We start from the raw sequence: 114,920 nt of genomic DNA, 5'->3' as shown, positions 1-114,920 counted from the left end.
GTTCGACGCTTTGGGGCGCCGCGTCCTCGTCGTCCCGCTCCCTTCGAGCGGGGCTGTGCGGGAGGCCGTCCTGGACCTGGACCTGAGCCCCGGCGCCTACGTGGTCCGCGTGCAGGGCGGGGCGGGGGGCGGGGCGGCCGTCCGGTTCGTTAAGCTGTAGCCTGAGCCGTTCGCACGCGGAACGCACGGCGGCGGCGGATCTGAACGGCCGTCCGGTGGCGTACCCTGTACCTGCCCTGCCCCCGTGCGCACGAGCGCCTTGGCGGCCCCCGTTGACACGCGATCCGTCCCGCCCCGCCCGCTGTATGGGTACGTGCAAGGTTCGGCCCGCCGCTTGCCCTCTCCGCAGGACCCCCAGCCATCTTCCGCCATGTCCGAGAGCCCCCTCCAGCAGTTCCTGTCCCGTGTCGAGGACCGCACAGCCGTCGTCGGCATCGTCGGCCTCGGGTACGTCGGGCTCCCGCTCGCCGTCGAGGTGGCCCGCGCTGGGTACCGCGTGGTCGGGCTGGACGTCGACCCCGAAGTCGCCGCGGCCATCAACGCGGGCGAGAGCCACATCCAGGACGTCCCGTCCGAGACGCTGGCGCCGTACGCCGAGAGCGGCCAGATCGAGGCGACGACCGACCCCGCGCGGCTCGCCGACTGCGACGCGGTCTCGCTCTGCGTGCCGACGCCGCTCAACAAGATCAAGGACCCCGACCTCTCGTACGTCCTGTCGTCCACGCGGACGGTCGCCGACCACCTCCGGGCGGGGCAGCTCGTGGTGCTCGAGTCGACGACCTACCCGGGGACGACCGACGAAGTGCTCCGCCCGCTCCTCGAGGAGTCCGGGCTCGTCGTGGGCCGCGACGTGTTCCTGTGCTACTCGCCCGAGCGCGTGGACCCGGGCAACGAGACGTGGCAGACGAAGAACACGCCCAAGGTGATCGGCGGCGTGACGGACGCGTGCGCCGAGGCCGGCGTCGCCCTCTACGAGACCATCTTCGACGCGCTCGTGCCGACCGAGAACGCGCGCGCGGCCGAGCTCGTGAAGGTCTACGAGAACACGTTCCGCATGATCAACATCGCGCTCGCCAACGAGCTCGCGCAGGCGTGCGACCGGCTGGGCCTCAACGTGTGGGACGTGATCGAGGCGGCGGCGACGAAGCCGTTCGGGTTCATGAAGTTCACGCCCGGCCCCGGGCTGGGCGGCCACTGCATCCCGCTCGACCCGCACTACCTGTCGTGGAAGATGCGGTCGCTGGCCTACAAGACGCGGATGATCGACGTGGCGAGCGAGATCAACGCCGAGATGCCCTCGTTCGTCGTCCGCAAGGTGGCCGACGCGCTCAACGACGTGGCCAAGCCCATCCGCGGCAGCCGCGTGCTCGTGCTCGGCGTGGCCTACAAGCGCGACATCGACGACCTCCGCGAGAGCCCAGCCCTGGAGATCCTCCGGCTGCTCCAGGAGAACGGGGCCAACGTGGGCTACCACGACCCGTTCTGCCCCGTCATCGCCGACGACGGCCACACGACGCTGACCGGCCTCCCGCTCCATAGCGTGGACCTGACGGAGGAGGCGCTCTCGTCGGCCGACGCCGTCGTCATCGTCACCGACCACACGACGGTCGACTACGCGGCCGTGCGCCAGCACGCCCCGCTCATCGTCGACACGCGCGGCGTGCTCCGCGGCGTCGAGGGGCCGGGCCGCGTCGTCGGGATCTCGGGCGACGGTGTGTTCGCCGACAGCGTCCCGTCGCTGGCGTAGCGTCGCAGGGCGGGGGCGGGGCGGTATCCTAGAGGCCCTGCGGCTCACCCCACCCCGCCCGTGACCTGGATCGCCATCGCGGTCCCCGTGCTCGTCGTCGCCTTCGTCGTCACGGCGTGGCCGCACGAGGCGTGGGTCCGGGCGGGGCGGCTCGCGCGCCGCGCCGACGGGTCGACGAGCGCGCGGCGCCAAGCGACCGAGCGGTCAGAGCGCCGCCGCGTGTTCGTCCGCGGTGTCGTCTTCCCAGTCGTGGCGGCGTTCCTCGTGGGCGGGGCGGGGCTCGCGCTGCACGAGTGGGTTCCGTGGAGCGCGACGGCGGCCATCTTCGGCACGGCCACGCCTGAGACCGACCTCGTGGCGCGGAGCCTGTTCGAGGACGTCGAGGCCCGCGCCCGCGAGGCCGCCGAGAAAACGGCGAACCGGGTCCCCGACGAGTTCCGCGTGCCGGGCCAGATCGGCGTCCGGGAGTGGCTGTTCCAGCACTTCCCGCTCCACCCGATCTGGCTCGCGTTCGTCGCCGCCGCCGTCGTGTGGCTGGTCCGGTGGGTGCTCGCCGAGCGCGCGCGCTACCTCCGCGGCCTCCGCAGCCGGATGCGGGCGTACCAGCGGCACGACCTCCGCCGCCTCCGTCGCCCGGCCGACGCCGACCCGCCCGCGTAGCGCGACGCCCGAGCAGCGACGCCACCCCGCCCGCCGAGGGCGGGGCGGGTGCGTGGGATCTGGGGGCGGGGCGGCCTCATTCACGACGGCCCCCGCCCGCCCCGCCCGTGCTCTTCCCGATCAGCGACGACGACCGCCTCCTCGACGGGCCGGCGTGGGCGACCATCCTGCTCATCGTCGCGAACGTGCTCGTGTTCGGGCTCCAACTCGCCGACCCGGCTCTCACCTACGGGTGGAGCGCGGTGCCCGAGGAGATCACGTCGGGCCGCGACCTCGTGAACGACCGGCCGATCCCCGGCGTGGACCCGGCCGCCGAGGTGCGCACGCCGGCCGACATCCCGCAGCGGCCGGGGCCGGGACCGGCGCCGTGGATCTACCTCACGGTCCTCTCGTCGATGTTCATGCACGGCGGCTACGCCCACATCGCCGGCAACGTGCTCTACCTCTGGATCTTCGGGGACAACGTGGAGCACCGCTTCGGGACCGGCCCGTTCCTCCTGTTCTACCTCGCGAGCGGCGTCGCAGCGACGGCGCTCCAGGTGGCGCTCGGCCCGCACGGCTTGGTCCCGACGCTGGGCGCGAGCGGGGCGATCTCGGGCGTGCTCGGGGCCTACCTCGTCCTCTTCCCGACGAACCGGGTCTACGCCCTCTTCTTTTTCCGCGTCGTGTCGGTCCCGGCCGTCGTCGTGCTCGGGCTGTGGGTCGCGTTCCAGTTTGTGAACGGGTACGGCGCGATCGCTTCGGCCGAGCAGATGGGCGGCGTTGCGTACGGTGCCCACGTGGGCGGATTCGTAACCGGCGTGGCGATCGCGCTCGTGCTCCGCGCGCGGGGCCTCCGCGAGCAGCCCAACGCGTTGGCACGGGCCGAGGCGGTGGGGCGCCGGCGGTGAGACCGGGCACGAGGATTGCGGAGGAACCCGTTTGTATCTAGACACTGTATGTCCGATCTTCCCGGAGGCTTGTTCTCCCGGTCTGCCCCGCGCCGATGCCCCTTCGCCACGCTCTTCAGGTTTTCGCCGCCGTCGCCCTCGTGGGCGCCGCCGTCCCGTCGGCGCTCGCGGCCCCGCCGGACCGCCCCGCCCGCGCGGCGTTCGAGCAGGTCGACGACGTGCCGCAGCCGTTCCGGCTCTCGACGGCCCGCCCAAACCCGTTTGCCGCCTCGTCGCGCCTCGAGCTGACGATCGACGAGCCGACCACGCTGACCGTCGCCATGTACGACGCGCTCGGGCGCCGCGTGGCGCTCCTCCACGAGGGCCACACGCGCCCCGGGACGTACACGCTCCGCATCGACGCCGGCGACCTCCCGCCGGGCCTCTACATCGTCCGCGCCCAGGACGGGCGCGGCGCGACGGCCACGCGCTCGGTCGCTCTCGTCCGGTAGACCGCCCCGCCCGCCGTCACGCTGCGCCGGCCTCTCTGGAGGCCGGCGCTTTTTTGTGGCCCAGAGGGGGGACGGGGTGGCGCTAGGTTCCGGCCGCCTCGCCTCCGCCACTCGTGCCGCCGATGCCCGCCCCGCCCGCTCTGGACGTCCAGGCCGTCCCGCCCGCCGTGGGCGGGGTGGAGGACGCGGCAGCCCCGCCCGAGCCGGTCTGCGCTGCGTGCGGGGGCGGGGTGGTCGGCCCGTACTGCCACGCCTGCGGCGAGCGCCGGCCGCGGCCCGAGGACGAGCGGTTGGGGTCGTTTCTGCGCGAGCAGTTCCACGAAGCCACGAGCGCGGACGGGAAGCTGTGGCGCTCGCTCAAAGCGCTGTTCGTCCCGGGCAAGCTGACGGTCGAGTATTTCAGCGGGCGGCGCGGGCTCTACGTCCGCCCGATCCGCATTTTTCTGGTCGCGAACGTCGCGTTCTTCTTCACCCTCAGCGCGTTCGGAGCCACAAGCGCCTTCCTGGGGAGCGCTGACGGCCAGCGGGAGATGGGGCTCTATGGTGAGTGGGCCACGTCCCGCCTCGCGGCAGGGTCGGAAGCGGCTGGCGTTGAGCAGGACGTGTACGACGCGGCCTTTGACCAGAAGAGCGGGACGCTCGCGACAACGCTCATCGGCCTCTTCGTTCCAGGCTTCGCGCTGTGCCTCGCCCTCGCTCTGTTCTGGACGCGCGCATCGGGGGTCCGGTACCTCGTGTTCTCGACGCACTACGTCGCGTTTGCGATGGCGGGGACGCTCGCTCTCGCCCTCGTCTGGGTACCCCTGGTTTTCGTGGGCAACTGGCTCGGGTCAGGCCCGCTCGTCCAGTGGGCAAGCCGCAGCATGGACCCCGTCGTCATGACGATGGTGTTCGCGTACCTCGTCGCCGCTGTGCGCCGTGCCTACGCCGTGCGGTGGTGGCAAGCTGGCCTCGTCTCGGCCGTCGTAGGGTTCGGCCTGTCGCCGCTCGTCACAACCGGCTACCGCCTCGTCCTCTTCCTCGTCACGCTCTGGACCGTCGACGTGCCGGCGCCCTGACCGCCCCGCCCGCGCGGGCGGGGTGGGGGAGAGGCCGGCCCGAAACGCGACCGCCCCGCCCACGGAACGCGGGCGGGGCGGCAGATCAAGAGAGCGGGCGGGGATCGGCCTCCTCCTCAGAGTCGTCCCTTTACACCTCCTCAAATTCGGACGCACCCACACCCCGCTCTTGACGAAGGACTCTGGCGATCAGGACCCGGTCGTGCGCGTTCGGTTGGGCGTAGTAGAAGACCGTTACACGCCGCCGGTTCAACGCGAAGCTCCGGAGAGCCGGCGCCAGCTCTGGCCGCCTCCGCCCCAGGTGGGGGAATGCGCTCAGTCGCTCGAAGCTGTCGAACACGTCGTCGACAAGCTCGTCGCCGGCCTCCTCGTCGTATGCCCTAGCGAACTCAGCGAGGTCGAGCAGGTCGGCGACCGCTCGTTCGTGGAGGTCGTACGCCCTCAAGCTTCGGCCCCGGCGGAGCCGCCGGGGGCGGGGCGGTCGCCGCGCTCGACCTCGCCTCGGAGCTGGGCCATCCGGTCTCGCATAAGCGCCTTCATCTCCCCACGTGTCACGCGGACGGCGGGGCTGGCGAGGCCTTCTCGGACGAGCCGCCGGAGCTCTGCCGTCTCCTCGTCCCGCTCCCTCTTCTCTTTCAGAAGCCGTAGCCCCTCGCGGACGACTTCGGACGCAGAGCTGTAGTCGCCGCCCCGCACGAGGTCTCGAACGTACGCGTCGAGCTGGGAGGGCAGGGAGACGTTCATCGGAGCGGGAAGGCGTGGGGGCCGTAGGATAGAGTGGAGCGCCGGCAAGCGCCAACGCCCGTCCGAAACGCGACCGCCCCGCCCACAGAACGCGGGCGGGGCGGCAGATCAAGAGAGCGGGCGGGGAGCTAGTCGTCCGACTTTTCCTCCTCGGCCTCGGGCGCCTCGGCGGCCGCCTTCTTCTTGCGCGGCTTCTTGGTCTTGAACGCGAGCTCCTCGCCCTCGCCCTTGTAGTCGACCGTGATCTTGGCGCCCTCCTCGAGGTCGTTGGTCAAGATGGCCTCGGCCATCGGGTCCTCGACGTACTTCTGGATCGCGCGCCGGAGCGGGCGGGCGCCGAACTGGGGGTCGAACCCCTTCTCAACGAGGAACTCCTTGGCCTTGTCCGTCAGGTCGATCTCGATGCCGAGCTCGTTCACGCGCGCGAAGAGGTCCTGCTTCATCACGTCGATGATCTCCAGGATGTGGCTCTTCTCGAGCGGGTGGAACACGATGACGTCGTCGATCCGGTTGAGGAACTCGGGGTTGAACACGCGCTTGAGCGCGTCCTCGACCGTCGACTTCATCTTCGTGTAGTCGAACGTCTCCTCGGACAGCGAGAAGCCGATGCCCTTGCCCAGGTTCTTGATGTCCCGAGCCCCGATGTTCGAGGTCATGATGATGATCGTGTTCCGGAAGTCGACCCGGCGGCCGAGCCCGTCCGTCAGGATGCCGTCGTCGAGCACCTGGAGCAGGATGTTGAACACGTCCGGGTGCGCCTTCTCGATCTCGTCGAGGAGCACGACCGAGTACGGCTTGCGACGGACCTTCTCGGTCAGCTGCCCGCCCTCCTCGTAGCCCACGTAGCCGGGAGGCGCACCGACGAGCCGCGACACGGAGAACTTCTCCATGTACTCCGACATGTCGATGCGGATGAGCGCGTCCTGGGTGTCGAAGAGGTACTCCGTGAGGCGCTTGGCCAGCTCCGTCTTGCCCACGCCCGTCGGGCCGAGGAAGATGAACGAGCCGATGGGCCGCTTGGGGTCCTTGAGGCCGGCGCGCGTCCGGCGGATGGACCGCGCGAGCTTGAGGATGGGCTCGTCCTGGCCCACGACCGACCCCTTCAGCTCCTGCTCCATGTTCAGGAGCTTAGCGCCTTCCGACGTCTGGACGCGGTCGACCGGCACGCCCGTCATCATGGCGACGACGGCCGAGATGTCGGACTCCGTCACCGGGTACGTCTCGTCCTCGGCCTGACGCTCCCACTCCTCCTTCACGTTCTGGAGCTCCTCCTGGAGCTTCTTCTCGCGGTCGCGGAGTTGGGCGGCCTCCTCGAAGTTCTGGCTTTTGACGACCTGGTTCTTCTCCTCCTTGACCGTCTCGATCTTCTCCTCGAGCTCGACGACCTCGGCCGGCACCTTGATGTTGGCGAGGTGGACGCGCGCGCCGGCCTCGTCCATCACGTCGATGGCCTTGTCGGGCAGGTGGCGGTCGGTGATGTAGCGCTCCGAGAGCTTGACCGTCAGCTCGATGGCGCCCTCGTCGTACTCGACGTTGTGGTGCGCCTCGTACTTGGGCTGGATCTGGGTCAGGATTTCAACGGCCTCCTCGGGCGTGGCCGGGTCCACGAGGATCTTCTGGAAGCGGCGGTCGAGCGCCCCGTCCTTCTCGATAAACTGGCGGTACTCGTCGAGCGTCGTCGCCCCGATGCACTGGATCTCGCCGCGCGCGAGCGCCGGCTTGAACATGTTCGACGCGTCGAGCGAGCCCGACGCCCCGCCCGCGCCGACGAGCGTGTGGAGCTCGTCGATGAACAGGATGACGTCTTGGTTCTTCTCGAGCTCGTTCATGACCGCCTTCATCCGCTCCTCGAACTGGCCGCGGTACTTGGTCCCGGCCACGAGCGCGGCGAGGTCGAGCGTCACGATCCGCTTGTCGTAGAGGATGCGCGAGACCTTGCGCTGGACGATGCGGAGCGCGAGGCCCTCAGCGATCGCCGTCTTGCCCACGCCGGGCTCGCCGATAAGGACGGGGTTGTTCTTTTTGCGGCGGCTGAGGACCTGCGCGACGCGCTCGATCTCCTGCTCGCGCCCGACAATGGGGTCGAGCTTGTCCTCCTCGGCGAGCGTGGTCAGGTCGCGGCCGAAGTTGTCGAGGACCGGGGTCTTGGACTTTTCTGCCATCTCTCGTTTGCTGCTGGAGGAGCGGGAGCCGCGGCCGCGGCCCGAGGGCTCGTCGGCCGAGGCGCGGGGGGAGGCCTTGCCGCTGAGGATCGAGTCGAGCTCAGCGCGGACGGCGTCGTAGGTGACGGAGAACGCTTGCTGCAAGATCTGGGCCGCCACGTTCTCGTCGTCGCGGAGCAGGGACAGGAGCAGGTGCTCGGTCCCGATCACGTCGGACTTGTAGAGCTTCGCTTCGAGGTAGGTGATCTTGAGGACCTTCTCGGCCTGCTTCGTCAGCGGGATGTTCCCGACCGTCAGCGTGCCGCCCGTCGAGCGGACCGTGTCCTCGACGGCCTTTTTGAGCTTGAACAGGTCGCACCCGAGGTTGCGGAGGATCTTGACGGCGATCCCCTCGCCCTCGCGGATGATCCCGAGCAGGAGGTGCTCGGTCCCGATGTAGTCGTGCCCGAGCCGGATCGCCTCCTCGCGGGAGTACGAGATCACGTCGCGGACGCGGTTGGAAAAGTTGCCTTCCATTAGAGTCGGTGGGTCAGTGTTCAGTGAGTCGGTAGGTCAGCGCGTCCGGTCGTCAGTGGTCGGGGCGGGGCGGTGCCGCCGGGGCGAACACTGACTCACTGAGGACTGACGGACTGATACACTGGATCAGGCGGCGAACGAGGAGCCGCAGCCGCAAGTCTGCGTCGCCTGGGGGTTGTCGAAGACGAACCCGCGGGCGTCGAGGCCGTCGTGGTAATCGACGGTCGTGCCCATGAGGTAGAGCCCGTGGCGCTTGTCCATGAACACGGTGACGGGGTCGTCGGCCGCGGCGTCGAGCGCGAACGTGAGGTCGTGCTCGCGGTGCTTGTCGAACCCGAGCACGTAGCTCATCCCCGAGCAGCCGCCGCCCTTGACGCCGACGCGGAGCCCGAACTGGGCCGGGATCTGCTTGTTGGCGACGATCCGGCGGACCTCGGCGAGCGCCCGCTCGGAGAGCGTGACGGGGGCGGGGAGGGCGGGCGGGGCGGCGGGCTCGGCCGGCGCGGTCTGTACGGTGCTCATGGGTCCCGGGGGGTCTGTGGGTCGAATCAGAGAACGGCGACCGCTGTTCCGTCCGTGCGGCGGGCCGTGTGGAATCTGCGTCCGCCTTCGAGCAGGCGGGCCGCCCTGCGGACCTGTCCTCGGGCTCTGCCGTCGGGGCCGCCCCGCTCGTCGGTCGGAAGGTACGGGACCGCCGCCCCGTCTGACGCCGCCCGGGGCGCGGGGCTTACCCGCCCCGCCCGCGGCGTCAGCGGGCGAGCACGACGGCCGCCTTCTGCGCCTCGGTCGTCCCGCCGGCCACGTCGACGGCCTCGACGAGCACGACGTAGATCCCGGCCCGGAGCGGCCGGCGCGCGTCGTCGCGGCCGTCCCACACGAGCCGGGCCGTCGAGCCGCTGAGGCGGCCGGGCTCGAGCTCGCGGACGGACCGGCCGCCGCCGTCGAACACGCGGGCGCGGACGAGGGCGGCCTCGGACCCGAGCGCGTACGTGATCTCGGCGGCCTCGCCCCGCTCGGGCGCAAACGGGCTCGTGACGACGAGATCGCCGCGCGGGGCGGGGCGGTCGGCGAGCCCGACGCTGTTCTCGGCCGAGGGCGTCCCGCCCCGCTCGGCCAGCGACGAGGACCAGTTCGAGGCCGCGTTGGATGCCCCGGCCGGGTCGCGTCGCTCCAGCGCGACGCCCGCCGCGTCATCCAACTCGGGCCGGTGCCACGCCGGGTTGTAGGCGACGGAGTCGAGCGCCGCCCCGCTCGCGCGGAGGACGACCGCTCCGCCCGCGTTCGGCAGGCTTGCCGCCCCGCCCACGTCGAGGAGCGCGGCGTCGGGGAACGCCGTGCGGAACACGGCCGGGTCGCGGACGAGCGCGAGGTACGCGCCCGGCGCGAGCGGGGCGGGGCGGTCGACGAGCGGGCCGCCGTCGTTCAGGGACAGGTCGGCGAGGTCGACCGTGCGGTCGTCGGTCGCGTTGAACACTTCGAGGTACTCGCCCGCGCTCCCCAGCGCCGGGTCGTACATCACCTCCGTGATGACCACGCTGCCGGGCGGGAGCGGCGGGCCACTCGGGGCCGACCGCGCGTTGGGGGCGCCGGGCGTCCCGCCGGCCGGGGCGGTCGAGGTGGCAAAGTTGTCCCGGACCGAGGGGCCGTCCGCGTCGCGCCGTTCGAGCGAGGCGTCCGCCCCGCCCCAGGCCGACGTGTAGGCGACGGCGTCGAGCTCCGCGCCGTCCAGGATGAGGGCGGGGCGGTCGCCGCTGTTGTTGAGCGTGGGGAAGCGGTCGACTTCGATAAACGGGACGCCGGGGTAGGCGGCGGCGAACGCCTCGCCGTTGCGGACCAAGACGGCGAACGCGCCGGGCGTGAGCGCGAGCGGGGCGGCGACGGGCGCCGACACGTCCCCGTCGTCGGCGACCGCCACCCCGCCCAGGTCGACCGTGCGGCCGGAGCGGTTGAGGACTTCGAGCCACTCGTTCCCGGGCGGCTGCGGCGCCGGCGGGTCGTACATCACCTCGTTGATGACCACGTCGCCCGGGCTGGGCGCTTGCGCGAGGGCGGGCGGGGCGGCGAAGGCGAGGCAGAGGAGGAGCGTCGAGCGCATAGGCGGTCCCAGAGGGCGGGGCGGGGTGGCGTGCCGCCAACCTAGGGCGCCGGGGCTAAACGGCGTCCGGCTGCCGCAGGCGGCGCGCAGAGGGGCGGGGCGGCCTGCCCAACTTCTCCGGCTCAAGCCCCGTCCCACCCCGCCGTTGCATGTAACGCCGCTCCGCTTGTCTTTGGGCGGGCGGGGAGGGCGCAACCTGGCAAACCGCGGCCGGTGGTCGCACCACCCGCACATCACTCGTACTCCTCTCCCATATCGAACACGTACGGGACGAGGGCCGCCGTGTACACGAACCCGACCCGGGACGACGTCCCACTATAATCGAGCAGGTCCCCAGGGCCATGCACTTCGGCGAGGCACCACCGTCCGGCGGCACCGTCAGTTTTGGGCGCGCAGGCTTCGAGCCGGATCACGTCTTCGCTCGCTCGCTCGACCTCGAACAGAGTGCGGTAGTCGGTGCTCGGCCCCGCCCGGGCGCTGAGGGCGCTGAACGACGGTCCGACGGCCCAATCCGTCTCGTCCCAGACGATTTCGAACCCATTCGGGGCTCCAGTCCCCCGGGCATCGGCCGTGATCGGCGCCACGGGCTTCAGAAACCTCAAGTCCCGTCGAGGCATGTCCAGAAGCGCGTAGGAGACATCAGGGGCATCGACGAGTACCCAGCACAGGGCTCCGTCGTCGGTCGCCCTGTCGCACGAGCGGACCCAGACCAGCGTCCCATCCTCGACAGGCATTGAGGAGGAAGTGGAAACGGCTTCCTCGGCCCCCTCAGCTTCTACAACGGCGTACAGGTTGACGAGCTCCGCCGTCGGGGCGGCCGGCTGTGCGCGGGCAGCCGCGGCGACGAGGGTGAGGGCGGCGACGAAGGCGAAGTGGAGCACGGGCCGACGTCAGCTTCGGGAGGTGAGGTCGCGAATGCACACCTCGGTCATCAGCCGGGCCGCGAGCGGCAGCGCCGCCTCGTCGAGGTCGAACCGCGCGTGGTGGAGCGGGTACCGCGTGTCCGCCCCGCCCGCCGAGCCCACGCGGACCATGGCGCCCGGGACGCGCTCGAGGTAGTACGCGAAGTCCTCCCCGCCCATGCTCGGGAGCGCCAGGTCGACCGCCGCCTCGGCCCCGAGCACGTCGACGGCCGCCGTCCGCGCCGCGACCACCTCGGGCGCCGTGTTGACGACGGCCGGCAGCGAGGGCTCAAAGTGGACGTCGACGTCGGCCCCGTAGACGGCGCCCAGCGCGCCGGCCACGCGGCGGACCTTTTCGCGGAGGAACGCGAGCGTCTCGCCGTCGACGCATCGGAGCGTCCCCCCGAACTCGACGCGGGCGGGGATCACGTTGAGGGCGTCGCCGCCCTGGAACCGGCACAGCGTGAGCACGGCCGCCTTGCGCGCGTCGGTCACGCGCCCGACGAGCTGGTACAGCTCAGTCGCCACCTGCGTCGCCACCCAGACCGTGTCGACGGCCTCGTGGGGCCGCGCCGAGTGGCCCGACTTGTCGCTCGCGACCGTGACCACGAACGGGGCGCACGCCGCCGTCAGCGGCCCCGAGCGGAACCCGAAGCGCCCGACCGGCAGCGTGGGCTCGAGGTGGACGGCGTAGGCGGCGGCGACGCCGTCGAGCACGCCGTCGGCGATCATGCGCGGTCCGCCCGACGGCATCCGCTCCTCGCACGGCTGAAAAAACACCCGGACCGTGCCGGCGATCTCGTCGCGCCGGCGGCTCGCGAGGAGGGCCACGCCGCACCCGATCGCCATGTGCCCGTCGTGGCCGCAGGCGTGCATCACGCCCGGCGTGCACGAGCGGTACGGGACGTCGGTGGCCTCCTGGATGGGGAGCGCGTCCATGTCCGCCCGGTAGGCCACGGTCGGCCCCGGGCGCTCGCCCTCGACCTCGACCATGAACCCGGTCCCGGCGAGCGGGGCGGAGGGTTCGAGGCCGCGCTCGACGAGCCACGACCGGAGGCGCTCGGCCGTCGCGCGCTCCTCGAACCCGAGCTCGGGGTAGCGGTGGAGCTCGCGGCGGAGCGTCGACAGCTCGCTGCGGAGATCGAGGTCGGCGAGGGCGGGGCGCGTGGCGTCGGTGATTTGCACGGGGTACCGGGGGGGCAGCGAAACGGCGGGGCCCCGCCAGAACCGGACCAAGCCGCCCACGAGGCGTGGAGCGGGGCGGCGGCGGGCGGGGCGGTCTGCCAACCCGCGGCCGCGCCGTTTGGGTCCGCCCCGCCCGCGGGCGTCCCGGTGGGCGGGGCGGCGCTGCGACCCTGCACCACCCCGCCCTGGGCTCGCCCGGCGGCGCCCGGCGGCGCCCGGCGGTGTGCCCGACGGCGTTGCATGCAACGCCGCTACGATGCCTGCCCCGCCCTCGTGCGGTGCGGGCGGGGTGGTGCATCTTCCGCTGCCCGCTGCCCGCTGCCCGCTGCCCGCTGCCCGCTGCCCGCTGCCCGCTGCCCGCTGCCCGCTGCCCGCTGCTACGCCGGGGCCGCCTCGACGCTCTCGCGGAACTCGTCCGCGAGCGAGGCGACGACGTCGGGGAGCCGCTGCGTGGCCGCGTACGTCCGCCGCTGGCGCTCGTAGGAGGCGCCGCTTTCGAGCACCCGGTGGACCCCGCGGAGCTCAGCGAGGCACCCCAGCCGGTCGGCCACCGGCTCCAGCTTGGCGACGAGGTCGGGGAGCTGCTCGCGGAGCGGGGCGTGGTCGCCCTCGTTGTCGCGGATCACGTCGGCGTCGAGCCCATGCCGGCACGCCCGCCACTTGTTCTCGCGTAGGATCCAGGGGTCGAGGAGCCGGAGCGGGGCGCCCGTGTCGTACCGCTCGCCTAGCGCGACGACGAGGCACTGCGTGAGCGCTACGAGCGCGGCCAACTCCTCCATCGTCGACGGCGAGTCGCAGATGCGGACCTCCAGCGTCCCGAAGTTCGGGTGCGGCCGGATGTCCCACCAGATCTCGCGGATCGTCTGGATGGCCCCGGCCCGCACGAGCGTGTTCATGAAGCTCTGGAACTCGCCGTAGTTGGCGAGCCGGTACGGGAGCCCGGCCGTCGGCATGCCCTCGAAGATCTTGGACCGGGCCGAGGCCAGGCCGGTATCCTCGAAGTCCGTGAACGGGCTCGACGCCGAGAGCGCGAGGAGGTGCGGGAGGTAGCTGGACAGCGCGTTCGAGACCGCGATGGCCTTCTCGCCCGACGACACGCCCACGTGCACGTGGAGCCCGTAGATCAGGAGCCGCCGGGCGGGCCACTGGATCCGGTCGACGAGCCCCTGGTAGCGGTCGTTCGGGAAGATCTTCTGGTCCCGCCACTGCCCAAACGGGTGCGTCCCGGCCGACGAAAACGCGAGGCCGAGCTCGGCCGAGTGCGCGTAGAGCTCGCGGACCGACTCGGACAGGTCGCGGACGCAGTGCCCGACGTCGGTGCAGATCCCGGTGATGACCTCGACCGTCGACTGCGTGAGCTCCTGCTTGATCTTGGGGTGGTCGCGCCCGACGCGGTCCAGCAGCGCAACCGACCCTTGCTTAAGGTTGAACGTCGACGGGTCGACGATCTGGAGCTCGACCTCGACGCCGAGCGTCGGCTCGGGCGAGCCCTGAAAGGGGATCGGGGCCAGCGCGTTGGCCGAGGAGACGTCCATGAAACGGGGCGGGGCGGACCCGGGGGGCGGGCGCCAAGAAACGACCGCCCGCCGACAAACGACAACCGGGGGGATCCGTGAGTCGGTAAGGGGACCCGTGGAAGATCAGTGGGGCAGCCGGCCGCGCCATCCCGCCCGAACCCGCCACCCCGCCCGGTGTCGCCGTGGGGGCGGGGCGGTCTGCTGGGCCACCCCGCCCAGCTCTGCCGTGCCGACGCGTGCAACGGCGCCATGCTCGTCCTGGGCGGGCGGGGCGGAGAGCCCGTCCGCTACGCGCCACCCCGCCCGATGCGGCCCACCGACCCACCGACCTACTGGCCCGCGTGCTCCGGGAACAGCTCGCGGAACCGGGCGATCATGCGCCGGGCCTCGTCGCGGAGGGCGGCCTCGTCGCCGTCGGCATGCTCGCGGGCAAAGGCGGCCGCGGCCGCGTCGGCGTCGTCGCCGGCCGACTGCGCGAGCGCCCAGTAGTCGTCGGCCCGCGCGAGGGCCGTCTCGAAGGCGTCGGCGTCGGCCTGCGTTGCGGGGTCGTCGAGGAGCGGCTGCGCGAACAGGGCGCGCGCCTCGATCTCGCTCAGGCTTCCCTCGCCGAACCCGGCGTGCGTGGCGTCGTCGTCCTCGGGGCCGACGCGGAAGGCGGGGTGGTGGAGGAGCGCCTCGAAGTCGAGCGTCTCGTGCCCCGTCTCCTGCGCCATCTCGACCTCTTCGGGGAGCAGCGCCTGCCAGTGGATCTCGGCCGTCTCGAGGAGCCCGTCGAGCCCCATCCAGTCTTCCTCCGACGGGTCCTCGCCGACGAGCTGGGCCGCGAGCGACGCCCGCTGGTGCGCCCGGTCGGCCGGCGGCATCGAGAGAAAGGCCCACAGGACCCGGGCCGTTTCGAGCAGCGCGACCGCGTCGTCGGCGACGGCGTCGGGCTCGGCGCGGAGGCGGAAGGCGTCGGCGGCGTCGAGGCCGTAGAGCGCGAAGAGGGGCTCGGCGAACAAGGCCAGCGACTCGAACTGGACGCCCGTCTCGCCCTCGACCAGGACCCGCGTGAGCCGCGCCTTGCGCTGGGCAAAAGCGTCGGCGGCGGCGCCGTCGAGGGCGGCCACGGTTTCGGGGTCGAGCGGTGCGCCGGGCGCGTCGTCGTCGAAGTCGTCGTACATCGGGGGGGCGGTCGGGGGAGGGGCCGCTAGACGCCCGCCCCGCCCGGCGGGGTTCCAGGCCGCGGCGTCTTCAAGGCCGCCGGAGCCCACGCGCGATGGCGTCCAGCGCCGCCTCGGGGTCGCCGGTCCGGCCGGTCCGCACGGGCGACGTCTGGAGCGTCGTCGAGCGCGTGGCGGTCAGCCAGTGGAAGCGCTCGGACGGCGGGAGCAGCCCGAGCGGGGCGGCGGCCGCCCCGCCCGCGGCGACGGCCGCGAACGCGGCGAGGTAGCGGTCGAGGACGCCGGCGTCGACGCCCGGCCACCGCGCGGCCACGGCCTCGGCCGTCGTCACGAAGCGGACGTCGAGGAACCGCGCCTGACGCGCCTGGAGCACCACGCCGACCGCCTCGGCGTCCCCCGTCACCACGCGGGGCACGACGCGGACGAGCGCGTAGTCGTAGGCGACGGTCACGGGCAACGGGCAGGAGGCGGGCGGGGCGGTCGTGGGAACGGCAGGGCGGGGCGGGCTCCCCGCTCACCGGCGGTACGCGAGCGGCGTCGTGTCCGGCCCGGCCGCCTGCGCCCGGACGGCCTCGGCGACCCAGGCGCGCGGGGCCGCGAGCCGCGCGCGGAAGTAGTCGAGGTAGGCCCGCCGCCCCGCCCCGGCGGACGCGAACGGGGCGGGGTGGCCGGGCGGCGCGTGGAGCAGCAGCTCGTCCGGGACGTCGTCGAGCACGGCGCCGAGGGCGGCGTCGGTGAGGAGCGGGGCGAGCCGGGCGTCGGCGGCCTCGATGTCGCCGGCGAACGGGAGCAGGACGTGGTCGCGGATGGCCGGGAACGGCGTCCGTGCCCGGTCCTCGCTCATGCTCGCCCAGTCGTGGTGGAAGTAGAGGGCCGCGCCGTGGTCGATGAGCCAGAGCTCGGGGCCGCCCGCGCCCGGCGCGACCAGGAGGTTCGGGTTGCGGGCGGTCCGGTCGATGTTGGTCGTGAGCGCGTCGAGCCAGACGACGTCGGCGGCCGTCTCGGGGGCGACGAGGTCGCCGGCCGCGAGCGGGTCGAACGGGAACGCGCCCTCGACGAACCCGAGCCCCACGTTGAGGCCCGTGCTCGCGCGCAGGATGTCCTGGATCTCGGGGTCCGGCTCGGACCGCCCGAACGCCTCGGCCAGGTCGACGAGGGCGAGGTCGGGGAGCGGGAGCCCGAGCGTCTGCGCGAGGCGCCCCACGACGACCTCGGCCACGAGCGCGCGCGCGCCCTGCCCGGCGCCCCGGAACTTGACCACGTACGCCCCCGCCTCCGTCTCGACGACGGCCGGCAGCGACCCGCCCTCGCGGAGCGGCGTGACGTAGCGGAGGGCGGGGTGGACGGCGAGCACGGGCGACAGACCGCCCCGCCCCACCCGGGGTTTCGGGGAAGGGGAAGCGCGGGCGGGGTGGCGGCGGTTTTGTTCGGCCCCGCCCGATGCCACCCCGCCCAACGACCGGCACCCGTAGGGACACGACTTGTCGTGTCCAGGGCGGGCGGGACGGCCCAGTCCACCGCCACCCCGCCCGCCGCGGCCGCGCCCAACGACGCACATCCGTAGGAACGCGATGGGGCGGGGCGGGGGTGGTTCTGAACAACGGCGACGGCCCCGCCCGTCAACCGTTTGGGCAGGGCGTCGTGCCTCATGCGGACACCACACGTGGTGTCCCTACGGTGACCACCCCGCCCGTGCGTGTCGTGGACGGGGTGGCGCATTTTCAGCCCGTTGCCCGCTTTCTCCCGACTTCCGCCCCGCCCCGTGGCGCCGGCGGGGCGGGGCGGCCATCTTCCCGTACCCCGTACCCCGTACCCCGTACCCCGTACCCCGTACCCCGTACCCCGTGCCCGACCGCCCCGTCCGCGTCCTCTTCGTTTGCCTCGGCAACATCTGTCGGAGCCCGCTCGCCGAGGGCCTCTTCCAACAGAAGGTGGTCGACGCCGGGCTCGCCGGCCAGATCGAGGTGGACTCGGCCGGGACCGGGAACTGGCACGTCGGCGCCCCGCCCGACGAGCGGATGACGGCCACGGCCGCCACCCACGGCGCCGACCTCTCGCGACTCCGCGCGCGGCAGTTCGAGCGGGCCGACCTCGACGAGTTCGACCACGTGTTCGTCATGGACAAGCAGAACCTCCACGACGCGCTCGCCCTCGACCCCGACGGCGACCACGGCACGCGCGTCCGCCTGTTCCGCGAGTTCGACCCCGAGCCCGGCGACTACCAGGTGCCCGACCCGTACTACGGCGGCGGCGACGGCTTCGAGGAGGTCTACGCCATCGCCGACCGGACGACGACGGCCATCCTCGACCGGCTCCGCGGCGTCTACGGAATCTGACCGCCCCGCCCGCGCGCCGCCGTTCCGCGGGCGACGGGCGCCCGCTGCGACGCCCGCCCCGCCCTCGGCGCGGGCGGCGCACCCTCACCGCCCGCTGCCCATGATCCCGCCGGACCTCCTCCCCGACATCGAGCCCCACACCGGCGCCGTCCGCTCGGCGACGTCCGTCGGCGGCGGCGACGTGTCGCGGGCGGCCCGCCTCGACGCCGAGCGCGGCCGGTTCTTCCTCAAGTGGGGGCGGGGCGACGCCGGGCAGACCTACGCCGCCGAGGCCGAAGGGCTAGCCGCCCTCCACGCAGCGGCCGAGGGGACGGGCCTCACCGTTCCCACCCCGCTCGCGTCGCGCGGCGCCACCGAGGGCGGGGCGGCCGCCGAGGGCGGGGCGGCCGGCTTCGTGCTCCTCGACTGGATCGATCCCGCCCGCCCCGCCCCGGCCGACTGGCGCGCGTTCGGGGCCGCCCTCGCCGCGCTCCACCGAGCGCCCGCGCCGGGCGACGGCCGCTACGGGTGGGACGCCGACAACTGGATCGGGAGCAAGCCGCAGCGGAACGGGTGGGACGCCTCGTGGCCCGCCTTCTTCGGCGAGCGGCGGCTCCGGGCGCAGGCCGAGACCGTGCGCCAGCGCGGGGCGTGGGACGCGGCGTGGGACCCGCTCCTCGACCGGCTCGTCGCGCGGCTCCCCGACCTGCTCCCGGCCGCCCCGCCCCCAGCCTTATTGCACGGCGACCTGTGGGGCGGCAACGCGCTCGCCACCTCCGGCGGCCGCTTTGCGCTCATCGACCCGGCCGTCTCCGTCGGCCACGGCGAGGCCGACCTGGCCATGACCGAGCTGTTCGGCGGGTTCGACGCCCCGTTCTACGACGGCTACCGCGAGGCCCAGCCGCTCGAACGGGGCTACCCGGAGCGCCGCGAGGTGTACAACCTGTACCACCTCATCAACCACCTCACGCATGGACCGAGCTACCGGCGCCCTGTCGAGTCCGCGCTGCGCCGGTTCGGGGGGGCGTAGCCGAGCGGCGGCGGCGGGGACGGTAGGCCCGATTCATACGCCGACGCCGCCACAGCCGCGCGAGCCCCCAGCCGAGGCCGATCCCGACGAAGTCGGCCCACAGGTCCCGCGTCTCCAGGCCCCGCCCCGGCACGATCTCCATCTGGAACCCTTCGGTGCCGACGGCGACGAACACGGCCGCGATGACGACGTAGACGGCGAACCGGGGGAGCGCCCACGCCCACAGACCAGCGAAGCCGGTAAAAAAGACGACGTGGGCCGCCGTCGTGATGATCGGGCCGAGCGCGGGGAAGACGCGCCCCGGCAGGAACAGACCGAGGGCGGCCAGAACCGACCAGGCGGCGGCGATCGCGAGGCGGGTGGGGCGGAGGGGCATGGCCTTCGAGAAGAGCGGGCGACCTCTCCGGCGGCGGAGGGGCAAAAGAGGGGAATCCCCTACAACCCGCGACCCGCCGCTCTGGTCCGCCCGCGGCCGGATGCGCAGACAATCCGCACGGCCGTCGCGCTCGGCTCAGGCGGAAAGCGCCTCCAGTGAAAACGACTCAAGCGAGTCCAGCACGACGTCCGCCCCGCCCAGTTCATCCATTCCGTAGCGGCCCGTCGCGACGGCCACGGCGACGCACCCGCCGGCCCGGGCGCACGCGATGTCGAGTGGCGTGTCGCCGATAATGACCACCTCGGCCGGGTCCACCTCGCGTCCCAGCGCCCGCCCCGCCCGCTCGACGGCGACCGCCGGGAGCGCGTTGCGGTCCTCGGCGTCGCTCCCGAACGCGCCGAACGGGAACTCGGCCTCGCCCAGCCCGATCCGCCCGACCTTGGCGTAGGCCAGCTCGCGGAGGTTGCCCGTCAGCAGCCCCAGCGGCACGCCGTTCGCGGCCAGGCGGCGGACGAGGTCGACGGCGCCGGGGAGCGCCTCGACGTGGGCCGTCGGCAGGCACTCGCGCATGAGGTTGCGGTAGACGTCGCCGAACGCGCCGTGGGCGTCGTCGAGGTCCGAGACGTCCAGTCCGGCCTCGCGGGCGGCCGTCAGGATCTGGCGGAAGATCTGCGGGTCGGTCTTCCCCGAGAACGACACGTCCGACGTGTCGAGCGTCCCGCCGACGACGCGCTCCAGCGCGCTCTCGATGCACCGCCGGCCGACGCCGTTCGACTGGAGGAGCGTGCCGTCGATGTCGAACAGGAGAACGGGCATGGCCGGGGCGGGGTGGGGGAGCGCACAGGCTACGCGGCCGCCGGGCGGGCGGGGGTGAAGAGGAATGGAGGTGGAGCCATGGTGCTGACTCCGCCCCGCCCGGTGGTACTCGCTCTGGAGGTCGCGCCTCCTATCGGATCGCTGACGTCCTGCCCCATGCTCCGACACCTTCCCGCCCCGCTCAGTACACCGGCCGTCGCGCCGTCGCCGCCGCCCAGACCACCGCGAGCACCGCCCCGCCCACGGTCACGAGCGCCGACGGGAGGAGGCCGAGCGTCGTGCCCGGCACGCCCGCCGGGAGCCCTTCGAGCCCGTAGCGCAGGAGCGTGACGCCGTGCGTGACCGGGTTGGCGAGCATGACCCAGCGGAGAGCGTCGGGCGCGCCCGAGAGCGGGAAAAAGGCGCCCGAGAGCAGCCAGATCGGGATGAGCACCACGTTCATGACTGCGTGAAACGCCCGCGTCGTCTTGAGCCGCCACGCCATCCCAAACCCGAGCGCCGTGAACGTCGCGCCGACGAGGCCCGCGGCCCCGACCGCCACGAGCGTCCCGCCCACGCCCGGCCTCAGCCCCACGAACGGAGCCAGGAGCCCGATGAGGACGGCCTGGAGGAGCGCCAGCGTCGTCCCGCCCAGGACTACGCCGAGCACGATCGCGAGCCGCGGCTGCGGCGCCACCAGCGCCGCCTGGAGCACGCCCGACTGCCGGTCCTCGACAACCGAGATCGTCGAGTAGATGGCCGTGAACAGGACGGCCAGCACGATCATGCCCGGCAGGAGGTACTCGAGGTACGAGGCGTCGGAGCCGGGGACCGAGACGGCGCCCTGGAACCCGAACCCGAACAGGACCCAGAACAGGACCGGCTGCGCGAGCACGCCGACGAACCGGGCGCGGTCGCGGACGAACACGAGCACCTCGCGGCGCCAGAGGGCGAGGACGGCAGCCGTCATTCCGTTATTGGATCCAAAGGAAGAGGGTCGATAATCGCCGGCGGCACCGTTCCGCTCACCTCGTCGTGGTGCCGCCCCGCCCCGCCCGCTCCGTCGCCGCCCATGCCGGGCGGGGTGGACGTGCCCGCCCCGCCCCCGGCGAACGCGCCGCCGACGGCGGCCGCGAACACGTCGTCCATCGACGGCTCCTTGAGCGCCGCCGCGCGGACGTCGGGCCGCGCGTAGAGGGCGGGGAGAAGGGCGCCCGGGTCGTCGGCGGCGACGAGTACGCGCCCGCCCACCGCGCGGGCGTCGAGGCGCTCGTGCCCGAGCCGTGCCGCGAGCGCCGGGGCGTCGTCGGTGTCCAGCCAGAGGGCGTCGCGGCCGAGCGCGGCCTTGAGCGCCGCCGGCGTCCCGAGCGCCACCAGGCGACCGGCGTCGAGGACCGCTACGCGGTCGCACCGCTCGGCCTCATCCATGAGGTGCGTCGCCACGAGCTGCGCCGAGCCCTCGGCCTGCGGTGCGTGGTCGCGGCGGAGGCCGTCGAGCGTGTCCCAGAGCGCCACGCGCGCGAGCGGGTCCAGCCCGCCCGTCGGCTCGTCGAGGAGGACGAGGGCGGGGTGGTGGAGGAGCCCCCGCGCGAGGTCGGCCCGGCGCGCGAGCCCGCCCGAGAGCGTCCCGACGCGGGCGTCGGCGCGGTCGGCCAGGTCCAGCCGCCCGAGCAGGTCGTCGATCCGCGCCCGCGCCTCGCCCCGCCCGAGCCCCGCGAGCCCCGCGAGCGCCGCCTGGAGCGCGAGCGACTCGCGGACCGTGAGGGCGTCGTCGAGGGCCGGGCTCTGGAACACGACACCGATCCGCCGGCGGACGGCCGCCGGATCGCGCCGGGCGTCCGCCCCGCCTACCGTCACGGTCCCGGCATCGGGCACGAGGAGCGTCGAGACGGCCCGCATGAGCGTCGTCTTGCCGCTCCCGTTCGCGCCCAGGAGCCCGACGCGCTCGCCCGGCGCCACGTCGAGCGTCACGCCGCGGAGCGCCGCCACGTCGCCGTAGGCGTGGGCCAGATCGCGGACGGAGAGGGCGGGCGGGGCGGTCACGAGCGGGGTGGGGCAGGGGGGAGCCAGCGGGCGGGGCGGCCGTCGCCCCGCGCTAGAGCGCCTGCCGGAGCAGGAAGTCGAGCACGACGAGGACGAAGAACGCCGGGATGTAGGCGATCGAGGCCAGCAGCAGCCGCCGCGCCCGCTCGTCCGAGGGCTCCGAGGAGAACGATAACGCCGGCAGCGTGAACGCCGTCCCCAAGAGGGCCATGCCGCCCAGGAACAGCAGCCCCGCCGGCCCCACGACGGCCGGGAGCACGCCGGCTACGAGGAGCAGGAGCGTCGAGACGAGCACGATCCGGGCCGTCCACGCCACCCCGCCCGGGGCCGAGGGCAGCATGCGGAAGCCGGCGCCGGCGTAGTCGTCGCGGTACATCCAGGCCAGCGCGAAAAAGTGCGGGAGCTGCCACAGGTAGAGGATGGCGAACAGCGCCCAGCCCGTCGCGTCGAGCGCGCCCGTCGCCGCCGCCGCCCCGCCCAGGACCGGCAGCGCGCCGGGGACGGCCCCGACGAGCGTGTTGTGGACCGTCCGCCGCTTGAGCGGGGTGTAGACGAGGACGTAGAGGGCGACGGTCGCAAGCGCGAGCGCCGTCGTAATCGCGTTCGTGGTCGCCCAGAGCACGGCGCCGCCGAAGGCGACGGACCCCAGCGCGAAGACGACGGCGGCCGGGACGCCAAGCCGGCCGGCCGGCAGCGGGCGCTGCGCCGTCCGCGCCATGCGCGCGTCGTGGTCCCGCTCGAGGACGTGGTTGAGCGCGCCCGCCCCGCCCCCGGTCAGCGCCGTGCCCAGCATGAGCCCGACGAGCTGCGCCCACGCGATCGGCCCGGGCGCCGCCAGCACGTAGCCCGACGCCGCCATGACGACGACGAACGCCGTGATGCCCGGCTTCGAGAGCTCCTTGTAGTCCGCGAACAGCGTCGAGGCCGCTTCGGCGTGGGCAGCCGGTGTCGTCGCAGAGCTAGCCGGGGACGGCCTCATCGTGTGCGGGCGTGGGGTGGAGCTAGGAAACGGGCGGGGCGGGGGGAGTTCCGTCAAGAGAGGGAGGAAAGGGAGCGTGGGCGAGTGGAAAACGGAGCGTGGAGCGTGGGGGCTCGGCGCGGCGTCCCTGCGCTGGACCTCCGCCCCAGTACTTTCGTGGAGGGCGTAGGGCCGGCGTTCCCTCGTCCGGCGTACCCGTTTTCCATTCTCCACTTTCAACTCCCCATCCATGCCTCTTATCGCCTCCGTCTCCGGCATCCGCGGCGTCTTCGGCGACGGCCTCGACCCGGCCGTCCTCACCCGCTACGCCGCCGCCTTCGGCGCGTGGGTCCGCCAGCGCCGGGCGGGGCGGGGAGGCTCGGGCGGGGCGGAGAGCGACCCGGCAGGGCGTCCGCGCGTCGTCGTCGGGCGCGACGGCCGGATCACGGGCGACGTCTGCGCGCGCATCGTGACGGCCACGCTCCAGGCCGCCGGCTGCGACGTCGTCGACGTGGGCCTGGCGACGACGCCGAGCGTGGCGATGGGTGTCCTAAAGCACGAAGCGGACGGCGCTATCATCTTGTCCGCCAGCCACAACCCGGCCGAGTGGAACGCGCTCAAGCTGCTGGACCGGACGAGCGAGTTCCTCGGCCCGGACGAGGGCGCCGAGGTCCTGGCGCTCGCCGACGAAGGCGTCGCCGCGCACACGGTCGGGGCGTACGAGATCGGGACGTACGAGACCGACGACGTGCTCGACTACCACGTCCAGAAGATCCTCGACCTCCCATACGTCGACCCCGAGGCCATCGCCGGGCGCGGGTTCAAGGTCGTCGTCGACGGGATCAACTCGGTCGGCGCGTTCGCCCTCCCCGCCCTCCTGGACGCCCTGGGCGTGACCGACGTCGAGGTCCTGAACGCCGACGTGACGGGCCGCTTCGCCCACAACCCCGAGCCCCTCCCCGCCCACATCGGCCAGATCCTCGACCGCGTCCGCGAGAGCGGGGCGGACCTGGGCGTGATCGTGGACCCCGACGCCGACCGCCTCGCGTTCGTCCAGGACAGCGGCGTCTTCTTCGGCGAGGAGCTGACGCAGGTCGTGGCCGCCGACTTCCTCTTGGCCAAGCAGGGCGGGGCGGTCGCGACGAACCTCTCGTCCAGCCGCGCGATCGAGGACGTGGCGGCCCGGCACGGCGCCACGGTGCACCGCTCGCCGGTCGGCGAGATCCACGTCGTGCGCGCCATGCAGGCGAACGACGCCGTGATCGGCGGCGAGGGCAACGGCGGGGTCATCCTGCCCGACCTCCACTACGGCCGCGACGCGCTCGCCGGCGTGGCCCTCGTGCTCCAGCACCTGGCCGAGACCGGGCAGTCGCTGTCGGACGTCCGCGCCGGCCTCCCCGACTACGCCATCGCCAAGCACAAAGTCCAGCTCACGGACGACATGGACGCCGACGCGCTCCTCGCCGCCCTCGCCGAGCGCTACGCCGGCGGCCGCGTCTCGACGGTCGACGGCGTGAAGGTGGACCTCGACGAGGGCTGGGCGCACGTCCGCAAGTCGAACACGGAGCCCATCCTCCGGGTCTACACCGAGGCCGGGTCGCCCGAGGCGGCCGACGCGCTCGCGGAGCGGTTCAAGGCCGAGGTGCTGGGGGAGGCGTAACCACCCCGCCTGTGTCGCACTCGCGGGGGCGGGGTGGTCCGGGCCGCCCCGCCCGCCCTTACGGCGCGGGCGGGGCGGGCTCCGTCTCGAACGCCTCGCGCACCGTCTCGCCCTCCACCCCGCCCGCCTGCCACGTCCGCTCGGCGACCTCGACATGCCCGTCGCGGCCGAGGGTGAGCGCCGTGCTCACGCGCGTCCCATAGCCCTCAGCGACGATGAACGCCGGCGACAACACGCGCTCCCACGCAAGCCCGACGCCCGTGTCCGGCAGCGACTCGTCGGGGGCGGGGCGGTCGTCGCGGAGCAGGTCGAGGAGCGCGTCGGGCTCGACGGGGTCCGACTCCAGCGCCGCGCGGAGCGCCTGCCGCCCCCTCACCACCTTCGGCCAGGGCGTGTCGAGCCGGTCGTTCGACAACCCGTACACGCCCGGCCCCAGCTCGGTCGGCGCGTCCATGCGCGTCGAGACGGTCCACGTCGAGGCGCCGTCGCGGAGGACGAGGTTGAACCCGTCGTAGGCGTCGCGCTCGGCGTGCACGCGCGCAGCGGCGGCCTCGGCCGTCTCCGCCCCGCCCAGGAAGTCGGCCACGAGGGCGCCGCGGGAGCGCTGGGCGGGGCGGGGGGTCCTCGGGTCGCGGACGTTCGTCAGCGCCGCCCACCGGCCGTCGCGCGTGACGCCCATCCAGGTCCCGTTCGCCTCCAGGTCCCGCCCCGCCAGGACGGCCGGCGCGTCGTCCCACCAGCCGAGCGGGGCGGCTGGGCGCGTGGTGAACTCGTCGCGGTTGGCGGCCACGACGAGCCGGTGCCGCGGGTGGGCGTCGAGCGCGAACAGCAGCAGGCACATGTCGAAGGTGGAACGCGGAATAAGGAAGGCGGAAAGGGCGCCTGGGGGCGGGGCGTGGGCGGCCTGGAGCAACGTGCAGGTTGGTCCAGGGGACTCGGGACGAGGTACCGCGCGCCGAGGTCAGGTCGGACCGTACCTCGTACCCGGTACCCCGTACCCGCCCGGAGGGCTACGCCGCGACCGCCGCCCCGCCCCGCCCGGCCGACTCCGCCACGGCGTCGGGCGCCGCGAGCGCCTCGCTGGCGAAGACGACCAGGCCGATCCAGATGAGGTCCGTCACGAGCAGGTGGACGATCTGCATCCAGACCGGCGCGAGCAGCCACACGTTGAGCGCGCCGATCGCCATCTGGACCACGAACAGGCCCAGCACGGCCCACCCGATCTGGCGCGGGCGGGGCGCCCGCGTGAGCGCGACTGTCACGCCGAGCACGGCCAGGACCACGAACGCCATCGTCGGGTGGAACACGCGGGCGGCCACGAGCGCGGCCACGACCGGGTGCTCGGCCGGGTCGAGCCCGCCGCCGAGGACCAGCGTGTCGCCCAGCGCCGTCACCGCCCCGCCCGCGCCCAGCACGAGGACGGCGGCGAGCGTCGCGCCGACGCGGGCCGTCCGCGCCGAGAGGTCGAGGCGGGGGACGTCCTTGCCCTCGGCCCACCACGCCGTCAGCGTGAGGGCGCCGAGGAGCAGGAACGTGTTCGTGAGGTGGGCCGCCATCCACGCGGCCCGCGCGATGGACGGGTTGTAGGCCACGTACTCGAACAGGACGAGGCCGGCGCCGATGGCGCCTTCGAGCACCATAAACACGACGGCCACGACGGACACCGTCCGCACAGCCGCTCCGCGCGGGAACGCCCGGAACACGAGCCACGCGAGCACGAGGACGGCCGGGAGCGCGAGCCCGCTCGTGACGCGGTGCCCGAACTCGATGACCGTGTTGAGCGCCGGCGCCGTCGGCACGAGCTCGCCGTTGCACAGCGGCCAGTGGTCGCCGCACCCGGCCCCGGCGCCCGACGCGCGGACGAACCCGCCCCACAGGATCACGAGAACGGTGTAGCCCAGGACGCCCCAGGCAAAGCGGCGGACGGTGCGGAGGCGGCGGTCCATATCCCGGAGGGCGGGGTGGGGGCGGGGCGGGAGAACGGGGGCGGGGCGGCCAGGAGCCCCCGCGCCGTGCGAACCTATGACCAAGCCGCCGCCCCGCCCGGCGCACGGACGGGCGGGGCGGCGCCGTTCCCGCCCCTCGGTCCGTTCCGAGCGATCTTCCCGGTCGCGTCCCGTCCGCGTTCTGCCCCGCCCTTTGGACCCGCCCATGCGCCTTCTCCTCCCCGCCCTCCTCATGAGCTTGCCCCTCGTCGCCGCCGCCCAATCGGGCGGGGCGGACGCCGCCCCCACCGACGACAACCCGCTCCTCCAGGAGTGGACCGGCCCCTACGGCGGCGTCCCCGCCTTCGACCGGATGGACCTCGACGACCTCGAGCCGGCGCTGGATCGGGCCATGGCCGACCACCTCGCCGAGATCGACCAGATCGCGCAGGACCCCGCCCCGCCCACGTTCGAGAACACGATCGTGGCGATGGAGCGGGCGGGGCGGGAGATCGACCGCGTGTTCACGTACTACGGCATCTGGTCCTCGAACCTGTCGAGCCCCGAGTTCCGCGAGATCCAGGGCCGCCTGGCCCCGCGCCTCGCCGCGTACTCGACGGAGATCACGCAGAACGAGGACCTGTTCGACCGCGTCCGCGCCGTCCATGACGCCCGCGAGACGCTCGACCTGCGGCCGGACCAGCAGCGGCTCGTCGAGCTCGTCTACGACGGGTTCGCGCGGAACGGGGCGGGGCTCGACGGCGAGGCCAAGGAGCGCTACGCGGCCATCGACCAGCGCCTCGCCGAGCTCTACACGCAGTTCGGCAACAACGTCCTGGCCGACGAGGAGGGCTACGTGACCTACCTCGACGCCGACCAGCTCTCGGGCCTCCCCGAGTCGTTCGTGGCCGCCGCCGCGGCGGCGGCTGAAGAGCGCGGGCGGGGCGGCGAGTACGCGGTGACGAACACGCGGTCGTCGATGGACCCCTTCCTCACCTACTCCGACGAGCGCGACCTCCGCGAGACCGTCTGGCGGACCTACTACGACCGCGGCGACAACGCGGACGAGCACGACAACAACGCGCTCATCGCCGAGATCCTCGCGCTCCGCGACGAGCGCGTCGGGCTCCTCGGCTATGACGACTACGCCTCGTGGCGCCTGGAAGACCGCATGGCCAAGACGCCCGAGCGGGCGATGGACCTGCTCCTCGCCGTCTGGCCCGCCGCCGTGGCCCGCGTCGAGGAGGAGGTGGCCGACATGCAGGCCGTCGCGGACCGGGAGGGCGCCGATATCGAGATCGAGCCCTGGGACTACCGCTACTACGCCGAGAAGGTGCGCCAGGACCGCTACGCCCTCGACTCGGACGAGGTCAAGCAGTACCTCCAGCTCGACAAGCTGACGGACGCGCTGCACTACGTGGCCGGCGAGCTCTTCGGGTACGAGTTCACGCCGGTGCCCGAGGAGAGCGTGCCGGTCTTCCACCCCGACGTCTCGGTCTACGAGGTGACGGACCGCGAGACGGGCGAGCACATCGGCCTGTGGTACCTCGACCCGTTCGCGCGCCAGGGCAAGCGCTCCGGCGCCTGGGCGACCACGTACCGCAGCCACACGACGGTTCACGGGCCGGAGACGGTCTTGGCCTCGAACAACTCGAACTTCGTCCAGGGCGCCCCCGGTGAGCCCGTCCTCATCTCGTGGGACGACGCCGAGACCCTGTTCCACGAGTTCGGCCACGCCCTCCACTTCCTGGCCTCCAACGTCGACTACCCGACGCTGAACGGGGGCGTCCGCGACTACACCGAGTTCCAGTCGCAGCTGCTGGAGCGGTGGCTCCTGACCGACCCCGTGGTCGAGACCTACCTCGTGAACGTGGAGACGGGCGAGCCGATGCCGGACGACCTCGTCGAGAAGATCCGCCGGGCGGCCACGTTCAACCAGGGGTTCGCGACGACCGAGTACCTCGCCTCGTCGCTCGTCGACTTGAGGCTCCACACGCTCGACGACCCCAGCGACGTCGACCCCGACGCGTTCGAGCGCGAGACGCTGGCCGAACTCGGCATGCCGTCCGAGCTCGTCATGCGCCACCGGACGCCCCACTTCGGGCACGTGTTCTCGGGCGAGGGCTACTCGGCCGGTTACTACGGCTACCTCTGGGCCGACGTGCTGACGTCGGACGCCGCCGAGGCGTTCGCCGAGGCCCCGGGCGGGTTCTACGACGCCGGCGTGGCGGCCCGGCTCGTCGAGCACCTGTTCGCGGTCCGCAACGCCGTCGACCCCGACGAGGCGTACCGCGCCTTCCGCGGCCGCGACGCCGACATCGCCCCGCTCATGCGCGACCGCGGGTTCCCGGTCCCCGACGGCGACTAGCCGCCCCGCCCCCAGCTCGCCCGCCGCCCCGCCCCGCCCGCCGTCTGGCGCGGGCGGGGCGGCTCAGTCGAGGCGGAACGAGAGGCCGACGCCGACGACGAGGTCGTCCGCGGCGTCGGTGAGGCCGGCGTCGAAAAAGGCGTCGACCTGGACGTCGTTGCTGAGGAGGACCGTCAGCCCCGCGCCGCCGGAGACCGGCGTGTCTCCGCCGCCGTCCACGAACGGGAACGCCCCCACCTCGGCGTACCCCGACAACGGCCCCCCGAACGAGCGCGAGAGCGAGGCGACAGCGTTGAGCTGGGTCGACCCGTTCCCCGTCGTCACGCCCGGGACAAGCGTGAGGCCGACGTCACCGAGCGGGACCCCGACCGGCACGTCGAGCTGGAACGTCAGGCCGTCGTCCCCTTCGGTCGGGACCGTTAGCTCGGGGATAATGGCGACCTCGAACGACCGAGTGGGGACGGCCACCTTGACGCCGGCCGTGATGGTGCGGAAGCCGACCTCGGGATCGAAGGCCGCGCCGTCCTGATCGGCCGCGTCGAACGCCGACGTGGACAGGCGCACTTCGAGCGCGGACGTGGCCCCGTACCGGAGGGCGACGGGGGCGGAATAGGTGTCCGCCTCGCCGTTCAGCGTGGCTTCAGGCGCGCCGACTTCGACCTGGAACACGCCGGCGTCGACGAGAGTGGGGCTGGACCCGAACCCCGGTCGGTCCGTCGAGATTTGTGCCGACGCGGCGCCAGCGGCGAGCGGGAGCAGGAGTAGGGTGGTAAGCCGGAAGGGCATGAATGAGGTGCCGGGCGAGCAGGGGAGGGGTCACGAAGGGGCTCGCGCCAACGCGCCCTTGCCCGCCCTCGGACTGCCGACGCAGGGCTACGGGTTCCTCAGCGCGCAAGCCTCCCGCCTCGCGTGTGCCGCCCCGCCCCGCCCGCGCTTAGTGCGGGCGGGGTGGCCCCTGTTTGAACCGTCACCTCGCCCTCACGAGGGCGGGGCGGTAGATGCAGCCGGCCAAGGAGGAGGGCACACACCCGGCGTCGACCGCCCCGCCCGAGCCTCCGTCAGGACGCGGCTCGCCGCGCCTAACACGCCGCCCCGCCCACGTCGTTCGGTGGGCGGGGCGGTTTCCCACGTCGACCGCCCCGCCCGCGTTGGCTGGGGCGGAGCGGGCACAAAAAGAAGGGCGGCCCCCCGGAGGGAGCCGCCCAGCCTGGCGAGCCAGAGGGGGGACGTTTAGAAGTCCATCCCGCCGCCCATGCCGCCCATCCCGCCGCCGGCGGGCATAGCGGGCTCGGCGGGCTCAGGCTTGTCGACCACGACCGTCTGGGTCGTGAGCAGCAGGCTGGCCACCGAGGCGGCGTTCTCCAGCGCGGTGCGCGTGACCTTCGTCGGGTCGACGACGCCCATGCCGATCAGGTTGCCGTACTCCTCCGTCCGGGCGTTGAACCCGTAGTCGTCCTTGCCGTCCTTCACCTTCTGGACGACCACCGAGCCCTCGAGCCCGGCGTTGTTGACGATCTGGCGGAGCGGCTCCTCGAGCGCCCGGCGCACGATGCGGACGCCGATCTTCTGGTCCTCGTTGTCCGTGTCGACGTTGTCGAGCGACGGGAGGGCACGGATGAAGGCGACGCCGCCACCGGCGACGATCCCCTCCTCGACGGCCGCGCGGGTCGCGTGCAGCGCGTCCTCGACGCGGGCCTTCTTCTCCTTCATCTCGGGCTCGGTCGCGGCCCCGATCTTCAGGACGGCCACGCCGCCGGCGAGCTTGGCGAGCCGCTCCTGGAGCTTCTCGCGGTCGTAGTCCGACGTCGTCGACTCCGTCTGAGCGCGGATCTGGTTGATCCGGGCCTTGATCTCGTCGTCCGAGCCGTCGCCGTCGACGAGCGTCGTGTTGTCCTTCGTGATTACGACGCGCTTGGCACGGCCAAGCAGGTCGACCGAGGCGTTCTCGAGCCGGAACCCCTTCTCCTCGGAGAGCACCTGGCCGCCGGTGAGGACGGCGATGTCCTCGAGCATGGCCTTGCGGCGGTCGCCGAAGCCGGGGGCCTTCACGGCCGCCACGCGGAGCGTGCCGCGGAGCTTGTTCACGACGAGCGTGGCGAGCGCCTCGCCGTCGATGTCCTCGGCCACGAGCAGGAGCGGGGCGCCCATCTGGGCCACCTTCTCCAGCACGGGCAGGAGGTCCTTCATCGCCGAGATCTTCTTGTCGTGGACGAGCACGAGCGCGTCCTCGAGCACGACCTCCATGTTGTCGGGGTCGGTCACGAAGTACGGGCTGAGGTAGCCGCGGTCGAACTGCATGCCCTCGACCGTGTCGAGCGACGTGTCGGTCCCCTTGGCCTCCTCGACCGTGATCACGCCGTCCTTGCCGACCTTGTCCATCGCCTCTGCGATAAGGTCGCCGATCTCGTTGTCGTTGTTGGCCGAGATGGACCCGACCTGGGCGATCTCGTCCTTGCCGCCGACGTCGCGCGAGAGGCTCTTAAGGTTCTCGACGACGACCTGGACGGCCTTGTCGATGCCGCGCTTGAGGTCCATCGGGTTGGCGCCCGAGTTGACCGAGCGGAGGCCCTGGTTCATGATGGCCTGGGCGAGGACGGTAGCCGTCGTCGTCCCGTCACCGGCGACGTCCGACGTCTTGGAGGCGACCTCCTTGACCATCTGGGCGCCGACGTTAGCGATCTTGTCTTCGAGCTCGACCTCCTTGGCGACGGTCACACCGTCCTTGGTGACGGTCGGGGCGCCGAACTTCTTCTCGATGATGACGTTGCGGCCCTTCGGCCCGAGCGTCACCTTGACGGCGTTGGCGAGCGCGTCGACGCCCTCTTTGAGCTGGTTGCGGGCTTCCGCGTCGAATGTGATTTGCTTAGACATTGGGTTGGGTTGAGTGGTTGTCTGGTTCAGAGTTCAGGGTTGAGTGCGCCGAGCGGCCGGCGCAGGCTCGGGGCGGGTTGACTCTGAACCCTGGACCCCGAACCTCCTCAACCCGATCAGCCGTTGACGACGCCGAGGATGTCCGACTCGCGCATGATGAGGACGTCGTCCCCGTCGAGCTGGATCTCGGTGCCGGCGTACTTGCCGTAGAGGACCGTGTCGTTCTCCGAGACGGTCATGTCGACCTTCGTCCCGTTCTCGACCTTGCCCGGGCCGACGGCGACGACGGTGCCGCGCATGGGCTTCTCCTTAGCGGTGTCAGGGATGTAGAGGCCGCTGGCGGTCTGGGTCTCCGCCTCCTGGGGCTTGACGACGACGCGGTCGCCGAGGGGCTTGATCGATGTGGCCATGTGGACTGTAGGTTGGTGCGACGAAAGGGGCGCGGCGGGGCCGCGATGCAGAGGGTAGCACTCTCGCAGGGAGAGTGCTAAGGGTTCCACGCGCACCTCGCCCCAGCGATCCCCAGCGGCCGTTAAGAGCACGTCAAGCGTACCGCACGGCGCCCGTCCTGCCGCCGTAGGTTTCGGCCATGACGCCCCTCGTCCCCGCCCCGCCCCGCCCGTGGGCGCTCGCCTCGGTCGCCGTAGTGGCCCTCCTCGGCGTGGTCCTGGCCGCCCCGCTCCTGGGCGGGGCGGGCGCCGCCGTCCGGTTCGCGTTCTCGCACGTGTGCCACCAGATGCCCGAGCGGTCGCTGTGGGTCGGGGGCGGGCCGGTCGCGCTGTGCCACCGCTGCCTGGGCGTCCTCGCCGGCCTCGCGGGCGGACTCGTCGCCGCCCCGCTCGTGCCCCGCCTCCGGGCTCTCGGCCGCGTGCGGGCGGGGCGGTGGCTCGCGCTGGCGGCCCTGCCGATGGCGGTCGACTGGCTCCTCGGCGCGACCGGCGTGTGGGCCAACACGCCCGCGTCGCGCCTGGCGACGGGCGCCCTGTTTGGTGTGACGGCCGGGCTCTTCCTGGCCGAAGCGCTGCTCGCCCGGTCGGCAAGCGCGAACCGGACAGAAGAGCCGGCCTGCCCGCCCCGCCCGTCGTTGTCTCCCTCACCCTCCCGTTCCTGATGCCCACGAAATTCCCCTCCATCGCGATCGGCGCGGCCGTCTACGCCGTCCTCTCGGTCCTCCTCACGTTCGTCTCGCAGACGGGCGGGTTCATGGCGCAGACGATCGGGGGGTGTGCCATCTGTCTCGCCGCGCTCGCCGGCCCGCTCGTCGCCGTGTGGCACTACACGAGCACGTACTCGCTGACGGTCCCGGCCGGCACAGGCGCCGGTCTCGGCGCGGGCGCGGGCGCACTGGGCGGCGTCTTGAGCGGGGTCCTCACCCTCGTGCTCCAGGCGATCAACCTCCTCCCCAGCGCCGAGGAGCAAATTGCGCGGACGCGCTCGATGATGCTGGAGCAGGGGGGCGACCCCGCGCAGGTGGACCAGCAGATAGAGATGATGTCGGGGTTCACGGGCAACCCGGCCGTCGGCATCGTGGTGGCCGTCGTCATCGGCGCCGTCGTGGGCGCGATTGCCGGAGCCATCGGCGCGTCCGTCTTCAAAAAAAGGGGGGCGCGGATGGACGACCCGGCCGTCTAGCCCCGCCCGCGCCTTTCAGGGGCGGGGTGGCGCCCGCCGCGCGGGCCGAACAGCGTCTGGAGCACGAACGCGTCGCGCGCCGCCTGCGGGTCGCGGAGCCGCGCGCGCCAGTCCGGCCGCCCCGCCCGCCGTGCCGACTGGGCTTCCGGCGGGGAGGGGCGGAGGCCGTGCGGGTCGTGGCGCCGACGGGCGGCGCCGGACGCCGGGGCGCCGCCCCGCTCGAACCGCTCCTCGGAGAACGGGCTCGACGTCCCGAACCCGTGCGCCTCGTGGTCGACCGGGGACGCGCCGCTGAACGAGCCGCGGACGGCCGAGAACTCCGGCGTCGGCGCGGCCGGGCGGAGCGGCGGGACGGGCAGGGGCGAGGGCGGGGCGGCGCGGTCGACCTCGACGGCGATGGGCTCGCGCTCCGACACGGGCGGCGTGCCGGGGCCGCGCGGGCCTTCGGGCTCGCCGGCGGCCTCGGCCAGCGCCTCCTCCATCTGCAGCATGAACGACTGGAACGGCGTCGGCGCCCGCTCGCCCTCGGCCTCCTGCATCTGCTCCGGGGCGCGCTTCGCGTTCGCCCGCTGCCGGCCGCGGAGCAGGTAGTACGCGGCGACGGCGAGGAGCGGGAGGAGCTCGATGAGCGTTTGCATGCGCCGCGTACGGCGGGGCGGGGCGGTGGGTTCGGGGAGGCCCACTCTGTGAGCGGGAACGGGGACCGGGGAACAGGGGACGGGCAGAGAAAACTGCGGGCGGGGCGGTGGCACTTCCCGAACCCCGAACTCTGAACTCCTCAACCTCTGCCCACCTACAGCAGCCGCGGCTGGCGGACCTCGGCCTGGAGCGCCTCGATCACGCGTCGGTTCGCGCGCGGGAACGCGTAGTCGTCGAGGCTCTCCGGCTGCACCCAGCGGATGGGCTCGCCGGACGCCGAGACCGGCTCGCCCCCGGCCAGCCGGCACCGGAAGGCGTGGAGCGTGATGCGGAAGTGCGAGTAGGCGTGCTCGACGCGAGCTAGCGCGCGGCCCACCTCGACCTCGACCCCCAGCTCCTCGCGGACCTCGCGGCGGCACGTCTCGGCCAGCGTCTCGCCCGGCTCCTGCTTGCCGCCGGGGAACTCCCAGAGCCCGCCCAGCATGGCGTCCTCGGGCCGGCGCTGGATGAGGAGCCGCCCCGCCCCGTCCGCCGCGACGGCGACGACGACCGTGTGGTGGGGGACCGGCTTCGCCTTCGACGTCACCGGGTAGCGCTCCGGGGCGCCCTCGGCGTAGGCCGCGCACACACCGTTTAGCGGGCAGTTTGGGCAGTTGGGGGAGCGGGGCGTGCAGAGCAGGGCGCCCAGTTCCATCACGGCCTCGTTGAACCGGCCCGGGTCGTCCGTGTCGAGGAGCTGGTCGGCCAGCGTTTGGAGCGCGCGGCGCGTCGGGCCGGCCTTGGCGTCGGCCTCGACGGCGAAGACGCGGGTGAGGACGCGGATCACGTTGCCGTCCAGGACCGCGAGCGGGCGGCCGAACGCGAGCGACAGCACGGCCGCCGCCGTGTACGGGCCGACGCCAGGGAGCGCCCGGAACGCGGCCTCGGTGTCCGGCACCGCCCCGCCATGCTCCGCCACGACGACCCCGGCGGCGCGGTGGAGGTTGCGGGCGCGGCTGTAGTAGCCCAGCCCCTCCCACAGCTTCAGCACGCGGTCCTGCGGCGCGGCCGCGAGCGCGGCGACCGTCGGGAAGGCCTCGACGAACCGCTCGAAGTACGGCGTCGCCGTCTCGACGCGCGTCTGCTGGAGCATGACCTCGGACACCCAGACGCGGTACGGGTCGCGCCGGCCGTCCGCCCCGCCCTCGCGCCACGGCATCGGGCGGCGGACTCCGTCGAACCACGCCGGCAGGCTTTCGCGGAACGCCTCCTCGACGGCCGGGCCGACGCGGGCGACGAGCGCGCGCTCCAACTCCTGAGATCGTGATGCCACGGGCGGGGTGGGGGAGAGGCCGCCCCGCCTACGCCGAAGAGCGTGAGCGGGCGGGGCGGCTGGATTCGCAGGCCACGAGCGCCCGCGTCGACGTTGGGGAACCGGAGGCTCGGCGTTCCGCCAAGCGGCCGCTGACGGGCGGGGTGGGCACCAGAGTCAGCCGAGCACTCCGGTCCGAGGTCTCTCTCCTGACCCACCGACCCACTAGCCTACCGACCCACTGGTTTCAGGGAACGATCTCGACGAGGAGGACGACCTCGCCGGGCGCCACGCCGGTCCGCTCGAACACGACGGGGAGCGAGCCGCGCTCGTTGGGCAGCGTGCGCCACATGAACGAGCGGTCGACGAGCCAGCTCAGCGCCGGCGCCTCGACCACGCGGTAGGTCGCCTCCGCCCCGCCCACGCTCGCGGGCAGCGCCACGATGAGCGTTTCGCCGGCGCGGACCTGCGCGCGGAGTGTGTCGGCCTGGACCGCGCCGGCCGCGTACCGAGCCGGCGCCGCCGCGCGTTGGGGCGGGGCGGCGGCCACGAGAAGGCCCGCGGCGAGCAAGAGTCCGAATCGGAGAGCAGTCACAGCCGAACAGCGAGTGTCCTGGAAGATACGTCTGGCCTCGGCGGCGCTCCTGGCGGCGGCCGCCCCGCCCGCGGCGGCCCAGGACGCGTGGACCGTCCGCACGGCCGGCGCCGACTCGGTGTGGACGGTCGCGGGCGGGGCGGCGGCGGCGCTCGACACGCTCGCCGCGCGCGGCCACGCCGCCGCCCGCGTCGACTCGGTCCGCGGCGCCGACGTCTACGTCACCGCCGGTCCGGTGAGCCGCGTCGCCTCGGTCGAGATCGTGGGGTCCGAGGCCGCCCCGCCCGCCGACCTCGTGGCGGGGTGGGCCACGCGCGAGGGCGCCGTCTACTCCGCCCGCCGGTTCGAGGCCGACCTGGGCGCGGCCGCCCGCGCGCTCGCCCGCCTGGGCTACGCCGACGCCGTCCTCGTCCCCGACGTCACGGCCGGCGAGGGCGGGGCGGTCCGCGTCACGGTCCGCGTGGACGAGGGGGCGCCCGCCGACGTGGCCGGCGTCGAGCTGGTCGGCGCGCGGCGGCCGTCGCGGGCGTTCGCCTCGCGCGTGGCGGCCGTCGGGCCGGGCGCTCTGCTGGCCGACGTCGACCTCGGCCGCGTCCGCGCGGTGCTCGACGCGACGCGGCTCTACGACGAGGTGGGCGAGCCGGTCGTGGCGCGCGGGGCCGATGGCCGCGTGGTCGTGCAGGTGCCGGTGCGCGAGGCGGCGCCGGGCGCGTTCGACCTCGTCGTGGGCTTCCTCCCGCCCTCGGACGGCGAGCCGGGGCAGCTCGTCGGGAACGGCCGCGTCAACCTGCGGAACCCGTTCGGCGGCGGCCGCGCACTCGACGTCGAGCTCGTGCGGAACCCCGGGCTGGCGTCGTCGCTGGACGTCGCCGCGCGCGACCCGTTCGTCTTCGGCACCCCGCTCGCCGTCGGCCTGGGGTTCGAGGGGACGTCGCGCGGCGAGCCCGTCCCGTTCTCGCGCCAGCGCTACGCGGCCGAGCTGGGCTACGCGCTCGCCCCCGGCCTCTCGCTCGTCGCCGGCCTCACCGCCGAGACCGTCCGCCCCGGCGTCGTCGCGGACTCGGCCCTCGCGGGCGGGGCGGTGGTTCGCCGGTCGGACGCGCTCTACGTCGGCGCCGGCGTGACGCTCGACCGGCTCGACGCCCCGCGCAACCCGCGCCGCGGCCTAGCCCTCCGGCTCTACGCCGAGCAGGGCCGGCCCCGCGCGGCGTCCACGGACCCGACGGTCGTCCTGGAGGCGCGGGCGCGGCGTCGGCTGGACGCGGCCGTCCGCGGCTACCTGCCCACGTTCGCGCGGCAGGTGGCGGTCCTCGGCCTCGACGCCCGCGTGGTCCAGGGCGGCACGCCGACCGCCGAGGCGCCCGACGGGCTCGACGAGGGCGACCTGTTCCGCATCGGCGGCGCGGCCACGCTCCGCGGCTACGACGAGGAGGCGTTCCGCGGCCGCGCCGTCGGCCGCCTGCTCGCCGAGTACCGGCTCCTGTTCGACGCCGACTCCTACGGCGTTGCCTTTTTCGACCTGGGCTACGTCGACCGCCCCGCCCTCGGCGCCGCCCCGCCCGAGACGCGCGTGCTCCCCGGCTACGGCCTGGGCGTCCGCGTGCGGACCGGGCTCGGGCTCGCCTCGGTGAGCTACGCGCTCAGCCCGGACGTCCCGCTCGGCCGCGGCAAGGTGCACGTGGGCCTGGCGGTGGGGCTGTAGGGAAAAGGGAAAAGGGAAAAGGGAAAAGGGAAAAGGGAAAAGGGAAAAGGGAAAAGGGAAAAGGCGCGCACGGGCGGGGCGGCGGCGGTTTTGTTCCGCCCCGCCCGCCCGCATCTGGGCGGGGCGGTCATGGAAGTCGCCGAGGCCCACGAAAGGCGGCGGCAGTTCCCCTCCTGGTCAGGAGGGGCTAGGGGTGGTTGTCGGGCGGGCGGGGCGGTTCAGCCCGACGCCGCTCCGCCCAACGACAGGCACCCGTAGGGACACGACTCGTCGTCTCCGGGGCGGGCGGGGCGGTCCTAAACAGCGCCCCCCTGCCCGCATGCCCCGCCCCGCCTGACGGCACCGCCCAACGGCACCGCCCAACGGCGTCGCCCGACGGCGTTGCGTGCAACGCCGCTACGACGGCCACCCCGCCCTCGCGTTCTGCGGGCGGGGCGGTGGGATCTTGCGGCCCCTTCCGCCCCCGCTCCCCATGTCCCTCACCGAGGAAACCATCTCGTCCGAGCCCGTCTACGACGGCACGCTCCTCCACGTCCGCCGCGACGAGGTCCGACTCCCCGACGGCGCCACGTCGGTCCGCGAGTGGATCAAACACCCCGGCGCATCGGCCGTGGTGGCGATTGACGGCGAGGGCCGCGTGGTCCTGGTCCGCCAGTTCCGGTACCCGCCCCGCCGCGAGTTCCTCGAGGTGCCGGCGGGGAAGTTCGACCGCGACGGCGAGTCGCCGCTCGACGTGGCGCAGCGGGAGCTGGAGGAGGAGACCGGGCTGACCGCGGCGGCGTGGACGGCGCTCGGGCGGACGTTCCCGGGCATCGGCTACAGCTCCGAGACCATCCACCTGTTCCTGGCCGAGTCGCTCTCCGAGGGCGAGCGCGGGGGCGACGACGATGAGTTCCTGGAGGTCGTCCGCCTCCCGTTCGACGAGGCCGTCCGCCGCGCCGAAAGCGGCGAGATCCTCGACGCCAAGACGTCCCTGGCGCTGCTTCTCGCCGCCGCCCGCCGCCGCGACACATAGCCACCCCGCCCGCCTCGCCTGCGCCTCGCAGAAGCGGGCGGGGCGGTCTTCACTGGGGATTGCGCGCCGCCCCCGCCCCGCCCGTTGCCGCGAGCGGGCGGGACGGGCTAGCTTGGATCCCGCTCCGCCCCGGACCCATGACTTTCTTTTACATCCTCGTCGCCGTCATCCTCCTCGTCGCGCTGCTGATGGCGCTCGTCGTCCTGCTTCAGAGCGGGAAAGGCGGCGGACTGGCCGGCATCGCCTCGGGCGGACAGACGACGCAGATCCTCGGCGCGCGCCAGGCGCCCGACTTTCTCGAGCGGGCCACGTGGAGCCTCGGGGCCACCTTCCTCGTCCTCTGCGTCATCACGACGTTCTTCATCCCGCGCGTGGGCGGCGCCGGCGAGAGCATCCTCCAGGAGCGGGCCGGCGAGCTGCCCGTGGCCCCGGCCCCCATCGACGCGCCGCTCCCCGAGGCCCCGGTCGCGGACCCGGCCACGCCGATGAACCCCGATGTCCGCCCCGGCGCGGAGCTGCCGCCGGCCGACCAGTAGGCCCCGCGCCTTCGCCTGCAAGGCCGCGCCCGTCAGGGGCGCGGCCTTTTTTTGTGGCCCGCCACCCCGCCCCGCCCTCGGGAGCGGACCTCCCCGCTCGGGCGGGGCGGCAAAAAAAGCGGGGTCCCGCTCGGTGCGAGCGGGACCCCGATGTGCGACGCGCGCCGGCCTGTACGCCGGATTCTGTCCGGGCGGCGGCCGTCGCCACCGCCGCCCTGGGCCGCCATCTATCTGGGACCGCCGTCGCCGGCGGCCTCGAGCGGCCTACCCGCGTCCTCGGGCGGGCACCCTTTCCCGCTCGGCCCCGACCGCGGGCGGTCGGGTCGGGCGGGGCGGACGCTGTGTGGCCTTGCACCCCGTGGGGTTTGCCTAGCCGCGGCCGTCGCCGGCCGCGCTGGTGGGCTCTTACCCCACCGTTTCACCCATCACCTGTGCCGCGCGCCGCGAGCGGCCCGGGCCATCGGCTGGTCTGTTCTCTGTTGCACGTGCCGTCGCGCCACCCCGCCCGTCTGCCGAAGCAGGCCGGGGCGGGGCGGGCGCCTTCCCGTTAGGAAGCACAGTGCCCTGCGGTGTCCGGACGTTCCTCCCCGGGCGTGCGCCGCACGCGGCCCGGCCCGAGGCGGCGGCCCGGCCGACGCGTGCCCCTAACGTACGAGCGGGCGCCCGCGGTGTGCAGGCGCCCGCTCGGCGTGCGTCGTCCGGCCCGGGCGGGGCGGGCGTGCTAGGCCGCGGCCTCCTCGAAGAGCGCCGTGTCCACGATGATCCGCCCGTCGTGCTCGGAGACGATGATCCGGTCGCGCTGGCGGACCTCGACCTGGCGCTGCGGGGGGACCGTGTAGCCGGCCGCCGCGCCGCGCTCGATGGGGACCACGGCGCGGCCGTCGCGGACGCGCGTGCGCAGGCGCTCGTAGGCGCGGAGGTAGCGGGCGTCGATGGCCTCGGCGGCCTCGGCCCGCTCCGTCTCGTACACGTCCTGCTCCGCCTTCGTCTCCTTGACCACCTGCTCGAGCTCGGCCTGCTTTTCGCGGATCCGCGCGTCGAGCTCGGAGAGCTCGTCGTCGGCGCCCTCGACGGTGCCCTCGCTCTCGATGTCGAGGTTCTCGTAGCGCTCGATCTCCTCGTAGGCGTTCTGGATCCGCTGGCGGTGCGCCTCGATCTCCTTGGTGAGCGCGTCGTACTCGCGGTTGTTGCGCACCTGGAGCTGCTGCTCCTCGTACTTGCGGATGAGCCCCTCGCTCTCGGCGATGTCCAGCTTGAGCTTCTTTTTCTGGACGTCGGCCTCCTTCTTGTCCTGGTCGATCTGGCCGAGCCGCGTCTGGAGCCCGGTCCGCTCGTCTTCGAGGTCGCGGATCTCGTCGGGGAGGTCGCCGCGGAGCTTCGTGAGCTGGTCGATCTTGGAGTCGATCGTCTGGAGCCGGACGAGGGCGCGGAGCTGGTCTTCGATCGTGGTCGTGTCGGTGGCCATCGGCGGGGCGGTCGTGGGTGGAGCACGGCAGACTACCCGCCGCCCCGCCCGCGGGTTTTGAGACCGGGGCGAATTCGGGGGCTCGCTCCGCTCGCAGGACTGGGGACTGGGGGTTTAGGGATGGGCAGACCCGAGGGCGGGGTGGACAACTCGGGGACAACTCCCCCGCCCCGCCCTCCACACCAAGGGCGGGCCGGTCATCTTGCCAGTCCCCAGTCCCCAGTCCCCAGTCCCCAGTCCCCAGTCCCCAGTCCCCAGTCCCCAGTCCCCAGTCCCCAGTCCCCAGTCCCCAGTCCCTCAAAACGTCGCCGACAGCTCCAGGCGGACTGTCTGCACGACCGGCGCGTCGGCCGGGGCGCGGCCGTCGTAGCGGAGCGTGGCGCGGAGCGCGTCGCTGAGCCCGACCTGGGCGTCGGCGCCCCAGAGGTACGACGTGCCCGGGCCGCGGCCTTCAGTCAGCTCGAAGAGCGCGAGCCCGGCCGGCGCCTCGCCCCGCAGCCGGACGTCGGCGCGCTCGGCGCGGACGGCGACCGAGAGCCGCCCCGCCCGCGTGAGCCGCGCCTCGACGGGCACGCGGACGACGGCCGCCCCGCTCGGGCGGTCGGCCGGCGCGAGCGCGTCGGTCCGATCGGCGAGGACGGGCGCGAGGGTGACGGCGAGCGCGCGCGTCGGCGTCCACACGACGGACGGCTCGGCGGACACGCCGCGGAGGTCGAACGTCCGGCTCGCGAACGCCTCGCTCAGCGTCTGCCGCCGGGTCCACGCCGCCTCGACGCGCGCGCGGAGGGCGGGGTGGAGTTGGGCCGTCGCCTCGGCTCGGAGCGCCTGCACGAGCCGGCGCTCTAGCCCGACGGCCAGCTGCGACGTCGACCGCGCGTGCTCGGCCACGAGGCGGCCGCCCGCGCCCGGGCGGTCGGGGAACAGGACGAGCTCCTGCTCGACGCGGAACCGCCCGTTGACCGTCCCCGCCTCCGCCCCGCCCGTCTGCTGGAGCGCGCCCGGCGCGAGCAGGAGGACCGCCAGGACGTCCGGGTTCCGCGTCCGCTCGTCGACGTCCAGCGTCGTCCGCAGGGCGACGGCGCGGGCGACGCGGGCGGCGAGGCCGTCGCCCGACGCGAGCCGGCCGGGCTCGACGTCGAGCCGCACGTCGAGGCCCACGCCGACGGTCGGGACGAGCTCGGGGCTGGGCACGAACGTCCGCAGGTACTCGCCTTCGAGCGGCGTCGTCTCGGGAAAGAACTCGTCGACCTGGGCCACGCCGTCGGGCTCGCCCGCGCGCGGCTCGCCCCCGCCGTCGCGCCAGACGAACTCGCCCAGGTCGGCGCCGACGAGCACGTAGGTCTCCTGGCGGATCGGCGAGCGCTCCGTCAGCGCGTCGTAGACGGCCCGGAGGCGGACGGCCTGGCGGAGCGGGGCGGCCCGCGCGCCCAGCCGCACGGCGACCGACTGGGCGTCCTCGCGCCCCAGTGCCCCGAACTCGCTCCGGTACCGCTTGCGGCGGTACGCCACGCGGACGTCGGCCTGGGCGGTCCCGCGGCGCGCACGCGCCGTCGTCTCGACCGTCAGAGCGCGCGCCGCGTCGGCGAGCGGGGCCGCCCCGCCCCGCGGCCCCAACGGCTCCGACTCCTGCCGGAGCTCGACGGACGCCGCCGCGTCGAGGCCGGGAAACGTCGCGGAGAGGGCGGGGCGGACGGCCCAGAACCCGTAGCTCGCCGCGAGCAGCGAGTCCTGGAGGAGCGGACCCGCGGGCGGGGCGGCGCCCTCCCCGCCCTGCTCGCGGCGCTCGTGCTTGACGGCGACCGACGGCGTGAGCGGCCCGACCGCGCGCGAGACGAGCGCGCGGCCCTCGCGGAAAAAGCCGGTCCCCAGCCGCTCGGCGAGCGCGCCCGCCCCGCCCGAGCGCGCGCCGGCCAGACGGAGGTCGAGGTCCAGCCCGAGCGGCCCGGGCTCGGTCTGCCCCAGCCGGACGCCCAGCGCGCCGCGGTCGGACCGGAACCCGCCCAGCGCGAGCCGCCCCGCCTCGGCCTCGGCCGCCCCGCCCGCGACCGCCCACCGCACGGCGGCCTCGGTCACGGTCTCGCCCAGCGTGTCGAGCGCCGACCCGAACGGGGTCCCCGCGCGGGCCAGGTTCCACCGCCGGTTAAAGTCGACGCCGCGGACGCGGTCGAGCGGGCGGAACGCGTCGGCGCGGGCGCGGTGGCGGAGCGTCCCGGAGAGCGCGCCGCCGCCGACGTCGCGGGGCGCGAGCCGCAGCCCGACCTCGTAGGCCCCGGCGCCCGCCCCGCCCCCGGGCGCCAGCGTGTTCGCGTCGTCGACCGAGCGGGCGACCTCGCCGAACGCCTCCAGCCCCGGGAGCACGTCGGCCGCGGCCGTCAGGTCGAGGAGCGTCCGCGACGTCGGGCGCGGCAGGACGCGGGCGGGGAGGGCGTCGCCGCGGCCCGGCCCGACGTACTCGTACACCACGCCGTTCCGGGCCTGCACCACGCCCGGCACCCGGTTCGCGCGGCGGTACGTGCCGGCGCCGGGCGCCACGCGCGAAAAGCGGACGCGGAAAAACGCGGTGTCGGGCGGGGCGGCCGGCACGAAGATCTGGACCGGCTCGCCGGCGACGACCGTGTCGCGGGTCGTGTAGAGGACGAACGGGCTCTGCGCGTCGAACGTCGGCACGCGCTGGGCGCCCGACACGAGCACGTCGTCGGTGCCGGCGGCGCGGAGTTGGGCGACTTCGGCCGGCGTGAGCCCCAGCGACTCGGCAAAGCCGGCGCCGTCGGCCTCGCGGAGCACGCGGGCGCCCAGCCGCACGCGGCCCACGCCGGCGGCGTCGGGGACGAGGGCGAGGTCCGCGCCGCCGACCGCGAGCGTCCGCCCCGCCCCGCCCGCCGTGTACTCGAAGTCGACCGTGATCCGGCGCTCGGCCGTGATGAGGTGCGTGGGCGTGAACCTGAGCTCGCCCGTCCCGTAGTCGACCGTGTAGTCGGCGCCCGCGCCGCGCCGGAGGAGCCGGCCGTCGAGGTAGACGCGCTCCGACCCCGGCACCACGACCACGAACGCCTCGCCGCCCCGCCCGTCGAGCCGGTACGGCCCTTGCACGCCCTCGACCGCCGCGACGTCCTGGCTCCTAAACAGGCCGCGCGTGGCCGACCCCGACGCCACCACGCGGCCGCCGGCGACGAGTCCGAACGCGGGCACGGTCGCCTCAACGAGCGCCCCCTGCACCTGACGTTCGAGCGGGGCGAAGGCCGTCCCGCCGAGCGCGAGGTCCACGTCGCCCAGCCGCGCGCGGACGCCGGGGCCGTCGACCTCGATGTAGACCCGGTCGAGGTCCGAAAGCTGCTGCGTGGTCCCCTCGGGGAGGATCGGCGTGTCCTCGTCGGTGAGCGCGGCGCGGAGCGCGACGCCGGGCGCGACGTCGCCGTCGAGCGCGAGCCGGAGCCCAGATGTGACCGACACGTCGCGGTTCGACCCGGCCACGACGCCGCGCGTGATCGACCCCCGCGTGCGGATGGCGGGCGGGGGCCGCGCCGCCGCCGTGCTCGGCTCCGTCCGCCCCGCCCGCGTCGTGTCCGGCGCGTAGAGCGCGCGGAGCGAGTCGGCCGGCGGCAGCCGCGCGCGGACCGGCCCGGGCGCGTCGAGCACGCGGTACGCCACGGCGACGACGACGAGCGCCTCGGGCGCTTCGGCGAGCGCGAACCGCCCCGCCGCGTCGACCGAGAACGCGTCGGCGTCGAGGGCCACGAACGCCGTGTCGCGGAAGACGGCGGCCGTCGCCGTGCCAGGCAGCGGCCGTGCGCGGAGCTGCGCCGCCGTCTGACCCGCCGCCAGCGCGAACGTGTCGCGGCGGACGGCCGCCCCGCCCGTCTGGGCAGACGCGGGCGCCGCGGCGGCGAGGCAGAGCAGGACGAGGGCGCACCTCAGCAGAGCAGGCCCGGGCGCGGGCGTCGAGGAGGTAGCGGACGTCGGGCGGGGCGGCGGCAGGGGCCGGAACCTAGCGTCGGCCGGGGCGGGGCGGCAATCCGACCCGGCGTGCCCTGCGCGGGGCGGGGCGGGGTTCAGGGTTCGGGGTGGACGGCCGCCCCGCCCACCCCGCCCGTTCCTGCCCGACGCCGTAGCGGCGTTGCATGCAACGCCGGGCTGGAATCGACCGCCGAGGCGGGGCGGGTGCGCCGTCATCCGGGCGGGGCGGCCGTCGTCCTGGACCACCCCGCCCGCCCCGCCCCTACGGCGCCAGCGCGGGCGGCGCGGCGCCTACCCGCCCACGCGCACGAGGGCGGTCCGCGTCAGCCCGACCACCCCGCCCGCGACGAGCGCCGCGTCCACGAGCGGGGCGGCGCCGGCCCAGGGCAGCACGCGCGGCTCGCCGCCCCGCCCCCACACGGCGACGGCGCGCGGCGACACCACGACGACCGAGTCGCCGGCCACGCCGACGGCCACCGGCCCGCCGTCGGGCGCCGGAAGGAACCGGCCCGGTGCCCCGAACGGGTCGAACGCCTGGACGCCGCCCCGCCCGCGGTCGGCGACGTAGAGCGTGCCGTCGCCGCCGACGGCGAGGCCGACCGGGGCGCGCAGCGCAGCCTCGCCGGCGGCCGGTCCGCCGAGCACGCGCTCGACGCCGCGCTGGGCGTTTAGGCGGAGGACCACGCCGCGCCCGGCCTCGACCACGTAGAGCGCGCCGTCGGGCGCCGCCGCGACGGCCGTCGGGCGTCCGCGCGGGAGGTCGCGGAGGGCGGGGCCAACGGCCCGCCCCGCCCGCGCAGGATCCACGTCGGGCACGGCGACGGTCTCGGCGGCCCGCCCTGTGGCCGTAAAGTGCGTGACGGTGCCCGAGCCCGGGTCGGCCACGAACACGGCCTGCCCGTTGGTCGGGTCCACGTCGGTCGGGTCGAGGAGCGCGCCGTCGCCGGTCCCCGCCCCGCCCAAAATTCCGACGACGCGGCCGTCCGGGGTGAGGGCTACGACGGCCGACTCGGCGCCGTCGACGACCCAGAGCGCGCCGCCGCCGACGGCGAGCGCGCGGGCATCCCCGAAGAGTCCGGGCGGGGCGGCAGCGTCTGGGGCGGCGGCTCCTGGGCCGGCGGGCGGGGCGGGCGCGCAGGCGGCGAGCACGACGGCGAGGGCGAGCGGGAGCCGCCCCGCCCCGGCTCCGCCACGTCGGGGCGGGGCGGTGAGGCGGCGGGCGGGGCGGGCGGCGGTCACCCGGCGAGGCGCGCGAGCCCCTTCTGGCCGATGTCGCGGCGGAGCGTTTTGCCCTCGAAGCCGAGCGCGTCCGCGGCGGCGTAGGCGGCGTCGAGGGCGTCGCCGAGCGTGCCGCCCCGCCCGGTCACGCCGAGCACGCGGCCGCCGGCCGTGACGAGGTTGCCGGCCACGTCGCGGGCCGTCCCCGCCTGGAACACGAGGGCCTCGTCGTGCGGGCGCTCGGCACCGTCGATCACGCGGCCCACCCCGTAGGCGCCGGGGTAGCCGTCCGAGGCCAGGACCACGCACGCCGCCGCCCCGCCCGTCGTCTCGACCTCGACGCCGCCCAGGCGGCCCTGCGCGGCGGCCTCGAACAGGTCGAGCGGGTCCGACGCCAGGAGCGGCAGGACCACCTGCGCCTCGGGGTCCCCAAACCGGCAGTTGAACTCGATGACGGACGGGCCGTCGGCGGTCATCATCAAGCCCACGTAGAGGACGCCGCGGTAGGCGCAGCCCTCGGCCCGCATCCCGTCCAAGACCGGGCGAACGATCCGGCGCTCGACCTCGTCCAGCACATCGGGCGTGACGACGGGCGCCGGCGCGTAGGCGCCCATGCCACCCGTGTTCGGGCCGGTGTCGCCCTCGCCGATCCGCTTGTGGTCCTGGGCCGCCGGGAGGACCACGTAGTCGTCGCCGTCGGTGAGGACGAACACGCTGGCCTCCTCGCCCTCCAGAAACTCCTCCACGACGACCGTCGAGCCGGCCGCCCCGAACGCCCCGCCTTCGAGGAGGGCGGCGAGCGCCCCGCGCGCAGCCTCGCGCGTCTCGGCCACGACGACGCCCTTGCCCGCCGCGAGCCCGTCGGCCTTGAGCACGACCGGGAGCGCGTGGCCGTCGACGTAGGCGCGGGCCTCGTCGGCGGCGCCCGGCCCGAACGTCCCCGACGCGGCCGTGGGCACGTTCCACCGCGCCATCGCGTCTTTGGCGAACGCCTTCGAGCCTTCCAGCCGCGCCGCCGCCGCGCTCGGCCCGACGACGGCCACGCCGGCCTCGGCGAGCCGGTCGGCCAGCCCGCCCACGAGCGGCCCCTCGGGGCCGACCACGACGAGGTCGGCCGCCCGGGCCAGCGCGAGCGCGACGAGGCCGTCGAGGTCGTCCACGCCGACGGCCACGTTTTCGGCCCAGACGGCGGTGCCGGGGTTGCCGGGCGCGCACAGGAGGCGGGGGCGGCGGGGGCTCTGGGCGAGCGACCAGACGAGCGCGTGCTCGCGGCCGCCGCCGCCGACGACGAGGACGGTCATGCAGGGGCGGGGTAGGGAGCGCCGAAGATACCGGGCGCGTCGCCTCCGCCCCGCTCGCCGGGAGACGGGCGGGGCGGCCAGGGGCGGGAGGGTCCAGGACGACGGCCGCCCCGCCCACGCACCGGAGCGCGCCCACCCTGCCCGGGCGACGGCGTGCACCCGCCCCGCCCCGGCGGTCAATTCTGACACGGCGTTGCATGCAACGCCGCTACAGCGTCGGCGTCGGACAGGAACGGCCGAGGCGGGCGGGGCGGCCCTCGTACCCCGTACCCTGTACCCGCCCCACCCCGCCCGCCCGTGCCCACCGCCCTCGTCCTCCTCCTCGGCGTCCTCCTCCACGCGCCCGCCCCGCCCGCCGACTCGATGGACGCGCCGAGCGGGGCGGGGCGGAGCGCGGCCGGCCCCGGCGTTCAGGTCCAGCCGCGCCTCTCGCCGCTCTACTCGGCCAACTTCGGGCTCGGCGTCGCCGTCGGGGCGACGGTCGAGAACGCGGGGTGGGCGGGCAGCCAGATCGCCGTGGACACCCGGCTCCAGGCGCGCTACCAGGACGCTACCGTCGCTGTGTTCACGGGCGACCCGTACCACAGCCGCGTCTACGGCCTGGTCGCGGCCTCGGGGTCGACGACGGGCCGGCGGCGGTACTACGGGCTCGGGCCGAACACGCTGACCGCCAACGAGCTGTACCTCTCGCACGACGCGGTGAGCATCGAGGGCCGCGTGGGCCTCTACCCGTTCCGCACAACGGCGCTCGTGGTGCAGCCGGGGCTCCGGTTCCTCTACGACCGCTCGGGCGGGGTGAACGGCGAGGACAGCGAGATCCCGCTCTCGACGCTCGACCCGGCCTCGCAGGCGGCCGTCGCGGTGGCGGCCGATCAGAGCCGCTACGGGCTCTCGGCCGGGGTCGGCGTGGCGACCGACCTCCGCGACGACCCGGGGTACACGCGCTCGGGCACGTTTGCGCTGGTCGAGGCCCGGCGGTTCGTGGCCCTCGACGGGTCGGACCTCCAGTTGAACCGGCTGTCGGCCTCGGCCACGACCTACGTCCCGCTCGGCGGCCGGGCGGCCGTCGTGGTCCGCGGGATCGGCGTGCTCACGCGGAGGGTGGACGACGACGGGGACGGCGCGATTCCGTTTTTCTACCTCCCCGTCCTCGACGACCGCGTGGCGACGGCCTTCCGCCAGGACCGGCTGACGGGCCGGGACCTCGTCGCGGTCGGGGCCGGCGTGCGGCTCCCGGTCCTCGACGCGCTCGGGCTCTACGGCGTCGACGCGCTCGTCATGGGCTACCTGGGCAACGTCTACGACGACGTGTTCGACCAGTTCGAGGCGTCCGTCTCGTTCGAGGAGCGGGCGGAGGCCGCCGCTGACGGCCACGCCCCGCTCCGCCCGTCGCTGGCGCTGGGGCTCTCGCTCGTCGACCTCCGAGCGGGGCGCATGTTGCTCGGCGGCGTGCTCGGCGTCGGCCCGGGCGGGGTGACGGCCGCCTCGCTCCAGGTGACGTACGACCTCCGCGACGTGCGGCCGCTGTTCCGGTAGGGCGGCGAGCGGCGAGCAGAAGATGCCCGCCCCGCCCGCAGAACGCGAGGGCGGGGTGGCTCGTCGGGCCGGGGGCGCGGGCATGGGCACCACCCCGCCCGTGCCGCCTCCGGGCGGGGCGGTGCCGATGGGAACCGCCCCGCCCGCGTCGGACACGACAAGTCGTGTCCCTACGAATCCCTACGGACGCCATCGGTGGGCGGGGCGGCGTCGGGCGGGGCGGCCTCTGTCTCCGACCACCCCGCCCTCGTCGTCCACCACCCCTAGCCCCTCCTGGCTGCGCCGTCGCTTCGCGGTGTCCAGGAGGGGGACTGCCGCTGCCCTGGCTCGGGCTCGGCGCCGCCTTCTACGGCCCCGTCTGGGCGGGGCGGAACAAAACGGCGCCACCCCGCCCGCGCGCTCCACTTTCCACTTTCCCATCCGCACCGGCTCTTCGGCGTGGCCGCCCCGCCCGCGCCCTACCTTTTGGGCGCCCCTTTCTTGGCCGCCCGTCCCCCCGTGCCCCGAGCCCCTCGCTGGTTGTTCGCCCTGAAGGGCGTGCTCGCCGTCGTCGCCGTCGCCGTGCTCGTGCGCCTGGCCCACCCCGCCAACGTGTGGCGGGCGTTCGCCGACGCCGAGTGGGGGTGGGCGCTCGCGGCGCTCGCGCTCGTGCCCGTCAACGTGGGACTGGAGGCCTACCGATGGGGGCGGCTCGTGCGGCGGCTGGCGCCCGAGGTCCGGCACCGCGACGCGCTGCGGGCCGTCGTGGGATCGTACCCGCTCGGGCTGCTCACGCCGGGCCGCGTGGGCGACTACGTGGGCCGCGCGGTCTACCTCCGGGCGGTCCCGCCCGGCGCCTCGGCGGCGCTCACGTTCGGCGAGCGGATGGCGACGCTCGCGGCGTGCCTCGTGGGCGGGCTGGCCGCGCTGGGGCCGTACCTCCGCGACGCCGTAGCGCCGTCGCCGCTCTGGCCGGCCGTCGTCGGCGTGGGCGCGCTGGGGGCCGGGGCGCTTGTGGTCGCGATCGCGTTCCCGTCGGTCGCGCGGGCGGCGCTCTCGGCCGTGCTCCCGTTCGAGCCCGTGCGGCGGGCGGTCGCGGCGTTCGACCGGATCCCGCGCGAGGAGTCGGTCACGCTGCTCGCGCTCTCGGGGCTCCGCTACCTCGTGTTCTCGACCCAGTTCGTGCTCCTCGTGCGGGCCGTGGACCCCGGCGCCGCGCTGGGCGGGGTGGCGCTGGGCGTGGCCCTCGTCTTTTTCGCCAAGAGCGCCGTGCCCCAGGTGACGCTGGGCGACCTGGGCGTGCGCGAGGGGGCCGCCGTGTTCTTTCTCGGCGCCTACGGCGTGGCGCCGGCGGCGGCGCTCGACGCGTCGCTGGCCCTGTTCGCCCTCAACTTGGTCCTCCCCGCCCTCGCCGGCGTGCCATTCCTGCTCCGGCTTCGCGTGGCTGCGCGCGAGGCGGAACGTGTGGGCGGGGTGGCGGCACGGGGCCGCGTCGCCGCGTGACGGTGGCCGGCCTCCTGCTCGTGGCGCTGGCGCTGGCCTACGCCTGGCGCCTCGGGGTGTGGGCGCGCGGGTTCGCCCGCGCCGCGCGCGAGACGGACGCGCTGGCCGCCCCGCCCGACGCCGCGCTGCCCAGCGTGACCGTCGTGGTGCCGGCCCGCGACGAGGAGGACACCATCGGGCCGTGCGTCGACTCGGTCCTGGCCGTCGACTACCCGCGCGACAAGCTCGAGGTCATCGTCGTCGACGACGACAGCTCGGACCGGACGGCGGCCGTGGTCCGCGAGCGGATGGCGCTCGCGCCGGCGCTCGCGGTGGCCGGCGGCGAGCTCCCCGAGGACCAGTGGGCCGAGTCCGAGGGGGCGGGGCGGCTCCGGCTCGTGCAGATCCCCGAGAACCGGCGGCGCGACCGGGCGCACAAAAAGCGGGCGATCGAGAAGGCCATCGAGCACGCGCGCGGCGAGATCATCCTCACGACCGACGCCGACTGCGTCGTCCCGCGCGGCTGGGCGCGGGCGCTCGCGGCGCAGTTCGAGGGGCCGGAAGTGGCGTTCGTGTCCGGCCCGGTGGCCTACCGGCTGGCGCCGGGCGACGGGCTGTTCGAGCGGGTCCAGGCGCTGGACTTTTTCGGGGTCATGGCGTGCGGGGCCGGCGCGATCGGGGCCGAGCAGCCGCACCTCGCGAACGGGGCGAACGTGGGCTACCGGCGCGAGACGTTCGTGGCGCTCGGCGGCTTCTCGGGGATCGACCACGTGACGAGCGGGGACGACGAGCTCCTCATGCAGAAGATCGCGTACGGGACGCCGCTCGACGTCCGCTTCTGCGCCGACCCGGGCGCCGTGGTCCTGACCGACCCCGTGCGGAACGTCCGCGCGTTCGTGCACCAGCGGAAGCGGTGGGCGTCGAAGGGGGCGCACTACCCGTGGCGGCTCCAGCGGATGCTGCTGGCTCTCGTCGCCTTTTTCGCGGCGCTGACGGCGTCGTTCCTCGCCCTCGTGGTCGTGCCGTCGTTCTGGCCCTGGGTGGCGGCGGCGCTCGCGGTCAAAGCGGCGGCCGAGCTCGCGGTGCTGGTCCCGGCCGCGCGGCGGTTCGGGCAGCGCGGGCTGCTGCCGGCGTACCCGCTCCACCTCGTCCTCCACGCCCCGCACTCGCTCCTCGTCGCCGTCCTGGGGCCGCTCGGCGGGTTCGAGTGGAAGGGCCGGGCCGTCCCGCAGTAGCCGCCGTGCCCGCCCGCGCCCCGTCGCCTGCGCACGCCGGGCGGGGCGGTCGGATCTTGCGGCCCCGCCCCGCTCCTCCCCCACCCCGCCCGGTGACCGTCCAGCGCGCCCGCGACTCGCTGCTCCCCCGCGCGCTCGGCCCGCTCGTGCCGGGCGCCGTCGTCCGCGGCCCCGAGCGGCGGGCGGGGCGGCCGCGCCTCTACCTCACGGTCGACGACGGGCCGGACCCCGAGGGCACGCCGCGCTGGCTGGACGCGCTGGCCCGGCACGACGCGCGCGCCGTCTTTTTCCTGTCGGGGCCGGCCGCCGCGCGCCACCCCGCCCTCGTCCGCCAGATCGTCGAGGCCGGGCACCGCGTGGGCAACCACGGGTGGGACCACGTGAGCGCGTGGCGGGCGGCGCCGGCGCGCGTCCGGGCCGGCTTCGAGCGGGCCGAGCGGGTGCTGGAGGACGTGGCGAGCGGGGCGGTCCGCGACGTGCGCCCGCCGTACGGCCGCGTGACGCCGGGGCTCGTCCGGTGGTGCCGCGCGGACCGCAAACCGGCGAGCGGGGCGGGGCGGCGGCTCGTGCTGTGGGACCTCATGCCGGGCGACTTCCTGGCGCGGTCGCCGGAGGCGCTGGCCGCCGAGACGGTCGCGCTGGCGCGGCCGGGCGGCGTGGCCGTGTTCCACGACGGGGCGCCGGCCGAGCGGGCCGCGGCCGCGCTCGACCTGGCCCTCCCGCGCCTCGCCGCGGCGGGGTGGCAGTTTCCCGCACTCCCGCCCGCGCCGTGACCGCCCCGCCCCGCGCCCTCGCCGCCTCGCTCGCCGTCGTCGCCGGGGGCTACGTCGCCTTCGTGGGGTGGCTGGCCGCGCGGGCGCGGCGCCCGGTGCCCGCCCCGCCCGCCGTGCCCGAGGCCGAGCTCCCGTCGGTCACGGTCGTCGTGGCGGCCCGCGACGAGGAGGCCACGATCGGGCGGTGCCTCGACGCGCTCCTCGCGCAGGACTACCCGCCGGACCGCCTCGAGGTCGTCGTCGCCGACGACCACTCGGCCGACGGGACGGCCGCGGTCGTGCGCCGGTACGCGCGCCGGTCGGCGGCGCCGGCCGCCGCGGGCGGGGCGGACGCGGGCGAGGCGAGCAGAGCAGAGCCGCCCCGCCCGGCGGTCCGCTACCTCCGCGTGCCTGACCCCGAGGGGCCGCTCCGCGGCAAGGCGTGGGCGCTCCACACGGCCATCGAGGCGACGTCGGCCGACGTCGTGCTCGTCACCGACGCCGACTGCGCGCCGGTCCCGACATGGGCGCGGCAGACGGCCCGGCGGTTCGCGGACGGCGAGGCCGGCGTCGTGTGCGGGCTGGCCCAGATCCGCCCCCGCCCCGCCCACGGGTTCGACCGCGTGCAGGTGCTGGACTGGTCGCTCCTGCTCGGCGCCGTGAGCGGGCTGGCCGAGGCCGGGCACCCGGCGACGGGGATGGGCAACAACATGGGCGTGCGGCGCGCGGCGTACGAGGCCGTCGGCGGCTACCCCGCCCTGCCCGTCTCCGTCACCGAGGACTTCGTGCTCGTCCGCGCCGTGGCCGAGCGGACGCCGTGGCGCGTCCGGTTCTTCCTCGACCCCGACGCCCTCGTCTGGACGCTCCCCATCGACGGCGTGGCGGCGACGTACGTGCAGCGGCGGCGGTGGGCGCGGGGCGGGCTGGCGGGCAAGGGCTGGATCTACCCGGTCTACGGTGCCCTGTTCGTCTCGCACGCGCTCCCGCTCGCGGCCCTCGCCGCGGCCCCGCTCGCGGGCGGGGTGGCGCTGGCGGCCAAGGGGCTCGCCGACGCCACCTTGCTCCGCGCCGTCCTCCGGCGGACCGGGACGCGCGTCCGCCTGCGCGACCTCCTGGGCGTCGAGGCGTTCATGGCGGCCTACCTCGTCACGCTGCCGGTCGCGCTCGTGCTCCGCCCGCGGATCGCGTGGAAGGGCCGCCACCACTGACGCCGGACGGCGGGTTGCGGCGCCACCTCGCCCCGCGCTTCTGCGAGTGAGACACCGCGCAGCGTCGGCGCGGCGAGGACGAGGGGCGGGCGGGGCGGAGCCGGCGGGCGGGGTGGAGGAGCACGAGGCCGTGGTGCAGGGCCAACCCCCTAGTTTATCGGGGTGCTCGCTCCTCGAGCGCCGGCCGAGCTCACACCCGACCCCATGCCCCGCGCCAAAGGCATCATCCGCATCGACTCCGACTCGACCCACGGCTGGCAGGTCCGCGTCTACCGCCACGGGCGGACGTACTCGCGCCTGTTTTCCGACCGCAAGCTGGGCGGCCCGGAGCCCGCCTTCGACGCCGCCCTCGCCTACCGAGAGACGCTCGAGAGCGAGGTCGACCAACTGCCGCCACCGGCGCCCCGCCGGCGGCTCGTCCACCGCAACCGGAACAACTCGACCGGCGTCGTCGGCATCTCGCGGACCACGAAGCGGGACCGCCGGGGCGTCCCGCACGAGGTCTACGCCGTGTCGTGGAGCCCCGAGCCGGGCGTGGCGCGGGGCACGTCGTTCTCGATCCGGCGCTACGGCGAGGACACGGCGTTCCGGCTCGCGTGCAAGCTCCGCTGGGAGCGGATGAAGGCTATCTACGGCGACCGCTACGAGGTCCCGAGCTACCTCGACCTGTACCGGCAGAAGGAGGCGGTCGACACGCGCGCCGTTTCCTAGACGCCGCTGGAGCCTCACCTCTATACCGTTAGGTCTGAGACTCCACGTGGCGCTGGAGCACGCGGACCGACTCGGCGACCGGGGCCGTGCCGTCGAGGCGGAGCGCGCCGGCGGGCGCTTCGAGCGTGGCGAGTTGGCTGGGGAGCAGGTCCGCCCCCGCCACGTGGCCTTCGCGGTCAGTCAGCCGGTCGGCGAGGACGTCGGGCGGCACGTCGAGCCAGGCGAGCACGACGCCCGGCCGCCCCGCCCCGAGCACCTCGCGGTACGGCGCCCGGAGCGCCGAGCACGCGAGGACCGTCGGCGGCCCGTCCCCGAGGCGGCGGCGGACGAGCGCGCCGAGGCGGGCCAGCCACGGCGCGCGGTCGGCGTCGGTGAGCCCCTCGCCCCGCCCGATCTTGCCCAGCGCGTCCGCGCTGTGGTGGTCGTCGGCGTCGACAAAGTCCCAGCCCAGCGCGCGGGCCAGAGCCACGCCCACGGTCGATTTGCCCGCCCCGGCGACGCCCATGAGCAGGACGACGCGGGCGGGGCGGTCCGAGGCGGCGGGCGGGGCGAGCGAGGTCACGGGATGTTCGGGGAGCGCGGGGCGGGGCGGGGCGTACTCTCCGGGCCGCCTCCTGGTCCCCGCCATGCCGCCCCGCCGGACTGTCCGCCTCGTCGTCCTCGTCGCGCTCGCCGTCCTCGTCGGGTTCGCGCTGTCGGACGTGCTCGGGCTGCGGGCGTCGGAGACCGGCGTCGTGAGCCCGCGCGGGTGGCACGGGATCTCGCACGGGAGCCACACGCACTACGTCCCCGACGACTGGGCGGGATCGGAGGCCACGGGCGTCTCGATCTCGGACTTCCCGACCACCCCGCCCCCGGCCGGCTTCACCGTCGACGGGACGGGGCAGGTGGTGCCGGTGGAGTAGCGCCGTCCCATGCAACGGCGCGGGGCAACGGCGGCGGGCGGGGCGGACGACAGCGGGGCGGCCCCAACCAAGCGTCGCCGACCGTTGCCAGCGCCCGAGCGGGGTGGCCCCGGGCGGGGCGGCGTCTTTGCCACAGCGCGCCCGCCCCGCCCGCGCTCACCGCGGCGCGTCAGCCGGCGGCGCGGAGCCGCAGCCAGAGGGCGAGGAGTCCCAGCGACGCCACGCCGAACAGGCCGTGGAACAGGAGCGGGGGGACGGCGCCGACCCACACGCCCCACATCCACACCGGCCAGCGCTCGCCGGTCGCCGCGTCCTCGCGTACGGCCACGGCCACGAGGTCAGACTCGGGAGTCATCCCCTCCGTACCCTCGCCCGGAACGTACTCCGCCACGCCAGGCGGGTACTCGACGACCCACCCGAGGCGGAAGTCCCAGTAGGCCGGGGGCGCGAGCTCGCCCCGCTCGGCGTACGGGGCGAAGTAGGTCTGGAAGGCGATCGCGATCTCCGGCCCCATGTCGTCGACCCGAGCGCGGGCAGCCTGATTCCAGATGGTGAGGCCGACCCACGCGAGCACGACCGAAACGAGGGCGGTGACGGTGAGGGTCGAGGCGCTCATGTCGGCGACCACGGGCGGGATCAGAGGTAGAACGTACGCCACCCCGCCCGCGGGACAAGGGCGGGGTGGAGAGGGACCCGCCCAGGTCAAGCCCTACCGCACGACCGTCAGCGGCACCGCCACCCGCCCCGCTCCGACACGGAGGTCCACGACGTAGACGCCCGTCGCCAGCCCGGCCGCCTCGACGACGACCTCGAACGGGCGCTCCGGGAGAACGGCCGTCGTGCCCAGGTCCGCCACGCGGCGCCCGCGGACGTCGACGAGGACGGCCCGCGCGAGCCCGGCCGCCGCGCTCACCACGCGGAGCGACGTCCGCGAGCGGAACGGGTTGGGGCCGGTCCGCACGACCTCCACCCCGCCCCGCTCGGGCGCGAGGTCGCCGACGGCCGCGCGGCACGCGCCGGCGAGCGTCCACCCGACGTCGGCGAGGACGGCGCACGTCACGTCGCCGGGCCGGTCGACCGCCTCGCCGCGCGCGACGAACGGGGACATCAGGCCGTCGCGCGAGCCGGGCTCGAACGCCACGTCGTCGAGGTGCGAGTACGAGCCGCCCGGGAGCCAGCGGGGCGGGGCGTAGAGCGCGACCGGCGCATTCCGCACGCGGCGGACGGCCCGGCCGCTGAACCGGACGGCCGACGTGAGCGCGGCGGCGAGGCGCACCGACGGGGCCGGATAAGCGCGCGTGTCGAGCAGCGGCGTGCCGAACGCGTCCTCGGCGTGGAGGTCGTACGCGAACGGCCCGCCCACGTCGTCCCGCCCCACGACGCCGACGCCGTCCTCGACCGAGAGCCCGCCGACGAAGCCCAGGCCGTGGGCGATCTCGTGGAGCACGACCGTGTAGAGGTCGAACTGGTCGGACGGCGTCGGCCCGAGCCCGACGTGCCACGCCGGAAAGTCGCTGTTGAACGACGCCTCGACGTCGGGCGCCCCGGGCTCTAGGTCGCGCCCCGCGAGCTGGTCCGCGAGCGCCGCCGGGTACCACACGTCGCGGGCGGGGAGGCCGTCCGCGTTGCGGACGAGGCGCGGCCCGGCCGAGCCCAGCGTCGTCGCGCTCAGCCCCGTCCACTCGGCCGCGATGCGGACCGTCTGGTCCGACCGGATGAGGCACGACCACGTGTCGACGGCGGCCTGGAAGGCGGCCTGCGCCTCGGCGCTAAAGCCCGTGTACGTCACCTCGAAGCTGGCACCCCGCTCGGCCGGGTCGCACGGCGCCGCACGCGCCCGCCGCCCCGCCCCCGGGGCCTCTGCCTGCGTCTCGACGACCGGGAGCACGCACCGCACCGCCCCGCGCGTCTCGGGCGGGGCGGTCTGCGCCGCCGCCCCGCTCAGCGCCGCCCCGCCCAGCGCGAGGAGCGCCACGAGAGCCGCGCGCCTCACCGGACGTGGACGAGCGGGAGCCCGGTCGTGCCCGCCTCGGTCTGGACGCGGAGCCAGTAGGCGCCCGCCGGGAGCCCGGCCGCGTCGACGCGGAGCCGGGTCCGCCCCGCCCCGACGGCGCCGTCGTAGACCGTCCGCACGTCGCGCCCGAGGGCGTCCACCAGGACGGCCGAGACGTGCTGCGCCGTCGGCACCTGGAGGCGGACGGCCGTCGCGCCGCGGAACGGGTTCGGCCCGGCGGCGAGAAGCGCGAGCGGGGCGGGCGGGGCGGCGGCGGACACGCTCCCACCTCCGGTGAGCCGCGTGCACCCGGCGCCCAAGCGCCAGCCCATGTCCTGGAAAAAGGCGCAGGTGATCGAGCCCGGATCGCGGTACGTCTCGCCCGTGCCGATGCGCGGCGTCATGAGCGCGTTCGGCGTCCCGGCCCCGAACGCGACCTCGTCCCAGTGCGAGAACGACGAGCCCGCCTCGGCCGGCTCGGGCGCCCACACCTCGGGGCGCATCCCGCCGTGGACGGCGACGACGGTCGGCGCGGCGACGTACAGGTCCCCGCTCTGGAGCAGCGCGCCCAGCGCGCGCGAGGGGTTGGGGTAGACGCTGGGGTCCAGGAAGGACCGCCCCGCTCGGTCCTCCACCGAGCGGTCGAAGACGAGCGGGAGGTCGGCGAGCGCGGCCGGGTAGCCCCAGCACCCGACGCCGGCCGTGCCCGCCGCGCACTCGGCGTCGTCGGCGCCGTCGTCCACGCGGCCCGAGCCGAGAAAGCCCAGCCCGTGGCCCAGTTCGTGGAGCACGACCGTAACGAAGTCGTACCGCCCCGCCGGCACGGTCCCGTCGAGCGCGAACGAGAAGCGGTCGAAGTCGCTGTTGAACGTGGCCTCGATGTCGGACGCACCCGGGAGCAGGTCGCGCCCCGCGAGCGCGTTCGCGAGCGCGGTCGGGTAGAACGTGTTGCGGACCGGCGCCCCGGGCGGGTCGGGGACGATTCGCGGCCCGGCCGAGCCCAGCACGTTCGCCCCGAGCGACTCGAACTGCGCGTCGATGCGGATCGGCACCGGCGAGGCGACGTGCTCGGCCCACACGTCGACGGCCGCCTGGAAGGCCGCCTGCGCCTGCGGCGTAAAGCCCGTGTACGTCACCTCGAACGTGGCCGCCCCGCCCTCCGTCCGCACGACGGTCGCCGCGCCGCCGCGCCGCTCGGCCAGGGCGGGGCGGTCCAGGGGCGGCCCCGCCTGCGCCACCCCGCTCGCGTCGTAGAGCGTGCACGGGGTCAGGGTGATCTGGGCCGCCGCGGGCGCCGCCAGAGCGGCGAGCAGGACCAGGAAGACCGTGAGCGGAGTCGGCGGCATCGGGCGGGGAGGGCGGCGCGGGGCGCGAGGGCGAGACCAGGCGCGACCGCCCCGCCCAGGCGGCGGAGCCTAGCGGCCGAGGCGTTCGAGCGCCGCCCGCGTCCGCTGCTCGAGCGACTTATGGTAGTCGAACTCCGTCTCGTTGTCGAGGACGCCCTCGTACGCCTCGCGCGCCTCGGCCGTCTGGCCCTCGGCCTCGTACACCTCGCCCGTGTGGTAGAGCGCCCACGGCCCCCACTTGGCGAGCGGGTCGCCGGGGTTGTCGATGGCCAGTTTAAAGTGGCGGAGCGCGTCGGCCCACTGCTCGGTCGCCTGGTAGGCCCGGCCGGTCCGGTAGGCGGCCTCGGCGCGGTCGAGGGCGGGGAGGTCGGCGCCCGTCACGATGGGCTGGAGCACGCGGACCGCGTCTTCGTAGCGGCCGGCGTCGAACGCGTTCTGGCCCAGGAGGAGCGCGCGCTCCGACGCCGTCATGGGCGCCTCCAGGCGGCGCTCGGCCTCGCGCTCGGCCGAGACGTCGGAGTCGTAGTCGCGCCTCGCGCGGACGCGCCGGTACAGCGCCTCGGCGCCGCGGCGGTCCCCGCTCATCTCGGCCGCGATCCCGGCCATGAGCGTCGACTGCGCCACGAGCGACGGCCCGCGGTACGTCCGCACGAACGCCTCTAGCAGCTCGCGGGCCTCGTCGAAGCGGTCCTGCCGGAACAGCGCGACGCCGAGGTTGGCGTCGACGAGCGGGATGTCGGTGACGCCCGGCGCGTCGAGCGCGGCGCGGGCGCGGCGGAAGGCGGCCTCGGCGTCCTCGGCGCGGCGGTCGAGGAGCAGGAGGTAGCCCTCCAGATAAGCCACGAGCGGGCTGTCCGGGTGGGCGTCCGCGAGCGCCTCGACGCGCGCCACCCCGCCTCCTCGGCGCTCGTTGAGCGTGGCGTCCGAGATCGCGAGTCCGATGACGGACTCGGCGGCCAGCGCCCCGCCGCCCCGCCCCGCCGCGTCCAGGCGCTCCAGCCCGCCGGCCACGCTCCCCGAGAACCCGAGCAGGCGGGCCAGAAAACGGTACTGGCGGGGGATGGCGCCCGCGGCCACCTCGCACACGCCCCGCCCAAAGTCGGCGTCCGGCCCGACCGCGGCGTCCAGGTCGCGGAACCGGCCGCAGGCGTCGCGGAAGGCGAGCCCGGCGCGCGCGTACCGCTCCTGGCGGCCCATCGCGATCGCCCGGTGCAGCCGGGCCGTCGCCGCGGCCAGCCGCCCCGCCGGCGTCGACGCCCGGTCAGCGAGGTCCGCGAGCGAGTCGTTGAGCACGTAGAAGCGGTCGAGCGCCGCGTCGTCCTCGGCGGCGAGCGAGGCCCAGAGCGCGGCCGATTCGAGGCCGTAGGCGCCAGCCGTCGAGCGGGGCTCGAGCTCGCCGAGGCGCCGGAACGCGCGGCGGGCGTCGTCCAGGCGGAACGCGAGCGCGTCGGCCCGGCCCTGGGCGTAGAGCGCGGCGCCGGCGTCGGTCTCGATTCCCAGCGCTGCCCGCTCGGCCGCGCCGAGCGCCGCCCCGCCCGCCTCTGCGGGGGCGTCCGCCGCCGCCTGGGCACGCGCCGCCCCGCCCGCAAACGGAGCGCCCGCGAGCGGGGCGGCAACAAGGACGAGGGCGAGCAGACGGGCGGGGCGGGTCATCAGGCGACGGCGGGTTGGGGCGGGGTGATCACGACGCGGTCGCGGTCTTCGGACAGGTCGGGCGGGCGGAGCTGCCCCTCGCTCGCCGCGATCACGGTCGCGACGGTCGCGTCGCCGGTCACGTTCGCGACCGTGCGGCACATGTCGAGGATGCGGTCGACGCCCAGGATGAGGGCGATCCCGGCCGCCGGCACGCCGACGGCCTCCAGGATGATGACGAGCATGATGATGCCGGCCCCGGGCACGGCCGCCGTCCCGATAGACGCGAGCACGGCCGTCAGCACGATCGTGACCTGGGCGCCCAGGCCCAGGTCGAGGCTGAACGCCTGGGCGATAAACAGCGTGGCGACGGCCTGGTAGAGCGCCGTCCCGTCCATGTTGATGGTCGCCCCGAGCGGGAGCACGAACGACGAGACCTCCTCCGACACCCCCAGCTTCTCCTCGCACCGCTCCATCGTGACCGGCAGCGTCGCCCCGCTCGACGACGTCGAAAAGGCGACGAGCTGGGCCGGCCCGATCCCCTGGAAAAACGTCTTCAGCCCGATCGGCGTGAACAGCCGGAGCAGCGTCGGGTAGACGACGACCGTGTGGAGGCCGAGCCCGAGGAGGACCACGAAGCAGTACCACCCGAGCCCCGAGAGCAGGCTGAGGATGCGGCCGGGGTCGTCGCCGGCCACGCTCACGATCGTGTCGGCCAGGAGCGCGAACACGCCGATGGGCGCCAGCAGCATGACGAGGTCGACGAGCCGGATGACCACGTCGTTCAGCCCCTCGAAAAAGGCCAGCACCGGCGCGCCCCGCTCTTTCGGCACCTGGACCAGCCCGATCCCCAGCAGCAGCGCCACGACGACCACCTGGAGCATGTTCGCGTTGTCGCCGAAGGCGGCGAACACGTTCTCCGGCACGGCGTCGACGAGGAACTGGAGCGGCCCGCGCTCGCCGACCGCCGCGGCGTCGGCCACGCGGGCCTGGCTGTCGGCCCCGAACGCGGACACGAGGTCGTCGCGGAGGGCCGGCGAGAACGCCTTGCCCGGCTGGATCAGGTCCGCCAGGAGCACGCCCAGCGTGACGGCGATAGCCGTCGTGACCATGTAGATCCCGATCGTCTTGCCCCCGATCCGCGACAGCTTCCGCAGGTCGGACAGCGAGGCCACGCCCGTGATGAGGCTGGCGAGCACGAGCGGGACGGCGATCAGCTTGAGCGCCGTGATAAAGATGGTCCCGAACGGCTGGACCCACGCGTCCACGAACGGCCCCCACCCCTCGGCCGCCGCGACGACGCCGAACCCGAGCCCGAGCAGCAGGCCGAGGATGATCTGCCAGTGGAGCTTCCGGTACCAGGGCATGGGCGCGTAGGGGGCGGGGTGGGTCGGCGGAAGCTACCGCCGGGCCTCGGCGGCGCGGGGCCACCCGCTCCACCCCAACGGCCCGCCCCGCCCGTCCGTACGCGGCCCCGCCCCGCCCACGAGACGGCGGGCGGGGCGGACTCCGCGGGCGGGGCGGCTCCGCGGGCGGGGCGGCAGCGGCCAGCCCCCCCGTCCGAGCGCCCCTCCCCTCCCCTACCCCACCCCGCCCACCACCAGCGCGCCCAGCGCCGCCCCGACGAGCGTGCAGATCAGGTTGACCCCGTCGTTCCCCAGCCACCGCCGCCCCGCCGCCAGCGGGAGCGCCCTCCCCGCCTCCGCCGGGCGCTCCGTGAGCGACCCGTCCGGCGCGCGGAAGCGGGCCTGGAGCGTCGCCCCGAGCGCCGTGTCCGCGAACGCCCCCGCGAGGCCCGCCGCGGCGACGGCCAGCGCCGCCCCGCCCCCGAGCGCCGGCGCCGCCAGGGCCGCCGCGAGCGCGACCGAGAGCGCCCCGGCCGCGGCGCCCGCCGTGCCCGCCGCCGACACCCCGCCCGAGGTGCCGGGCGGGACGCGGCCGCCGACGCCCAGCCGCCGCGTCGGGCCGCCGACGAGCGTCCCGACCTCGGTCCCCCAGGTGTCCGCCGCCGCCGCCGCGAAGGCGCCCACGAAGGCGCCGTAGAGCGGGGCGGCGGGCCAGACCGCCCAGGCCGCGAGGCACGCCGCGGCCACGCCCCCGTTCGCCGCCACCTGCGCCGCGTCGCGCCGGCCGCCCTTGGCCGCGAGCGCCTCGGCCGACCGCTTCCGCCGCCGCCCCGCCCGCGAGAGCGCGCTCGACAGCACGAAAAACGTCAGCGCCGGCGCCGCCCACGCCGCCCCGCCCCACGCCAGCAGCATCCACCCGAGCGCCGCCCCGGCCACCGCCCCGCCCGCCGTCAGCGCGCGGGCGCCGTAGGCGGCCGCTCCGAACGCGGCGGCCGCGGCGAGCGCGACGAGGGGCGGGGCGGTCACGGGATGGAGGGATGGGGGATGGAGGGATGAGGGAATGCGCAGCGTCCCCCGCTCCGCCCCGCCCGTTGCGGCGCGTGCGGGCGGGGCGGGGGCCTCAACCGCGCACCGCCCCGCCCACGGACGCGGGCGGGGCGGCGGACGGCCTGCAACGCAGGGGCGGGGCGGGCGAGGGAAAACCGTCTGCTCATCCCTCCCATCCCCCATCCCTCCCCTAGCGCGGGATGTTGAGGAGGAGCGAGAACCGGAGCTGGTTGGACTGCGGCGACTCCTCCTCGAGCGCGTAGATGTACGAGATGTCGACGCCGACGAGGCTGTACCGGATGCCGGTCCCCAGCGTCAGGAACTGGCGGTTCCCGTTGGCCGGGTCCTCGTAGAAGTACCCGCCGCGGAGCGCGAGCAGGTCGTTGTACCAGTACTCGAGCCCAGCCCCCAGCGTGAGCGACTTCAGCGCGCTGATCGTCTCGCACTGCGGGGCCTCGGGATCCTCGCGGCGCTCGTCGCACGTCCGTCCCTCCGGGTCGAACGTGGACGCCACCTCGCGCGACCCCCACGACGAGAAGAGGGCCTTGTAGAACGGGTCGAACTCGAGCCGGCCCTCCTCGTTGACCTCGCCGTTGACGAGGACCTTGTTGAGGTCGAGGGCGACGATGATCCGGTTGAACTCGTCGATCTTGGTGTCGAGCGCGCCCCCGAACCGGAGCGTCGTCGGGATGGCGTCGGGGAAGTCGTTGTTCTCGGTGTAGGAGATGCGCGGCCCCATGTTGGCGAGGTTGAACGCGACCGAGGGCCGCGACGACTCGCCCAGCCCGATGTCGGGGGCCGTGTACTTGACGCCCAGGTCGACCCCGAACGAGGCGGCCGCGTCGACCGGCGTCGAGGGGCCGAGGCTAGCGCCGCCCGTGAGGTTCGAGTAGATGAACCGGGCGCCGGTCCCGACCGAGAGGTTCTCGGTTACGGGGTACCCGTAGGAGACGCCGGCGGCGATCTCGTACGACGAGAACGTGCCCAGCGACTCGCCCCGCTCGTCGGTCGCGATCTGCTCGCCCAGGTCGAAGTAGGTAAAGTGGCCGCCGAGCGTGCCGGCCGAGCCCAGCCCGTAGACGCCCGTGAGGTAGTTGTACGCGAGGTCCGTCCCCAGCGCCGGGAGCCAGGGGGCGTACGTGAACGAGACCTGGGCGCCGTCCTGCTCGGCGAGCCCGGCCGGGTTCCAGAACGGGGCGTAGGCGTTGTCGGCAAGGGCCACGCCGGTCATGCCCATGCCGGCCGCGCGGCTGTCGGGCTCGATCTGGAGGAACGGGACGGCCGTCGTCAGGACCTGGCGGTTCTGGGCGTCGGCCGGCGGCGCGGCCAGCGCGGCGCCGAGGGCGACGGCGAGGAGCGTGAGGCGGGAGCGGGTCATGGGGAGGAGCCCCGGGCGGGGCGGTAAGCGGAGAACGGGCGTTAGCGGATGATGGCGAGGCGCTCGACGCGCTCGACGACGCGCGAGCCGCCGGCCGCGTCGCCGGCGGCCAGGCGGAGGCGGAACAGGTAGACCCCGGTCGCGAGCCGGTCGCGGTCGTCGTCCAGCCCGTCCCACGGGACCTGGACGGTGCGCCCGACGAGGACGCCGCCGGGGAGCGCCTCGTCGCCGTCGATCGTGCGGACGGGCCGGCCGGCGACGGTGTAGATGCGGACCTGGAGCTCGGCTGGCGTCCCCGCCGGCTGGTTGTGCTCGAACGTGAACCGGGTCGGCCCGGCCGTCGGGTTCGGGTAGGGGAACACGTTCTCGACGGCCAGCTCCTCCTCGACCACGACGACGCGGATCTCGGCCGTCGAGGCGTTGTTGAGCGCGTCCCAGGCCGTCAGCTGGAGCGTGTGCTCGCCCGGGGCGAGGTCGGGGAGCGGGGCGCGGACGGTCCCCGAGCGGAAGGTGCCCAGGTCGCCTTGGTAGAACCGGCCCACGTCGACGGCCGAGGCGGCGTCGCCGTCGATCGTCAGGAGCAGCTCGTGGCCCACCCCGGCACCGACCGTGTTGATCCCGCTGGGGTCCGAGAGCCGGGCCACGAGCGGGGCGCCGCGCGGGGCCTCGCCGCCGTCGACGAACGTGGAGTCGCCGACGAACAGGCGGATCTCGGGGCCGGCCCCGTCGTCGGGCCGCGTGCCGGCCTCGGCCGAGACGCGGGGGCGTTCGGTCACGCCGGAGCCGTCGGCCGCCGCGCCGGCCGCGTAGGCCACGACGCGGGCGGGGAGGCCCGAGTAGGACACGTCCTGGGGCACGAGGAACTCAGTCGAGAACGCCCCGCCCTCCACCCGCGCGCGGCCGGCGTAGATCCGCGCCGTCTGGTCGACGTACTCGCCGCGGACGCCCTCGTCGTCGGAATCGGTGTAGCACCGGCCGCCGGTCCGCCGCGCGCACGTGTCCTCGGGGAGGTCGACGACGCGGGCGGCGTCGTAGACCGTGACGTCGACCTCGCCGGCGAATGTGGGGTCGGGGGCGCCGTCCGGCCCGAGCACCCGGCCCGAGACCGTGGCTCGCTCGAACGCCGTGAGCACGGGCGGGGCGGCTACGTCGAGGCGCCGCTCGGGGAGCCCGAGCCGGAGCGCGGGGTCGCCGAGGAGGTTGAACTTGCGCGGGTTGATGCTGCCCGTCACGAGCGCCCGCTTGGTCCGCACGAGGGCGTCGCCGAGCCGGGCGGGGCGGCCGTCGGGCTCGCGCGCGACCATCTGGCGCGAGAGCTCGATGTTGAGGCCGAAGTTGTTGTCCGGGCCGGGGTCGGTGTTCGTGTACACGAGCCGGACCGTCGTGAGCATGGCTACGCCGCCCCCGTCGGGCCGGAGCAGGATCTGCTCGGCCAGGCTCTGCTGGTCGGGGATGTCGAACTTGCCGACCGAGCACGTGACGGTGACGAAGACCGGGAGCCGGTCGGGGTTGTCGAACCGCTCGACCATCTCGCGCGTGAGGTAGTTCTCGTCGCCCAGCTTGTCGGGGCTCCCGTGGCCGCTGTAGTTCCAGACGAGCGTGCCGCGGTTGACGGCCTCCTCGATGGCCTCGTTCATCTGGGGCCGGCGGGCGCCCCGGGCCGTCCGCGTGAGCGGGTAGGACGGGCCGTAGATCTTGGCCAGCGTCACGCTGGAGTCGCGGGCCTGCGTCTGCTCGGCCGTGACGTCGGCGTTGAGCACGTGGAGGTCGGTGTCCCACGGGTTCGGGAATTGGTCGTCGGCGACGAACGTGAACTCGCCCCGCCACGGCCCGAACGTGGCCGGGTCCTCGTACCGGACGATCTTGTTCACGACCGCGGCGGCGTCCTGCGCGGTCCGCACCGGGAGCCGCCCGACGCCGACATCGAGCATCTGGCGCCCGCTCCGATCGTTTTCCCAGTCGCCCTCGTCGTCGTCGAGGAGGCCGAAGTAGTCGTCGGACGTGTACGAGTCCGTCCGGCTGAACATGTTTTCCGTCTCGTACGGGAGGACGTAGTTGGGCGCCGGGCTCTTGAGGCCGCGGAAGTCGTAGTGGCCGTCGCCGAACAGGAGGAGGTAGCGGGGCGCGCTCTCGGCCGGGACCCGGTCGTAGAGGAACTTCATGTAGTCGCGGACGGCCCGCATGTCGGGCGCCCCGCCCGCGAACTCGTTGTACACCTGGTCTGTCGTGACCACGACCGGCTCGAGCCCGTCCCGCGTCCGCCGCCGCTCGGCGAGGCGCCGCGCCGGGTCCAGGAACGCGGGGTGCGCGACGACGACGTAGGCCGGCGCCCCGGTCACGCCGTGGAGGTTCTGGTTGGGCACGGCCACCGCCCCGCCCGCGAGGCCGGCCGGCGTGCGCACGGCGCCCGCGGTGAAGGCGTAGAGCTCGCGGGGCCGGTCGGGGTCGGTGGCCTCGACCTGGACGCGCCACGCGCCCGCGGCGGCCCGCACGCCCAGGCGGCGGACGGCGTCGGGCGCCGTGACGTCCCAGACCTCGGGCTCGGACGCGAACCCCTGGAGCGCGACCTCGAACCGCCCCGCCCGCCCGCCCGGCGTGGGGAACGCGAGCGCCCCGCCCGCGGCGACCGGCGCGCGCTCGACCACGGCCTCGACCCAGTCGGGCCACGCGAACGCGCCCGCGTTGCCGCCCGCCTTTGCGAGCGTGACGGCGAGGCTCGACGGGCTCTCGACGCTCCAGTCCATGAACGCGTCCTCGATCAGGTTGCGCTCGGCCGAGGCCGTCAGGTCGAAGACGCGGCGCGGGCGGGCCGTCGCGACCGCCTGCCCGTCGACGCTCGCCGTGATCGTCACGGGCGGGTTGGCGCGGGCCGCCACGCGCGCCCGGTACGACACGCGCGCGGCGCCGAGGCCGGGCGGGTCGACGCCCTGGAGGACCGTGATCTGCCCCCCCGCCTGCGCGAAGTCCGGCCCCAACCAGTCCAGCCCGGACCCGCTCTCGTCGCGCTCCCAGTTCGTCACGTCCTCCTCGTAGAACACGCGGTCCGCGACCGTCGCGAGCGGGGCGGCGTCGGGCCAGTCGGGGAACGCGGCGGCGCCCAGGCGGCGCGGGGCCGGCGCGTCGACGCGGACGAAGTAGTACGAGACGCGCGAGAACGGGCTGATGTCGTGGCTCCAGTACCCCGCCTCGGTCGCCGTCGCCGGCACCCAGTCCCACCACGACGGCGCGTCGGCGAACGTCGGCCCCTCGGCGTAGAACAGGACCGCCCCGCCCTCGGCGAGCGTGGGGACCTCCAGGAGATCGCGCGGGCGGGGCGCGGCGTTGGGGGCGGGGAGGATGCGGGCGCCGGTGCCGTAGACCTGGACGCGCGCGAGGTCGGCGTTCTCGACGCCCAGCCCGTCGCGGAGGTAGGCCGCGTCGATGCGGTAGACGCCGGCCTGCGAGACCGGGATCTTGAACCACGTGCCCTCGTCGAGCACGCTCCGCGTGACCGGCGCCGCCCCGCCCACGCGGGCCGCCGCGAGCGCGGCCGTGACCGGCGGGCGCGGCACGCGGACCACGGCGCGCCGGGTGCGGATCAGGCGGTCGCCCTCGACGCGGAGCACGGCGACGGCCAGCGTGCCCACGAGCCGCCGCCGGTAGCGGCCGACGTTCACGACCTCGGCGGCGGGCTGGGCCAACCCGGCCAGCGCCTCGGCCGTCGCGGCGTCCAGCCGCACCTCCTCGCCCTCGAACGCGACGACGGTCGCGGGGGGCGGGGCGGCCGTCATCAGGTCGACGCCGTGCGTGAGCACGGGGCGCCCGGCCGCGGCGAGCAAGGCGAGCGACGCCGGCGAGCCGCCCCGCCCGACGACCTCGGCGAGCGGCGCCGCCCAGTCCGCGGTGACCTCGACGGTCAGCGACGCGGCGTCCTCGGCCACGACGCGGAGCCTGGCGCCGTCGGGCTCGGCTGCCCGGTACGTCTGCCCGGTCTGGGCCGCCGCCGAAACGGCGACGAACAAGGCGCAGAGGGCGACGAGACGCGGCATGAGGGCGTGCAGGCCAGCAAGGCTGGGGGTCCTTAGGAACGCGTAGGGCGGCCTACGCAGGCGTAGCACGAACTCGTATGGGGTCTCGCCGGGGCGCGGTGGGGACGGAAAAGATAGGGGCGGGGTGGGACGGGCGGCAAGGCGTCCGGGCGTGCCCCGGGCCGTCCATCAGCCGGCGCCTGCGCGGGGACGGCCGCGGGGCAACGAGCGGCAGAGACCACCCCGCTCCCAGGCCTGCCGCCCCGCCCCGGCCGTGCCACCCCGCCCGGAACGGCGGGCGCGGGGCGGGGCGGTCTAGAGCAACGTGCAGGGAGGTACCGGGTACTCGGTACGAGCGCGCCGAGATCAGATCGGATCGTACCTCGTACCCGGTACCCCGTACCCACCCGGAGGGGGCTCTAGCTGTTGATGTTCCGATGGATGGCCTGCCGCGTGAGCCCGATCCGCTCGCCCAGCTGGCTCCGGTTGTCGATGCCCGGGATGCCGACGAACCCGTTGACGAGGCTCGTGAGGTACTCCTGCCGGAGCTTGTTGATGGGGATCGGCCCGAGGATCTTGGCGATGTCGAGCTCGGAGAGCTCGCGCTGGGCCAGCGCCTCGTCCTCGCCGATGCGCTCCAGCAGCGACGGCCACACCGGCACGCCGGCGAGCACGTCGCGGGTCTGCTGGTAGTATTCGAGCGCGAGGCCGTAGAACTTGCAGTCGTAGTGGTAGATCTGGGCCAGCTGGTGGAGCGCGAGCCCCTGCTCGGCCTTGAGGTCGTTGCGCGTCGCCAGTTCGAACGCCTTCTGGAGCGCCTCCTCGCCGGCGTGGTGCCGGCCCAGCTTGACGAGCGCGTAGCCCTTGTAGATGAGCGACTTCGGGATGTACTCGACGAGCCCGTTCCGCCGGCTCAGGTTGTACACCCGCGCGCACACCTCCATCCCCTGCTCGTGGCCGCCCTCGGCCATGAGCGTCGTCGCCTTCTGGAGCAGCGCGGCGATCTCCCACGGCCGGCTCCCCAGCCGGCGGGCCTCTTCGCGGACCCGGTCGAAGTACTGGAGCGCGGCGGCCAAGCTCATCAGCCGGTGCCGCATGAGCCAGCCCAGGCGGTAGTCGAGGACCATGGTCTGGAACGCGTCCTGGGGCTCGACGAGCGCGAGCTCGGTCTTGACCCGCTCGACGGGCGCGTCGCGGAGGCACCGGATGGCCTGGAGCTGGACGTGCGTCCGGGTCAGCGGGTCGAGCGAGCCCTTGAGGAGCTCGTTGAACTCGAGGAACGCGTCGTACACGCGGGCCTGCCCGAGGTGGTCGAGCGCCCGGTCCCACCGCAGCCTCACCGGCTCGGGGCGCCCGCTGAGGGCGGCGGTGACGCGGTCGATGTGCTCGACCTCGTGCGCCGGGTTGATGGGTGCGGACGGCATGAGCGGGGGGGTCGGGGGAAAGCCGGCGCGGCTGCCGGACCCCCGTTTTATCGGCCCGCCCCCGCCCCTGCTTAAACCGCTCGCCTCAGACCGTCCCACCACGTAGGGCGTCTTCCGGGGCCTCCCGCCCCGCCTGATTCGTGTCCCGGTCGCGCTCCCGTTACGGGCGGGGCGGCGCAACGGCCCGACCGCTCGGCCGTCAAGACAGGAGCCGGTCGATCCGGGCGCGCAGCGCGGCCACCTCGCTGAACAAGTCGCCCAGATCGGTGGCTGCCTGCTGGATCTCCTCGAACGTGGCCTGCACGTCGGGGTCGAGCCCGAGCGCGTTCCCTAGTTCCAGCCCCAGCTGAGCGTTCCCCGCGATCACCGAGAGCGGGTTGTTGAGCGCGTGGGCCACGCGGCTCATCTCGTCCCGAAGCTCGACGAGCGCCTGGCGCTCATCGCTCGTCGACCGCCCCGCCCGTCCGCCGGCTGCCGGCTCGCCCGCCCGTGCAAGGTGGCCTACCACGTCGTCGTACGACGCGACGGCCCCGACGGTCGTCGCCAGGCCGAGCGCGTCGCGGAGCGCCCGGAGGCCGGCGACGGGGAGCCCGTCCTGCACCCAGACCGCGTCGAACACGGTCCCGGCGAGGTACGCCCGGGCGGCGTCGAGGTCGGGAGCCGCCGTCACGTCGGCGTCGGCGCGGGCCGCCCACTGCTCGGCGTCGGGGCCAACAAGGAGGACGGTGGGCGGGGGCATGGGCGGGGCGGCAAGGCGGGCGCCCAAAGCTAGCGCCGGACGGCCGCGCCCCTCGCCCGCCCCGCCCCACTTGGTCGGGCGGGGTGGCCGGGCGGGGCGGCGGCTCCGCTACGCCGCGGCCTCCGGGGCCGCCACCGCCGGCGACCGCCCCGCCCCGCCCGCCCGCTCTGGGGCGACGGCGAGGGACGCCGGGACCTCGACGCCGACCAACGTGCGGAGGTCGGACCGGCCCGACACGTCGGCGTGGACGCGCTGCCAGACGACCTGGCGCGTGCGGGCCTCGGCCCCCTCGCCGACCGCGTGCCGCGCCACGAACGGCTCGGCCGACGGGCTCCAGAACCACTGTGCAAACGCCGTCCGCTCGGCCGCGTCCAGCCCGAACACCGACGTGACGGCGGCAAAGTGGGGGACCTCGGCGATGGAGCGCCCGGTCAGGGCGCGGGCGCCCCCGTTCCAGCGGCTCGTCGCCCCGCCCCCGTCGAACGAGGCGATCGCGATGCCAGCGGCGTCGAGGACCGTCCGCAGCGCCTGCTGGCCGGCTGTCAGCTGCTGCACGCGCTGGTCGACCATGAGGTCGAGCGTGTCGCTAAAAGCGGCCACGCGGCGTTCGAGCGTCTTCTGGCGGGCCAGGTCGGTCGCCTGGATCACCACGACGTCGTCGCCGTCGAGCGAGAACGCGCGGAGCGAGACCTCGACCGGGCGCGTCTCGTCGTCGCGGTCGACGATGGCGTACTCGACGCCCGAGATCGCGCTCCCTTCGCGGAGGCTCCGGCGGGCGGCCTCGAGCAGGGGCTCAATGGGGAACGTCTCGCGGAGCGCATCGAACGGGCCGCCCCGCACGACGTCGGGCGGGAGCCCAGTGGCGGCGTAGAACGCCGGGTTGGCCTCGACGATCGTGCCCCCGAGCGAGCACAGGACGACGTAGTGCGGGTTCGTCTGGTACAGCGCGGCCACGTGCTCGCGCGCGCCGCTCACCTCGCGGTCCTGGGCCGCCAGCCGGTCCGACAGGGGCGTCAGCGCCTCGGCGAGCGGGCCGAGCGAGCGAGCGCCGTGACGGACGAGCGCGGCCGGGTCGCCGCCGCCGTGGGCGAGGCGTTCGCCCAGGAGCGCGAGGTCCTTCGACGACCGCGGGCCGGCGTACCACGCCATGCCCGCGAGCGAGGCCGCGAGGAGGCCACCGAGCGCGAGCGCCGCCACGAGCGCCTCGACCACGGCGCCCCCGGCCGCCGCCGCGCGCGGCTGCACGGCCGCGACGACCGCCCCGCCCGGGCGCGCCGCCGCGTGGAGCGCCACGACGAGCTCGCCGCCCCGCCCACGCACCGTGCGCACCGTGCCCGACCCCGCCGAGAGCGCGCGGCGCCAGTCGACCGAGCGCGCGAGGGCGTCGTCGGTGGCCGCGAGGACGCCGCCGCGGTCATCGAGGAGGACGAGGCGGCCGTCCGCACCGGGCGCCTGGAACGGAGCGAGCGCGTCGCGCCCGGCCCGGCCCGGCGCGGCGTCCAGCGCGGCGGCCACGGTCGAGGCCCGGGCGAGGAGCGCCGTGCCCGCGGCCGCCTCGGCGTCCCGCTCGACGGCCGCCAGGTGGAGGCCAGCCCCCGCGACCGCCACGAGCGTGACGACGACGAGGCCGAACAGGGCGGCGCGGACGGCCGGTGTGGGAGAGCGCATGGGCGGGCACCGTTACGGTTTCACCCGGGCCGCCACGTTTCGTGACGACGCAGGCGCCCCGCCGTCGCAGGGCGGGGTGGAGCAGGACGCCCCTCCCCTGTTCAAACGACGTGCCGCACCCGCCCCGCCAGCGCCCGGGCGGGGCGGCACGGGCGGGGCGGGCTCCGCTCTTCGGGCGCGGTCTTCCGCCCCGCCCAGTCGGCCAACTCCCGCCCCGCCCCCGCGTCGGGCGGGGCGGCGTCAGAACGCCGCGCGCGCGTCGGCCGCGCGGAACCCCTTCTCGGTCCGCTTGATGCGGGCGGCGGCCACCTCGGCGTCGTGCTCGAAGACGACCGTCCAGCCCTCGTCGGCGGCCCGCGTCAGCACCCGCTCCTTTTCGCGGAGCGTCTGGAGCGGCTCGATGTCGTAGGCCATCACCCAGGGCAGCGGGACGTGCGCCGCCGTCGGGAGGAGATCGGCGGCGAACAGGAGCGGGGCGGCCGCCCCGCCCTCCGCCGCCCCGCCCTCGACGAGCACGAGCTGCTGCGCCCGCGTGTGGCCGTGGACGAGCACGTAGGAGACGCCGGGAAACGGGCTGACCTCGCCGTCAGCGAGGACGAGTTGGCCCGAGGCCTCGATCGGGTCCATGTTCTCGGCCAGGAACGAGGCCTGCTCGCGCACGCTCTCGTGCGCCCACTCCCAGTGCGCCCGCTGGACGTGGTAGGCCGCGTTCGGGAACGCCGTCCGCAGGGCGCCGTCCGGGCCGCGCTCGGTCGCCCCGCCCGCGTGGTCGAAGTGGAGGTGCGTGAGGACCACATCGGTCACGTCGCCGGGCTCGACGCCGAGCGCCGCCAGCGACCCGCCGAGCGCCGAGTGCTGGTGGTCGACGGCGTAGATCCGCTCGAACTTGTCGTCGCCCTTGGCGCCCACGCCGGTGTCGACGAGGACCGTCCGGCCGTGGCCGCGCAGGAGCAGGCACCGCATGGCGAGCGGGATCCGGTTCTGGTCGTCGGGCGCGATCCGCTTCTCCCACAGCGGCTTGGGCACGATCCCGAACATGGCCCCGCCGTCCAGCCCCAGGCGGCCGGTTTCGACGGTGTCGATCTGATAGTCTCCGTGGGTCATGGGGTACGGGGTACGGGGTACGGGGTACGGGGTACGGGGTACGGGGTACGGGAAGATGAGGGCCGCCCCGCCCGCGGCGTCAAGGGCGGGGCGGGGTGGTTGCCCCCCGAGTTATCCACCGCCCCGGTCGGCGGGACCGCCCCGCCCCCGGGTACCCGGTACCCTCCCGGCCTACCCGTCGCCGCCGAGGTCGGGGAAGCCCTCGGCGTGGCCGTCGCCGCGGGCGAGGTCGCGGAGCTCGCGGACCTGCTTGAGGCGGACGAGCAGCGAGCCCAGGTGGTCGGCGAGGTAGCGGATGCGGGCCTCCTCCGTCTGCATCTCGAGCAGCCGCTGCTTGTCGTCGAGGTCGAGCCCGGCGTTCCGGCCGATCATGAACGACACGCTGTCGACCCCGTTGTAGCGGTCGATCCGCGGCTCCTCGCCGGCCATCTCGAGCAGCCGCATATGCCGCGCGATCGCCCGCTGGCGGGCCTTCGAGTCGTCGTCCTCGGCCTCGTCCTCGACCCGTTCGACGTCGGCCGTGAGGTAGCTCTGGTCGCGGTGGACCTCGACGACGCGGAACCGGGACTCGCCGACGGCCACGATGTCGAGGCGGCCGTCGTCGTAGGTCGTCGTCACGTCGGCGATGCGGGCCGCGCTCCCGACCGCGGCCAGCGCCGTCTCGGACGCGTAGACGACGCCGAACGGCTGGTCTCCGTCGAGGCACACGCGGACCATCTCGCGGTAGCGCGGCTCGAAGATGTGGAGCGGGACGGGCTCGCCCGGGAGGAGGACGAGCCCGAGCGGGAACAGGGGGAGGCGGTCGTCGGGCATGGAGCGGCGGGCGGTCCGTGCCTACCCGGTCTCCCGCGCGAGGTTCTGAGGTGCCGCCGGGCGGGGCGGGGCCGCGACCGCGCCCCGCGCGCGGGGTAGCTTCCCCGCCCCGCCCCGCCCGCCGTGCGCCCGCTCCTCGTCGCCGTCCTCGCTCTCCTCCCCGCCCTCGCGGTCGGGCAGCCGCTCGCGTTCGGGTCCTCCAGCGACGTGATGGAGTTGGGGAGCGGGCCGCTGGGGAGCGGGCCGGCCCCGACCGTCGTCGTGGGCGGGGTGTACGGCGGCCCGGCCTACCTGCCCGACACGTGGCGCGGCGCCGTCCGCGCCGACGTCGAGGCGGCGCGCGGGCGGTTCAGCCTGGGCGTCGGGACGACGGTCCACCCCGCCGCCGGCGGTTTGTACGACCCTGAGGCCGACGAGGCGTACGACGCCCTCCGCGCCGTCCGCTACGTCCGCCTCAACCCGACGGCGACGAGCCGCGTCTACGCCCGCCTCGGGCCGACCGAGCGCATGACGCTGGGCACGGGCGCCCTCGTCCGCGGCTACCGCACCACGACGGCCTACGACGAGCGGACGCTGGGCGCCGAGGCGGCCGTGGCGGGGCGGCGCCTCACGGCCGGCGCCTTCGTCGACGACCTCCGCCTCAACGGCGTCGTGGGCGGGGAGGCGTCGCTCGTGACGGGCCTCCGCCTCGGCCCCGCCCGCGACCTGGCGCTGGGGCTCGCCGTCGTCCACGACCTGGGCGCCCCGGGGCTCACCGGCGACTCGTCGTTGACGGGCGTCGAGGCGACCGTCCGCGGGCTCCTCTTCGGCGACGGCGTGCTCTCGGCGGCCCCGTTCGTGACGGCCGGCGGCTACCTCGGCCACGGCGGCACGGTCGGGGGCGGGGTGGACTTGGCGGCCGAGGACCTCAACGGCCTCCGCGCCCGCGCCCGCGCCGCCGTCTTCGTGTCGTCGGCCGACTTCGTGCCGGGCTACGTCGGCCCGTTCTACACCGTCAGCAACGCGTCCGACCGGATCGTCGTGGACCGGACGTTCTTCGACGACGACGCCGACATCGAGCTCGCCGGCACCCCGCTCGACAGCCTGAGCGGCGGGGTCGACCTCGTCCTCGACCTGGGCGTGGTCGCGTTCGGGTCCGTCGAGGTCTCGCAGCATGTCCGCCGCCATCTCGGCCCCGACGACGCGAGCGCCTACGGGATCCGCGTGGCGGGCCGCGTGGTGGGCGGGCCGCGGCTCGCGTTCGAGCTCCAGCGCGAGGGGTTCCGGGGCCTCATCGACCTCCTGTTCCGCTCGCTGGGCGACCAGAACGCGCTCGTCCTCGACGTGGGCGTCCCCGTCGGCCGGGCCGGCGAGGTCTTCGTGCGCTCCCGCTACGGCTACCGCCTCCTGGACGCCGCCGACGGCGTGGACGAGCTGGGCCGCTTCCTCGTCGAGCGCCGGTTCGAGCCGCTCGTCGGCCTCCGCGTGGTGCTGGACTAGGCTTTCGAGGGTACGGGGTACGGGGTACGCGGCCCGAGAAGCTCTCTCATACCAGATCGCTGGGTTCGTGCGCCGTACGCTGCCCCGCCCGCTGCCTGTCTACGAGGTGCTCTCTCCCGCGGGAGAGGGACACCGCGCAGCGTCGGCGCAGCCAGGGCGAGGGCGGGGTGGCGCACAAACCTCCAGAGCCGGTATCAGAGCCGTACCCTTACCTACTCGGGGGATACTGCGGGGGCGGGGCGGCCGCCATCCAGGACCGCCCCGCCCGCACGGTAGGCGGCGAGGGCGGGGCGGCCGCCCTACGCCTCGGCAAGCTCGGGGACCTCGCCGAGCGCCCGCTCGAGCAGGACCGCGGCCCGCGCGGCGTCAAACGGGCCGGGCAGCTGGTCCGTGAACCCGCGGCGGCGGAGCCCCTCGGCGTCCAGCGCCGCCCCGCCCACGCGCACGACGGCCACGCGCTCGTACCCGGAGACGGACCGGATGAGCGCCACGCGCTTGCGCTCGACGGCGGGCGGGGCGGCCCCGACCAGGACGACGTCGTAGACCGTCGTGCGCGCCTCGCGGAGCGCCCGGCCCAGCGTGGGCACGAGCCGGAGCCGACCGGCCGGTCCGAGCCGGCCGTCCAAGAAGGCGGCCGCGGCGTCGCCCACGTCGAGCGCCAGCAGGTAGGCGCCCCCGAGGTCGCCGCCGTACGGGTCGAGCCCGGCCGTCTGCGCCTCGGGCGCCTCCCACTCGCGGGGGAACACGACCTCGACCGAGGTCCCCTCCCCGACCGCGCTCTCGACGTGGACGCTCCCGCCGACAAGCCCGACCACCTGCCGGACGATCGACAGGCCCAGCCCGGTCCCCTCGTGCGACCGGGCGAACCCGCTCGACGCCTGCTCGAACGGCTCGAACAGCCGCTCGACGTCGCCCTCGGCGATCCCGACGCCGGTGTCGCGGACCGTCACGCGGACGGCGTGGTCGTCGCCGTCGAGGAGCACGACGACGCGGCCGGCGTCGGTGAACTTGATGGCGTTCCCGACCAGGTTGGTCACGACGCGGTCGAGGAGCGCCGGGTCGAGGTGGGCGGGGAGGGGCCGCCCCTCGGGGAGCACGGCGAGGTCGAGCCCGCGCTCGGCGGCGAGCGGCTGGAGCAGGCGGACGCTCTGGCCCACGGCCGCGGCGACGTCGACCGGCTCGGCGTGGACCTCGAACGTGCCCGACTGGAGCTTGAACATGTCGAGCAGCCCGTTGACCGTCCCCAGCAGGCGCCGGCCGCCCCGGTGGATGCTCTCGGCCAGCGTGCGCGTTTCGCCCTCGGCCTCATCGAGGAGGATCTCGGAGTAGCCCAGGATGGCCGTCAGCGGCGTCCGCAACTCGTGGCTCGTGTTGGCCAGCAGGTCCACCTTGAGCCGGTCGGCGTCGCGGATCCGGGCGTTCAAGCCCGCCAGCCGGTCCGAGAGCCGCTGGAGCCGCGCGCTCCGCGCCCGCTGCACGTCGAGCCGCTTCCGGTGCTGGCGGAGCCGCCACCCGACGAGCGCCCACACGAGCCCGCAGACGACGAGCACGTACAGCGTGAACGCCCACCACGTCCGGTACCACGGGGGCAGCACGCGGAGCCCGAACCGGGCCTCGTCGCTGACACGGCCGTACCCGTCGCGCGCCCGGACGCGGACGGTGTACTGGCCCTCCCAGAGATTCGTGTTCGTCGTCACGCGCTCCGGCCCCCACGCGCTCCACTCGTCGGCGTAGCCGTCCAGGCGGAACTGGTACTCGACCTCGCCCACGTCGCCGAAGAACGCGGCGGCGGCCACAAACCGGAGTTCGTCGGGCTGGCCGAACGGGAGCACGAGGTCGCGCTCGTCCGGGTCGTCGGGGTCAGGCGACCACGCGGCCGCCCCGCCCCAGAGCGCCTCGCGGTGGCGGTCGGTCACGGCTCGCAGGAACGCGGGGGCGGGGCGGCCAATCTGGCGCACGCGGGGGTCGTAGCGGACGAGCCCGTCGGCCGTCGCGACCCACAGGACGCCGCCGGCCGTCTCGGAGACGCCGAGGACCTGGACGCCCCGGAGGGCGAGGCCGCTCGCCGCCCCGCCCGCGCCGTCTCCGCCCTCGACGGTCTGGAAGACGCCGTCCTGGGAGAGCCACGAGCGGTCGCCCAGGGTGAACAGGCCGTACGTGCCCTGGACGTCCCGAAACGCCGGGACCGGCGTCAGGCGGAGCCGCTCGTTCTCGACCCGCATCCGAAACACGCCCTCGCGGCTGGAGATCCGCACCTCATCGCCGACGCCGCTGATCGGAGCGCCCCCGACTGTCAGCCCGTTCGCTTCGGTAAACCGCTCGACGTGCAGCCGGCCCGTGTCCAGGCCGGTCACGCGGTACACGTCGCCGGCCGTCTGCGCCATCCAGACCTCCCCGCCCGGCCCCTCGTAGAAAAAGCGGGTCTCACCCTCGACTCCGTCCAGCCGCCTCGCCCTCACCCACCGATCGCCGCGGAGCCGAAGGATTCCGACGCCGTCCTTGAGCCCGACAAAGGCGAGGGCGGGGCGGGCGCTAGGCACGAGCGCGGCGAACGCAAGGTCGGCGGTGACTTGGCGCCCCCGCCCCTCGCGCACCTGGAACACGCCCCGGTCTGTCGGGACGAGCGCGCCCGCCGCCGTCGGCGTAATCTGCCACGTCTGGGCCTGCTCCGGTATCCCCGGGACGGGTTCGAAGCGAGCGTAGGCCGGCGTGCCGCCGGGGCGCCCGAGCGCTCCGGGGACAAGCCGGTACAGCCCGAGCGCCGTGCCGGCGTACAGCGCCCCCTCCACCTCGTTGACGTGGTAGACGCTGCCGAGGAGTCCCGAAGCCCGGTCAAACGCAGTGTACCGACTAAACAGGTCGATCCACGTAATCCCGTTGAGCGTCGCCACCCACAGCCCGCCTTGACGGTCGGCGTGGAGGTCGACCGCGTAGTCCTCGACGGAAAGGCCTACGTCCTCGCGGTAGACGCGGACGAGGCCGCCATCCGGTGCGATGATGGCGACGCCGCCGCCCAAGGTCCCGACCGCGTACAGGCTCCCGCCCCGCCCGTAAGCGTCCGGGACGGCGACGGCCGAGTAGGGGCGGTAGCGGACGAGGTAGTCGGACCCCGCCCCGCCCATCGGCGTGACGCGGCCGTCGTGGAGCCGCACGAGGCCCTCGCCGCGGACGACGGCGACGAGCCCCTGCGCATGGGGGAGCAGGCCGTCAATCTTCCGGTTGGCAAACCACTCGGCGCCGGGCACAAGGCGGAGGTCGCCTCCCTGAAGCCGCTTGATGCCCACGTTCTCTTCCCACACGTAAACGACCTCATCGACGAGGAAGGACGTCTGGAACCGGGTCGACGTGAACCACAATTGGAAGCGGGCGCCGTCCCACCGATACAGCCCCTCGTCGGTTTGGAACACGACACCCTCAGGAGTCGCGTGGGTGGCCCAAACGTCGGAAAAGTTCTGCTCGTCTCGGGGCAAGTGCTCGCGGAGGCTCTCGTACTGGAGGAACCCTCTGCAGTCTGCAACGAGCCGGCCGAGGTCTCCCGCCCCGCCCACGTACGTCCGACCGTCCGCCCCAACGGCAACCGACCGAACCATCGCGGCCTCCGCTTTCGGAAGCTCGTGAAGCCGCCAGTCTTCGCCGTCGAACTCTAAGACCCCTTGACCATTGGCAACAAAGACGAGGCCCGTCGGCCCCTGCGTGACGCCCCAGTTCTGGTTGTGCGCCTCGTATGTGTCCCACGACGATGTATGGCTCCGGTACACCGTGCCCTCGCGTGGGGAGGGGAGCGTCTGTGCCGACGCACCTCCAACAGCGAAGACGAGCAGGACGAGGGGAAGGCGTGGGAGCACAGGTCCTACGGCAGCCTCAGAACCGGCTACCGAGTGGGGCGGGGTGTGTCTCGTATCGCCGCGCACATCCCGCGACTTAACCACACCCCCTCCGTCTCCCTTGGTTTAGAAGAGGCTTGGAGGAACTTCGATGTTCTACATCGTCCAAGTTGGGGGCCTCCTCGTTCCACCTAGGGAATACATTCTACTGTCCTCCCACCACTCCCTGGATCTCATGGTCTCCTTCCTTCTCTCTCTCTTCGGAATCTCCTTCACCGCCGGCGGGGGCGGGGCAGCCTCAGGCGGCTCGAACGCTCCTCAAGGCGAGATTCGCGATTAGCGATCCGACCTTCTCCCCGTAGAGAAGCCTGATTTGGCCTGATCTGAAAACCGCCGGCGGTCCTACGACCGCCGGCGGTTTTTTGTACGCGGGCGGGGCGGTCCTAGCGCACGCCCGCGCTCATCTCGAGCATCCGTTCGATGGGCCGCAAGGCCTTGATCCTTAGCGACTCCTCCATCTCCAACTCCGGATGGCCGTGCTTCAGGCACAGGTAGAGCTTCTCGAGCGTGTTGAGCTTCATGTGGGGGCAGTCATTGCACGCGCACCCGTTGTCGGGCGGGGCGGCCACGAACGTCTTCCCCGGGTTGTCCTTCTGCATCTGGTGGAGGATGCCGGACTCGGTCGCGACGATGAGCGTGTCGGCGTCGGACTCGGCCGCGAACCGCCGGATCGACGACGTGCTGCCGACGTGGTCGGCGAGACGGAGCACGGGCTCCTCGCACTCGGGGTGAGCCAATACCGGGGCATTTGGATACCTGATTTTGAGGCGAACGAGCTTCTGCTCGGAGAATATTTCGTGCACAATGCAGGCCCCGTTCCACAGCAGCATGTCCCGCCCGGTCTCCTTCATGAGCCACCGGCCGAGGTTGCGGTCGGGCGCGAAGAGGATGGGCTGGTCCTCGGGGATCTGCCGCACGATGTGCTCCGCGTTCGACGACGTGCAGATGATGTCCGTCTGCGCCTTGATGGCCGCCGAGCAGTTGATGTAGCTGACGACGAGGTGGTCCGGGTGCTCCGCGCGGAAGGCGGCGAAGGCGTCGGGCGGGCAGCTGTCGGCGAGCGAGCAGCCGGCGTGGAGGTCCGGCAGGAGGACCGTCTTGCTCGGGTTGAGGATCTTGGCCGTCTCCGCCATAAAGTGGACGCCGGCGAACACGATGACGTCGGCGTCCGTCTGCGCGGCCTCGCGGGCGAGCCCGAGCGAGTCGCCGATAAAGTCGGCCGTGTCCTGGATGTCGGGCTCCTGGTAGTAGTGGGCCAGGAGGACCGCGTTCTTTTCCCGCTTGAGCCGCTCGATCTCCTCGAACAGGTCGAGCGCGGGGTCGACGGGCTCGCGGACGAACCCGACGCGGGCGATCTCGGCGGGCGCCAAACGTGCGGGGTCGAGCGTGGGCAGATCGAGGGTCTCGGTCATCGGGGGCGGGGCGGGTGTCGGTGCCCTACGAACGCGGGCGGGGCGGGGGTTCGCGCGGGCCGCCCCGCCCTCCACCACAGCGGAGGGAGCAGAAGCCGCCCCGCCCCAGCGCGCCGGCTCACCGTCGGGCGGGGCGACGCTCTACGGCCCCGCCCTCACGGTAACCGCCCCGCCCGTGCAGCGGAGGAGGCCACGGCGCATCCGCTGCAGACGGTTCGCGGGCAGGGTGATCGGCCCCCGCCCCGCCCTTACGAGGCCGTTTCCACGAGGCGGCCGCCCTCCAGCGTCAGCGTGCGGTCGGCGAGGGCGGCGAGCGTTGGGTTGTGGGTGACGATGACGAACGCCTGGTCGTCGGCGCGGCTGAGGCGGCGGAGCTCGTCGTGGAGCCGCCCGGCCGTCTTGGTGTCGAGGTTGCCCGAGGGCTCGTCCATGAGAACCACGCCCGGCCGGTTCATGAGCGCGCGCGCGACGGCCACGCGCTGCTGCTCGCCACCCGAGAGCTGGCTCGGCCGGTGCGTGAGCCGGTCGCCCAGGCCGAGTTGGCGGAGCAGGTCGCGCGCGCGCGGCGCCGCCCCGCCCAGCGAGCCGCCGGCGATGAGGGCCGGCATGGCCACGTTTTCGACTGCGTCGAACTCGGGGAGCAAGTGGTGGAACTGGAAGACGAACCCGATGGCCCGGTTGCGGAAGGCGGCGAGGGCCTCGTCGTTCAGCGCGAACACGTCTTCCCAGGGCGGCTCCGGCGCCCCCGCGTCGGGGGCGGGGCGGTAGCGGACGGTCCCGGCCGTCGGGCGGTCGAGGGCGCCGAGCAGGTGGAGCAGCGTGCTCTTGCCCGTCCCGCTCTCGCCGACGACGGCCACGAGCTCGCCGGAGCGGACCTCGACGTCGACGCCGGCCAGCACGTCGAGGCCGCCGGTCGCCGTGGGGTAGCGCTTGCCCAGTCCGCGGGCCTCTAAGACGGTCCGCCCCGCCCCGCCCGGGGCCGGTTCAGGGTTCAGGAGGTCGGGGTGGACTGCGCCGGCCACGTGGCTTGGGGATGGGAGGGCATACGGGCGGGGCGGGCGGGCGGGGTGGGACCTTGGAATCGACCTGTTCAACCCCGAACCCAGAACCCTACTCGGGCCGCGAGAGGTCGTACTTCTCCAGCTTGTTGTAGAGGTGCGAGCGCTGGATGCCGATCGTCTCGGCCGTCTGCGACACGTTCCACCCGTGCTCTTCGAGCTTCCGCTCGATAAACAGCTTCTCGGCCTGGTCGCGGAAGTCGGAGAACGACTCGTAGCGGTCGATGAGGCCCAGCGAGGCGTCGCCGCGCGCGCCGCCCGGGGCCACGAAGCGGTCGACGTCCTCGGCCGTGATCGCATCGCCGTCGGACAGGATGAGGAGCCGCTCGATCACGTTGCGGAGCTCGCGGACGTTGCCGCGCCAGTCCAGCCGGCGGAGCCGGTCGAGCGCCTCGGGCGCGAGGTCCTTGTCCTCGATCCCGTTGCGGCGCATGACCTGCTCCAGGATGAACTGGGCGATCGCCGGGACGTCCTCGCGGCGCTCGCGGAGCGGGGGCACGTGGATGAGGATGACCGAGAGCCGGTGGTAGAGGTCCTCGCGGAAGCGGTGCTCGTCGACTTGGGCGAGGAGGTCGCGGTTGGTGGCGGCCACCACGCGGACATCGACGGGGATCGAGCGGTCGCCGCCGACGCGCGTGATCCGGCTCTCCTGGAGCGCGCGGAGCACCTTGGCCTGGGCGTCCAGGCTCATGTCGCCGATCTCGTCGAGGAACAGCGTGCCGCCGTCGGCCTGCTCGAACTTGCCCACGCGCTGCTTCGTCGCACCCGTGAAGGCCCCCTTTTCGTGCCCGAACAGCTCGGACTCGATGAGCTCCGACGGGATCGCCGCGCAGTTGACCTCGACGAGCGGGCCGTCCGCGCGCTGGCTCTGGGCGTGGACCCACCGGGCGACGAGCTCCTTGCCGGTCCCGGGCTCGCCGGTGATGAGCACGCGGGCCTCGGACGGCGCCACGCGCTCGACGGTGCTCTTGATGCGGCTGATGGCCGGGCTCTCGCCCACGATCGGCGTGAGCCCCCCGGTCGCCTGGTCGCGGACGGTCTGCCGCATCCGCTTGTTCTCGACCTGGAGCTGGCCCATCGAGAGCGCGTTGCGGACCGTGACGAGGACGTCGTTGAGGTCGGGCGGCTTCTCGAGAAAGTTGACCGCGCCCAGCTTGGTCGCCTCGACGGCCGTCTCGACCGTCCCGTGCCCCGTGATCATGACGACGGGGACGGTCGCCTCGGCTTCGTGGAGCGCTTGCAGCACCTCCATCCCGTCCTTTTTCGGCATCTTGATGTCGAGGAGCACGAGGTCGATGCCGCCGCCGAGCGCTTTCGCGAGCGCCTCCTCGCCGTCGGCGGCCTCTTCGAAGTCGTAGCCTTCGAGTTCGAGGACGTGGCGGAGCACGTTCCGGTTGGCGGGCTCGTCGTCGGCGAGGAGGATCGTGGGCACGGGCGGGGCGGGGCGGTCGGGGGGGACGGCCCAAGCTAACGCGACGCCGGGGCGCGTCCGCCCCGCCCGCGCCGGCGATCTACGCAGGGCGGGGCGGACACCGCCGCCCCGCCTCCGACCTGACCGCCCCGCCCGACCGCCCCCGTTTGCGCGGGCGGGGTGGCGCCTGTTTTTGGGCGACCGCCGGTCGCCCCTACTGGACCTCCTCGACCTGGAGGCCCGGGGCCGCCGCCCCGGCCGCCGCGTCTGTGTCGGCCGCCGCCGGGGCGGGGCGGACGTCGCCGGTGGCCGTGCCCGCGGCCGTCGCGGCGGCCTCGGCGCGGCCGAGCTCGACCTGGGCGGCCTCGGCCTCCCGCGCGTCGCCGTACTCGTCGAGGACGCGCTGGAGCACGCCCTCGGCCGCAGCGGCGTCGCCGGCGGCAAGGTGGGCGCGGCCGGCGTCCAGGAGGTAGGCCGGGCCGGAGGCCGGCGAGTCGTAGACGCCGGCGGCGCGCTCGTAGAGCTCGGCCGCGCGCGCCGGATCGCCCTCGACCTCGTAGATGGCGGCTTGGCCCGCGAGCGCGCTGGCCTCGAGGAGCCCGCCGCCGTCGTAGTCCTCGAACATGGCGCGCGCCTCGTCGAGGCGCCCAAGCTGGAACAGGGCGTCGGCGGCGAAGAACGTGGCCTGCTCGCCGGTCGCCGTCGAGCCGTAGTCGTCGGCGATCTCGAGGAGGCCCGGCGTCGCGTCGGTCCCGTCGAGGGCCGCCTGGTAGTTGCCCCGCTCGTACTCGACGAGGATGGCCCCGAGGTACTGCTGGGCCTCCTCGGACTGCGCCGCCCGCCACGTCTGGTAGCCGATGACGACGAGGGCCAGGACGATGAGGCCGACGACGACCGCGACGATCGCCGTCCGGTGCTCGTCGAAAAACGAGGTCGAGCGGGCGTAGGCGTCGGTAAGGTGGTCCTCGCGGAGGTCGCCCTCGCGGGAGGACGCGAGCCGCTTGGGCGGGTTGATCTGGGCCATCGGGGTCGGAGCTCGGCAGGCCGCCGGCGTCGGGAGTCGCGGGACGAACGGTCGGCCAGAAGGTAGAGGGCGGGGCGGCCGGCCGCGCCCACCGAATTGCCCCGCTCCACCCCGCCCCGCCCTATTGCGGACGTTTTCATCGAACCCGGCGGACCTCCGCGCGCCCGCCCCGCTTACCCTCTGACTCTCCTCTCCCACCCCGCCCCTCGTCAGCATGGCCATCAAAATCGGCATCAACGGATTCGGTCGCATCGGCCGCCTCGTCTTCCGCTCCATCCTCGAGCGGGGCGGCGACCAGTTCGACATCGTCGCCGTCAACGACCTGACCGACGCCGAGACGCTCGCGCACCTGTTCAAGTACGACTCGGTCCACGGCGTCTACCCCGGCGAGGTGACGGCCGAGGACGGCGGCATCGTCGTCGGCGGCGACCGCTTCCGCGTGTTCTCCGAAAAGGACCCGGCCGCGCTCCCCTGGGGCGACCTCGACTGCGACGTGGTCGTCGAGTCGACCGGCGTGTTCCGCACGCGTGAGAAGGCGGCGCTCCACCTCAAGGGCGGGGCGAAAAAGGTCGTCATCTCGGCCCCGGCCTCCGGCGAGGTCGACGCGACGGTCGTCCTCGGCGTCAACGACGACCAGCTGACGGGCGACGAGGAGGTCGTCTCGAACGCGAGCTGCACCACGAACTGCCTCGCGCCCATGGTCAAGGTCCTCAACGACGCGTTCGGCGTCGAAAAGGGGTTCATGACCACGATCCACGCCTACACGGCCGACCAGCGGCTCCAGGACGCCCCGCACAAGGACCTCCGCCGGGCGCGCGCAGCGGCCCTCTCGATGATCCCGACGACGACGGGCGCCGCCAAGGCCGTGGGCCTCGTGCTCCCGGAGTTGGCCGGCAAGCTCGACGGGTTCGCCGTCCGCGTGCCCACGCCGGACGGGTCGTTGACCGACCTCACGGCGATCCTCGAGAAGGACGTCACGGTGGACCAGATCAACGACGCCTTCCAGACGGCGGCGAGCGGCCCGCTCCAGGGCGTCCTCGAGTACTCGACCGCCCCGCTCGTGTCGGTCGACATCGTGGGGAACGCGCACTCGTGCGTCCTCGACTCGCCGTCGACGATGGCCGACGGCCGGCTCGTCAAGGTCGTCGGGTGGTACGACAACGAGTGGGGCTACGCCAACCGGACCGTCGACCTCGTCCAGCGCCTGATGGCGTAGCAGGGCCTACGGGGACCAGGGACTAAAGGGACTGGCAACAGCCCTCGTCGCCACGGAAGTCCCCAGTCCCCCAGTCCCCAGCTTCTATGCAGTCTCTCTCCGACCTCGACCTCGCCGGCCGCCGCGTGCTCGTCCGCGTCGACTTCAACGTGCCGATGGAGGACGACGGCGCCGGCGGCCGGCGGATCACCGACGACACGCGCGTCCGCGCGGCGCTCCCGACGATCCGCGCCATCCTGAAGGCGGGCGGGACGCCGGTCCTGATGTCGCACCTCGGCCGCCCGAAGGGCCGCGACGAAGCGCTCTCGCTGCGCCCCGTGGCTGAGCACCTGGATACGCTCCTCGACGCGCCCGTCACGTTCTGCGACGAGACGGTCGGCGAAAAAGCCGAGGCCTGCATCGCCAGCGCGCAGGGCGGCGGGGGCGGGGCGGTCGTGCTCCTCGAAAACACGCGGTTCCTCGACGGCGAGACCGCGAACGACGACGACCTCGCCGCCCGGCTCGCCCGGCTCGCCGACGTGTTCGTCTCCGACGCCTTCGGCTCGGTCCACCGCGCCCACGCCTCGACCGAGGGCGTGGCGCATCACGTGGCCGAGACGGCGGCCGGTGAGTTGCTCCGCCGCGAGGTCGACTTTCTCACGCGCGCGCTCGACCGCCCCGAGCGCCCGTTCGTGGCCGTGCTCGGCGGGGCCAAGGTGTCCGACAAGATCGGCGTCATCGAGGCGCTCGCGCCCGCGGTCGATACGCTCATCGTAGGCGGGGCGATGGCCTACACGTTCCTGGCCGGGCTCGGCCACTCGGTCGGCGACTCGCTCGTCGAGGCCGACCGGACCGACGACGCGTTCCGCCTGATCGAGCAGTTCAGCGACACGATCCGGCTCCCCACCGACCACGTCGTCGCCGACCGCTTCGCGGCCGATGCGGACACGCGCGTAATCCAGGGCGAGATCCCCGACGGGTGGATGGGCCTCGACATCGGGCCGCAGACGCGCGAGCAGTACGCCCACGTCGTCGAGCGGGCGTCGACCGTCATCTGGAACGGGCCGATGGGCGTGTTCGAGATGGTCCCGTTCGCGGCCGGCACGCTGTCCATCGCTGAGGCGCTCGCCCACGCGACCCGCAAAAACAACGCGCTCACCGTCGTCGGCGGCGGCGACTCGGTCGCGGCGCTGACGCAGAGCGGGCTCGCCGGCACCGTCACGCACGTCTCGACCGGGGGCGGGGCGATGCTCGAGTTTATGGAGGGCAAGACGCTCCCCGGGCTCGCGGCGCTCCGCTAGGACCACCCCGCCCCGCCCGAGCGTGCGGGGCGACGACGACGCACTTCCGCCCGCCCCGCCCCGCGACCGTCCGGGGCGGGGCGGCGCTACGCTGGGGGACCGCCCCGACCAACCGACCGATGCAGCTCAACCCGCTCCGCCCCGACCCGCCAGAGGTCGCCGTTCAGGATTCCGTCAAGCAGGCGGCGAAGACGGCGGCCGAGGTGATCGTCGGCCTCCGAGACCGGCTCACCAGCGAGGCGTTCTGGCTCAACATCGGGTGGACCGTGATCCAGGTGGTCGTCGTGATCACGGCGGCCCTCTTTCTGCTCGGGCTCTTTGAGCGCCTCAAGCGGCGGTGGGTCAAGCGGGCGCAGATGGCCCCGACGCTCGACAAGCGGCGCCAGCGGGTCCTGACCGTGGCCGACCTGCTCGGCTCGGTCGCCCGCTACGCCGTGTGGACCATCACCGGCATCACCGTGCTGTCGATGGTCGGGTTCGACATCCGGGCGCTCCTGGCCGGCGCCGGGATCGCCGGGCTGGCGATCGGGTTCGGGGCGCAGACGTTCGTGAAGGACGTGATCTCGGGCTTTTTCCTCCTCTTCGACGACACGCTCGGCAACGGCGACCTCATCCGCATCGGCGACGACGTGGGCACGGTCGAGTACGTGGGTCTCCGGCTGATCAAGGTGCGGAAGTTCTCGGGCGAGCTCCTCATGGTGCCGGCCGGCGAGGTGCGGACGTTCGGGAACCAGTCGGTCGGGTTCGCGCGCGTCGTCGTGACGGTGGGCCTGAGCTACGAGCAGGACGCGCACGAGGCGCTCCGCGTGCTCGAAGGCGTCGCCGAGGAGTGGGCGGCGACCGACGCGGCCAAGGCGGTCATGGTCGACGACGCCCCCGAAGTCCAGGGCCTCCTCTCGCTCGACGACTCGGGCGTGACGGCCCGGATCATCGTCCAGGTCCGGCCCGGCGAGCAGTTCGCGGCCGACCGCGCGATCCGCACGCTCGTCAAGCAGCGGCTGGCCGAGGCCGGCGTGGAGATCCCGTTCCCGCGGCGGACCGTCTACGTCCGCTCCTCGGGTGGGGCGGCGGCTTCTCCCGAAGACGCCGCGGCCGCCGGCGCGGACTGACCCGGGCGGGGTGGGATACCGGGTACGAGGTACCGGGTACTGGATGCGGTTCAAGCTGGCCGAGCCCCTTGCACCGTCCGCACCGTACTGCCAGTTCTTTGAGTTCGTGCGCCATCCTCCGCCCCGCCCGAGCGGCCTCTACGACGTTCCCTCTCCCGCTGGGAGAGGGACAGCCGCCAGGTCGGCGCAGCCAGGGTGAGGGGCGGGGCGGCCATCCGCACGTCCCGCCCTTCGGATCGGCCCGAAACTCGGCGGCGGCTCCGCCGTCGAGGGCACCTCCGCCACCCCGCCCCGCCCTCGCCTCATTGAGTGTGCCCGTGACCGACGCGTCTGCCCCCCCGCCCGACGGGGCCGTTCTCCGCACCGCCGGCCTCGCCAAGACGTACGGCGGCCGGACGCCCGTCGAGGCGCTCCGCCCGCTCGACCTGGAGGTGGGACCGGGCGAGACGTTCGGGCTGCTCGGGCCGAACGGGGCCGGCAAGACCACGCTCGTCAAGCTGCTCCTCGGGCTCGTGCGCCCCACGGCCGGCGAGGCGACGCTCCTCGGGCGCCCCGTCTCGGACGCCGACGCCCGGCGCGAGGTGGGGTACCTCCCCGAGGGCCACCGCTTCCCCCCGTTCCTGACGGGCCGCGAGACGCTCGACCTGTTCGCCCGCGTGGGCGGGGTGGACGCCGACCGGCGCGCCCGGCGCGCGCCGGCGCTCCTCGACCTCGTCCGCCTGGGCGGGGCGGCCGACCGGAAGGTGGGAACCTACTCGAAGGGGATGCTCCAGCGGCTGGGGATCGCGCAGGCGCTCATGAACCGGCCGCGCCTCGTGTTCCTCGACGAGCCGACCGACGGCGTCGACCCGGTCGGGCGCCGCGAGATCCGCGAGCTCATCGAGACGCTCCGCGACGATGGCGTGACCGTCTTCCTGAACTCCCACCTGCTGAGCGAGGTCGAGCGCGTGTGCACACGCGTGGCCATCCTCAAAGACGGCGCGCTCGTCCGCGAGGGGACCGTCGACGACCTCACGCGCGTCGGCCGCGCGTGGCGGCTCCTGACGACGCCGCTTCCGCCGCCCACGGCCGAGGCCCTGGGCGGGGTGGTCGATCCCGACCCGGCCCCGCGCGCTGACGGCCTGGCGCTCGCCCACGTCGTCGTCCCCGACCGCGGCGCGCTGGGCGCGGTCCTCGACCGGCTCCGCGCCGACGGCGTCGACGTGGAGGCCGTCGAGCCGGTCCGCCAGTCGCTCGAGGAGCTGTTCGTCGAGGTCGTGACCCACGACGACGCCCCGCCCCGCCCGGGGCAGAGAAGAGGGCTGGAGGCGTAGAGGAGAAGAGGTGCCCCCGCCCCGCCCTCTCCTATCCTTTCCTCCTCTTCTCTTTCCCCCTCTCCTCCTCAACATGGTCGGACTCCTCCTCCTCACGCTCCGCGAGCTCCGCGCCCGCAAGGTCGTCGTCGGCCTGTTCGTCGTCGCCACGCTCGTGTGGGTCGTGCTCGCGTTCGCGCTCCAACTCGACGTCGTCGACGGCTCGCTCGCCGGCGCGCGCCTGTTCGGGCAGGACGCCGGGGCGTCTGAGACGCTCGTGCTGGACGGCGACGGCCGGCCGGTGATCGACCCCGTGACGGGCGAGCCGATGACCGAGGCGGCGCCGCCGGCCTTTGGCGGCTCGCTCCTCGAGAGCCTCGTGTTCGGCGCGCAGACGTTCGTGGCCGGCGCGGCCTACTGGATCGGCATCCTGCTCGCGCTCTTCGCCACGGGCGGGTTGGTGGCCTCGCTCGTCGAGCGCGGCGGGGTCGACGTGCTCCTGACGAAGCCGCTCTCGCGCTCCAAGGTCCTGGCGGGGCGGCTGGCCGGCGTCTGGGTGGTGATGCTGGCGCTGACGGTGTACCTGTTCGGGGCCGTCTGGCTCGTGATGTCGATCAAGTCGGGGATCTGGAACCCGCGGTTCCTGCTCGCGATCGGGGCCGTGTTCGGGATGTTCGCCGTGCTCTACGGCGTCGTCGCGCTCGTCGGCGTGTGGAGCGGGTCCGCCCCGCTCTCGCTCATCGCGACGCTCGCGCTCCTGTTCGTGACGCTGGTGCTGGCGATCCCCAACCTGGCCGACCAGGTCTCGCGCGTGTGGCGGCCGCTCGTGGTCGGGCTCTACGCGGTGCTCCCCAAGTTCGGGAGCGTGGGCACGTCGCTCGTCCCGCAACTCGCCACGGGGCAGCCCGTAGCCAGCCTCACGCCGCTCCTCTCGTCGCTGGCCTTTGGCGCGGTGTGCTACGCGGGCGCCTTCGCCCTCTTCTCGCGCAAGGACTACTAGGGTGAGGGGCGACGAGTGACGGGTGATGAGCCCGCCGCCTCCGCCGCCCCGCCCTCATCCAGCGGAACAGGCTGGCCGAGAGCTCCCGCCCGTCACTCGTCACTCATAACCCGTCACTCGCCATGACCCGCACGCTCCGCGCGCTCGCCGCGCTCGCCCTCCTCCCCGCCCTCGGGCTCGTGAGCGGCTGCACCGACACGGCCGTCGCCCCGGGCGTCGGCGCGACGGCGCAGACGACGGACGCGCTCACGCTGCTGCCCGCCTCCGCCGACATGGTGGGCATGATGGACTTCCAGGCCGCCCGCGGCAGCGCCGCGCTCGACGCCATGACGGGCGGGGCGGGGCTCGGGTTCATGAGCGGCGGGGGCGCGCAAGACTTCGACACGTTCGTCCGCCAAACCGGGTTCGACCCGGACACGGACCTCGACCGCGTCTACGTGGCGGCGTCCGAGGGCGGCCCGCGGGCGGCGTTCGTGGCGTATGGCCGGTTCGACCGCGACCGGATCGAGCAGTACGTGGCCGGCCAGCCCGACCTCAATCTGACGCCGACCGACGTCGAGGGCGTCCCGGTCTACCTCGCCCAGAGCGACGACGGCGGGCGGGGCGGGTTCGCGCTCGTCAACGACCAGATGATCCTCGGCGGCGACGAGGCCACGCTGGGCCAGATGATCCGCCGGCTGGGAACGGACGGGCAGGCGCCGAGCGCCGAGCTCCAGGCCCTCCTCGACCGCGTCCAGCACCCGGACGGCGCGTGGTTCGTGGCCCGCGGCCTGGACCGCCTGGGCGGCGACCTCCCCTCCGACGCCCCGCCCGCGGCGCTCGCCGCGCGCGCCGCCGACGGCGTCGTCCTGTCGATGGCGTTCGGCGACGACGGCGTCCCCGTCCGCGCCTTCGTCGTCACGCGCGCCGGGACCGACACGGGCGACGTGGCCGACGCGCTCCGCGGCGGCATCGCGGCGGCCAAGATGGGCGTCAAGGACGAGCCCGCCGCGCTCGACGTCCTCGACCGGGCCACGGTCGAGCCCCGCGACGGCGGCGTCGAGGTCGACGCGTTCCTGACGACGGCCTTCCTGAACGCCGCGCGCGCGGACTAGCCGCCCCGCCCCACGGCGATACGCCGCCCCGCCCCGCTCCTGGGGGCGGGGCGGTCTGCATTTGTGGCGTCTGTCGCGGGACCCGTGGGAGCGGGGCGGCGCGTCGACGGGCTGGGGGATAGAGCTAGATTCCGGCCCCACCCCGCCCTCTGGGTCTGCCCCATGTCTGACGCCGCCCCCTCGTTCGAGGTCAGCGCCCTCCCCGCGATCCCCCGCCCCGGCCGCGTCCTGCTGACGACGCCCGACCACTTCGAGGTCGCCTACGTCATCAACCCGCATATGGCCGGGAACGTGGGCGACGTCGACCGCGACCGCGCGCGGCACCAGTGGGAGCGGCTCCGCGACGCGTACGTGCGGCTGGGCCTGGACGTGAGCGTGCTGGACGGGGCGGCGGGCTTGCCGGACATGGTGTTCTGCGCCAACCAGACGCTCCCCTACCAGACGCCGGGCGGCGAGCGTGGCGCCATCATCAGCCGGATGCACGCGGCGCAGCGGAAGCCGGAGGTCGAGCACTACCGGCGCTTTTTCGAGGGCGAGGGCTACGAGGTCCGCGGCCTCGACCCCGACCTCCCGGGCGACTTCGAGGGCATGGGCGACGCGCTCTGGCACCCCGGCCGCTACCTCCTCTGGGGCGGCTACGGCTACCGCACCGACCGCCAAGTCTACGACCGGCTCGAGCGCGCGCTCGGGTTCATGGTGGTGCCCCTGAAGCTCGACGACCCCGACTTCTACCACCTCGACACGTGCCTCTGCCCGCTCGACGAGCAGACCGCGCTGCTCTACCCGGGCGCGTTCGACGACGAGGGGATCGAGGCGCTGCGCGCGCACTTCGACCGCGTCATCGAGGCGCCCGAGGACGAGGCCCGCGGCCTCTTCGCGTGCAACGCCCACTGCCCCGACGGCACGCACGTCCTGGTCCAGCAGGGCTGCACCGAGACCACGCGGCTCCTCCAGGACGCCGGCTACGAGGTCGTCGAGCTCCAGACCGACGAGTTCCTGAAGTCGGGCGGGTCGGTGTTCTGCATGAAGCTGATGTTCTGGTAGGGGCGGGGCGGGCGGGGTTTGTGGGTTCGGGGTTGGGAGGTTCAGGGTGGGGAGGATCTACGCCCTCGGGCGGGGCGGGCTCGTTTGCGAGGGCTCGGTTCCAGGCCCGATCCTCCACCCCGCCCTCGCCGGCGTGAGTGGGGCGCCCCCGTTACCGAACCCCGAACTCTGAACCCCCAGAACTCTGAACCCCACCCCCCAGACCGTCACCGTCGTGATCCCCGCCCTCAACGAGGCGGCCGGCATCGGGCGGACGCTGGCGTCGGTGGCGGCGCAGCCGGGGCCGGTCGAGGTCGTCGTCGTGGACGGCGGCTCGACGGACGGGACGGCCGCGGCGGTCCACCCCGCCCTCGCCTCGGCCCGCGTGATCGCGTCGGAGCGGGGCCGGGCGCGGCAGATGAACGCGGGCGCCGCGCACGGGCGGGGCGGCGCGCTCCTGTTCCTCCACGCGGACACGGCGCTGCCGCCGGGCGCGCTCGACCGGGTGCGCCGGGCGCTGGCCGAGCCCGGCGTGGCCGGCGGCTGCTTTGCCGTCACCTTCGACCGCCCCGCCCCAGGCGAGCCGGCGTTTGGGCCGCTCGGGCGGGCGGCGATGCGGCTGTGGGAGGCCCGCCTGTGGATGCGGTGGCACCGCCTCGCGTTCGGGGACCGGGCGCTGTTCGTGCGTCGCGACGTGTTCGACGCCGTCGGCGGCTTCCCCGAGCAGCCGATCTTCGAGGACCTCGACGCCGTGCGGGCGGTCCGCCGGCGCGGCCGGTTCGTGTTCCTGGACGCGGCCGTCGTGACGTCGGCGCGGCGGTTCCGGCGGGGCGGGGCGGTCCGGCAGCAGCTCCGCAACCTGGCGCTGTGGGCGGCCTGGAACGCGGGCGTGCCGCCGGCGCGGCTGAAGCGGTTCTACCCGGACTAAGGGCGGGGCGGGGTGGGGTTCTCGTTACAGCGCGCTCGCTCGGCGGCAACCCCCCAGCGCTCTCGCCGTTCGACCTGAAAACGAGCCGCCCTCCTCATGCGAACCTATACCGTCGTCGTCGAGCGAGACCCCGACACCTCGCTTCTAGTAGGACACGTTCCTGGCTTCCCGGGTGCTCACTCCCAGGCTGAAACGCTGGACGAGCTACAGTCCAACATGCGCGAGGTGGTCGAGATGCTTCTCGAAGACGGCGAGCCGACCCTCGAAGGCGAGTTCGTCGGCACGCAACTCATCGCCGTCGCGGTGTAGTCGTGGGAAACGTCCCCGTCCTCTCGCCACAAGAAGTCATCCAGCTCCTCCTCGCTCTCGGGTTCGAGGAAGTCCGCCAGCGCGGCTCGCACAAACAGTTCCGCCACCCCGATGGCCGGGCTACGACGGTCCCGTTCCACAAAGGGCGCGACGTGTCGCCGTCGTTGCTGCGGAAGATCGCGCGCGACATCGGCTCGACAGTCGATCAGCTGCTCGGTCGCGAGTAGGTCGCGCGGTTAGGTCGCGCGGTGTAGCCTGCCGCTGGTGGTAGCCGTCGAGGGGCCGGCGCCGATTCCAGCCGATCGGGGCGGAGCAGTGACGCCCTCTGCGCCCCGCTCTGCCACCCCGCCCCCGGAACGGCCCGCGGTCCACAGGCTCGGTCGAGCGTGTCCACCCGCCGCCGAACCGAAGTGGCCGGGCGGGGCAATGTGCCCTGATCCCCACCCCGCCTCCGTCGCGCGGGCGGGGCGGCCTCAGCGGCCGTATGGATGGCCGACCGCCGACTCGGCGACGGCTTTCTCCTCGGCCACCTCGTCCTCGGCCGGCGTGCGGAGCACCTGGAGGAACCACACCACGGCCACGAGCGCCCCGCCGGCGTACGAAACCGGGAAGGCCCACCAGATGCCGTCCGTGCCGAGCCCGCCGCGCGACGAGAGGAACCACGCCAGCGGGAAGCGGAGCACCCACAGGCTGGCGATCGAGATGAGCATCGAGACGTAGGTCCGCCCCGCCCCGCTGAAGCCGCCGCCGATCACCACCTGCACACCGATGAGGCCCCAGCCCGGCGCCATGATGCGGAGGAAGCGGGCGCCCTCGCGGATTACGGCCGGCTCGTCGGGCACGAACGCCGCCACGAGGGGCTCGGCAAAAGCGAAGCCCAGCGCGCCCGCCGCCGTCATCGCACCGAACGCGATCCAGGCGCCGATCGCCGTCGTCCGCCGCGCACGGAGCCGCTGCCCCGCCCCCACGTTCTGCCCGACGACGGTCGAGGTAGCGATGCCCAGCCCCAGCGCCGGGATGAGCACGAACGAGAAGATCCGCGTGCCGACGCCGTACACGGCCACGGCGTCGCTCCCGAACCCGGCCACGAGCGTCACCAGGACCGTCAGCCCGAGCGCGCGCATGGCCTGGTCGACGGACGCCGGGAAGCCCAGCCGGGCGATCTCGCGGACGAGCGCGAGGTCCGGCCGGAGGTCGCCCCGGCGAACGCGCACCGGGCGGCGGCCGCTGACCAGCAGCCACGCCCCGACGGCGGCCGCCAGCCCCTGCGTCCCGATCGTGGACGCCGCCGCGCCGGCCACGCCCAGCGCCGGGATCGGCCCCCAGCCCAGGATGAACAGCGGGTCCAGCACCAGGTTGAGAAGGACCGTCACGCCGACGATGTAGAGCGGCGTCTTGACGTCGCCGACGCCGCGCAGCAGCGCCTGGAACACGAAGTAGCCGAACACGAACGGCAGGCCGAGGTAGCTCAGGCGGAGGTACTCGGCCGCCATGCCGAGCACGTTCGGGTCGGCCCCCATCAGGCGCAGGAGCGGTTCGGCGAGCGCGTACCCCGCGCCCGCGAGCACGACCGAGAGGAGCAGGACGATGGCGTAGGTCTGGCCCGCCACGTAGTCCACCTGTCGGGCGTCGCCGCGTCCCTCGGCCTGCGCCACCAGGATCGTCCCGGCGATCGTCACCCCGCCCGCGACGGCGATAAACAGGAAGACGACCGGGAAGCTGAACGAGACCGCGGCGACGGCCTCGGCGCCCAGCCGGCCCACCCAGAACGTGTCGGTCAGCTGGTAGAGCGTCTGGAACACGTTCGCCAGCACGACCGGCCCCGCCAGCCGCAGCAGCGCCCGAGCGATCGGGCCTTCGAGGATGGCGCTAGAAGGGCGGGGGGCGTCGGGCACAGAGGGAGCGGCAGAGGCTCGGCCAACTCGCGGGGCCGTGGGCAGTTCGGCGTGTGGGTGCGTCCGGCGCGAAGGGGCCGCAGTCTCCATGGAATCCGCCCCGCCCGCGAACCGTGTGGCAGCGCGTCGCGCTCCGGCGGCCGCGCGCGCGGCGACCAGTGTCCACGCCCCGCCCGCGGAGCGGCCGCCGGAGGCTCGCTCGGAGCCTCTACACCCCCGCCCCGCCCTCGTCGTCCAGGATGTAGACCGCCGGCAGGTTCCGCGCGAGCTGGCCGTAGTCCAGGCCGTACCCGATCACGAACAGGTTGTCGATGTCGAACCCGACGTAGTCGACCTCGACCTCGACCTTGGCCGCGTCCGGCTTGCGGAGGAGCGTGGCCGCGCGGAGCGAGGCCGGCCCGCGCGCGGCGATCTGGTCGAGCACGTACTTCATCGAGAGGCCCGTGTCCACGATGTCCTCGACCACGATCACGTGGCGGCCCGAGAGGTCGGCCGAGACCGCCTTTTGCTCGGTGATCGCCCCGCTCGACACCTTTTTCTCGCCGTAGCTCGAGAGCTTGTAGAAGTCGACCTCGCAGTCGCCCGGGATCGCGCGGAGGAGATCGGCCGTGAAGATGAACGCCCCGTTCAGGACGCCGACCAGGATCGGCGGGCCGAGCCCCTCGTAGTCGGCCGCGATCTGCTCGCCCATCTCGCGGATGCGCCGCGCGATCGTCACCTCGTCGAGGTAGAGCCGGAACCGCTCGCCGCGGCAGGTGACAGTCTCGGGGGCAGCGACGGACTCCATCGGGCGGGGCGGCAGCGGAGACCGAAGCTACCCCGCCCCGCCCGGCGCCGCCACCGGCATGCGGAGGGAGACGGGGTGGAGGAATGCGGGGGACCAGACCGGGCTCCACCTGTGGTCTCTCAACGAGGTTCTGATGGGGTCGGCCGCCCGTGTTGCGTGGTTCGTGTCGCGTGTTCGAGGCCGACGCAACACGCCGTACGCAACACCCGCCGACCCGTCACGTGTGGCTCGGCGCTGCACTAGAAGCCCGTGCTAACTGTCCACCGCGCGGCGCGGCGCGTGGCGTCTGTGACGGCGACGGCCCGCGCGAGCCGATGGCCGACCACCCACAGCACCTCGCCGCCGCCCTCGACCACGAGCACATCGCGGCGCCGCGACGGCCGCACGCGGCGGTCGGCCAGGAGGTCCGAGACCAGCGCCGAGCCGCCCCGCCCCAGCGGGCGGACCCGGTCGCCGTCGCGCCACGGGCGGACGACGAGCCGGCCCGGCACGCGGTCGGCGTCGACCACCTCGGCGTTGGGCGACGACGGGAACGACGGGGGCACGGCGCCCAACGGGCGACCCTCAACCCACCCCGCCCCCACCGCGGCCGACCAGCGCCCTGACGCCTCGACCACAACGGGCGGGGGCGGGGCGGTCGGCGTGGTGAACGCGAGCGCGCCCCGCTCTCGCCACACGACGGCGCCGGCAGCGCCGACGCGCTGGCCGACCGGCGCGTCGAGGAGCGCGTCGATCCGGTCGAGGAGCGCGGCCGACGCGGCGGCGCCGGGCGCCCACCGCCGGAGCGCGTCGGCCCACACGGCGAGGCGGGCGGGGCGGTCGAGCACGCGGACTCGGTCGAGGTCCACGACGCCGCCCCGCCCGTCGGCCGTGCCGACGAGGTCGAGGAGGGCGGGGCGGTCGAGCGCGGCGCGCGCGGCGGCGGCGGCGGCGGCGATCCGGGCGGCCGTGCGCGACCCGCCCTCGGCCTCCAGGAGCGGGAGCACGTCGCGGCGGAGCCGGTTGCGGCGGTAGCGGCCGGTCGCGTTCGTCGGGTCCTCGATCCAGCCCCAGCCGCGCGCGGCGGCCTCGGCCTCGACCTCGGCGCGCGTGGCCCACAGGAGCGGGCGGACGAGGGCGACGCCGCCCAGGTCGCGGCGAACGGCCATGCCGGCGAGCCCGCGCAGGCCGCTCCCGCGCACGAGGTTGAGGAGGACCGTCTCGGCCTGGTCCGTCGCCGTGTGCCCGGTCACGACGGCGGCGGCACCGTGGCGGCGGGCGGCGTCGGCGAGCGCGGCGTAGCGGGCCTCGCGCGCCCGCGCCTGCACGTTGCCGGGCGCGACCTCGACGCGGACCGTCTCCGTCTCAATGCCCAGGCTCTCTCCCAGGTCGCGGACAAACTGCGCCTCGCGCTCGCCGTCGCGGAGGCTGTGATCGACATGAATTGCAATAACGGACCAACCCGCCCCAACCAGCGTCCGCAGGAGGACGGTCGAATCCACGCCCCCGCTCGCGGCGACGACCAGGCGTGCGCCCTCCGCCACCCCGCCCTCGCCTGTGAGCGACGCGGCGACGCGGGCGGCGAACGGCCGCCCCGCCCCGCTCACGACCGGCGCCCGCTCACGACGGGCGGAACCGGCGGTCGATCTCGTCCGACGACAGCCGGATCATCGTCGGGCGCCCGGCCGGGTCCGTGAACGGGTCGCCGCACGCGAACAGCTGGTCAACCAGCGACCGCGCCTCGACCGGCCCGAGCGCCTGGCCGGGCCGGATCGCGCTGCGCGCCGCCATGCTCCGCGCGAGGTTCTCGCGGGCGGGGAGGTGCAGGAGCCGACTGTTCCGGCGGACCTGCGCGAGCAGGTCGTCGAGCACCTCGCGCTCGTCGCCCAGCCGGACGTCCGCGGGCACGCCGCGGACGAGGACGGGGCCGCCCGCGGGCGCGTCGAGGTCGAACCCGAGCGCGCGGAGGTCGCCGGTGATCTCGCCCAGCAGCTCGGCGTCGGCCGGCGTGAGGTCGACCGTGAACGGGAACAGGAGCTGCTGCGTCGGGGCCATCCCGCCCTCCATCGCGGACACGGCGCGCTCGTAGAGGATGCGCTCGTGAGCCGCCCGCTGGTCGACGACCAGGAGCCCGGAGCGGACCGGCGAGAGGAGGTAGCGGCCGTGGAGCTGCCACAGCGTCCGGTCAGCGTCGGCGTCGAGGTCGATGTCGGCGCCCCCTCCCCGCGCCGGGATCGGTCCGCCTCCCGCCGCCCCGCCCGCGAACGGCGCGCCGGAGAGCGGGAGGCCGGCGGGCGGACGGCCACCCGGGGCGGGGTGGTCGGTCCACCCCGCCCCGCCCCCGGCGGGGAGCGGGGCGGGCGCTTCGGGACGCGAGCCGTCAAGACGCGGGCCGTCAGGACGCCGGACGGCAGGCTGTGCCTCGTCGAAGCGCGGGCCGCCGGGCGGCGGGGCCGAGCGGGGCGGCGTGGCCGCGGAGGGGACCGTGAACACGGGCGGGGCAGCCCACTCGTCGGACGGCGGCTGGTTGGATTGCGGTCCGCCAGCGTGCGACTCGTCGGCTTGTGATCGGAACCCGTCGCCGGACGGCGCGGGCGGGGTGGGCGCCCCGACAGTCGGCGCCCCGACGGCCCGGGCGTTGGGGTCGAACGTGAGCCCCAGCCCGTCCTCGGCCAGCGCCCGCTTGACCACGGCCTGCACGAAGCTGTACACGCCGCGGTCGTCGTCGAACTTGACCTCGGTCTTGGTCGGGTGCACGTTGACGTCGACGTGGCGCGGGTCGACGGTCAGGAACAGGGCGAAGAGCGGGTGCCGGCGCTCGGGGAGCAGCGCCCCGAACGCCTGCGCGACGGCGTGGTCGAGCGACCGGCTCTTGACGTAGCGGCCGTTCACGAACAGGTACTGGTCGCCGCGCGAGCGCCGCGCGCGGTCCGGCCCGGCGACGACGCCGCGGACCGAGAGGTAGCTCGTCGTCTCCTCGACGGCCGTCAGCTCGGACGCGTCGACGCCGCCCGCGAGGTCCGACAGGCGGCGGACGAGGGCGGCCTCCCGGTCGGCCTGCGCTCCGCCGCCTTCCCCGCCGCCTGATCCCGCCCCGCCGGTCTGCGGGACGCCCGGCGCGAGCCGCCAGACCTCGGTGTCGTCGTGCGTGAGCGAGAACGCGACGGCCGGGTGCGAGAGCGCGAGCGCCTGGAACGTCTCGACGAGGTGCTTGAACTCGGTCGCCGGCGTCTTCAGGAAGGCCCGCCGCGCGGGCACGTTGTAGAACAGGTTGCGGACCGAGACGCACGTGCCGTCGGGCGCCGCGCACGGCGCCTCCGACACCACCTCGCCGCCGTCGACGCGGACGCACCACGCCGTCGGGTCCTGGCGCCGCTTCGTCTTGAGCTCGACCTGGGCGACGGACGCGATCGAGGCGAGGGCCTCGCCGCGGAACCCGAGCGTCTGGAGCCGCTCCAGGTCCTCGAAGTGGCGGAGCTTGCTCGTCGCGTGGCGCCCGAAGCTGGCCACGGCGTCGCGCGGCCCCATCCCGCCCCCGTCGTCGGCCACCTGGATGAGCTCGGAGCCGGCCCGCTTGAGCGTGACATCGACGCGCGAGGCGCCGGCGTCGAGCGCGTTCTCGACCAGCTCCTTGAGCGCGTTGGCCGGCCGCTGGACGACCTCACCGGCCGCGATCTTCGAGGCCAGCGTGTCCGGGAGCGCCCGGACGATCCCGTCGTCCGCCCCGCCCCCGTCGTCGGGCGCGTCGGGCGGGGCGGGGTGGCCGGGCGGCGGGGTGGGCACGGGGGGAAAGGTGCGGGTGACGAGCGAGGGGTGACGAGAAAAAGGCTCTTTCCCCGTCCCCTCGCCCCGCTCGCTCTAGCCGGTGAAGAACCAGCCGCTAAAGGCCGACACGCGCTCAACGATCGTGTCGATGTTCAGGAACAGGTAGAACGCGACGGCCAGCGCGAGGCCGACGGCGATGAACTGCGGCTGCTTCGTCTTCCGTGACCGCCGCTCGCTGGGGCGGACGAACTGGAGCTGGCGCTTGCGCCGGGCCTCGGCCTCGGGGTCGTAGAACCGCGGCGTGTACTCGAACCGCCGCGGCTGGGCCATCCGCCCGCTCTTTAATCCCAACATGGTGCTCTGGGGTGTGGACCGGAAGGTAACGGCGGGGCGGGGCGGTTTCGGGTCCGGCCCTCCCCCAACGTCGGCGCGGCCGGTGCCATCGCCGCGTCACGGGCGGGGCGGGCGGCGTTCCCGCCCCGCAAGCTGAAACCCCTATTTTCTCGTCCCGCCCCGCCCGACCTGTGCCTACCGTCTCTGAGTTCTACGGCATCCTCATCCGACTCTACTGGCGCGACACCGACCGTCACCAAACTCCTCACTTTCACGCTCGCTACGCCGAGCACGAGGCAGCATTCTCGATCCCTGATGCAGAGGTCTTAGCCGGCAAACTCCCACGGAGACAACGGCGCCTCGTCCAAGCGTGGGCCGAGCTTCACGCTGAGGAGTTGGAACGGGCGTGGAGTCGGGCCGTGAACGGAGAGGCTCCCGGCACGATCGTTCCACTTCGCTAGCGCCTCGCCTTCATGTCAGTCACTGCCTCCCCCGCCCCGCCTCCCGGCGACCGCCCCGCCCCGCTCCCCCTGGCCCCGAGGATCATCGCAGTCCGGGCCGACCCCCCGTTCGTCCTCGTCGCTACGTTCGGGACCGGGGAGCGCCGGCGGCTCGATCTCGCAGACAGCGTCGGCACCGGGCCGGTCGCGCCGCCGGCCACCCCCGACGCATTCGCGCGCGTGGCCGTGGAGCCCGGAGGGTTCGGCCTGGAGTGGCCGGGCGGGGCGGACCTCCATCGAGACTCGCTCTACTACGGAGGGGAGCCGGCGTAACGCCCGCCCCGCCCACGAACGCCGGCGCGGGCGGGGCGGCCCTCAGCCGCCGGCGGGCGGGGCGGCGACCGCCTCGGCCAGCCGCGCCCGCGCCGCCTCCGGGTCCATGGTCGGCGCGCTGCACACGTGGTCGCGGCACACGTACGCCGTCGCCGCCCCGCCCCGCCCGCGTGGGGCGGGCAGCGCCGTCTGCGCCTCGGCGAACGGCGCGAGCTCGCTGATCGGCGCCGGGCCGACGCCGGGCGCCCGCAGCAGCGCGACCGCGAACGGCGCGTAGACCGAGCGGACGGCCGCCAGCACGGCCGCCGTGTCCGCCCCGCCCCGCTCGCCCGCGACCACGACCTCCTGCGCCGGGCCGGCCGCGAACGCCGCCGCCGTCAGGAGGTGCGTAAAGCCCGACGGGTGCTCGCGGACGACGGCCGGCGCGCGCAGCCCGCGGCGGGCGGCCTCTTCGAGGGCGGGGCGGCCCGTGAGGCGCGCGAGGCGGAGCCCGTTGTAGACGGCCACGCTCGCGCCGGCCGGCAGCGCCCCGTCGTCCGGGCTCTTCTGGCGGACGATGAGGTCGGGCGCGTCGGCGGGCGAGACGAAGTAGCCGCCCTCCGAGTCCTCGAACCGCTCGCGCATCTGGGCGTGGAGGTCGAGGGCCGCCGCGAGGTGCGCCTCGTCGAACGTCGTCTGGTACAGCTCGGTGAGGCCCCAGACGAGGAACGCGTAGTCGTCGAGGAGCCCGTCGATGCCGGCCTCGCCGTCTCGGTAGCGATGGAGGAGGCCGCCCGCGTCCGTCCGCATGGTGCCGAGCAGGAAGGCGGCCGCCCCGCCCGCCGCGTCGGCGTAGTCGTCGCGCCCGAACGTGCGCGCGGCGACGACGAGGGCGGCGATCGCGAGCCCGTTCCAGTCGGTCAGGACCTTGTCGTCGAGGAGCGGGCGCGGCCGCCCCGCCCGGACGTCGAGGAGCGCCCGGCGGATCGGGCCGAGACGGGCGCGCAGGTCGTCGGTGTCCAGGCCCAGGCGCTCCGCCGCGGGCGCGAGCGGATCGTCTGCTGAGAGGTCAGGGGCGGGGTGGTGGAGCACGTTCGCGCCCGTCTTCTGGCCCGTCGCCTCGTCGGCGTAGTTGCCCGCGGGCTCGGTCCCCCAAATGTCCTTGGCGATCCGGGCGTCGTCGGCATCCAGCGCGGCGTCGATCTCGGCCTCGGTCCAGACGTAGAACGCGCCCTCCTCGCGCTCGCCGTGGGCGTTCAGCGAGTCGGCGTCCTCGGCCGAGAAGAAGGCGCCGGTCGGCGAGCGCAGGTCGCGGAGCACGTAGTCCAGCGTGGCCTCGGCCGCTTCGCGGAGGTCGGGCGCGCCGGTCGCCGCCCACGCCTCGGTGCAGGCGAGCGCGTAGCCGGCCTGGTCGTAGAGCATCTTCTCGAAGTGCGGCAGGAGCCACGCCCGGTCGGTCGCGTAGCGGTGGAGCCCGCCGCCGAGCTGGTCGTAGACGCCGCCTCGCCGAATCGCCCGGAGCGTGGCGACGGCGAGCGCCGTGAGCGACTCGTCGCCCGTCTGCGCCCCGCGCCGCAGCGCGAACAGCACGTGGTGCGGCGTGGGGAACTTGGGGGCCGCCCCGAACCCGCCGTGCGCCGGGTCGAACCGTCGGCGGAGCGCCTCGGCCGCGGCGTCCACGTCGGCCGCGCCCAGCGCGTCGCCTTCGGACCCGCCCTCGCCCATGCGGCGGACGACGCCGGCCAGCTCGGACGCCGACTGGCGCACGCCGTCGGCGTTCTCGCGCCAGAACCGCGACACGTTCTCGGCCAGGTCGAGCACGCCGATCCGGCCGCCGCGGCTCTCGCGCGGGAGGTAGGTCCCGACCCAGAACGGCTCGCGCGTGTCGGGCGTGAGCAGCGCCGTCAGCGGCCACCCGCCCCGCCCGGTCGCCGCGAGGACCGCGGCCATGTAGACGCCGTCGACGTCGGGCCGCTCCTCGCGGTCCACCTTGACGCACACGAACGCGTCGTTGAGCGCGCGCGCGGCCTCGGCGTCCTCGAACGACTCGTGCTCCATGACGTGGCACCAGTGGCACGTCGCGTAGCCGATGGAGAGGAACACGGGCACGTCGCGGCGGCGGGCCTCCTCGAAGGCGGCGTCCGACCACGGCCACCAGTCGACGGGGTTGCCGGCGTGGCCGAGCAGGTACGGGCTGTTGGTCTGGGCGAGGCGGTTCACAATGGGGAGGGATGGGGGATGGAGGGATAGAGGGATGTGGGGAATGCGTTCCCGCCCCGCCCTCCGGGTCTGCCCCGCCCTCGGGATCCGACCGGCGGGGGGGGGCTCCAGGCCTCGCCGCGCCTCGCCCCGTGCCGAGGGCGGGGCGGTCCGGGCCGCGCCTCTGCCCATCCCCCATCCCGAGCGCGCGGAGCGCGCATCCCCCATCCCTCTACAAAAAAACGCCCCCGCCCGGGCGGGGCGGGGGCGCTCGGGACGCCGGGCGGGGCGGTCCCCACGGGCGGGGCGGCTAGCGCACGACCGTCAGCCGCGACGTCCGCCGTTCGCCGGCCGCGTCGAGCACGACGACGTAGGCGCCGGCCGGGAGCGCGGCCGTCTGGAGCGCGACCGGGTGGAGCCCCGCCTCGAACGTGCCGTCGGCCGCCACGGCCACCTCGCGGCCGAGGAGGTCGTAGACCGCCACGCGGACCGCCCCGCCCTCGGGCAGGCCGACCGTCACGGTCGCGGCCGAGCGCGCCGGGTTCGGGGCGAGGGCCAGCGACAGCTCCACGACCTCGGCCTTCTGGAGAGCCAGGACCGGGTCCGAGGGCGGGGCGGTCGGGGCCTCGGCGAGCGGCGTCCCCTCGGCGTCGGCCGCGAGGAGCGCGCGGTCCGAGAAGTAGGCCACGCGCGTCACGCGGTAGCCGTAGCCGGTCACGCTCCGGTCGGTGACGAGGTTGGCCGAGATCACCGGGCCGTCGACGATGGCCCAGAAGGCGTCCTTCGTGCCGGTGTAGGTGGCCCGCGTCGTCCCCGACTGGTCCTTGACGTAGACGTAGTCGTAGTTCGCCTCGAGCTCGAACCGCTCGAAGTACATCGCCACGCGCTGGGCGCCGGACTTCGAGTAGGACTTCGTGTTGTTGAGGCTGTTGCTGTACGGGTGCGGGCTCTGGATCGTCTGCGTCTCGTAGCGCCACTCGGGCGTGCCGCCGCCGGTGCCGCCGTCCGAGCCGCCGGACGCCGAGCCGACGCCGACAGCCGCCCAGGCGTCGGCGACCGCGCGGGCCTGCGACGAGCCGGCGCCGTAGAGGTCGGCCGCCGCCTGGAGCGTCCCCTCGCGGGCGCCCGCGAAGTTGGTCGAGGCCGTGAAGTAGCGCGTGAGCGCCCGGTACCACACCTTCTCGGTCACACCCCGGCCGACGCTCTGGACGGACTGGCCGCGGAACGTGCCGCCGGCCATCATCAGGTACGCCTGCTTGTTGGCGATCCCCGAGTTGATGTGGACGCCGCCGTTGTCCTGGCTGCCGACGTAGCGGTCGGCGTAGTGGTCCGGCTGGTCGCCGGCCGGCGGGTCGTCGAGGTAGCGGAGCGCGTCGCCCGACGTGCCCGGCGTGTACGACTCTTCGCCGACGCGGTAGTCGTCGCGGTCGACCATGACGGCGAAGATGTCGGAAACGGCCTCGTTCAGCGCCCCCGACTCGTTCTGGTAGATGAGCCCGGCCGAGGCGCCGGTCACGGCGTGCGTGAGCTCGTGGGCGACGATATCGAGCTCGACGAGCGGCGAGAACGTCCGGCCGTCGCCGTCGCCGTAGACCATCTGCTGGCCGTTCCAGAAGGCGTTGTTGTACCCGTCGCCGCCCGGCACGTCGTCGTAGCTGACGGTCGAGGTGATCGAGGCGTTGTTGCCGTCGTAGCTCGACCGGCCGTGCGTCCCCTTGAAGTAGTCGAAGACCTGGACGGCGCCCGTGTGGGCGCTCACGGCGATCCGCTGGTTGGAGGCCGAGAAGTTGTTGTCGGCGTCGGTCACGTAGCTGCCCGGCAGCGTGTTCTGGCCGTTCGCCGACAGCGTGCGGATGTAATCCGGCCCGCGCGTCGTGTCGTAGAGGTAGTAGGTGCCCTGCGAGAGGAACGTCGGGATGGAGGTCGTCCCAGCGTAGAGCGTCGTCCCGGTCCCGTTCGCCGAGCCGTCGACGAACACGGGCGAGCCGGCCGCCGCCCTGGCCGCCGCCCCGCCCCGCCCGGCCGCGCCCGCCGAGGGCGGGGCGGTCGTGTGGATCGAGTTGAAGTGGTGGAGGACGGCGCCGGTCTGGGCGTCGACGAACACCTCCCAGTTGGCCGGCACCGGCCGCTCGGCGAACAGGCGGACGTGGTAGGCGAGCGCGTAGCCGTCGTCGCCGGGGTAGACCACGAGCTCGGCCTGGGGCGTCCAGTCGATGGCCTCGCCGAGCGCGTCGGCGGGCACCGACGCCCGCTCCTCGGTCACCGCCACCGCCGCGCGGGCGGCGTCGAGCGCCGACGCCGCGCTGAGGGCGGGGCGGGTCGCGACGCTCTCAGCGCCGGGGTGGAGCGCGCCGCCCCAGGCGTAGGCCCGGCCCGACCGGTCGAGGTGGAGCGCGCTTTGGGCGCCCCACACGGGGACGCCGCCGACCTCCTGCTGCACGACGACGTGCTCGAGCCCGAGGTCGTCGCGCTCGGCGCGCACGAGGCGGACATCGGGGTCCTCGTCGAACCCGAACGCGGCCGCGTTCGCGCTCAGGAACGCCTGGGCCGCCGCTGCGGGCGCGGCGTCGTACACGCCGAGGTCGCCGGCGAGAAACTGCGGGGTGCCCCGCTCGCCGTCCCACGCGACGCGGGTCAGCGTGGAGGCGTCGAAGGCGGCCTTCGACAAGCGGGCGTCCGCGTCCTGCGCGGCGGCGGGAGAGACAACGGTGACGGCGAGCGCCGCAGCGAGCACCCACCAGGCGGTGGGGCGGAAAGGAGCAAGGGGCATGGGGCAAAGGGCCAGGGAGACCGACAGGAACACCACCCGTTTGGAGACACCAGGGCGGGGTGGCTGGAGCAACGATGGTAAGGTTCATCCTCACTTCGCGCAATCCATTTCTCCGCTTAACGAGCGCCTATCGTCCTCCCTCACCTAACCGTCAGGTCTCCATCGTCGTAGCCACCGAGCCCGCCCCGCCCGCCGTGGCGCCCGCCGCCGAGCCCACCCCGCCCCGGCCGGCGGCAGCGCCTGGGCGGGGTGGACGGCCGCCCCGCCCGGAGCCACGACCGCGGGGCGGGGTGGCGCCCCGAGCCTGCGTGGGCCGCCCCGCCCCTACGCCATCGTCCCCTACGCCGCCCCGCCCCTACGCCATCGTCAGGCCGCCGTCGACAGCGAGCGACTGGCCGGTGACCGACCGGCTCCAGGGCGAGGCGAAAAAGAGAACGGCGTCGGCAAACTGCTCCGGCGTCACGGTCTCCTGGAGCGGGGTCCCCTGGCGGACGAACTCGAACACCTCGTCCGTGGTGACGGCGCTCGCGTCGGTCGTCTGGAGGAGGCCGCCGGCGACGAGATTGACGCGGACGCCGTAGGCCCCGAGTTCCTTCGCCAGCGTCCGCGTGAGGCCTACGAGGCCGGCCTTGGCCGCCGTGTAGTCGTGGTACGTCACGACCGGGTTGTAGACGAGGTTGGTGCCGACGTGGACGAGCGAGCCGCCGCCCTGCGCCTTCATCGTCGGGAGCGCGGCGCGCGCCAGGTGGAACGCCGCGCGGACGGCCCCCTCATACTGGCGCTGGAAGTGGTCCCACTCGACCGTCTCGACGCTCACGTACGGCGCGCTCGGGTCGAACGAGTAGCGCGGGAGCGCGCTCGACACGACGACGTCGAGGCGGCCCCACCGCTCGACGACGGCGTCGACGAGGGCCTGCACCGCGTCGGCGTCCGTGACGTCGGCTTGGTGCGCAAAGGCGCGGCCGCCGGCGCTCTCGATTTCTTCCACCACGGCTTGGGCCTTGTCCTGGCTCTGGAGGTAGTTCACGGCGACGGCGGCGCCTTCGCGGGCGAGCGCGCGAGCAATCGCCCGCCCCGCCCCGCGGCTGGCTCCGGTGACGAGGGCGACGGTGTCGGACGGCAAAGCGGGCATAGGGAGGCGCTGACGGGCTGGGGGGAACGAGGTCGGTACCCCCCCGCCCGCGCAGTCGGCGGGCGGGGCGGTCCGAAGCTACCGGCCGGGAACGGCGCCGCGCGCCCGCTGCGTTGGAGGCCACCCCGCCCGCTGCCCCTCCGCCTGCCATGTCGCTCGTCCTCATCACCGGCGCCTCCCAAGGGATTGGCGCCGCCATTGCCCGCGCCTTCGCCGAGCAGGACGACGCGCGCCTCGCCCTCGTCAGCCGGAACGAGGCGAAGCTGGAGGTCGTCGCCGCCGACTGCCGCGGGCGGGGCGGCCAGGCCGACGTGTTCCCGTGCGACGTGACCGACGACGCGGCCGTCGAGGCGCTCGGCCGCGACGTGGCCGATCAGCTCGGCGTGCCCGACGTGCTCGTCAACAACGCCGGCCTGTTTACGCCGGGCGGGTTTCTGGACACGTCGCCCGAGACGTTCCGGCGGCAGATCGAGGTCAACGCTGTCAGCGCGTTCCTGGTCACGCGCGCCTTTCTGCCGGCCCTGCTCGCGCGCGGCTCCGGCCGCGTGCTCATGATGGGGTCGGTCGCGTCGGTCCGCGGCTACCCGGGCGGGGCGGCGTACGGGGCGGCCAAGCACGCCGTCCTCGGCCTCGCGCGCGCGCTCCGCGAGGAGACCAAGGGGACCGGCGTCGGCGTGACGGTGCTCCTGCCGGGCGCCACGCTCACGCCGTCGTGGGAGGGCGCGGGCGTCGAGGCCGACCGGCTCATGCCGCCGGAGGACGTCGCCCGCGTGGCCGTCGAGGTGGCCGGCCTCTCGCCCCGCTCAGTCGTCGAGGAGGTCCTGATCCGCCCCGCCCTGGGGGACGTGTGACGGCGGAGGCGTGGACCCGGAGAACCGACCACCCCGCCCGCTCCGGCGTCTGCCCCGCGTCTCGCCCTTCGGGTCCGCTCTAACGAGCGACGCCGTCCGGTGTGGACCGGGCGGCGTCGGAGTCGGGGCGGGGCGGGGCGGGGCGGCCTAGTCTTCTAGGAGCGCCTCCTGCGCGCTCTCCACCTCCACGTCGTCGCTGTCGTCGTCGGACGGGGCCGGGCCGGGGACCATCCCGAGCGCCTCCTTGACCGACTGCTTGACGGCCTCGCGCCGGTCCTCGTTCGTCCGCAGCCACTCCTTTGTGGCGTCGCGGCCCTGGCCGATCTTCTCCTCGCCGTAGCTGTACCACGACCCCGACTTCTGGATGATGTCGTGCTCCAGCCCGAGGTCGACGAGCTCGCCCAAGGACGAGACGCCCTCACCGTAGACGATGTCGAACTCGGCCTGGCGGAACGGGGGCGCCACCTTGTTCTTGACCACCTTCACGCGCGTCCGGTTGCCGACGACCTCCTGGCCGTCCTTGAGCGCCCCGATCCGGCGGATGTCCATGCGGACCGACGCGTAGAACTTGAGCGCGCGGCCGCCGGCGGTCGTCTCGGGCGAGCCGAACATGACGCCGATCTTCATGCGGATCTGGTTGATGAAGATGAGGATCGTGTTCGTCCGCTTGATCGTGCCGGTCAGCTTGCGGAGCGCCTGGCTCATGAGCCGGGCCTGGATGCCGACGTGGCTGGCCCCCATCTCGCCCTCGATCTCGGCCTTGGGCACGAGCGCGGCGACCGAGTCGATGACGACGACGCCGAGGGCGCCGGAGCGCACGAGCATGTCGCAGATCTCGAGCGCCTGCTCGCCGGTGTCGGGCTGCGACATGAGCAGCTCGTCCGTGTTCACGCCCAGCTTCTCGGCGTAGGTCGGGTCGAAGGCGTGCTCGGCGTCGATGAACGCGCACTGGTCGCCGCGCTTCTGGGCCTCGGCGATGATCTGGGTCGCCAGCGTCGTCTTGCCCGACGACTCGGGGCCGTAGATCTCGATGATGCGGCCGCGCGGGACGCCCCCGATCCCGAGCGCGTGGTCGAGGGTCAGCGACCCCGTCGAGATGGCGTCCATCTCGACCGGCGGGGCGTCGCCCATCTTCATGATGGCGCCCTTCCCGAACTGCTTGTCGATCTGCTTCATGGCCAGATCGAGGGCCTTCGCCTTGGCGGCGGAGTCGGCGGGCGGGGCGGTGGTCGTTTTCGCCATGGGGTCGGGCTCTAGGGAGCGGGCTGGAGGTCGGGGCCGGGGCGGGGCCGCGCGGTGCAAGAGGGAGAGCGCCCACGATACGGACGTCGGGTGACACCTCCGCGTCACGGCCCGCCTTGTCGGGGTGCCCTCGCGCTGGAGTACCCGCCCCGCCCGCAAACGTTCGGCGGGCGGGGTGGTGGGCCGCCCCGCCCAGGAGCCGGCGGGGCGGGGTGGCAGCCTGCTTCTAGCGCGGCGTGGGCTCCGGCCGCCCCGCCCGCCCCGGACACGGCAAGCCGTGTTCCTACGGGTGCCCGTCGTGGGGCGGACCCAAAGGGCGGGGCGGAATCAAACGGGCACCACCCCGCCCGCGCGCCTCATCCCTCCCCCACCGACCGCAGCGTCTGGCGCCGCAGGAGGTCCAGCGCCGCCGTCGTCGTGAGGCCGATGTTGACGGTCCGGTCGCGCGTGAGACGGAGGCCGACCGCCCGCTCGCCGTCGGCGTCCGCGTAGGCGACCCAGACCGTGCCGACGGGTTTCTCGGGCGTGCCCCCGGTCGGCCCCGCGACGCCCGTCGTCGCCACGCCGACGTCGGCGCCCAGGCGCTCGCGGACGCCCCGCGCCATCTGGAGCGCGACGGGCTCGGACACCGAGCCAAAGTCGTCGAGCGCGTCCGACGCCACGCCGAGCAGGTCGGCCTTGACCGCGTTGTCGTAGGCCACGACGCCGCCCCGGAGCACGCGGCTGGCGCCGGGGACCGACGCCACGCGCGCGGCGACCGCCCCGCCCGTGCAGCTCTCGGCGAACGCGACCGTCCGCCCGTGCTCCGCGAGCAGGTCGTTCACGACGGCCTCCAGCGTCGTCGTGCCCTCGCCGAAGACGAGCGTCCCGAGCCGGTCGCGGAGGGCGCCCGCGCCCTCGTCGACGAGCGCCTGCGCCGCCTCGCGGTCCGGCCCGCGCGCCGTCACGCGCAGGCGGACCGTGCCTAGGCTGGGGAGGTAGGCGAGCGCCAGCCCGGGCGGGGCGGTCCAGCCGTCGAGCATCCCGGCCAAGTCGCTCTCGCCCCGTCCCACGGTCAGCAGCGTGCGGCTGAGGACGAACCCGTCCTGGAGCGCGCGGAGGCGCGGGAGGACCGAGCCCTCGGTGATCGCCTCCATCTCGTACGGGACGCCCGGGAGGACGGCGACCACGTCGCGCCGCCCCGCCCGCTCGCGCGTGCCCCAGAGGCCGGGCGCCGTGCCCTTCGGGTTGTCGAGCACGTCGAACCCGTCCGGCACCTCGGCCATGACGCGGCCGATGGGCGGCATCGTCCGGCCGCGCTCGGTGTAGCGGGCCTCGATGGCGGCGAACAGGTCGGGGTGGAACGTGAGGTCGCGGCCGAAGACGCGCGCCACGGCCGCCCGCGTCACGTCGTCGTGCGTCGGGCCGAGCCCGCCGGTGACCACGACGACCGCGGCGCCGTCGGCGTAGGCCCGCTCGATGGCCGCCGCGATCACGTCCACGTCGTCGCCGACCGTCTCGGCGCGGCGGAGGTCGACGCCGGCGCCGGCCAGCCGCTCGCCCAGCCACGCCGCGTTCGTGTTAACGATCTGGCCGAGCAGGATCTCGTCGCCGACGGTGAGCAGGTGTCCGGTCATGCGGGAAGGCGGAAGGCGGAAGGCGGAAGGCGGAAGATGCCCACCCCGCCCGGTCCCAGCGCGCGGGCGGGGCGGAAGACGGCCGGAAGGTCGGCGGGCGGCAGATGACCACCCCGCCCACGGCGCCGGCGGGGCGGACGCCGTAGCGGCGTTGCATGCAACGCCGCCGGGCAACGCCGTCGGTCCGCGCGGTGTGGGCGGGGCGGAGGCGGTGCACCACCCCGCCCACATCGCGCAGGGGCGGGGCGGCTCCCCTACCCCGCCCCGCCCCGCTCGCGGCTCCAGCCGGCGGGGTCGTCGCGCCAGGCGCGGAGCACGCTCCACGCGCCCTCACCGAGCGCGCCGGTCTCGGCGGCGAGACGCGCGAGCGTCTCGAAGTCCGTCAGCGTGTGGAGATCCAGCCCGGCGTCGTCGAACGCGCGGTCGGCTTCGGGGAACCCGTAGGTAAAGACGGCGAGCGCGCCGACGACCGCCCCGCCCGCCTCGCGGAGCGCCTCGGCGGCCGAGACGACCGAGCCGCCCGTCGACACCAGATCCTCGACCACGACCACGCGCTGCCCCGGCTCGACGCGGCCCTCGATCCGGTTTTCCCGCCCGTGCCCCTTGGCCGCCGCGCGGACGTAGCTGAACGGGACACCCAGCCGGTCGGCCAGGAGCGCCCCGGGCGCGATGCCGGCCGTGGCCGTGCCCGAGACGGCCTCGACGCTGCCCACGCGCCCGGCGAGGTCCACGAACCCGGCGACCACTCGGTCGCGGACGGCGGGGTGGGACAGCGCGAGCCGGTTGTCGGTGTAGACGGGCGCGAGCCGCCCGCTCGCCCACGTAAACGGCTGGTCGGGGCGGAGCGCGACGGCCCCGATGCGGAGCAGGTCGCGGGCGAGGGTCTCGGAAGTCGACATAAGGATGGAGGAGCCGCCGCCCCGCCCGCCAGGTCCGTCCGCAGAACGTCTCCGCTGGGCGGGGCGGGCTCCCGCTAAACGGCCGTGGCCGACGACGAGCGGAAGTAGAGGACGCCCGTGTAAACGGTCACCGCGGCCGTCGCGAGCAGGAACACGAGCGGGGCGGGGCTCGCGAGCGCCGCCGAGAGGAACCGGCCCAGCGCGCCCAGCGCGCCGCCCAGCGCCTGCATGTGCGTGCCGGCCAGGAACACGAACGCCGTGATGAGGAACGTGAGCTGCCACGCCGTCTTCCACTTGGCCGCCGACGACGTCTGGAGCGGGCGCCCGCGGCGCTCGTAGACCACGCGGAGGACGGTCACGGCGAGGTCGCGCACCGCGATGGCCGCGATCGCGAGCCACGCGGGCCACGCCCCGCCCAGGCTCGCGAGCCCCTGGTCGAGCGGGTCCAGGAAGGGGACGAGAAAGAAGCCGCCGAGCACCAGGACCTTGTCGGCCAGCGGGTCGAGAAACTGGCCGAGCCGCGAGCCCACGCCGTAGCGCCGGGCAAAATGGCCGTCGAGCCAGTCCGTGATGGCGGCCACGATAAACAGGGCCGCCCCGGCCACCTGCCCCCCCAGCGTCCCCGTCCACAGCAGGTACAGGCACACCGGCGCGACCAGGATGCGACCGACGGTGAGGGCGTTGGGGACGTGCTTCATCGGGGCGATCCAGGGGACGGGACCCGTGGGGCGCGGCTCACCGGGCGGGACGGCCAAGATAGTGCCCCCCGCCGGGCCGCCTCCACCCCGCCCGGGGCAGCGGGCAGCGGGCAGCGGGCAGCGGGCAGCGGGCAGCGGGCAGCGGGCAGCGGGCAGCGGGCAGCGGGCAGCGGAAGACTACCGCCCCGCCCACAGCATGGGCGGGGTGGCCATCGTAGCGGCGTTGCATGCAACGCCGTCCAGCCGCGACGTACCAGGCCGCCCCGCCCGCAAGAACGTGATGTCCCAGAGTCGTAGGGACACCACACGTGGTGTCCGCGCGGGGGCACAGTGCCCGCCCCGCCCACGCCACGGGCGGGGCGGCCGTCGTAGGGGCGACCGGCGGTCGCCCGTGGGCAGGGCGGGGTGGCGGCGACTGGGGCTACCCCGCCTGCAGGAGCGCGGCCCCGGCTCCAGCAGCCTGGCACGTCCGACCCGCCCGTTCAGGCCGACGAGGAGGAGGGACCGGGGCAGACCCCGAGCGCCCGGCCACCCCGCCCCGCCCGCTGGAGCGGGGCGGCCGGACCCCTGCGCCACCCTCTGCCACAACGGCAGCAGAAGCGGGGTGGCACGGCTCTTGTCCTCTGTTTGGGCGATACGAACCGGGTGACGCCCCGGCAGGACTGGCCGCTCCCGTGGCTCATCCCGCCCCCGCTGGGGCGGCCTGGGCGGGGTGGCCGGCGGATCCTCGGCAGCGGCGCGGACGTAGGTCCCCCGCCCACGAGCGACCGCCCTGGCCCCGTCGGCGTCCCCTCTTTTTTTACCTGTAGACAGACCCCCTCCACTCTCATGGGCAAGATCATTGGCATCGACTTAGGCACGACGAACTCCGTCGTCGCCGTCATGGAAGGCAACGAACCCGTCGTCGTCCCCAACGCCGAGGGCGGGCGGACGACGCCGTCCGTCGTCGCGTTCAAGAAGGACGGCGAGCGGCTCGTCGGCGCCCCGGCCAAGCGCCAGGCCATCACGAACCCGCAGAACACCATCTTCTCCGTCAAGCGGTTCATGGGCCGCCAGCTCTCCGAGGTCGCCGAGGAGACCAAGACGGTCCCCTACACCGTGACCAAGGGCGAGGGCGGGGTGGCCCGGATCGGCGTCGACGCCGGTGGCGAGGAGAAGCTGTACACGCCGCAGGAGATCTCGGCCATGGTGCTCGGCCGGCTCAAGCAGACGGCCGAGGACTACCTCGGCGAGCGCGTGACGGAGGCCGTCATCACGGTCCCCGCCTACTTCAACGACTCCCAGCGCCAGGCGACCAAGGAGGCCGGCCAGATCGCGGGGCTCGAAGTCAAGCGCATCCTCAACGAGCCCACGGCGGCCGCCCTCGCCTACGGCCTCGACAAGACGAAGGAGGACGAAGTCGTCGCCGTCTACGACCTGGGCGGCGGCACCTACGACATCTCCATCCTGGAGCTCGGCGACGGCGTCTTCGAGGTCAAGTCCACGAACGGCGACACGCACCTGGGCGGCGACGACTTCGACCAGCGCCTCATCGACTGGATCGCCGACGAGTTCAAGTCGCAGGAGGGGATCGACCTCCGCAACGACCCGATGGCCCTCCAGCGCCTCAAGGAGGCGGCCGAGAAGGCCAAGATCGAGCTCTCGGCGAGTGCTGCGACGACGGTCAACCTGCCCTTTATCACGGCCACGCAGGAGGGGCCGAAGCACCTCACGCTGGAGCTCACACGCGCCAAGTTCGAGCAGCTCGTCGACGACCTCGTGCAGCGCACGATCCCGCCGATGCAGAAGGCGCTCAAGGACGCCGGCCTCTCGAAGGAGCAGGTCGACGAGGTCATCCTCGTCGGCGGCTCGACGCGCATCCCGAAGATCCAGGAGGTCGTCCGCGAGTTCTTCGGCAAGGCCCCGAACAAGTCGGTCAACCCGGACGAGGTCGTCGCGCTCGGCGCGGCCATCCAGGGCGGCGTGCTCTCGGGCGACGTCTCCGACGTGCTCCTCCTCGACGTCACCCCGCTCAACCTGGGCATCGAGACGCTAGGTAGCGTCATGACGCCGCTCATCCCGGCCAACACGACGATCCCGACGCGGAAGTCCGAGACGTTCTCGACGGCGAGCGACAGCCAGCCGTCGGTCGAGATCCACGTGCTCCAGGGCGACCGCTCGATGGCCGTCGACAACCGGACGGTCGGGCGCTTCCACCTCGACGGCATTCCGCCGGCCCCGCGCGGCGTGCCGCAGATCGAGGTCACGTTCGACATCGACGCCGACGGCATCCTGTCGGTGAGCGCCAAGGACAAGGCGACCGGCAAGGAGCAGTCGATCCGCATCGAGGCCTCGTCCGGGCTCTCGGAGCAGGAGATCGAGGCCATGCGCAAGGCGGCCCGCGAGAACTCGGCCGAGGACGCCAAGCGGAAGGAGTCGGTCGACAAGCTCAACCAGGCCGACAGCCTCATCTTCTCGACCGAGAAGAACCTGGCCGAGTACGGCGACAAGATCCCGGCCGACAAGCGGGCGCAGATCGACGGCGCCCTCGAACGGCTTAAGGAGGTCCACAAGAACCAGAACCTGGACGAGATCGAGTCGGCCGTCGAGCAGCTCAACGGCGCCTGGAGCGCCGCGTCCGAGGACCTGTACAAGGCCCAGCAGGCCGAGGCCGAGGCCGGCGGCGCCCAGTCCGCCGCCGACGCCCAGGCCGGCGCCACCCCGCCCGGCGGCGACGGCGCCGAGGACGCCGACTTCGAGGTCGTCGACGAGGGCGGCACGCAGAGCTAACCGCCCCGCCCTTTGGGTCCGCCCTTTGGGTCCGCCCTTTGGGTCCGCCCTCGGGGTCCGGCCTTCGGGTCCGACCGCGCACGCGAGCGCCCCGGCAGCTTCGGCCGCCGGGGCGCTTTTTGTTGCTGAGCCGTGCTCGGGCGGGGCGGTCTGATGAGGCCGCCGACGACCGCCCCGCCCTCGGCCGTGGGCGGGGCGGCGCTACCGCCGAGCCTCGAACGTGCCCGCGGGTCCGTCGCTGAAACCGGCCCCCCACTCTCCGCGGATCTCGTCCCCCGCGACCGTCCCGTCCAGCCCGACGCCCGCGTCGAGCTCGGGCGCCCCCTCCGGGCCGACGAGGAGCGACAGGCGGACGGCCTCGCCGTCGTACGTCCCGCGCAGGACGCCGTCGCCCGAGACGCCCGACGCGTCTCCGTCGCCCGCGGGCTCCAGCTGCCACCGCCCCGAGACGGCCGCCGGGGAGACGGTCAGGTCCTCCACGTCGAGCCGGAGCGTGCCGGTGGCGACGGCCGCCCCGCCCTCGAACAGCGTGACGTCGTAGCGGCCGCCGAGCGGCCCGTCCGCGCCGCTGTCGCAGGCGGTGAGGGCGG

Annotated in this window: 98 protein-coding genes and 1 other RNA gene (2 of these 99 cut by a window edge); 37 read left to right on the top strand and 62 right to left on the bottom strand. The window is 74.4% G+C overall.

Features of this window, described 5'->3' with window-relative positions:
* The 6 genes from RM540_RS02195 to RM540_RS02170 all read left to right on the top strand — a co-directional run.
* Positions 1–160, top strand: partial view of a T9SS type A sorting domain-containing protein gene (locus RM540_RS02195; RefSeq protein WP_311661730.1) — the end only. 728 nt of this gene lie to the left of the window's left edge; only the last 160 of its 888 coding nucleotides appear in the window; its start codon lies off the left edge, out of view; the stop codon is at positions 158–160.
* A gap of 210 nt (positions 161–370) precedes the next feature.
* On the top strand, positions 371–1,747 hold the full coding sequence (locus RM540_RS02190; RefSeq protein ID WP_311661727.1) for a nucleotide sugar dehydrogenase: 1,377 nt from the start codon (positions 371–373) through the stop codon (positions 1,745–1,747).
* Positions 1,748–1,807: 60 nt separating this feature from the next.
* Positions 1,808–2,407: a hypothetical protein gene (locus tag RM540_RS02185; protein WP_311661725.1), complete on the top strand. Its 600-nt coding sequence runs from the start codon at positions 1,808–1,810 to the stop codon at positions 2,405–2,407.
* Between the two features lie 107 nt (positions 2,408–2,514).
* Positions 2,515–3,297: a rhomboid family intramembrane serine protease gene (locus RM540_RS02180; protein WP_311661722.1), complete on the top strand. Its 783-nt coding sequence runs from the start codon at positions 2,515–2,517 to the stop codon at positions 3,295–3,297.
* A 95-nt stretch (positions 3,298–3,392) separates the two neighbouring features.
* Positions 3,393–3,788 carry a T9SS type A sorting domain-containing protein gene (locus tag RM540_RS02175; RefSeq protein WP_311661720.1) on the top strand — a complete coding sequence of 132 codons (396 nt, stop codon included), beginning with the start codon at positions 3,393–3,395 and terminating at the stop codon, positions 3,786–3,788.
* A gap of 122 nt (positions 3,789–3,910) precedes the next feature.
* On the top strand, positions 3,911–4,846 hold the full coding sequence (locus tag RM540_RS02170) for a DUF3667 domain-containing protein (RefSeq protein ID WP_311661718.1): 936 nt from the start codon (positions 3,911–3,913) through the stop codon (positions 4,844–4,846).
* A gap of 130 nt (positions 4,847–4,976) precedes the next feature.
* Here RM540_RS02170 and RM540_RS02165 read toward each other — a convergent pair whose 3' ends face one another.
* The 11 genes from RM540_RS02165 to RM540_RS02115 form a co-directional block, all read right to left on the bottom strand.
* Entirely contained in the window at positions 4,977–5,291 is a 315-nt protein-coding gene (locus tag RM540_RS02165) for a type II toxin-antitoxin system RelE/ParE family toxin (RefSeq protein WP_311661716.1), read from the bottom strand.
* Positions 5,288–5,590 carry a type II toxin-antitoxin system ParD family antitoxin gene (locus RM540_RS02160; protein WP_311661714.1) on the bottom strand — a complete coding sequence of 101 codons (303 nt, stop codon included), beginning with the start codon at positions 5,588–5,590 and terminating at the stop codon, positions 5,288–5,290. Before RM540_RS02160 ends, RM540_RS02165 begins: the two co-directional genes overlap by 4 nt.
* Before the next feature lie 128 nt (positions 5,591–5,718).
* Positions 5,719–8,268 (bottom strand): ATP-dependent Clp protease ATP-binding subunit, encoded by a 2,550-nt coding sequence (locus tag RM540_RS02155; protein ID WP_311661712.1) that lies wholly within the window; start codon positions 8,266–8,268, stop codon positions 5,719–5,721.
* A 126-nt stretch (positions 8,269–8,394) separates the two neighbouring features.
* Positions 8,395–8,790, bottom strand: coding sequence for a HesB/IscA family protein (locus RM540_RS02150; RefSeq protein ID WP_311661710.1), 396 nt, complete (start codon positions 8,788–8,790; stop codon positions 8,395–8,397).
* A 226-nt stretch (positions 8,791–9,016) separates the two neighbouring features.
* The gene (locus RM540_RS02145) at positions 9,017–10,363 is read right to left on the bottom strand and encodes a lamin tail domain-containing protein (protein WP_311661708.1); all 1,347 of its coding nucleotides are present in this window, start codon (positions 10,361–10,363) and stop codon (positions 9,017–9,019) included.
* Positions 10,364–10,596: 233 nt separating this feature from the next.
* Positions 10,597–11,244 carry a hypothetical protein gene (locus RM540_RS02140; protein WP_311661706.1) on the bottom strand — a complete coding sequence of 216 codons (648 nt, stop codon included), beginning with the start codon at positions 11,242–11,244 and terminating at the stop codon, positions 10,597–10,599.
* 9 nt (positions 11,245–11,253) lie between these two features.
* Positions 11,254–12,450 carry a M20 metallopeptidase family protein gene (locus RM540_RS02135; protein WP_311661704.1) on the bottom strand — a complete coding sequence of 399 codons (1,197 nt, stop codon included), beginning with the start codon at positions 12,448–12,450 and terminating at the stop codon, positions 11,254–11,256.
* Between the two features lie 377 nt (positions 12,451–12,827).
* Positions 12,828–13,985, bottom strand: a complete 1,158-nt coding sequence (locus tag RM540_RS02130; protein ID WP_311661702.1) for a glutamate--cysteine ligase — start codon at positions 13,983–13,985, stop codon at positions 12,828–12,830.
* A 311-nt stretch (positions 13,986–14,296) separates the two neighbouring features.
* A complete protein-coding gene (locus tag RM540_RS02125) occupies positions 14,297–15,130 on the bottom strand; it encodes a hypothetical protein (protein ID WP_311661700.1) in 834 nt (277 codons plus the stop codon).
* Between the two features lie 70 nt (positions 15,131–15,200).
* Positions 15,201–15,581 (bottom strand): DUF3037 domain-containing protein, encoded by a 381-nt coding sequence (locus RM540_RS02120; RefSeq protein ID WP_311661698.1) that lies wholly within the window; start codon positions 15,579–15,581, stop codon positions 15,201–15,203.
* Between the two features lie 63 nt (positions 15,582–15,644).
* Complete coding sequence (locus RM540_RS02115; RefSeq protein WP_311661696.1) at positions 15,645–16,484, bottom strand: HipA family kinase; 840 nt, start codon at positions 16,482–16,484, stop codon at positions 15,645–15,647.
* 490 nt (positions 16,485–16,974) lie between these two features.
* Here RM540_RS02115 and RM540_RS02110 point away from each other — a divergent pair, with 490 nt between their 5' ends.
* Positions 16,975–17,466, top strand: a complete 492-nt coding sequence (locus RM540_RS02110; RefSeq protein WP_311661694.1) for a low molecular weight protein-tyrosine-phosphatase — start codon at positions 16,975–16,977, stop codon at positions 17,464–17,466.
* 100 nt (positions 17,467–17,566) lie between these two features.
* A complete protein-coding gene (locus RM540_RS02105) occupies positions 17,567–18,475 on the top strand; it encodes a fructosamine kinase family protein (RefSeq protein WP_311661692.1) in 909 nt (302 codons plus the stop codon).
* Here RM540_RS02105 and RM540_RS02100 read toward each other — a convergent pair.
* The 5 genes from RM540_RS02100 to cyoE form a co-directional block, all read right to left on the bottom strand.
* A complete protein-coding gene (locus tag RM540_RS02100) occupies positions 18,411–18,851 on the bottom strand; it encodes a VanZ family protein (RefSeq protein WP_311661690.1) in 441 nt (146 codons plus the stop codon). The two genes, RM540_RS02105 and RM540_RS02100, sit on opposite strands and share 65 nt — an antisense overlap.
* 135 nt (positions 18,852–18,986) lie before the next feature.
* Positions 18,987–19,667 (bottom strand): HAD family hydrolase, encoded by a 681-nt coding sequence (locus tag RM540_RS02095; protein WP_311661688.1) that lies wholly within the window; start codon positions 19,665–19,667, stop codon positions 18,987–18,989.
* A 181-nt stretch (positions 19,668–19,848) separates the two neighbouring features.
* Positions 19,849–20,616, bottom strand: coding sequence for an ABC transporter permease (locus RM540_RS02090; protein ID WP_311661686.1), 768 nt, complete (start codon positions 20,614–20,616; stop codon positions 19,849–19,851).
* The gene (locus RM540_RS02085; RefSeq protein ID WP_311661684.1) at positions 20,613–21,689 is read right to left on the bottom strand and encodes an ABC transporter ATP-binding protein; all 1,077 of its coding nucleotides are present in this window, start codon (positions 21,687–21,689) and stop codon (positions 20,613–20,615) included. The genes RM540_RS02090 and RM540_RS02085 overlap by 4 nt, the downstream gene beginning before the upstream one ends.
* 52 nt (positions 21,690–21,741) lie before the next feature.
* Positions 21,742–22,668: a heme o synthase gene (gene cyoE / locus RM540_RS02080; protein WP_311661682.1), complete on the bottom strand. Its 927-nt coding sequence runs from the start codon at positions 22,666–22,668 to the stop codon at positions 21,742–21,744.
* Positions 22,669–22,897: 229 nt separating this feature from the next.
* Between cyoE and glmM the strand changes: the two genes are divergently transcribed.
* Positions 22,898–24,307: a phosphoglucosamine mutase gene (gene glmM / locus RM540_RS02075; protein ID WP_311661680.1), complete on the top strand. Its 1,410-nt coding sequence runs from the start codon at positions 22,898–22,900 to the stop codon at positions 24,305–24,307.
* 58 nt (positions 24,308–24,365) lie between these two features.
* Here glmM and RM540_RS02070 read toward each other — a convergent pair whose 3' ends face one another.
* Both RM540_RS02070 and RM540_RS02065 read right to left on the bottom strand, forming a co-directional pair.
* Positions 24,366–25,148: an NRDE family protein gene (locus RM540_RS02070; protein ID WP_311661678.1), complete on the bottom strand. Its 783-nt coding sequence runs from the start codon at positions 25,146–25,148 to the stop codon at positions 24,366–24,368.
* Between the two features lie 169 nt (positions 25,149–25,317).
* On the bottom strand, positions 25,318–26,253 hold the full coding sequence (locus RM540_RS02065) for a COX15/CtaA family protein (protein WP_311661676.1): 936 nt from the start codon (positions 26,251–26,253) through the stop codon (positions 25,318–25,320).
* Positions 26,254–26,485: 232 nt separating this feature from the next.
* Here RM540_RS02065 and RM540_RS02060 point away from each other — a divergent pair, with 232 nt between their 5' ends.
* A complete protein-coding gene (locus RM540_RS02060) occupies positions 26,486–28,600 on the top strand; it encodes a M3 family metallopeptidase (RefSeq protein WP_349256288.1) in 2,115 nt (704 codons plus the stop codon).
* Positions 28,601–28,663: 63 nt separating this feature from the next.
* Here the strand turns inward: RM540_RS02060 and RM540_RS02055 are convergent, their stop codons facing one another.
* From RM540_RS02055 to groES, 3 genes are all read right to left on the bottom strand, one after another.
* Positions 28,664–29,386 carry a transporter gene (locus RM540_RS02055; protein WP_311661672.1) on the bottom strand — a complete coding sequence of 241 codons (723 nt, stop codon included), beginning with the start codon at positions 29,384–29,386 and terminating at the stop codon, positions 28,664–28,666.
* 444 nt (positions 29,387–29,830) lie between these two features.
* The gene (groL, locus tag RM540_RS02050) at positions 29,831–31,471 is read right to left on the bottom strand and encodes a chaperonin GroEL (RefSeq protein ID WP_311661670.1); all 1,641 of its coding nucleotides are present in this window, start codon (positions 31,469–31,471) and stop codon (positions 29,831–29,833) included.
* A gap of 116 nt (positions 31,472–31,587) precedes the next feature.
* Complete coding sequence (gene groES, locus RM540_RS02045; protein WP_311661667.1) at positions 31,588–31,881, bottom strand: co-chaperone GroES; 294 nt, start codon at positions 31,879–31,881, stop codon at positions 31,588–31,590.
* Positions 31,882–32,060: 179 nt separating this feature from the next.
* Between groES and RM540_RS02040 the strand changes: the two genes are divergently transcribed.
* Both RM540_RS02040 and RM540_RS02035 read left to right on the top strand, forming a co-directional pair.
* Positions 32,061–32,582 carry a DUF2085 domain-containing protein gene (locus RM540_RS02040; protein WP_311661665.1) on the top strand — a complete coding sequence of 174 codons (522 nt, stop codon included), beginning with the start codon at positions 32,061–32,063 and terminating at the stop codon, positions 32,580–32,582.
* Positions 32,582–33,103 (top strand): DUF4199 family protein, encoded by a 522-nt coding sequence (locus RM540_RS02035; protein ID WP_311661663.1) that lies wholly within the window; start codon positions 32,582–32,584, stop codon positions 33,101–33,103. Before RM540_RS02040 ends, RM540_RS02035 begins: the two co-directional genes overlap by 1 nt.
* Here RM540_RS02035 and RM540_RS02030 read toward each other — a convergent pair.
* The 3 genes from RM540_RS02030 to RM540_RS02020 all read right to left on the bottom strand — a co-directional run bounded on the left by RM540_RS02030 (position 33,100) and on the right by RM540_RS02020 (position 35,628).
* Positions 33,100–33,741: a hypothetical protein gene (locus RM540_RS02030; protein ID WP_311661661.1), complete on the bottom strand. Its 642-nt coding sequence runs from the start codon at positions 33,739–33,741 to the stop codon at positions 33,100–33,102. The genes RM540_RS02035 and RM540_RS02030 overlap by 4 nt on opposite strands.
* Before the next feature lie 155 nt (positions 33,742–33,896).
* Positions 33,897–35,054, bottom strand: coding sequence for an A/G-specific adenine glycosylase (gene mutY, locus RM540_RS02025; RefSeq protein WP_311661659.1), 1,158 nt, complete (start codon positions 35,052–35,054; stop codon positions 33,897–33,899).
* Positions 35,055–35,280: 226 nt separating this feature from the next.
* Positions 35,281–35,628 carry a hypothetical protein gene (locus tag RM540_RS02020; protein WP_311661657.1) on the bottom strand — a complete coding sequence of 116 codons (348 nt, stop codon included), beginning with the start codon at positions 35,626–35,628 and terminating at the stop codon, positions 35,281–35,283.
* A gap of 13 nt (positions 35,629–35,641) precedes the next feature.
* Here RM540_RS02020 and RM540_RS02015 point away from each other — a divergent pair, with 13 nt between their 5' ends.
* The 3 genes from RM540_RS02015 to secG all read left to right on the top strand — a co-directional run bounded on the left by RM540_RS02015 (position 35,642) and on the right by secG (position 38,881).
* Complete coding sequence (locus RM540_RS02015) at positions 35,642–37,330, top strand: BamA/TamA family outer membrane protein (RefSeq protein ID WP_311661655.1); 1,689 nt, start codon at positions 35,642–35,644, stop codon at positions 37,328–37,330.
* 472 nt (positions 37,331–37,802) lie between these two features.
* Complete coding sequence (locus RM540_RS02010) at positions 37,803–38,345, top strand: NUDIX domain-containing protein (protein WP_311661653.1); 543 nt, start codon at positions 37,803–37,805, stop codon at positions 38,343–38,345.
* Between the two features lie 137 nt (positions 38,346–38,482).
* Complete coding sequence (gene secG, locus RM540_RS02005; protein WP_311661651.1) at positions 38,483–38,881, top strand: preprotein translocase subunit SecG; 399 nt, start codon at positions 38,483–38,485, stop codon at positions 38,879–38,881.
* Positions 38,882–39,037: 156 nt separating this feature from the next.
* Here the strand turns inward: secG and rnpB are convergent.
* The 5 genes from rnpB to purD form a co-directional block, all read right to left on the bottom strand.
* Positions 39,038–39,520: RNase P RNA component class A (gene rnpB / locus RM540_RS02000), an RNA gene on the bottom strand.
* 82 nt (positions 39,521–39,602) lie between these two features.
* Entirely contained in the window at positions 39,603–40,346 is a 744-nt protein-coding gene (locus RM540_RS01995; RefSeq protein WP_311661649.1) for a zinc ribbon domain-containing protein, read from the bottom strand.
* Between the two features lie 297 nt (positions 40,347–40,643).
* Positions 40,644–44,546 (bottom strand): DUF8818 domain-containing protein, encoded by a 3,903-nt coding sequence (locus tag RM540_RS01990; protein WP_311661647.1) that lies wholly within the window; start codon positions 44,544–44,546, stop codon positions 40,644–40,646.
* A gap of 45 nt (positions 44,547–44,591) precedes the next feature.
* Positions 44,592–45,539 carry an NHL repeat-containing protein gene (locus tag RM540_RS01985; protein ID WP_311661645.1) on the bottom strand — a complete coding sequence of 316 codons (948 nt, stop codon included), beginning with the start codon at positions 45,537–45,539 and terminating at the stop codon, positions 44,592–44,594.
* Positions 45,536–46,819 carry a phosphoribosylamine--glycine ligase gene (gene purD / locus RM540_RS01980; protein WP_311661643.1) on the bottom strand — a complete coding sequence of 428 codons (1,284 nt, stop codon included), beginning with the start codon at positions 46,817–46,819 and terminating at the stop codon, positions 45,536–45,538. Before purD ends, RM540_RS01985 begins: the two co-directional genes overlap by 4 nt.
* Positions 46,820–47,116: 297 nt before the next feature.
* Between purD and RM540_RS01975 the strand changes: the two genes are divergently transcribed.
* The 6 genes from RM540_RS01975 (at position 47,117) to RM540_RS01950 (ending at position 53,722) form a co-directional block, all read left to right on the top strand.
* Positions 47,117–48,355, top strand: a complete 1,239-nt coding sequence (locus tag RM540_RS01975; protein WP_311661641.1) for a BamA/TamA family outer membrane protein — start codon at positions 47,117–47,119, stop codon at positions 48,353–48,355.
* A gap of 498 nt (positions 48,356–48,853) precedes the next feature.
* Positions 48,854–49,837, top strand: coding sequence for a lysylphosphatidylglycerol synthase transmembrane domain-containing protein (locus tag RM540_RS01970; RefSeq protein WP_311661639.1), 984 nt, complete (start codon positions 48,854–48,856; stop codon positions 49,835–49,837).
* A complete protein-coding gene (locus tag RM540_RS01965) occupies positions 49,834–51,051 on the top strand; it encodes a glycosyltransferase (protein WP_311661637.1) in 1,218 nt (405 codons plus the stop codon). The genes RM540_RS01970 and RM540_RS01965 overlap by 4 nt, the downstream gene beginning before the upstream one ends.
* 92 nt (positions 51,052–51,143) lie before the next feature.
* Entirely contained in the window at positions 51,144–51,824 is a 681-nt protein-coding gene (locus RM540_RS01960) for a polysaccharide deacetylase family protein (RefSeq protein ID WP_311661635.1), read from the top strand.
* Complete coding sequence (locus RM540_RS01955; RefSeq protein WP_311661633.1) at positions 51,821–53,011, top strand: glycosyltransferase; 1,191 nt, start codon at positions 51,821–51,823, stop codon at positions 53,009–53,011. Before RM540_RS01960 ends, RM540_RS01955 begins: the two co-directional genes overlap by 4 nt.
* Positions 53,012–53,215: 204 nt before the next feature.
* Positions 53,216–53,722 carry a hypothetical protein gene (locus RM540_RS01950; protein WP_311661631.1) on the top strand — a complete coding sequence of 169 codons (507 nt, stop codon included), beginning with the start codon at positions 53,216–53,218 and terminating at the stop codon, positions 53,720–53,722.
* Between the two features lie 28 nt (positions 53,723–53,750).
* Here RM540_RS01950 and RM540_RS01945 read toward each other — a convergent pair whose 3' ends face one another.
* Positions 53,751–54,284, bottom strand: a complete 534-nt coding sequence (locus RM540_RS01945; RefSeq protein ID WP_311661629.1) for a gluconokinase — start codon at positions 54,282–54,284, stop codon at positions 53,751–53,753.
* 64 nt (positions 54,285–54,348) lie between these two features.
* Here RM540_RS01945 and RM540_RS01940 point away from each other — a divergent pair, with 64 nt between their 5' ends.
* Positions 54,349–54,627, top strand: coding sequence for a hypothetical protein (locus RM540_RS01940; protein WP_311661627.1), 279 nt, complete (start codon positions 54,349–54,351; stop codon positions 54,625–54,627).
* Between the two features lie 169 nt (positions 54,628–54,796).
* On the opposite strand, the gene RM540_RS01935 is transcribed toward RM540_RS01940, so the two are convergent.
* From RM540_RS01935 to RM540_RS01875, 13 genes are all read right to left on the bottom strand, one after another.
* The gene (locus RM540_RS01935; RefSeq protein WP_311661625.1) at positions 54,797–55,243 is read right to left on the bottom strand and encodes a hypothetical protein; all 447 of its coding nucleotides are present in this window, start codon (positions 55,241–55,243) and stop codon (positions 54,797–54,799) included.
* Between the two features lie 93 nt (positions 55,244–55,336).
* Positions 55,337–56,620, bottom strand: a complete 1,284-nt coding sequence (locus tag RM540_RS01930) for a hypothetical protein (RefSeq protein ID WP_311661623.1) — start codon at positions 56,618–56,620, stop codon at positions 55,337–55,339.
* The gene (locus RM540_RS01925) at positions 56,617–57,966 is read right to left on the bottom strand and encodes a hypothetical protein (protein ID WP_311661622.1); all 1,350 of its coding nucleotides are present in this window, start codon (positions 57,964–57,966) and stop codon (positions 56,617–56,619) included. Before RM540_RS01925 ends, RM540_RS01930 begins: the two co-directional genes overlap by 4 nt.
* 69 nt (positions 57,967–58,035) lie before the next feature.
* Positions 58,036–59,619 carry a tetratricopeptide repeat protein gene (locus RM540_RS01920; protein ID WP_311661620.1) on the bottom strand — a complete coding sequence of 528 codons (1,584 nt, stop codon included), beginning with the start codon at positions 59,617–59,619 and terminating at the stop codon, positions 58,036–58,038.
* On the bottom strand, positions 59,619–60,965 hold the full coding sequence (locus RM540_RS01915) for a dicarboxylate/amino acid:cation symporter (protein ID WP_311661619.1): 1,347 nt from the start codon (positions 60,963–60,965) through the stop codon (positions 59,619–59,621). Before RM540_RS01915 ends, RM540_RS01920 begins: the two co-directional genes overlap by 1 nt.
* Positions 60,966–61,178: 213 nt before the next feature.
* The gene (locus tag RM540_RS01910) at positions 61,179–61,970 is read right to left on the bottom strand and encodes a DUF92 domain-containing protein (RefSeq protein WP_311661618.1); all 792 of its coding nucleotides are present in this window, start codon (positions 61,968–61,970) and stop codon (positions 61,179–61,181) included.
* A 211-nt stretch (positions 61,971–62,181) separates the two neighbouring features.
* Positions 62,182–63,369 (bottom strand): type IX secretion system outer membrane channel protein PorV, encoded by a 1,188-nt coding sequence (porV, locus tag RM540_RS01905; RefSeq protein WP_311661617.1) that lies wholly within the window; start codon positions 63,367–63,369, stop codon positions 62,182–62,184.
* 41 nt (positions 63,370–63,410) lie between these two features.
* Positions 63,411–67,397 carry a type IX secretion system sortase PorU gene (porU, locus tag RM540_RS01900; RefSeq protein ID WP_311661616.1) on the bottom strand — a complete coding sequence of 1,329 codons (3,987 nt, stop codon included), beginning with the start codon at positions 67,395–67,397 and terminating at the stop codon, positions 63,411–63,413.
* Positions 67,398–67,795: 398 nt separating this feature from the next.
* Entirely contained in the window at positions 67,796–68,800 is a 1,005-nt protein-coding gene (locus RM540_RS01895; protein WP_311661614.1) for a tetratricopeptide repeat protein, read from the bottom strand.
* Positions 68,801–68,999: 199 nt separating this feature from the next.
* Positions 69,000–69,539, bottom strand: a complete 540-nt coding sequence (locus RM540_RS01890) for a histidine kinase dimerization/phospho-acceptor domain-containing protein (RefSeq protein ID WP_311661612.1) — start codon at positions 69,537–69,539, stop codon at positions 69,000–69,002.
* A 108-nt stretch (positions 69,540–69,647) separates the two neighbouring features.
* Positions 69,648–71,207 (bottom strand): PAS domain S-box protein, encoded by a 1,560-nt coding sequence (locus tag RM540_RS01885; protein WP_311661610.1) that lies wholly within the window; start codon positions 71,205–71,207, stop codon positions 69,648–69,650.
* Positions 71,208–71,447: 240 nt separating this feature from the next.
* Positions 71,448–72,311, bottom strand: a complete 864-nt coding sequence (locus RM540_RS01880) for an MBL fold metallo-hydrolase (protein WP_311661608.1) — start codon at positions 72,309–72,311, stop codon at positions 71,448–71,450.
* Positions 72,312–72,482: 171 nt separating this feature from the next.
* Positions 72,483–73,124: an LON peptidase substrate-binding domain-containing protein gene (locus RM540_RS01875; RefSeq protein ID WP_311661607.1), complete on the bottom strand. Its 642-nt coding sequence runs from the start codon at positions 73,122–73,124 to the stop codon at positions 72,483–72,485.
* Between the two features lie 123 nt (positions 73,125–73,247).
* Between RM540_RS01875 and RM540_RS01870 the strand changes: the two genes are divergently transcribed.
* Positions 73,248–74,603 carry a hypothetical protein gene (locus RM540_RS01870; RefSeq protein ID WP_311661605.1) on the top strand — a complete coding sequence of 452 codons (1,356 nt, stop codon included), beginning with the start codon at positions 73,248–73,250 and terminating at the stop codon, positions 74,601–74,603.
* Between the two features lie 299 nt (positions 74,604–74,902).
* Here RM540_RS01870 and RM540_RS01865 read toward each other — a convergent pair whose 3' ends face one another.
* From RM540_RS01865 to RM540_RS01845, 5 genes are all read right to left on the bottom strand, one after another.
* Positions 74,903–78,448, bottom strand: a complete 3,546-nt coding sequence (locus RM540_RS01865; RefSeq protein ID WP_311661603.1) for a sensor histidine kinase — start codon at positions 78,446–78,448, stop codon at positions 74,903–74,905.
* A 422-nt stretch (positions 78,449–78,870) separates the two neighbouring features.
* A complete protein-coding gene (nadA, locus tag RM540_RS01860; RefSeq protein ID WP_311661601.1) occupies positions 78,871–79,899 on the bottom strand; it encodes a quinolinate synthase NadA in 1,029 nt (342 codons plus the stop codon).
* Positions 79,900–80,147: 248 nt separating this feature from the next.
* On the bottom strand, positions 80,148–80,894 hold the full coding sequence (locus RM540_RS01855) for an ABC transporter ATP-binding protein (protein WP_409945979.1): 747 nt from the start codon (positions 80,892–80,894) through the stop codon (positions 80,148–80,150).
* 115 nt (positions 80,895–81,009) lie between these two features.
* Positions 81,010–82,389: a sigma-54-dependent transcriptional regulator gene (locus RM540_RS01850; protein WP_311661597.1), complete on the bottom strand. Its 1,380-nt coding sequence runs from the start codon at positions 82,387–82,389 to the stop codon at positions 81,010–81,012.
* Between the two features lie 193 nt (positions 82,390–82,582).
* Positions 82,583–83,392 carry a tetratricopeptide repeat protein gene (locus RM540_RS01845; protein WP_311661596.1) on the bottom strand — a complete coding sequence of 270 codons (810 nt, stop codon included), beginning with the start codon at positions 83,390–83,392 and terminating at the stop codon, positions 82,583–82,585.
* A 214-nt stretch (positions 83,393–83,606) separates the two neighbouring features.
* On the opposite strand from RM540_RS01845, the gene gap reads away from it, so the two are divergent.
* The 10 genes from gap to RM540_RS01795 all read left to right on the top strand — a co-directional run bounded on the left by gap (position 83,607) and on the right by RM540_RS01795 (position 92,870).
* On the top strand, positions 83,607–84,608 hold the full coding sequence (gap, locus tag RM540_RS01840) for a type I glyceraldehyde-3-phosphate dehydrogenase (protein ID WP_311661595.1): 1,002 nt from the start codon (positions 83,607–83,609) through the stop codon (positions 84,606–84,608).
* Between the two features lie 86 nt (positions 84,609–84,694).
* Positions 84,695–85,888: a phosphoglycerate kinase gene (locus RM540_RS01835; RefSeq protein ID WP_311661594.1), complete on the top strand. Its 1,194-nt coding sequence runs from the start codon at positions 84,695–84,697 to the stop codon at positions 85,886–85,888.
* Between the two features lie 119 nt (positions 85,889–86,007).
* Positions 86,008–86,997 carry a mechanosensitive ion channel family protein gene (locus RM540_RS01830; RefSeq protein ID WP_311661592.1) on the top strand — a complete coding sequence of 330 codons (990 nt, stop codon included), beginning with the start codon at positions 86,008–86,010 and terminating at the stop codon, positions 86,995–86,997.
* Between the two features lie 317 nt (positions 86,998–87,314).
* Positions 87,315–88,310 (top strand): ABC transporter ATP-binding protein, encoded by a 996-nt coding sequence (locus RM540_RS01825; RefSeq protein WP_311661590.1) that lies wholly within the window; start codon positions 87,315–87,317, stop codon positions 88,308–88,310.
* 73 nt (positions 88,311–88,383) lie between these two features.
* Positions 88,384–89,289: an ABC transporter permease gene (locus RM540_RS01820; protein ID WP_311661588.1), complete on the top strand. Its 906-nt coding sequence runs from the start codon at positions 88,384–88,386 to the stop codon at positions 89,287–89,289.
* A 122-nt stretch (positions 89,290–89,411) separates the two neighbouring features.
* A complete protein-coding gene (locus RM540_RS01815; RefSeq protein ID WP_311661587.1) occupies positions 89,412–90,383 on the top strand; it encodes a hypothetical protein in 972 nt (323 codons plus the stop codon).
* 162 nt (positions 90,384–90,545) lie between these two features.
* Positions 90,546–91,427 (top strand): dimethylarginine dimethylaminohydrolase family protein, encoded by an 882-nt coding sequence (locus RM540_RS01810; protein WP_311661585.1) that lies wholly within the window; start codon positions 90,546–90,548, stop codon positions 91,425–91,427.
* 184 nt (positions 91,428–91,611) lie between these two features.
* Positions 91,612–92,334, top strand: a complete 723-nt coding sequence (locus RM540_RS01805) for a TIGR04283 family arsenosugar biosynthesis glycosyltransferase (RefSeq protein WP_311661732.1) — start codon at positions 91,612–91,614, stop codon at positions 92,332–92,334.
* Positions 92,335–92,430: 96 nt separating this feature from the next.
* Entirely contained in the window at positions 92,431–92,643 is a 213-nt protein-coding gene (locus RM540_RS01800; RefSeq protein WP_311661583.1) for a type II toxin-antitoxin system HicB family antitoxin, read from the top strand.
* A 2-nt stretch (positions 92,644–92,645) separates the two neighbouring features.
* Complete coding sequence (locus tag RM540_RS01795; RefSeq protein WP_311661582.1) at positions 92,646–92,870, top strand: type II toxin-antitoxin system HicA family toxin; 225 nt, start codon at positions 92,646–92,648, stop codon at positions 92,868–92,870.
* A gap of 246 nt (positions 92,871–93,116) precedes the next feature.
* Here the strand turns inward: RM540_RS01795 and RM540_RS01790 are convergent, their stop codons facing one another.
* The 5 genes from RM540_RS01790 to RM540_RS01770 all read right to left on the bottom strand — a co-directional run bounded on the left by RM540_RS01790 (position 93,117) and on the right by RM540_RS01770 (position 99,423).
* Positions 93,117–94,538 (bottom strand): MATE family efflux transporter, encoded by a 1,422-nt coding sequence (locus RM540_RS01790; protein WP_311661580.1) that lies wholly within the window; start codon positions 94,536–94,538, stop codon positions 93,117–93,119.
* Between the two features lie 208 nt (positions 94,539–94,746).
* Entirely contained in the window at positions 94,747–95,325 is a 579-nt protein-coding gene (gene hpt, locus RM540_RS01785) for a hypoxanthine phosphoribosyltransferase (RefSeq protein ID WP_311661578.1), read from the bottom strand.
* Between the two features lie 239 nt (positions 95,326–95,564).
* Entirely contained in the window at positions 95,565–96,911 is a 1,347-nt protein-coding gene (gene tilS / locus RM540_RS01780) for a tRNA lysidine(34) synthetase TilS (RefSeq protein ID WP_311661576.1), read from the bottom strand.
* A gap of 13 nt (positions 96,912–96,924) precedes the next feature.
* The gene (mutL, locus tag RM540_RS01775; RefSeq protein WP_311661575.1) at positions 96,925–99,087 is read right to left on the bottom strand and encodes a DNA mismatch repair endonuclease MutL; all 2,163 of its coding nucleotides are present in this window, start codon (positions 99,085–99,087) and stop codon (positions 96,925–96,927) included.
* 75 nt (positions 99,088–99,162) lie between these two features.
* Positions 99,163–99,423 (bottom strand): hypothetical protein, encoded by a 261-nt coding sequence (locus RM540_RS01770; RefSeq protein ID WP_311661574.1) that lies wholly within the window; start codon positions 99,421–99,423, stop codon positions 99,163–99,165.
* A 170-nt stretch (positions 99,424–99,593) separates the two neighbouring features.
* Here RM540_RS01770 and RM540_RS16380 point away from each other — a divergent pair, with 170 nt between their 5' ends.
* Positions 99,594–99,863 carry a DUF4160 domain-containing protein gene (locus RM540_RS16380; RefSeq protein WP_349256286.1) on the top strand — a complete coding sequence of 90 codons (270 nt, stop codon included), beginning with the start codon at positions 99,594–99,596 and terminating at the stop codon, positions 99,861–99,863.
* Between the two features lie 12 nt (positions 99,864–99,875).
* Positions 99,876–100,175 carry a DUF2442 domain-containing protein gene (locus tag RM540_RS01765; protein ID WP_311661573.1) on the top strand — a complete coding sequence of 100 codons (300 nt, stop codon included), beginning with the start codon at positions 99,876–99,878 and terminating at the stop codon, positions 100,173–100,175.
* Between the two features lie 42 nt (positions 100,176–100,217).
* Here RM540_RS01765 and RM540_RS01760 read toward each other — a convergent pair whose 3' ends face one another.
* From RM540_RS01760 to RM540_RS01750, 3 genes are all read right to left on the bottom strand, one after another.
* Positions 100,218–102,374 (bottom strand): thioredoxin domain-containing protein, encoded by a 2,157-nt coding sequence (locus tag RM540_RS01760; protein ID WP_311661571.1) that lies wholly within the window; start codon positions 102,372–102,374, stop codon positions 100,218–100,220.
* Between the two features lie 289 nt (positions 102,375–102,663).
* A complete protein-coding gene (locus RM540_RS01755) occupies positions 102,664–105,123 on the bottom strand; it encodes a M4 family metallopeptidase (protein ID WP_311661569.1) in 2,460 nt (819 codons plus the stop codon).
* A 355-nt stretch (positions 105,124–105,478) separates the two neighbouring features.
* Positions 105,479–106,255, bottom strand: coding sequence for a 3-oxoacyl-ACP reductase (locus RM540_RS01750; protein WP_311661568.1), 777 nt, complete (start codon positions 106,253–106,255; stop codon positions 105,479–105,481).
* A gap of 149 nt (positions 106,256–106,404) precedes the next feature.
* On the opposite strand from RM540_RS01750, the gene RM540_RS01745 reads away from it, so the two are divergent.
* A complete protein-coding gene (locus RM540_RS01745; protein ID WP_311661566.1) occupies positions 106,405–107,106 on the top strand; it encodes an SDR family NAD(P)-dependent oxidoreductase in 702 nt (233 codons plus the stop codon).
* 147 nt (positions 107,107–107,253) lie between these two features.
* On the opposite strand, the gene recA is transcribed toward RM540_RS01745, so the two are convergent.
* The 5 genes from recA to RM540_RS01720 all read right to left on the bottom strand — a co-directional run bounded on the left by recA (position 107,254) and on the right by RM540_RS01720 (position 111,864).
* The gene (gene recA / locus RM540_RS01740) at positions 107,254–108,348 is read right to left on the bottom strand and encodes a recombinase RecA (RefSeq protein ID WP_311661564.1); all 1,095 of its coding nucleotides are present in this window, start codon (positions 108,346–108,348) and stop codon (positions 107,254–107,256) included.
* 356 nt (positions 108,349–108,704) lie between these two features.
* Positions 108,705–109,964 (bottom strand): CinA family nicotinamide mononucleotide deamidase-related protein, encoded by a 1,260-nt coding sequence (locus tag RM540_RS01735; protein ID WP_311661563.1) that lies wholly within the window; start codon positions 109,962–109,964, stop codon positions 108,705–108,707.
* Positions 109,965–110,218: 254 nt separating this feature from the next.
* Entirely contained in the window at positions 110,219–110,863 is a 645-nt protein-coding gene (gene pyrE / locus RM540_RS01730) for an orotate phosphoribosyltransferase (RefSeq protein WP_311661562.1), read from the bottom strand.
* 74 nt (positions 110,864–110,937) lie between these two features.
* Entirely contained in the window at positions 110,938–111,561 is a 624-nt protein-coding gene (locus RM540_RS01725; RefSeq protein WP_311661560.1) for a CDP-alcohol phosphatidyltransferase family protein, read from the bottom strand.
* A gap of 177 nt (positions 111,562–111,738) precedes the next feature.
* Positions 111,739–111,864 carry a hypothetical protein gene (locus RM540_RS01720; protein ID WP_311661559.1) on the bottom strand — a complete coding sequence of 42 codons (126 nt, stop codon included), beginning with the start codon at positions 111,862–111,864 and terminating at the stop codon, positions 111,739–111,741.
* A gap of 525 nt (positions 111,865–112,389) precedes the next feature.
* Here RM540_RS01720 and dnaK point away from each other — a divergent pair.
* On the top strand, positions 112,390–114,330 hold the full coding sequence (gene dnaK, locus RM540_RS01715; RefSeq protein ID WP_311661558.1) for a molecular chaperone DnaK: 1,941 nt from the start codon (positions 112,390–112,392) through the stop codon (positions 114,328–114,330).
* 201 nt (positions 114,331–114,531) lie between these two features.
* Here dnaK and RM540_RS01710 read toward each other — a convergent pair whose 3' ends face one another.
* On the bottom strand, positions 114,532–114,920 hold the 3' portion of the coding sequence (locus tag RM540_RS01710) for a hypothetical protein (protein ID WP_311661556.1). The gene runs 10 nt beyond the window's last position; 389 of the gene's 399 nt are visible here — the last part of the coding sequence; its start codon lies beyond the right edge, outside the window; it ends in the stop codon at positions 114,532–114,534.

Source organism: Rubrivirga litoralis, from assembly GCF_031846415.1.
GTDB classification, from domain to species: Bacteria; Bacteroidota; Rhodothermia; order Rhodothermales; family Rubricoccaceae; genus Rubrivirga; species Rubrivirga litoralis.
The sequence above is the reverse complement of the archived record's forward strand: the minus strand, read 5'-3'. Positions and strand labels throughout refer to the sequence as shown.

What these genes read in the sequence shown, in the direction of transcription:
- RM540_RS02190 (WP_311661727.1), top strand. Translation starts at nt 371, where the DNA reads ATGTCCGAGAGCCCCCTCCAGCAGTTCCTGTCCCGTGTCGAGGACCGC.
- RM540_RS02175 (WP_311661720.1), top strand. Translation starts at nt 3,393, where the DNA reads ATGCCCCTTCGCCACGCTCTTCAGGTTTTCGCCGCCGTCGCCCTCGTG.
- RM540_RS02170 (WP_311661718.1), top strand. Translation starts at nt 3,911, where the DNA reads ATGCCCGCCCCGCCCGCTCTGGACGTCCAGGCCGTCCCGCCCGCCGTG.
- RM540_RS02160 (WP_311661714.1), bottom strand. Translation starts at nt 5,590, where the DNA reads ATGAACGTCTCCCTGCCCTCCCAGCTCGACGCGTACGTTCGAGACCTC.
- RM540_RS02155 (WP_311661712.1), bottom strand. Translation starts at nt 8,268, where the DNA reads ATGGAAGGCAACTTTTCCAACCGCGTCCGCGACGTGATCTCGTACTCC.
- RM540_RS02150 (WP_311661710.1), bottom strand. Translation starts at nt 8,790, where the DNA reads ATGAGCACCGTACAGACCGCGCCGGCCGAGCCCGCCGCCCCGCCCGCC.
- RM540_RS02145 (WP_311661708.1), bottom strand. Translation starts at nt 10,363, where the DNA reads ATGCGCTCGACGCTCCTCCTCTGCCTCGCCTTCGCCGCCCCGCCCGCC.
- RM540_RS02130 (WP_311661702.1), bottom strand. Translation starts at nt 13,985, where the DNA reads ATGGACGTCTCCTCGGCCAACGCGCTGGCCCCGATCCCCTTTCAGGGC.
- RM540_RS02125 (WP_311661700.1), bottom strand. Translation starts at nt 15,130, where the DNA reads ATGTACGACGACTTCGACGACGACGCGCCCGGCGCACCGCTCGACCCC.
- RM540_RS02105 (WP_311661692.1), top strand. Translation starts at nt 17,567, where the DNA reads ATGATCCCGCCGGACCTCCTCCCCGACATCGAGCCCCACACCGGCGCC.
- RM540_RS02100 (WP_311661690.1), bottom strand. Translation starts at nt 18,851, where the DNA reads ATGCCCCTCCGCCCCACCCGCCTCGCGATCGCCGCCGCCTGGTCGGTT.
- RM540_RS02095 (WP_311661688.1), bottom strand. Translation starts at nt 19,667, where the DNA reads ATGCCCGTTCTCCTGTTCGACATCGACGGCACGCTCCTCCAGTCGAAC.
- RM540_RS02090 (WP_311661686.1), bottom strand. Translation starts at nt 20,616, where the DNA reads ATGACGGCTGCCGTCCTCGCCCTCTGGCGCCGCGAGGTGCTCGTGTTC.
- cyoE (WP_311661682.1), bottom strand. Translation starts at nt 22,668, where the DNA reads ATGAGGCCGTCCCCGGCTAGCTCTGCGACGACACCGGCTGCCCACGCC.
- glmM (WP_311661680.1), top strand. Translation starts at nt 22,898, where the DNA reads ATGCCTCTTATCGCCTCCGTCTCCGGCATCCGCGGCGTCTTCGGCGAC.
- RM540_RS02070 (WP_311661678.1), bottom strand. Translation starts at nt 25,148, where the DNA reads ATGTGCCTGCTGCTGTTCGCGCTCGACGCCCACCCGCGGCACCGGCTC.
- RM540_RS02065 (WP_311661676.1), bottom strand. Translation starts at nt 26,253, where the DNA reads ATGGACCGCCGCCTCCGCACCGTCCGCCGCTTTGCCTGGGGCGTCCTG.
- RM540_RS02060 (WP_349256288.1), top strand. Translation starts at nt 26,486, where the DNA reads ATGAGCTTGCCCCTCGTCGCCGCCGCCCAATCGGGCGGGGCGGACGCC.
- RM540_RS02055 (WP_311661672.1), bottom strand. Translation starts at nt 29,386, where the DNA reads ATGCCCTTCCGGCTTACCACCCTACTCCTGCTCCCGCTCGCCGCTGGC.
- groL (WP_311661670.1), bottom strand. Translation starts at nt 31,471, where the DNA reads ATGTCTAAGCAAATCACATTCGACGCGGAAGCCCGCAACCAGCTCAAA.
- groES (WP_311661667.1), bottom strand. Translation starts at nt 31,881, where the DNA reads ATGGCCACATCGATCAAGCCCCTCGGCGACCGCGTCGTCGTCAAGCCC.
- RM540_RS02040 (WP_311661665.1), top strand. Translation starts at nt 32,061, where the DNA reads ATGACGCCCCTCGTCCCCGCCCCGCCCCGCCCGTGGGCGCTCGCCTCG.
- RM540_RS02035 (WP_311661663.1), top strand. Translation starts at nt 32,582, where the DNA reads ATGCCCACGAAATTCCCCTCCATCGCGATCGGCGCGGCCGTCTACGCC.
- RM540_RS02030 (WP_311661661.1), bottom strand. Translation starts at nt 33,741, where the DNA reads ATGCAAACGCTCATCGAGCTCCTCCCGCTCCTCGCCGTCGCCGCGTAC.
- RM540_RS02010 (WP_311661653.1), top strand. Translation starts at nt 37,803, where the DNA reads ATGTCCCTCACCGAGGAAACCATCTCGTCCGAGCCCGTCTACGACGGC.
- secG (WP_311661651.1), top strand. Translation starts at nt 38,483, where the DNA reads ATGACTTTCTTTTACATCCTCGTCGCCGTCATCCTCCTCGTCGCGCTG.
- RM540_RS01995 (WP_311661649.1), bottom strand. Translation starts at nt 40,346, where the DNA reads ATGGCCACCGACACGACCACGATCGAAGACCAGCTCCGCGCCCTCGTC.
- purD (WP_311661643.1), bottom strand. Translation starts at nt 46,819, where the DNA reads ATGACCGTCCTCGTCGTCGGCGGCGGCGGCCGCGAGCACGCGCTCGTC.
- RM540_RS01950 (WP_311661631.1), top strand. Translation starts at nt 53,216, where the DNA reads ATGCCCCGCGCCAAAGGCATCATCCGCATCGACTCCGACTCGACCCAC.
- RM540_RS01940 (WP_311661627.1), top strand. Translation starts at nt 54,349, where the DNA reads ATGCCGCCCCGCCGGACTGTCCGCCTCGTCGTCCTCGTCGCGCTCGCC.
- RM540_RS01935 (WP_311661625.1), bottom strand. Translation starts at nt 55,243, where the DNA reads ATGAGCGCCTCGACCCTCACCGTCACCGCCCTCGTTTCGGTCGTGCTC.
- RM540_RS01925 (WP_311661622.1), bottom strand. Translation starts at nt 57,966, where the DNA reads ATGCCGCCGACTCCGCTCACGGTCTTCCTGGTCCTGCTCGCCGCTCTG.
- RM540_RS01920 (WP_311661620.1), bottom strand. Translation starts at nt 59,619, where the DNA reads ATGACCCGCCCCGCCCGTCTGCTCGCCCTCGTCCTTGTTGCCGCCCCG.
- RM540_RS01915 (WP_311661619.1), bottom strand. Translation starts at nt 60,965, where the DNA reads ATGCCCTGGTACCGGAAGCTCCACTGGCAGATCATCCTCGGCCTGCTG.
- porV (WP_311661617.1), bottom strand. Translation starts at nt 63,369, where the DNA reads ATGACCCGCTCCCGCCTCACGCTCCTCGCCGTCGCCCTCGGCGCCGCG.
- porU (WP_311661616.1), bottom strand. Translation starts at nt 67,397, where the DNA reads ATGCCGCGTCTCGTCGCCCTCTGCGCCTTGTTCGTCGCCGTTTCGGCG.
- RM540_RS01895 (WP_311661614.1), bottom strand. Translation starts at nt 68,800, where the DNA reads ATGCCGTCCGCACCCATCAACCCGGCGCACGAGGTCGAGCACATCGAC.
- RM540_RS01890 (WP_311661612.1), bottom strand. Translation starts at nt 69,539, where the DNA reads ATGCCCCCGCCCACCGTCCTCCTTGTTGGCCCCGACGCCGAGCAGTGG.
- RM540_RS01885 (WP_311661610.1), bottom strand. Translation starts at nt 71,207, where the DNA reads ATGCGCTCTCCCACACCGGCCGTCCGCGCCGCCCTGTTCGGCCTCGTC.
- RM540_RS01880 (WP_311661608.1), bottom strand. Translation starts at nt 72,311, where the DNA reads ATGACCCACGGAGACTATCAGATCGACACCGTCGAAACCGGCCGCCTG.
- RM540_RS01875 (WP_311661607.1), bottom strand. Translation starts at nt 73,124, where the DNA reads ATGCCCGACGACCGCCTCCCCCTGTTCCCGCTCGGGCTCGTCCTCCTC.
- nadA (WP_311661601.1), bottom strand. Translation starts at nt 79,899, where the DNA reads ATGACCGAGACCCTCGATCTGCCCACGCTCGACCCCGCACGTTTGGCG.
- RM540_RS01845 (WP_311661596.1), bottom strand. Translation starts at nt 83,392, where the DNA reads ATGGCCCAGATCAACCCGCCCAAGCGGCTCGCGTCCTCCCGCGAGGGC.
- gap (WP_311661595.1), top strand. Translation starts at nt 83,607, where the DNA reads ATGGCCATCAAAATCGGCATCAACGGATTCGGTCGCATCGGCCGCCTC.
- RM540_RS01835 (WP_311661594.1), top strand. Translation starts at nt 84,695, where the DNA reads ATGCAGTCTCTCTCCGACCTCGACCTCGCCGGCCGCCGCGTGCTCGTC.
- RM540_RS01830 (WP_311661592.1), top strand. Translation starts at nt 86,008, where the DNA reads ATGCAGCTCAACCCGCTCCGCCCCGACCCGCCAGAGGTCGCCGTTCAG.
- RM540_RS01820 (WP_311661588.1), top strand. Translation starts at nt 88,384, where the DNA reads ATGGTCGGACTCCTCCTCCTCACGCTCCGCGAGCTCCGCGCCCGCAAG.
- RM540_RS01815 (WP_311661587.1), top strand. Translation starts at nt 89,412, where the DNA reads ATGACCCGCACGCTCCGCGCGCTCGCCGCGCTCGCCCTCCTCCCCGCC.
- RM540_RS01810 (WP_311661585.1), top strand. Translation starts at nt 90,546, where the DNA reads ATGTCTGACGCCGCCCCCTCGTTCGAGGTCAGCGCCCTCCCCGCGATC.
- RM540_RS01800 (WP_311661583.1), top strand. Translation starts at nt 92,431, where the DNA reads ATGCGAACCTATACCGTCGTCGTCGAGCGAGACCCCGACACCTCGCTT.
- hpt (WP_311661578.1), bottom strand. Translation starts at nt 95,325, where the DNA reads ATGGAGTCCGTCGCTGCCCCCGAGACTGTCACCTGCCGCGGCGAGCGG.
- RM540_RS01770 (WP_311661574.1), bottom strand. Translation starts at nt 99,423, where the DNA reads ATGTTGGGATTAAAGAGCGGGCGGATGGCCCAGCCGCGGCGGTTCGAG.
- RM540_RS01765 (WP_311661573.1), top strand. Translation starts at nt 99,876, where the DNA reads ATGTCAGTCACTGCCTCCCCCGCCCCGCCTCCCGGCGACCGCCCCGCC.
- RM540_RS01755 (WP_311661569.1), bottom strand. Translation starts at nt 105,123, where the DNA reads ATGCCCCTTGCTCCTTTCCGCCCCACCGCCTGGTGGGTGCTCGCTGCG.
- RM540_RS01750 (WP_311661568.1), bottom strand. Translation starts at nt 106,255, where the DNA reads ATGCCCGCTTTGCCGTCCGACACCGTCGCCCTCGTCACCGGAGCCAGC.
- RM540_RS01745 (WP_311661566.1), top strand. Translation starts at nt 106,405, where the DNA reads ATGTCGCTCGTCCTCATCACCGGCGCCTCCCAAGGGATTGGCGCCGCC.
- recA (WP_311661564.1), bottom strand. Translation starts at nt 108,348, where the DNA reads ATGGCGAAAACGACCACCGCCCCGCCCGCCGACTCCGCCGCCAAGGCG.
- RM540_RS01735 (WP_311661563.1), bottom strand. Translation starts at nt 109,964, where the DNA reads ATGACCGGACACCTGCTCACCGTCGGCGACGAGATCCTGCTCGGCCAG.
- pyrE (WP_311661562.1), bottom strand. Translation starts at nt 110,863, where the DNA reads ATGTCGACTTCCGAGACCCTCGCCCGCGACCTGCTCCGCATCGGGGCC.
- RM540_RS01725 (WP_311661560.1), bottom strand. Translation starts at nt 111,561, where the DNA reads ATGAAGCACGTCCCCAACGCCCTCACCGTCGGTCGCATCCTGGTCGCG.
- dnaK (WP_311661558.1), top strand. Translation starts at nt 112,390, where the DNA reads ATGGGCAAGATCATTGGCATCGACTTAGGCACGACGAACTCCGTCGTC.